Below are 107141 nucleotides of genomic sequence, written 5' to 3' on the forward strand. Positions count from 1 at the left end.
GCGGGTTTTCTGCATGGCTGCTGACAAACGCCTCTGCTGTCCAATGGTATGCAGCTTGAATTGAATCAATTGCCTCCGCCTGCGCTTGGTTTAAAATTGCTTTATCCATGTATTTGTCCTCTCTGCCCTTGGGGGCTATATATTTAATCCTCAAAGCGCTCTCCGTAACCATAAGATGGCGCTGGTCTACTGTAGTTGTTCAAGGCATCGGAAATCATATTTGTAAAAACAAGCATTTCTTTATCATCCATAGCTTCCAGCAAACGTACTTCCTTAGCCTTCAAAGTTCGGCCTGCCGCTGAAGTAATCAGTTCAATGACTGGCTTTATGCTCTCCAAGCGTTCTTTTTTCTCGAATTCCACACGTTGCCGCGCCGCCAGTTTACGGTTGTGCTCTTCCCAATCCTGTTCATCGAACCAAAAGTAATCGCCGTATTTATCACGGAATGCAGATATCCAAAATTGAAGAAGTTCTTCATTTATTTGTATTCGATCATGGCAAGGCCAGCAGAGCCGCAGGCCGTTTGTCTTGACTCCTCGTCCTTTTCTCCCGCGCGGATAAACGTGATGAGTAGTCGTGGCTTCGGCGGCTTTGCAACATTCACAGATTCCGTTTGAATCAGCAATCAGTTCCGCAATTACATCCTTCGGGAATTCACCGCGCTCCTTGGTATTAGGCCGTGACTGGTGGTGAGAGAAAATATCTTTCTTCCATTCAGGAACAGGTTTTTTATCATTTTTCCGTTGTCCAAGGCTGCTGTAAGCCTTCTTTTGCTTTGTTTTTTTCTCCGGCTTCCAAAATGTTTGATGGGACATTCCCCTCGCCACCTTTCCGACAATTTAAATTCGTTTTTCCTTTGCTCATGCTTATATTTTGAGCCTAAACCACTACGGCTCCACTACGGATTTTAGAGGTTCAAGTAGCCCTGCTTCTTCCAAAATGGAATAATACTTATATCTTTCTAACGTTGTTACACGCACTTTTTTTATCGTATGTGATGCGTAGAAGGCTACAGCCTGCTGGACCTCGATAGGCTCATCTTCGAGCTTGTTTAAGTCGAGCTTTTTCACAAACTATTCTCCCTTATGCGGCGATTATATTTCTCTTGAAAATCACCCTTTATTTTAGGCGGTAAGGTATCAATTACCTCATTCCAAATGTTTAATAATTCACTGTTAAGTGAAGCGAAATTTTGTATATCCACGTAACGTTCCACCAATGCTGTAGTGAACTCATCCATTTCTTGTTCTGTCATACACCACGCCTCCATTACGTTTTTGGTTCCAGTACAATGTTGCTCTTTTGGATACAGTGTTGCGTAATCGAATCATTCAGCGTAGGAAAAGTTTCCTGAACTGATCTTGGCTTGTGCCAACCTCACCGTATGATCCCGGTGAACGCTCTGAGCTTAATGACCTGTTTATACTCGCTCAAACGAGTTTTTAACTCCTTGACCCATACCGTTAGAAGCATGAACAAAAATTCAAAAACACACCATCCATCCACCCAAATCATCAATCGTTTGAACGTCTTTCTCATAAATAATTACCTCCATTTTTTTATTATGTGGTTACTGCTATACACACCGCCGAGGTGGAATGTACTCCATAGAGGGTAGCTATCCCTAATCGTCAGGCGGTCATAAATAAATTACGTTATTTCGTTTCTTCGTTATTTTATATTCTGATTATAATTACGCTTCTTCGTAATGTCAATACAAAATACGAAATTGCGTAATTTATCACTTTATGTTAAAATCGGCTTAATTGGAGGTGCTGTGCGAGTGTCTACTATTTATATCAAAGTCCAAGAGTTACTCGATGAACGTGGTTGGACTCAAAAATATTTAGCAGAGAAAACGAATCTACGAACTGCTGCTATAAGTGAAATATGCAATAATATGAGGCGTTCTATAAATCGTGACCACTTAGAGAAGATAGCAGATGCTTTCGGTTTAACGGATGCAAATCAATTAATAGAGTTAAGGACGGAGCAAGAGGAGAAATAACCTCTATGCTCCTTTTTATTTGCCCGTTTAAATCGGATTAAGAAGCCTTTCGAGTCGCATAACTTCTTTCTGAAGGTATTGAATCAAATCAGCTGCCTCTTCCAAGGCCATGAGTTTCCAGTCATATGATTGATCTGATACCTGGTCTATGGTGGTTCCATACTTCTTTAGACCTTTCTCATTTTGTTTATCCAGCAATTCTATGATCCGCTGTGTTACTTCCGGACGTTTAATTTCATTTTGAGAGCGCTTCATTTAATTTCCTCCTCCGTTCTCGGTAGAATAAGCGTACCACCGTAATACTCCATCTCTGCCTGATTAGGATCACTCACCGGACCCCAATGGTTATTGGTTTGCATGATACGAACAATATCAGTGGCATATGGTTCGTCTGTGTTAACTACCAGATACGTATTAAGTGGAGGCTTTCCATCCAGAAGCCGCAGCTCCTGAACCTTCCACAAAATACGAGATAGATCACTTTTCTCACGTTCATCAAGGTATTTATTGATATCCTCATTTTTTAATACGGTGAATTTTACTTGCATTCCGGCTAGTCCTGACATTTTTCCTCTCTCCTTCTGCTTGTTTTAAAAGTTTATTGATAGCTCGTTTCCGATCCGCTTTTTCTTTCTTGAACTGCTTGATCGGAATGAATTCCCCTCGTTTTTTTAATGAGTATATCTATGGGTAAAGTCGGATATTTTGCTTGGAATAATTTCAGTTTGACACGGAATGTCGATGTCTCCACACCCTTGATATCTATTACTCGCTGAGTATCGTCCAGATTAGTGACCAGAAAATCAGCAATGTAGGTGACTTTTGGTTTCTCCTGTAGTATAAATACAGGGTGGCACTTGAAGTCTTTGATTTCTCCATACTTGCGCTGACGAAGGAGTTCTTGGCAATACTCTCCCTCTGCTTTGCTATCAAAGAGTGTGCCTATCACATCTAATTCGTACCTTTTTACAATCCATTCCTCGAATAGTGTTCCATCGGCTGTAACAATCACTTTTTTGGCATTGTATTTACTCATCTATCCAGCCACCCTATAAGGAAGAACAACGTAGAAACTGGACTCGTCACTCCGAAGAGTGAGAGGCTTTAAAGAACCAGTGTACCCGAGTGTAATTACATCGTTTTCTAAGACCTTCAATGCATCCAGCACATATTTTGCATTCAACGTCAGGTTGAAATTTTCTCCGTTGAAGCTGATTGGTGTTATGCTTTCTGTTGCCTTACCCGTTTCCTTTCCCTTACCTCGAATGTTAATTTCTTTTTCTGTAACTGAGAATGTAACAGCGTTGTTTTTTTCTTCTTTCGCCAATGTAAAAATAAGCTCCAATGATTCAATCAGTTCTTTCCGATTCACTTGTATTTCGGTAACTGCTTTAATAGCCATAGCATGGGTTGTATCAGGGTAAATCCCTTCTAGAACACGAGAATAAAATATAAATCTATCTGTTCGTGCGAACGCATATATTACTTCTCCGCCAGAAGACTTGGAAAAACCGAATTCTACTTCATCGTTGTCATTTACGATCTTCTGTAACTCAATTATTCCTCTAGCTTCAATAACAGCCGTGCCGATATTTCCAATATCAAATTCTCTTTCGGCATGGGCCAGTCGGTGTCGGTTCGTTGCCACCATTTGAATTTTCCCGGTCTGAAGGATAACGTTTACCCCTGTAATTATAGGCAATGATTTTCCATCTATATCTGCCGCGAAAACTGTCTTTTTGATCAGATTTTTTAAGTCTTTTCCCTTAATCTCTACAAACTCATTTTCATTTATCTCTGGAGGAGCAGGATATTCTTCTGGAGGCATTCCAGTAATCTCAATTTCCTTATTCCGTGACTTTATGGTGACTTGATTCCCATTTTTAACTTGCAGTTCTATTTTCCCATTGATCTTTTGAAGAATATCCAATAGAACTTTAGGCAGTGCCGCCGAACCAGTCTCTTTGATGTCTATGTTTTCCTCGACAAATGATTGGATAGTTGCTCGGTCATCGGTACCAGTAACAGTAAGCCTGTCCTTCGTGGCTTCGATCAAAAAACAGCTCAATATAGGGATTATTACTTTTGTTGAAATTGCCTTGCTGGCATCTTCTAAAGCCTCAGCTAATAGAGCGCTGTCCACTACTATATTCATATGGTCCGTCCTCCTTTACCGTGTCCTTCTTGGCATTTGGGTTACATTCTGGGCATGGACCTAGTATCATCATGGAGCCAATGAAACTGTATGCAACCTTTGTGTCTCCGCATGCTCTACACATACCGTTAATCCCTCCGTCTATTTCTACCACCCACCGGTAGTATCTTTACAAATGGTTCTATTCGCTCAAAGATCCGGGCCGCTTTTTTGTCATTCTGTTTCTGTTCGCTCGGCTTGCTGTCTTTCACATTCACCAAATGCTGTTTCAGCTCACTCATGGTTAAATTCGATGTGTAGATCGTCGTTAGGCGTTCCATCCGCCGCTGAAGTATTGGTCCCAGGACTTCATCCCTTGTCCAAGTCGTTAATGACTCGGCCCCGATATCGTCCAATATCAACACAGGAACAGTTCTCAAAGCATCAAGTTTGCTTTCAACAGTCTCTGTCTTTGAGCCAATTGCATCCTTGACCTCCAGTAGAAAATCAGGAACATAGACCATCAGTACGCTTACGTCACGCTTAGCCAACTCTTGGGCAATGGCTCCAACAATACGACTTTTGCCTACACCCATTTGACCGTAAAAGTACAAACCTTTTGTTGTTTCACCTGGTACAAATTCATCACAAAAGTTTATTGCCGCCGCAATTGCAGATATCCGCTGCGGGTCAGGTTCAATGTCTTCGAAGGTGGCATTCAGGATATGAGCCGGGATATAATGGCTCTTGATCCTCTGACCTATTCCTTGTTCTCTTTCGTGAGCGACCAACAATGGGCATTTCCGAAGTCGGAAGACCAGTTCGTCAGCTTTGGTCGGGTTAGGCTCCGCAACGCTTGCATGCCCCTTCTGTTCGTTCTGGCAAGCAAGCAACCCTGGACACTCGTTGCATTTATCGCAATAGGATATATGCTGTGACAAATCTCTATATCGTTTTGGTTCGGTCAGATCCTCGGTTCGGTCAGGAAATTCACTTTTTAATCGCTGAACCTCAGGATGGTTTGCTAGACGTTCCAGCACCGCAGCCTGCCTTTTAGCAAAACCAGCGGGTATTAATGCCTTTAGTTCTTTGCCGAAGCTCTCCATGTGGCATCAACCTCCCTGTTTAGCCCTTAGTTTTGCAAGCATGCTTTGAATGTCCGACTCGGTGTATTCGCTTGGTGGCACATCTATTTGTGACTCAGGCTTACAAGGCAAAGCACTTTCGGTCCTCTCCCCCTTACCAATATCTTCTCGTAAGGCGTGTAAGGAGAAAATAATAGTCGCACAGTAACTCAGACTACGTATCCCATCGCGCTTATGCTTAGGTTTAAATTTGTCAAAGGACTGATCAATTCCGTCCAAAGCGGTTTGAAGCGGTACACCAGCGGCTAGCAATTCATCAATGCTCGTTTCGTCGGCTGATGTAATGTATAATCCTTTCCCCCTGCGCTGTAGGTACTTGTTGGCAACGGCGTTGTGATAGTCAATATCCGAAGATGATATTTCATTCTGTTCAGAGTCAGTATCTGTTTCAGAAGTGGCAGGAACGGTACCTTGCCGGGAAGACGGTATCCCCTCATCTTTGGAATTGATATCATTATCAGGCGTTAAACAACAACTACTGTCTTTAATATTGTCTTTAAACATGTCTTTAGGAGTGCCTTCATCCTTACTCCCACAAGGGTTTTCATCCTCTTTGACTTCCACTTTTCGTAAGTCGCCACTTACACTTTTCGTAACTCCTGACTTACACTTTTCGTAACTTCCCACTCCATCACCCGCCTGTTTACTTACACTTTTCGTAACTTTATATACGGAAAGATTTATTGAAATAAGTTCTTTGAATTTTTCCTCGTTCCATTCTTTAACGAGACTTACACGCCATTCATCATAATTTTTATTTAAAGAATAAATTTGCTTACCGTCCCACTCTATTACTTTGCACTGCTTCAGATAGGTAATTTCCTTCTTAGCGTCCTGTATACGTACACCACACAGCTCAAAATTAGTTAGTAGAGGAATTGTTGCACTTTTCTTCTGGCATCCGTAGGAAAGCCGCAAAATGAGTTTTAATATCTTTTGCTGCCTCTCAGTAAACTTTCGGCTTATGATCTCATCCCAAATGCTGTTGGCTATTCCTATGAACCCATCTTTTAATTGGGGACTTACCACTCACCTCACCCCGGAACTTTCTGAATACTATCTAGTCCCACTGGCGGGGCTTCCAAACTCCGCCAGCAGCACCTTTAGGCTGTATTTTAAAGAGTTTATTACCTGGTCATTACTTTCTACAGCGTTATGCCATCGTACTTTATCCGCCTCGGCATCAGCTTCTTGAATACGAAGGTCTATGACTGCTAATTCGGCCCGTTGTTCCTTATTCTTATCAGCAGCTATATACGCCTCTGCAAATGCACGTTTTCTCTTTGCGTAGATGTATTTGTACTCCCTCACCGCTTCTGCGGCTTTGCGTCCAAGCAATACCTGAACCTCGGTAAGCAATTCTATCTTTCGAGCCAGCGTTGCCGGATAATCATGGCTGCATTGATCCGCAAGACTATAAAGCTCTCCGAGCGTATATTGTTTTTGTAGAGACAACGCAGCCACTCCTTTGCCCTCTATTAATATTCTTCGCCGAAATAAGTATCAACTTCGTCTTCATCCACGATAACCTTGGCTCCAGTAGCGAAAATTTGGAACATCAATTTTTCGAAATGATAAAACGATGTCATAATCTCTTTGTTGTTGGAGAGGTTATGACCATCAATTTTAGAGTCATAGACGCGTCCTTCTTTATCTAAGTGGAGTTGATACTTATAACTGTACCTTGATTTTTCAGAACGCCACGATTCTCTGTTTTCGCTTTCTGGATCAAAATAGATGTGTCGATACCCGTCCTCATTGCCTTCCAAAATGAAAGATATTTCTTCGCCATCTCGTTCATGGCCATCATTCTCATCTTTCTTCATTGCTTCAATCAATTCAGACAACTTGTATTCAGGTTTAATACCGACAAGCATTTGTTCCATGTTTTCTTTAATTTTTTGAACACCTTGAATATGGAGAGCGGCATTCAACTGAGATTTAACTTCATTCATAACCATAAGATTGTATCCGCCTATACCCAATTTTCTCATATCAATTTGCAACTGCTCTTTTACATGATTTTCTAACTCTTTACGGAAATCTCCGTAAGTGCCGAAATACTCTTCTACCACTTTTTTGATAGTAGTCTCAAGTTGCTTTTTAATGACTTCCTCAACAAATCCGTCTTTTTGAATTGTTTGCATCGCATCATTTACCAAATTATTTAAATTCATATTATTACGCTCCTATTTTCAATTTTTAAATTACGTGATATACTTCCGTTGAATTGTTTGTTAAATGATCGTGTTGGTAGCACGATTGTTTGTCAGGGCTTCTCTGTCTTTTCTTTTGCGGTATAACCTACGGCAATAGTAATTACAGAAAAGTCCTTCTTCATTTGGAATGGGGTGTTTCTGACCTTCGAATATCTCTTTACCACAATGATTGCAGCAACCTATTCCTTTACCGGATATCTTGTATCCTGATTCCTTAGGAGCCTCTAGCCCTTCATATTCTTCATTCTTGAACCGCTCCAACTCATTTAATTGGGCAGTAAGCAGATCTATTTGGGCATGAATTTCGTCATTCGGTAATCCAAATTTAACAGCGTCAATGCTGTCCTCATATAACTCACGTAATTGCGCTCTAAGTACCCTAGATTGTTTATGATCGTCCAACTCTCTCAGCTCCATATCTCCGCTTCAAGTTCGGATATTTTATCTTTTAATCGTTTTTCTTGTTCTTTCAAAGGATTCATTTTTTTGATGCACACATGATTAGGCCATAGACTATCCGTAATTGCATATTGAGTTTTATATATGGCTTGAAGTTTTTGCTCAGTAAGTTCTTTTTCCTTTTGAAGAGCAATTTTTTTCTTATCTTGCTCGGTTAACTCTAGCAGTTCCAAATCCACTGAATGCTGGCAATTCAAGAATCGATGAACTTTCAGCACAGCAAATATAAGAGACTCAGCTTCGTTTTCTATAAAGAACTTATCCCCTTCGTCATTTACAACAGGAATCGGATAAATCATTTTTAATGAATTGCTCATACTCCCTTTTTCCTGCGGATATTACGGACGATAATGGCATGCTGTAAAGGGTTATTGAACCACAACCGAGCCAACTCTGGAAGAGTCATAACCAATCTCTCCTTTAGATATAGTCTTCTGGACGAAAATCTTGGACAAAGTAAATTGCATCGGCGTAATCTATACGCCGGATGTGGCTGTACCTTGCTACGCTGAACATGATTTTCAGCTTGCTCCAGATCATTCGCCGATATTTACCGACCGTCTCATTAAACTTTCCGTCAGTTTCCTGGTAACGGTCTTTCGTGAGTGCATTGGATCTTATTCTTACTGCATCCTGTAACTGATAGCATTCAGCATCTGTAAGCGTCACGCTATCCCGAACCTCCTGAACCATCATCTGAACTTCTTCCACTTTCTCGGTTATATCCAATTGCATTTGCTTGATACCGTCCACAAGGCCACGAATTGCCATGCCTTGAGCCTCTGTAAGTTGCATTTGCTTTTCGACAACAGACAAGAAATCAGGCTGTTGATTAGGGTTAATTAATGTCATTTCTCTACCGCCCTTCTACCATTTACGGCTGGTCGAATCTGTTCAACAAAGGCTTCCAGCATGTCCAAGCTTTCGGACAACCGCTTCTTTTCAGAACTACTTGAACTACCTATTGCACCCAGCATGAATGAAGTAATTCCGACCTTTTGTAGAAACTGCTTTACATGGATGCTGACTTGAATCGTATTGCTATCAGCCTCAAAGCGAAGTTTCTTCATCTGAGCTGCTGCCTGCTGTTCATCGAAATCGTCCGGTTGCTGGAGCTTGATAGTCTCAAGTTCTTCCTTAGCTCTTTGATAGCCACCTCGCAACTGTTCTATTTTAAGACGCTCAGCCTCCAAATCTTCTTTGAGCTTGCCTTTCCAGTATTCGTCGCGTTGCTTGAGCTGCGCTTCTGCCTCTTTTTCCTTTTGGCGAATGAATATGCTTGTCTCTTCCTCGTGACGTTCAACAGCTGCATGTACAGCCTCGTCAACCTGATCAGCCGGAACAGCATCCTTGTACTGCCTTTGTAACTCAAGCTTGTCCAGCTCTGCTTGCTCGGCTCTCTCCTCGGCTTCACGGACAGCGGCCTCCAACCGAGCTTTTGTCTCCACAAACGCTTTGTGAGTGCTAATCAATCCCTCATCAAGCTGCTGGATAATCTCCGGTGTAGCATTCTCAGCTATGAATTTCGCCTTGTCATACTGCCTACCGGAACCAAAGCCTGCTTGATCCGCTACAATATCCCGAACTTGTCCGGTAGGTTGGTCAGGAAAATTTTCCGTACCTCCAGACATGCGCTCTTTGGCCTTCAAACGTTCAACCTCTTCAAGTCGCCGCGCCCATTCTACTCGCTCGGAAAAAGTGAACTCCTTACGATGTTCATTCTCGGAAATCTCAAGCTGAAGTTGATGCTCAAAATCCTTGATTTCCATAACTCTTACCGTCACTTCTGAGCGTCCAAGGAACTGGTGCGCTCTCAACCGCCGCTCTCCAGCAATCAACTGATAATCCGGTGTTACTACAATAGGGTTAATGAGTCCATTCTGTTTAATATCTCGAGCCAGTTCTTCTATCCCGCCAAAATCCTTACGGATTCGATTACTGACTTTGATCATGTTTATATCTATTTGCAAGTTTTTTCTCCTTTCTTTAATGAGTTATCTTTAAGAGTGGAAGAATTATCGTTGATCCAAGTGAAAACATGATCTCTTGGATATCTTGCTCTTATTTGCTTGAACTTCGGAAATGTTGGAATATCTACGATTTTATTCACTGCCGAAAGCTCAACTTGTAGAATTTCTTTAAGGTTATTTTTGGTGAGCAATGTGGGGAAGCTGTATTTTTTTCTTCCTTCTTCCACTCCTAACTCATAAGCCTTCTTAACAAGTTCCTGTACATACTTATCGATCTCAGGAATATGAACATTCATTGTCGTTTCCATTTAATCATTCCTTCTCATTATTGTTTTTCTAAATGTCCAGCTCTTATCATTAAATCTTCATAACTTAAGTCCAAAGCGTATGAAAATTTTTTTATTGTATCTGGTTTAGGCGTTCCTCTCTTTCCAGTTTCAATTCTTGAAATTTGAGCAATACTAATTCCAGATAATTCTGACAACTCAATTAGGTTTAGACCTTTCTTTTTTCTGCGGTTTTTTAAATACACACCTAAAGTATTGGTCATTGAAAAGCCCCTCTCTTTCCCTACAGGCAAATAATACTACTTCTTTTCCTTTTGGTAAAATTTATTTATCGCCGTTTTCCAGTATAAAATTAGCTAATACGCTTAATTTCATCTGTTTCCTTAATAATCCTAACTAAATATTTACCTCTAGGTAAAATGGTGTTATTATGTTACCAATAAGAAAAAAGGTGGAGTTGTAGTGTCAAACGAACTTGGCATTTGGATTAAGCATGTACGTGATAGCAAGGGGCTAACATTAACGGATGTTTCAAAAATATCGGGGATAAGTATCGCCCAATTGTCAAGAATTGAGACGGGTAAACGAAATGTACCAAAACCTGATACGTTAAAGAAAATTTCTTCAGCTTTAGATATATCCTTTAATGAATTAATGATAATTGCTGGACACATCGACGTGAATGATGATGATGTATTAATCAAGATTGATGATCATGATTCGAATCTTTACCTTGACGAAAAAATTAAACAGGTAGCACGTTTACTTGTAGATGAAAACGGTAATTTTTTATCATTCCTTCATAAAGAATTGTATACAATTTTTAGTTCGATTGAGATTAATGATGAAACTAGCGCTTTTTACGAATTATATAAGAAAGGTTTAGTTGAATATGAAAACGATCCTGACACTCTTATAGAACTCACTCAAGATACTTTTAATTTAGTGTGCAACTTCGCTATTCTGAAAGATGTTATTTTAGAAAAATTAAATTTCGAACAAAAAGAATCGATTTTAAATGAGTTAACAAAGATATCTAAACGACATAATTTATCGAAATCTTCAAACTCAATTGAAGATGCTGCCAAGAAAATTTCATTAAACGATACTAAAGATTTAGAAAAATTCCTTAATCAACCTGAAATAAAGTTTAACGGAAAGTTAATAACAAATGAGTTGAAACAACGAATCTTAGGATATGCTGAAGCATTAATTGACCAAGAGAAAAAAGACCTCAAAAATGATTTCTAACGTTAAACAAAAAATCACTTCTACTTTTTAGGTTTATAGCTGAAAAGCTATTTCCTATACAAATAAAACCGAACATACATTCTAGAAAGGAGGATATATGGTTATTTTCTCAATCTATTAAGAGGAGAGTTTTAGTATGGCATCGTTTAAAAAATACAAAACAAAGACAAAAGGAACACTCTGGATGTTTAAAATTGATACCGGAGTCGATCCCAAAACAGGGAAGAGGACAAATACAACACGAAGAGGATTTGCTTCTAAATCCGAAGCTAAGTTGGCCGCTGATGAATTAGAGGTTCATTTACAAGATGGAACATTGATAAATGAGAGTAAAAACATTTTAATTAGTACATTTCTTGAAGACTGGGTAGAAATATATAAGAGAAAGACTGTAAGAAATAACACTTATAAACAACATAAAAATAATATAAAAAACCATCTAGTTCCAAACTTAGGATTCGAAAAAGTCACTAAATTAACCAATGCTCAATATCAAAATTTCATTAATGAAATGATTTCAAAACGTAGTAAAAGAACTGTTGAGATTATTCATACAACCATGTTGAGTGCTATGTATAAAGCTGTGGAATTAGAAGTAATTAAAAAAAATCCTTGTTCCAAAATTACTATACCTGATCCAAATATCAATAAACTTAAATCACCTGATACTTTGAAATACCTTACGAAAAAAGAAGTGTTTGATTTTTTAAATGCTGCCTTTGTAGACAATTGGAAATACTACATTTTTTTCAAAACTCTGATTGAAACTGGTCTAAGGAAGGGGGAAGCTCTCGCTTTGCAAAGAGATGATGTAAACATTGATGAAAAAAGGATTATAGTAAACAAAACATTAGTATATGATGAAATGAAATATGAAAATATTTTTTCTCCACCAAAAACAAACGCTTCAAACAGAAAAATCCTTATAACGGAAAATTTATCAAGAGAGCTGAAAAGCCACATAGTAAAACAAAAAGAAGACGAATTGCAACTTGATCAAGTAGACAGGAATGATTTTGGATTAGTTTTTAATCGGGGCGACGGACTACCATTTGCGAAATCAACTTTGCAACGGGCTTTTAAAAGGATATGCAAAAACGCAGGCATAGATAAGAGCATCACAATCCATGGACTAAGACATACTCACGCTGTTCTGATGCTGGAATCGGGAGCTAGTATGAAAGAGGTCCAAGAAAGATTAGGTCATGCATCTATAGAAGTCACTGCCGACATTTATGCTCATATTACTGAATTTATTGAGGTACGTAGCATAGATAATTATGCAGCTTATATGAACTATCCCCAAATCAATTAGTCGCGGTCAAAATCGCGGTCAAAGTAGAAAAGCCACTTACCCTTGAACTAAAAAGAAAAACCCTGACATGCTAGAAAAACCAGCAATGCCAAGGCTTTATGTCTTTTAATACAGCGTCAGATATTGATCACGTTCCCATTGATGCACTTGTGTTCTGTACATATCCCATTCAATTTCCTTAAGCTCATAGAAGTAAGCCAGAGCATGATCACCCAGTGCGTCAGAGATCACCTCGCTCCGAATAAGCTCAGACAGAGCTTCTTTCAGGTCTGCAGGCAGACTTGGAATACCTTCTTCAATTCGCTCTTCCTCGGACATCACGTAGATGTTGCGATCGATTGGGGCTGGCAAAGCCATCTGACGTTTGATACCATCCAAACCTGCTCTCAGCATTACAGCCAAGGCTAGATAAGGATTCGCTGCCGGGTCAGGGTTCCGAACTTCGACGCGAGTGCTCAGGCCACGAGATGCGGGGATCCGAATCATCGGACTGCGATTGCTTGCAGACCAAGCAACATAACAAGGCGCTTCATAACCTGGTACGAGACGTTTGTAGGAATTTACTGTTGGATTCGTGATCGCTGCCATTGCACGTGCATGTTTAAGAATACCTGCCATATAGTGGCGAGCTGTCTGGCTTAATCCGAGTTCATCCGTCTCATCATAAAATACGTTTTCATTGTCCTTAAACAACGATTGGTTGCAGTGCATACCGGAACCATTCACGCCGAACAAAGGTTTTGGCATAAAGGTTGCATGCAAACCATGCTGACGAGCAATGGTCTTAACAACGAGCTTGAACGTTTGAATCTGATCGGCAGCTTTAACTGCATCTGCATATTTAAAGTCAATCTCATGCTGACCAGGTGCGACCTCATGGTGGGATGCTTCAATTTCGAAGCCCATCTCTTCAAGCTTAAGAACAATTTCACGACGGCAGTTCTCACCCAGATCCATTGGAGCCAGGTCAAAATATCCGCCTTGGTCATTCAGTTCTGTGGTTGGATCGCCTTTTTCATCGGTTTTGAACAAGAAGAATTCAGGTTCTGGTCCGACATTCATCGAAGTGTATCCCATTTCTTCAGCTTCCTTAAGTACACGTTTCAAGATCCCCCGCGGGTCACCTGCAAATGGAGAGCCGTCTGGCTTGTAAATATCGCAGATCAAACGAGCTACACGATCTGAGGTTACCCATGGGAATACAACCCAAGTGTCCAAATCTGGATATAAGTACATGTCAGATTCTTCGATACGTACATAGCCTTCTATGGAAGAACCGTCAAACATCATTTTGTTATCCAAAGCTTTTTCCAGCTGGCTAACAGGAATTTCAACGTTCTTAATGGTGCCCAGCAAATCTGTAAACTGCAAACGAATAAAACGAACATTTTCTTCTTTCGCAATCCTAATGATATCTTCTCTGGTATAACTCACACTAACCTCTCCCTTTCTGTAACGACTATATGCAAATCGGCTGTATCATAAATGACTTAAATGATGAGACCGTTTTTAAGTAGAATAAACTTATGCCAAAAGGTAAGCCACAGCATTATCTTTTGTTGAAAAACCGTGATAATTCGCCTTGGATCAAAGATACCTGTCCTGGTCTTTTGCCTGCAACAAGTTGTTGCTTCAACAAACGATGAAGCTGAGTGTCGGACATTTCACGGCGTTTGACTTCCGTATCTGCAGTAATAACTGTAGCTTCCTCCGATTCCTTGGTAACCGGATTCATGACTTGTTTAATTCCTGCAATGTTTACACCCTTCTCGATCAACGCCTTAATTTCGAGCAGACGCTCTACATCATTAAATGAAAAAAGTCGTTGGTTACCTGATGTACGGGCAGGAACTATCAAATTATGCTGCTCATAATAACGAATCTGACGTGCTGACAAGTCCGTTAGCTTCATGACAATACCTATTGGAAACAAGGCCATATTTCTGCGAATTTCGTCGCCCATTTGTCATCAACCTTCCAGTGATCTATTATTCACCTTATTGTACATTTAGCTGATGCAAAGTGTCAATGATATGTTAGAAAAACTCACAATAATTTACGTTCTTTCATCGTTTGCAGAGCCATAAGTACTCCATATTTGACATGAGAGTAGGTTAAGCCCCCTTGCATGTAACCAATATAAGGCTCTCGAATCGGAGCATCTGCGGATAATTCCAAACTTCCACCTTGTATGAATGTACCTGCTGCCATAATAACCGGATGCTCATAACCCGGCATATCCCACGGCTCTGGCACCACATGGCTATCCACGGCGGCTGCGCGCTGAATGCCCTGTACAAAAGCAATTAGATGTTCTGCTCCGCTAAAAGAAATGGCCTGAATCAAATCCGTACGCTCTTCATGCCAGGCCGGTTTGGTCTCAAAACCCATTTCCTCAAAGACTGCAGCTGCGAATATACTTCCTTTAACCGCTTGCCCCACCAATGTAGGAGCAAGGAATAGTCCCTGGTATATGCCTCGTGTAGTACCTAGCATCGCTCCTACTTCTCCCCCGATACCGGGTGCTGTTAATCGGTAGGATGCCAGCTCTACATATTGATGTTTGCCGCAGATATATCCACCCGTTTCTGCAATGCCACCACCGGGATTTTTAATCAACGAACCTGCCATCAAATCAACACCGACCTGAGTAGGTTCCAGCTTCTCAGTAAATTCCCCGTAGCAATTGTCTACAAAGACAATAACGTCAGGCTTTATCTTTTTCACTCGTGCCGTCATTTCTTCAATATCTGCCACACTAAAGGAAGCTCTCCAATCATAGCCGCGTGAGCGCTGGATACCAATCACTTTGGTATTGTCATGGATTGCGGACTCCACCGCTTTCCAGTCCACTTTACCTTCTGCTGTCAGCGCTGTCTCTCCATAAGTAACACCAAAGTCCTGCAATGATCCTGTTCCGTCGCCGGGCTTACCAATCACTTTGTGTAAGGTATCATATGGTCGCCCTGTAATGTATAACAACTCATCCCCTGGTCGCAGCACACCAAATAAAGCCGTGGCGATGGTATGCGTTCCCGAGGCAAAATGCGGACGCACCAACGCTGCCTCCGCACCGAACACATCTGCATAGACTTCTTCCAGCACTTCACGCCCCCGGTCATTGTAAGCATATCCCGTTGAACCTGCAAAATGAAAATCGCTCACTTGCTTGCGCTGGAAGGCCTGAATGACCTTCCACTGATTTGCATCTACAATATGATCTATGTGCTGTATACGTTCTTGTATTTTATGTTCTACCGTTTCCTGAATTTGCTGAATTTCCGGACTAAAAACTACCATTTACCTTCTTGACCCTCTCTCTTCCGCAGCCTTAGGCTAATCATGTTATATTGTTGTTCAATTTTGAACGATAAGCATTATCATCTTATTGACCCAAAAACGTCATTAGATGTTAACTTTCTGTGAACTCACTGAGAGCATGACCATACTTTTCGTATTCGCCTCTTTGAATTTCTACCTCATAAATGACATCATTGCCATCATACTCTGTCAGCAGTACATCTCCAATTCGATAAAGCACAGATGTTAAATCCCCACGTTCCGCAGGAATACGGAATCTCAGTGTGTCACCGCTCAGATGCTCCTGAACCAGTTCGCGAATGCGTAGCAAATCCGCTTCATCAAATGCACTGATTTTCAAATAGCCTTCCCCGGAAGGAAGCATTTCCAATTGTACAGGGGTGCAAGCATCTTTTTTGTTAAACAATACAATCTGAGGCTTGTCCGCAGCCCCAAGCTGTTGCAGAATTGACTCTACAACTTTCATTTGTTCGTCACGCATGTCTGAAGAGGCGTCCACGACATGTAAAATGAGATGGGCCTCATTGGCCTCTTCCAAAGTGGCCCGGAAAGAGGCTACCAAATCATGAGGCAGATTTTGAATAAATCCTACTGTATCTGTGAGAATAACTTCTTTGCCACTCGGCAATTCCATTGTTCTGGAGGTAGGATCGAGCGTTGCAAACAGTTGGTTCTCAATATATACATCGGCAGCTGTCAGTTGCTTCAACAGTGTTGATTTCCCGGCATTCGTATAGCCAACAAGTGCCACCTGAACGATGCCAGCCTTTTGTCTGCGCTCCCTGTGTAAATACCGATGACGCGTCACTTCCTCAAGTTGGCGTTTCAGATCACTAATTCGGTCACGAATGTGACGACGGTCCGTCTCGAGCTTGCTTTCACCAGGACCACGTGTTCCGATTCCGCCACCGAGCCGTGAAAGGTTTTTACCGTGTCCAGACAGTCGAGGCAGTAAGTATGACAACTGCGCCAGTTCAACCTGGATAATACCTTCCCGTGTTTTTGCACGCTGAGCAAATATGTCCAGAATTAACTGTGTTCGGTCAATTATTTTGAGATCCAGGCTCTCTTCCAGATTTCGTACTTGAGCTCCCGAGAGCTCCTGATCAAAAATAGCTGTATTCGCTCCCAATTCTTCAGCAACTGCACGCAATTCATCTACTTTTCCTTTGCCAATAAACCATTTCGAGTCTTTGGATTCCCTATTTTGTGTGAGGACGCTCAGGACTTCAACTCCCGCTGTTTCAGCCAGCTTCACCAGTTCTTCCAGCGAATATTCCGTATTGATGCCAGATCGTTTGACTTCATCCGTAATTAAACTGACCAGTACCGCCTTATCCTGCATTTCGGTTTGTGTATCATGAGTGGAGTTCGCCATATTGTTTGCTCCTTTATTTTCATGTCAACTCTCGAACAGAAACCGACCTGATGTCAGGCCGGCCCTCGTTCGATGTCATACAATTCGATATGATTCAGATTCCTATTATCGCCTATCTTTTGTCCATTTTCAAATCCTCTGGTCGCAACGTCATCAACTCCTGCTTACCGGGTTGCCCGCTCCTGTACTGATTAAGCAGCCTGACAGCTTGGTGTCGAATCGCTTTTTCAATCACATTACGAACATAACGTGCATTACTAAATGCATGGAGACTGTCATTTCGCTCATTTAGCAAATGCTCTTTCATTTTGAGTATAGACTGAGGCATGAGAATATAATCCCTTTCCTTAGCCATCAATTCCGAAATTTGAATGAGCTGATCCACAGTGTAGTCAGGAAAATCCAACTGGATTGGAAAACGAGAAGGAAGACCAGGATTTGTCCGTAAAAAAAAGTCCATTTCTCCCGAATACCCTGCGAGGATCAAAATAAATTGATTTTTTTGGTCTTCCATGGCCTTGGCGATTGTTAGTACTTATATGTTGATTATCGGATTCTTTCTCATCATTTTCAACAAAGCCTAAATGTAAATAAACATTTATTTTATTGTCTTCATTAAGTATAACTTTTTTTACAAATAATCGCGTCACTTTTCTCTTGGTCTCCATATCTATATGGTCGTTCTCAAGCAAATATTTAAAAGATCTTAACGATTTTTGTACCAATTCAATGTGGTTTTGTTTATGAAGTACAGTTGATAAACTTTGTTCTATTATTTGTAACTCCTCTTTTATGTCATGTACCTGCATATCTACCGCTGAGACCTTATCTTCTAAGTCCTTCATTGTTTTAATAATTCCAGCCGCATACATCTCAGTGTATCGTTCACGAGATGATTCTTTTTCTTGTAAGGATTTTTCTAATTTGGTTTTCTGTTTAAGTAATTCATCAGAGTTCGAGTTTTCTGTTTGTTGTTTAACTATACGTTCAAAAAATTCTGTTGGTTCAGATATTATGTTTTTAACATACTCCCAAACAATCTTATCTACGTAATCAACTCTCCAATTACGTCCTTCACAGATTGGATTGGACTCTCCCGTCCCGACTTCCCATGATTTTTTCGTCTTATGTTGACAAACGTAATATTTTAACAGTCCATTCTTAGTTTTTGTAGTTACCCCTGACGATACTGCTGCGCCACATCGACCACAACGGCAAATTCCTTGCAATAGATAATCTTCTGTCGGTCTTCCTGGTTTGTTCTTATTCAGAAAATCAAGCCTTTTTTGAATTTTATGATATGTCTCCATTGTAATGTAAGCAGGTACAGGTATACGTCTCCATTCTTCCCTTGGTTGTGGAACTTGCTTCCTTGTTCCATCGGCATTCCTTATTACTTTAGATTTACCAAAATAAAAGTTTCCTGTGTAGGTTTCGTTTTTAAATATTCTGCTTATTGTAACCTGATACCATCTGTCTTTTTTAGGAGCTGACACATTACGTAAAGATAACTCTTCGGCAATCCTAGAACAGCTGTAATCTTTATGTAGGAGCATATCTACCATTTTCAGATAAATTTCTTTTTCTTCTGGATTCTCAACAAGTGTGTCTAGTTCGGTGTCGTAAGTATACCCATAAATTCTATTTAATCCCGGTATAAGTCCATTTTTGACTTTAGTAATTCTTCCACGTTTGGTATCTGCTAAAATTTTTGCTTTATTATATTCAGCAATACTACCTTGAATGTTAAAGTTCAACATTGATTCGGGACTCGATTTATCAAATTCGAACTCCACAAACCAGAAGTCTTTTCCCATACCCCATATACGATTAGACAGTTGGGTTTGTAAATGCAGGAAACGACTCATTCTATTGGGATGTAAAAAAATCACGTGATCTCCAATCCCATATTCAAGCAAAAATAAAGCGTAATTAATCATTGGACGATTAGGATTGTCTCCACTTTCACCATCTTCAACTAGAACCACTACTTCATCTTCGGTAATACCTTTTTGCTTGGCTAAATCCATACATCTTTCAACTTGAGATTCGATTGAGTAATTGTCTACCTGACCATCCGTAGATACACGAGCATAAATAAGAGCCTTGATCTTAGTGACCAAGGCTTCAAGCTCAGTTTTACTAAATTTTTCTGAACCAGTTAAAGTCCTGAGCATAAAGTTCCTCCTATTATCTATTTTATGATTATTTTTATGTATTAATTATATATCTTTTGGTACTAAATGAGAATACTTTTTCATGGTATTTTCCAGCCACAATGAAAATTCGTTCTTTATTTCTTCTATCGGTTTGGCATCTTCTTCGTCAACAACGTGGACTACTACTTCAAAACTATCTATATTACTTCTTTTCAATCTACTCCCCCCTCTCTATTGGTGTTGAAAGAAGGCTTTTAAATATTGTCTACAGTCTGTAAAATACTACTTTTATCATGAAATTATTTGCTGGAACCATATGTATTTATTGCGTTTTTAACAAAATCATTTAAGTAATAATGCCACTTACTTCTTTTTTTAAATCCATTAATTTCTAGCCCTATTTCTTCACATATACCTATGGGTATGCTGCTTTTATTCACTCTGCTCTTATATGTGTGACTGAGCTGATTTTGAGCAATAAATTGATACTTAACAAAATCCTTGATATGTATAAAGAAAACCTTATTGTCTGGTTCTCTAAAATTTATAATAAAACCACTTATAACATTGTCGTACTCACTAGCCTCTTTTAATTTGTCAATCTGATGCTGTTTAATTACACTCTCATCAAAACTGACCGATTTTTGTTTTGTGGACTTAAGCTCCAATGTAAAAAGATATTTCTCAGAAAACATCATACAGTCGTAATCATTTTTCGTAACCCTAATTCTGTTTCTTAGTTCCGCTGGGATAAGAGTATCCTTAATTCTGGTAAAAAATATCTTCTGAGTTGATTCGGCAGACGATTGAAAATCTCCCTCAAAGAGCTTGCCTTCATTCTTACTCATAGCAAACTCTCCATCATTTTCAATCGATCATCCAAATAATCTGTTTCTAGTTTTACTAGTTCCTCATACTTATCTTCCTTTATAAATCCATATTTATTGTACATTTCAAGTCTTTTTAATGTATGTATCTTCAATTCTTTAACAAGTTGAATATTATGACCAACTAAATTCAAATTACCATTCCTCTCCTGCAATAATTCTTTTTGCTCCATTTGCTTTCTTTAGGCATTCATAGTCATCATGAACGTTCAATCCATCGAATAAGACTAGTATTTCTTCTCCATTTATGATTGGTTCTTTACATCCCGCACAAGTTGAAAATTGATTCACCTCCTTATCTTGTGGGTCAGGGAAGTGCATACAATGATAGTTGCTATCGAATCTATCCATTTGTCTTGGAGTCATTTTCGTTAAGCAATTGATTGAGCACTGTACCTGCAACTTCCTTGTATTCTTCATCTGTCAGTTTACGTCCGATAATCTGTTCAATCTTTGATTTGCTAAAGTTGTTTTCCATCTATGCTATCCCCTATCCTATATTTTGGCTCTCTCACTTGTTACTTTTAAATTACCATTTGAGTCTATTTTGTTGATTAACATCGTTGTGTGATTTACAGGTGAGTCTCTATACCTGTAAGGTCTGAACTGTGAACCCCTTCTGTATCCATAAAGAACCAATTTATTACCCCTTCCAAACCATGTTTTTTCAACAACTTCTTTAGATCCATCAGGCTTTGGTTTTGATATCTGTTTATTATAATGAGCAAAAGCTCCATCATAGTATTTAACAGTTACTACACCATCCACTGTAAGTACGGTTACTGTATTTTTATTTTTATCTTTGTCGAGTACTGTTCCAGCTATTAAGCTCAATTTATACTTAGGTCTTGAGCCATTTCTAAATTGCATCATTTCTGTTACTACGGGTTCTTCTGGAAGACTACTATAATCAACAATCCCATATCTTTCTTTATTGATATCTTTCAATTCATGTTCTGTGTAATAAAATGAAAGTGAATCCATTTCCCATTTACTAATCGTTCCTTCTGCATATGTATTCCATTCTTTCTCATATTGCTTTGTGTTGAATAACTCCAAGACCTCTTGAGTAGAAAGCCACTCTTTAATGCCATCCATCTTCTTGTCATATTCTTTTTTGAAAGTCGACTCTCTAATAATCGGAAAGTTCTTCTGATAGTCAACGATACCTTCCCCAGAAAAGTGTTCATAATAAAATGGAGTCGAAGTTTTATCTAGCGCATACAGTTTATCTTTACCATCTTTTTTATGAATGTGTTTCATAACATACTTTCTAAAGTTGAATAATTTAACATACTTGCTCATTTCATTTGGAATGATCTTGCTCTCAATAACTGCATTTAGATTCTGAAGATTCAGTTTCGTTTTTGGTACATATAACTTGGTAATAAATTCAGTCATAATTTTATTTCGCTTTCCAAACTCTTCGAAACATCCCGCTTTAACAAGCTGCAATACTTGTGACTTTTTGATTATTGATGAATCATGCATTCTGACTAAGAAATCATTGAAGCTCTTGTATGGACGGTTTTTAATAATGTTCTGAACAACATCGTCGCCTATTCCATTGATTCCCTTCAGTCCGAAAATAATCTGATTGTTCTGGATATCGGGTTCAAATCCAAAACCTGCTTTGTTGATACTTGGCAAACCGATCAATACACCACGACTCTGCATATTACCTATTGCTGCTGCAATCTTACCGTAGTTGGTGGACTGTGCCTTGTGTTTTTCTTCTTCATCACTATCATCATCAATCGAAGCTGAGTTTACTGTTAGACAAGCAGTTCTCCAATAGATAGGATCATAGTTAATATTAAGATTGGCTTCTTGTAGAGCAATTATTGAATATGCAAGTGTATGGAGTACTGAGAAAGAATATCCAAGCTGTCTTACTATCTGAACATTCCATACATAGTCAATTATTTCTTTGCGATTTCCAAGTTCGGCACCCTTCCTATAGAAGGTATTTTTAATATCTTCAATTTCATCTGCTTTCTTCTTTGCAATTACTTTTCTCAGTTTGTTTGCGTCCTTAATTGTAAACCCTGCCACACGCTTATCCATAGAGAGCAGCATGATGGATTCCTGTGTGTCAGCAACACCATTTAACTTAAGTAGATGACTTTCCATTATTTTAATTTCATCATCGTTCAAACAGTGTTTACGGAGCTCGTCATACCACTCACTTATGTTGTTTTTAAAACGAATAAAACTGTCAATCGGAGTTTCTTTGCCATGACCACCGCCCATAAGTCTCATAAGAGAATTGGCTGAAGCTAACTCAATTAAATTTGAAGGTTTTGTTCTTTTAACTGTCTGAATTCCTATCTCTGTAGAAAACTGAAATAAGTCGGTAATACTGTCTTGACCAATTAACTCATACACTTTTGGACTCTTAATATCAATGTTTGTTGGATGTAGATATTTATTATAAGTAGATCTTAAGTTCCCTTGCCATTCCATTAGATTGTTCTCAAGCAACTTATCCAGTGAAACCCTAATTTTATCAAGACCCTCAATTGTCAAAAGATCAAATTTCATATTAGATACTGCTTCGCAATCCTCAAGACTGAACTGAGTAACATGTGTTCCATTTGGTGCAGTCATCATTGCATTAGTCTTATAGAATTCTTCATTAAATACAATTACACCACTCGCATGAATACTACGTTTATTGATAAGACCCTCAATTTTCATTGAGACTTTAAGCCAATTTTCATGTTTATTAATTTGAGTAATAAATTCAGTTACTGGCTTTCTTTCTTTCTCTTCGTCTCCATTGACGCATTCATTTAAAGTCCAACTACTTCCACGTTCAAATGGGATAAGTCCAGAAACATACATTGCTGTATCATTATCGATTCCCAAACCTCTTGCGGCAGTTTGAACGGCTGATTTAGATGCCTCGGTTCCAAAGGTACATACCTGCAATACTCGATCATCACCAAAATATTTCTTAAGTTCTCTAAAAATCTGATTTCGCTTTGCTGCTTCTGTATCTATATCGATATCCGGGAATTCTGGACGCTCTGAAGTCAGATGTCGCCAGTGGGGCATCTCAATACCATATTCAAGAGGATTAATTTGGGTAATTCCCAACAAGAAACAAATCAAGTATCCAGCAGCAGATCCACGAGCAGGCCCAACAAGGCTATTTCCGCATTCATCATCCCAAATTACATTAACAATTTCTCGTACCGTAATGTAATAACTTGCAACAGACTGATTTAGATTTTCTGAAATTCTCCAAAGCTCTCCAAGTTCAGTATCAATCCTATTTGCTACTTCATGTAACTTGGTCTTGCTATATGTATTGTAGGGCAAATGTTCATAAAACCCATCTTCAATTAGTTTAACTATAAATTTGTCTTGGGGGTTTGGAGCATGGGCCATTTTATTGATAAATTCATATTTGCTGTAGATCGATCTAAACAAACCCCGTAGTTCAAAGTCAGGTATTTCTATTTTGGGTATAACTGTTGGTTTTATGATTGTATATTCTTTGATCTTGTTGCCTATTTCCATTGTATTGTCTAAAGCTTTCTTAACGATATCGTGACTCAAGTAACTTAATCGCTCATTGATTTCTTCATGATTCTGAACAAATGTGGCCTCATAAAAAGCATCAACCTCTCTTTCCCCTTCTTTGGAGTTGAGAAATGCTTTATGGACGATGCGATCTTCTGGACGTAAGTAGTGACTGTCAGTTGTAACTATGTATTTGAGACCAAACTTTTCAGCTAGCTTTAATAATTCTTTATTACAGTAAATTTGCTCTTCACTATAGGCTGGTTGGAGCTCTAGATAGAAGTCATCTTTACCAAACACATTGATACACCATTCTGTAAATTCACAGACCTTATTGTAACTTTCTTCTGCTTTAACCTGATCATTTTTTTCAATGTGCTGTTTCATCTCAAGAAGTCCGAGACAGTGGGGTGAGCCAAGACACGCACTCGATGCAATCAAGTGACCGGGATTTTTCTCTACTACTAACTTTAAAAAATCCTTTACGGTCGGTGTACGCAACATTGGACCAGTGAAGTATGATTGACTCCAAGCCACTGAACTCATATATCTAATCTGTTCGTGACCTATTTCGTCTTTAGCCAATAGAATAAAATGAGGAAACTTAGTTAAACCGCCAGATTTATAATTGTCTCTAACCTCTTCTAGACTCTCCACAAGGTAAATTTCGTTACCGAGTATTAATTTGAAATCTTTATCTATCTTGCCTTTTTCTTTTAACTTCTCAGTTGCTTGGAGTGCCTTAACATGAGATGAAACTGATTCGTGTTCTGTAAAAGCAACTCCTCTGTGGCCCATATCGTTAACAGTTTGAATTAATTCCTCAACTCTATTGGTAGTATCTCTAAGTTTTAGATTAGAACCTCTGTCGCTGTGATTATGAAGTAGTATTGAATTGCACTGATTACACAACTGTGTGAAGCACCTCCAAATTCGTTTCTATTCAAATATTAATTTCATCATCATTTCAATTAACTATCTCGTGATTGTAGTGTTCATCACGATACTTTTTCACTCTCTTCACCTCCTTCCATAGTCGCTTCATGTTGAAATTTAGCTTTACTCTTCATGAAGCGATGGAAAAGACTATAGAGATATACTACTTTCATTCTTATTAGACGTTGTTATGTCTCTTGGAATGATATCCATCAAGTTTTGTTTGTTAATCTTACTGGGTTTATTCATAAGTCTGACAGCTTGGTGCCGAATCGCTTTTTCAATCACGTTACGAACATAGCGTGCATTACTGAAATTAGCTTTAGTTTCAACCTCGTTTTGAATAATCTCTCTTAGTTTAGCCATTGCATCACCAGTAATATTGTAGTCTTTTTCTACCGCCATCTTAACAGCAATTAACATCAGTTCATCCACTGTATAATCCTGAAAGTACAACTGAATTGGAAAGCGAGATGGTAGACCCGTATTTGTTTGAAGAAACATCTCCATTTCAATTGGATATCCAGCGAGGATAATTATAAGGTCATCGCTTCTATCCTCCATTACTTTCACAAGACAATCAATGGCTTCCTTACCAAAGTCTTTTTCTCCACCACGGGCTAGACTATACGCTTCGTCGATAAACAATATGCCCCCCATTGCTTTTTTAACTAAATCTCGTGTTTTTTGTGCGGTATGTCCAATGTATTCACCAACTAAATCTGCACGTTCGACTTCGATCAGATGACCCTTGCTGAGTATTCCCATCCTATTTAATAATCTAGATATAATACGTGCTACAGTTGTCTTTCCTGTGCCGGGGTTTCCCTTGAAAATCATGTGGTAAACTTGATTGCCGCTTTTTAGGCCTTCTTCGTTGCGAAATTTATTCACCTGTATCAAAGCATATATCTCATAAATAAGATCTTTTACCTTTTCTAGCCCGATCATTTCATTCATACCTTGGAGAATATCTGATACGGGTTCAAAGTGATTATTGGTCAATGTTGCTTTTTCGCTCTGTTCTGTGTTAAGTACTTCTTGTTGGTTTTTAAAAGTAATGTTAATTCTAGATTCGTTGACAGTAATTTGTCTAGAATTCTCCATCGCAGTAATCACCTCGCTGAGACATTATATGCCACTGAGGGATTACAACATGCAATTACTTTTTTGATTTGCTTTTTTTAATCAAAAATCAATCCAGCGATTATTTTTACTCCAAATTCAATGCTCCTTGTATATGTATTGTGGGACAAAGCCCACTTTTAAAATGAATTTAATAAATCAGACAATTTTTCCTCATGGTCTTGTTCGAATATTCCTAAATCTTTTACATCCTCTTCGTTTTCTTTCATGGTGTAGGCTTCTGAAGAAGAAGTTGACTTTTCTTGATCTGTCCAAAAATTATCTCGTGCAACGTATGAAGGACTTGTTTTACCAAAAAACAATAGCCTCAATGCCTCTCTGACCACATCGGATTTATCTTTATGTGGAGGGATATTATTCCACGCTTCAATTAGATCTTTATCTTTTATTGGTCTAAGTCTTGCTCTGGCTGCTATCTCCATGTTTTATTACCTATTTTCCCGTATCCTCTTTCTTGGGCCAATTGATCCATAAGAACTTTGTTAGGAAGATCAAGAAATTCAAAAATTAAATGTGCCGCACCACCAGCAATCAAAAAAATATCGAAATTCATATTTAAACTTTCAATTTCATTTTTAATTTGTAAAGCAAGTGATTTAAAAGCACGTTTAATGAGCAGCCTTATATCATACCCATTATATTTTCCTGAAATGACACAGGGATCTAATTCATATAGTTCTGGAGAGCTGCCTGTCATTTTGTGTATGTAAGTTTGTAATAACTTATATGCCTTTTCTACACCTACAATAACACTTTTAGACTCTTTCATTATCTTATAATTATCTAGACCTAATAGATTCAGAGTATAAAAGCCTAAATCAATAGTTAGTATTTTTTGTTTTGCTGCTTTAAGCCGAATGATTTTTCCATTTTCATTTAATAGATAGTCCATTACAATCCCAAAGCCTTGTGGAACGAGTTTACATCTTTCAACTACGGGTTGAACTAAGTAACTCTTACCTCGACCTTTTTTAATCCTATATTCTCCCTGATCAGCCAATCCCAAAAGTTTTTCTTCGAAAGCTTCTTTCTGATCAAAATAAAATTTAATAGGTAACCCTGATACTAGATCAAATTTGTTCTTTCGAGCCAAATAACCTAGTGTAGTTTTCATAATTATATCACTTGTATTAGCTTCAGCCTTATTGTCATTAAGTGAGAAGTATTTTATATCGCTATAGTTTAAAGCTAAATTCCCAACAAACATCTCATCATTATATATAAAGTGATCGGGCATAATGTTTTGATCGAACATATCCTTAGCCTCACCTATAATAGATGGCTGTCTGTAGACGATTCCACCTCCCTCTGCTTTTGTCCAACTAAATCCAAGATCAAAACTCACGGTTTTAAGCAAAATGGTACAACCTCCTTAGAAGTTCTGTGTATACAAGAGACCAATTAGGAACAATTGGTTACACCCGTGTACACTTGTAGCCTCAAACTCTAAATTGATTATACCATATCGTATTATTATTGTAAATATGATTATATTTATTTATATAAAATCAGGATTTTACGTAGATAATTGATTCATAAAACCCTTATAAACATTGACTTTTTTGAAAGAGCTATTTTGATTCATCGGACATATTACTAATTCATCTCGATCTTTTCAATATTTCCGATTTTGAAGAACTTAGGTTCATATCCAAACTCTTTTATCCATTCATGAACAACTTGAGTTAGCCGCAAATCTAAAACTTTTCTGTCTTCTGGTTTCACATCGTTAAGATAATCTATCGCTGAATCGCTCACCCGATTATAGAGGAATGTAGAGATATCATCTAAAACCTTTCTGAATTAATACGAATATCATTTAATACTTCAAATGTTTGACCAATATAGAAATCGTAGAATCCAGTTTTATCTTCATCTCCATAATAATTTTTGAAATCAAAGTGCTTTTTCCCTGCTTCAATTGCTTCAGTTCTAGTATCAAAATACTCTTCGATTCCCTCATCCCAATGCTCATTATCATTAAATGTCCATTGACCATTTTTAAAGTTCATCATACACAATCTTCTTTCCTAATCAAATTCATGTTTTACCGTAATTGTTTATATGTATTTGATAACTCAATAAACCATTCTTTATCATTCATAGCAATAGCCATATCAATCAAACACATAATAGATTCCTTGTCTAGTTCAGGCACCTCTTGAATAACAGTAGCCACTAAAACAATGTTGTTGTTATAACTATTCACATTTTCTTCAATTTGTTCGATCTCATTTATGTATGCAGCTACGTCTACTTTTCCACCAAGTTCTAATTCCAACATTCCTTTAATCTCATTCAGTGTAAGTCTCCGTTTTAATATTTCTTCTTTGTACTTAAAAGAAAGAATCCTTCCACTAAGATCCAACCTTCTTATAATAAAATCGTAATTACTTGCCATTACATCGACATCGATTTCTATTATGGGTTCACTAGTGAAATAGCCATAGTGTTTTTTGAGAGACTTTTTTAAAATTTGAAAAATATCATCTTGATTTAAAAATTTCATATGTATTATAGACCATCAAAAATGATCATCCTCCGATTGATAATATTCTGTACCGCTATTTATTTGCCATTGCCATAACTTGCTTATGTATTTTGCATATTGTTCATCTGTTATTTGTTTTGAGTCTTTTTTGTTGTTCATGATCTCCATGTACTTATTTAGTTCTATGCTTACTCACCCCTATTAGTTCTCCACTTACTTTAGTTAGCTTCAATCTCCGCTATGTCTGCCCACAATACGTGATCAACATAAATTATTAATTCTTCATTGATATCTGTTTTTGGGAAATGATATTTAGAAGAACTACTCAACTGATGAGTTATTATCTCAAAAACATCCTTATCAAACGTTTTTACTCTAATTGAATTACCATTGATTAAATTAAAAGTTAATAAGAAGCCTTTCTTCGGCATAGGCATAGATTTGCTCTTCTCATACCAATCTTCGATCTCATACCAATCTTCGTTATGTTTCCTGTCTAACACTTTACCTACACCCTTTCTTGATCAAAGTCGCCTTTTATTGTGGTTCAAAATAACTTTCAACTTTTTTAGAATTGCCGCCTAGATACATTTTAATCTCATTTAATACTCTAATAGTATCTCCAAACGCTTCCTTCATGTGTGGAGAATATTCTATAGCAGAATCCGTTGCTGCTAATATACACAGTTTTTTATCTAATTCATCAAACAAGTCGCCCAATACACTACCTTCCATGTTTCTCTCTCCAATCTTCGTAAAATGCATCTTTTACTTACATAGTGCTTCAACTGACTTTAATAGTTCTTGCTTATCAAGACCAACCACTCTGTCTCCCAACCTTATTTTCACTTCCGAAGAATCACTGTAAGATTCAAAATCAATTGTTTCTGTTGAATATGAGTTGTAGCTATCAGTTAGTAAATTGAGTGTTGTTTTCATCTTTACATCCTCCGTAAAAATACTCAGATTTGGCAAGTTCGACCCTATTGTCAGATAAATTTGGAAAAAGGTAATCCTTATTAAAAACTGTTCTGTAGAATATCCAAAAAACTTTCATTTTTATATTTACGTTAAACTCAACAATAGCTCCAGCTCTTTCCCAATATGTTGTTTTATTCTTATGGATGATTTTATATTTCTTGTTACCATAATCATAATAATGAACTTCTTTCTGAAGACTCATCTAAATACCTCTTCCCTTATAAAATATGAGTTTTACTTCAATTTTCGATAGTCTAAATAATCTAAAACAACACCTAATAAACAAACTCCAGAGAATCCAAACCAAAACCAAGGGGTTGTAGTTTGGGGATAAATCAGACCAAAAATTGCACCTACTAGACAGCAAGCAGTCATTATAGTTAATAAGTTAATAGTGAAGGTTAAAAGTTGTTTTCTGTTCAGATTAAACCACTTCCCAATTATTATAGATTGGTTTCAGTCGTTTTATCGTTCTCTGGAAAGCTTGATGCGCTGCCTGACGTGACACGCCAAGTTCGACTCCTATTTCCGATATGCTTTTCCCTTCAAAAAAGTACTTGTCAGCAACGATTCTCTCCTTCTTCGCCAACAATGTATCCATTTGTTCAACTAAATGTGTATTGAACATTTCATCCTCAACTGTCAGAAAATCTAGGTGACTGTCATTTGAAATAACTTCAGCAAGCAGTTTTTCTTCATCTGTGCCTTTTGATTTATGAAGGGTTTCATTGAAACTAATACTGGAGTACTTGCTTCGACATTTCATGCTTTTATATCTGAAATGTGCCATAAATTCTTTCCATACCACTTTTCCAAGATATGAAGTAAATTTAATATTCTTGTTCGTGTCATATGTATTATAAGCCTTCATTAGTGCTATCATTCCCATACCCACTAGATCATCAAACTCTTCTGGGACTCCACGTTTAAACCAGCGGTCAGCTAGGCTTTTAACAAAAGGAATATTATTATTTATAATCTTATCCCTTAGTTCTTTGTTATTTGTTAGCTTTGCCTCTTTAATTATCTCTTCATTGTTCAAGCTAGGATCTCTTGTATAATCTAAGGTCTTGTTAACCATGTATTTCGCCTCTACGCACACAATGTTCTATGCATGTCCCTTCTTCGGTGATTTCAAGCAAGTTCAATTGTAATCCATACGCACAAGCTCCATCAATTCCAATCTTATCACCTTTTGGATCAAACCAAATATCTTCTGAATCGTGTAGATGAATACAAGGCGTATGACCAAAAACAACCGTCTTGTCTAATCCAGTCTTATTGTTAAAGAATATATCTCTAATCCAAATGAAGTCACTCTCAGGTTGATTTCGCCAGTCTTCATAAAAAGGGTTAACTCCAGCGTGTACGAATATGTATTTATCTGTTTCATGATACAAAGGCAGCATCTCTAAGAAATCAATGTGATGCTGATAATGCTTCCTAATAAACTTTTTTGCTTTTATGTATTGTTCCCATTCAAATCCTTCTTCAAAAAAGCTAATTCCACAATAACTTTCTACAGTTTGAAATCCACCATTATTAAGCCATTGGGCATCTAACTCCTCACTATCATTGTTTATGGCAGCCACAAACATATCATCATGATTCCCCTTAAGAGCAATTACGCCCCATTCATTACTAAGTTGCATTACTTGCTCAACCATCTGTCTACTCTTCTGTCCTCGATCAACATAATCGCCAAGTAGAATGAGCTTATCCTGAGAAGGATTGTACTTTACTTTTTTCAATAATGAATTAAATTCGTCATTACATCCATGCGGATCACTAACCGCTAATGTTCTGATATGTATTTCCCCTCTTTTTAATGTATTTAGAATTTATCATATTTACGATGCCAACCACATTTAGTGCATGTTGCTGAAACTCTAGTCTTGGATGTTGTGAAATTATAGTCTGGATGGTATGTTTTAAAAATGCTCTCATCATATATCCATTCGTGCTCACATGACCAAGACTTAATTGACCAAATCAACCATTTCAAAATTTACTCTCCTTTTTATAAAACAAGTGTTTTACTGTATTATGTATTAACTAAATGTTGCTTCTGGTTCTGCTTTAGGACGAACTTCATCTTCTCCAAATTCTTCATCAATAATAATTTCTGTGTAATTCTGAGCTAGTTTCATTATCAGTAATTCAAATTCATTTAGAATTTTTAGTGATCTGAGTTCGGGTGTCTTGTCATACTGAATGTCCCAACCTTTACCCGAACGTTCTTTCCATCGCTTGAGACCAATGGAGAAGTTTACATCTTCGTCTTGTTCACACTCAAAATATATAGTGCCATATTCATAGCTATCCCAACTTTTTCCTTCGCAAAAATCAACTTCAAATTTAACATCAGTATTTTGATAATATACTCCATCATCTGTAATTACCTCAAGGTCGTCCGTACTCACATTTTCTGCCACATACTTAGTCCATCGTTCAAATAATTCAGAAACTGTGATTGTTTTTAATTTTTCCTCTGGTGTCATTAAGTCTTTAAAATTTTCAAGAATTGTTTTGTTATCAAATGAAGAATGTTTCAATACCTCCACCAGCACATCATCTAGTTTAATAATGTAGTCTGAGTAATTATAGTTTTCAATGTAAGGAACCAATATTGATTTCAATTTATCCTTTATAATTTTAGTGATATCACCATACGAACTAAATAAATCACCAAGAGCAGCATCAACACTTTTCTCAAAATTACGTTCAACAAGTTTTTCAACTGTTCCATCCTGAAGTTTTGAGGCAATTACATCTTTTGTACTTTGTTCAATTGTCACATTATTGTCTCCCTTTTAGTGAATTAGTTTTATTCAACGACATCATCTATAATCTCTTCTAACTGTTTAATCGCTTTTTTAGACAAACTCTGTTTGTGACTGTCCAACCATGTAATGAGTCTTTTATTTATTGATTTTTTCTTTTCAGATTCGAGAATAGGTTCTTTATATTTGTGGCTTGTTTTAATGGCAATTGCATATGATCCCGATACATAAACTGGTCTATATTTAACTGATTTAGACACTTCCGTATATTCCTCTTGATTAGAAACAGGAATAGCATTTTCGCCATGTTCACTAATAAAATCGTCATATACATTATCTACAATTTCTCTAAGTTTATTGTTTACGTTTGTTGAAAAGGCGCTTGTAATAAACTGAACATCTGGAGATCCATTTTTAATCATGTCCACAGTCTTATTGGAGTTAACACCACTTAACATCCTAGAAGATAGCCATTTCAATTCAAATGAATCTGCTAATTTTCTATCTCTATCAATCTTTATGTACTCAGGCTTGAAATCATATCCTTGTGTATACTCACTGTAGTTACATACAAACAATCCATTAACAAACACTTTACCTTTATATCTTTCTTCTTCGAGTATTCGTCCAAAGCTGCTTCCAATTATTTTTCCAACGTCTTGCAAATAAAGATTAGACTCAACAATATCTTGATACTCTTGATTAGTGATATTCTCAATGACGATAGTCAGATTGTTATCAGGCGCTTTGTCCCAAGGATATTTCTTATCGACGAAAAAAGTTAAAATCTCTTCGCCATAACGACGACTATTAACAAATCTTGGCTTCCAAACTTCGCTTGCTCCATAGTTATAAAACGTTACAGTTTTATTTAGTCGTGTCAATACCAATGTAGCAATTTTATACCCTTCTCCGAATTGACCAATTGTATTTGGATCATCACGTTTGGTTGATGAACCAAGCAGAAGAGTTTTCACGTTTAAAACAGATGACTTGTTGCCAATGCATAGCTTTTGAGTTTCGTTGTCGTATTCGAAGAACATTTTATTATCATCTGATGTTGTTTGTTGATCGAGTGCATTTTGAAACAATTCACGTACAGCATCGACTACCGTCCAACTAGGCACATAGTCTTTTGATAAACTTAGTTCATATTTACTCAATTCCTATCTTCCTTTCATATTTTTGTTTACCATATTTAATGGCTATTTCAACATCGAACTATTCTAGTATCCAACTTAAACCTTTCCAATCAATTGAAAATGGATTATTAGGGTCATACTCTTCTTCTCGATATTTAAATTTTTCCCTATATTCTTCTGCGCTAATCTCTCTTTCTATTTTAAAGAATAAATAATGTTCATACTCATATACTCTTTCATCGTCAATTTCTTCGTATTCAAAATACGGATATTCATCAAAATCCCAATGATAGTCAACACTACTGCTCTGACATTCTTTCCAATGTCCATCATCATCAATTTCATATCCCATAGTATAGGCAATGTCATCAATACTTGGTTTGTCAGCTTCATACTCATAAAATTCATCAGCAAACTCTTTATTCAATTTCTTCTGTATATCTTCAACATAATCTCTGAATTCACTATAAAAATACTTTTCTAGTTCTTCTATAACGTTGCCCGGTGGATAACTAAACTTAGTGATTACATTAAATTCTTTGGGTGAGCAATTGCTAATCAATGAAAGATGAACATCGCCGTCTTCATCGATGGTAACTTTTTTTAGTTTCGTCTCGCCTTTAAATAATTCATCTACCCACTTATTGAGTAACGCTTCGACTTCATTCATATAATTCTCCCCTTCCTAACTTTGGACATTTCGCAATCTTACTTTTTGTAAAACAGGTAATTTATCGAATAATATTTATTAGAGTGGTAACACAGTTGTCACATAAAACCATCTGATTCATCCCTGACTGAACACTTCCAGCATAAATGACGTTGACATTTTTAGATTTGTGACATGAATCGCATCTTTCAAGACTGCCCCTAATGAGAATCGCCACTACACTAATCGTCCCCTTTCTTGATCAAACTAGACTTTTATCTTATTGATGTTCATACTTAGCAATTAACTGACGCGCCTTTTCCAATTCTTCTTTTATTCTCTGCTGCTCTTTAGTTTTAATTTGATTTGATCGCTCATTCTCCACTTGCTCAGACTCATTCTTGAGTTCATTAAACAATTCATCGTCGTACAGCATTCGCGGATCGATATGTATACTATCTAATTCAAGATCTCCATATTTATAATATTCAACATCCACTATAATGGTATTATTTTTATATTGTATTTCATTGACTTCGTAATACTTGTTTTCGATTGTTCCATGTAAACAAATGATGTCATATATTTTATTTGTAATCTCATCATGTAAATTCAAATAAAATTCCACTTCTTCTTTTTTAAACATTTGATTGATTACTCCTTCTCCCTAAAATCTTTAATGTTGATATTCCCACCCGCTTCATTGTAGTCAGCAAGTGTTCGCTTAATGCTGTCCAACATGACATTGCAGTTCTCTTTACTTGGGTTTTGCGAGATGTTGTAGAGCATATTAGACAATCCACGCATAGTAACTTCTAAGTAACTCATTGCTTTACAAACTCCTTTCTACTTTTGATCAAGCTTTGGACCTCTACCTTATATTCTTCAGGACTTGAATGATCATAATCCGCTATGTCTTCAACATCTTTAAAAAGTTGATAGGTTAAGTCATAAAACAACTCTCTATTGGGTAAAGACTCCCGAAATGCTTTGATCCGATTTTTATATTTACAAATTTGTTCAATGCCGCAATCTTCCCACATTTTCAACAGTAATAATTCTAATTCGTTCATAATACTGTGCCTCCCTCATTTTAATAAAATTAGATTTTTATCTCGTTCTTAATTTCTATTTTAATTTGTTCAAACAATTCTATTGCTTTTTGTTGAGTTCCTTTAGAGAACATTGACAGACTGATATATTCTGTTTCTGAACACTCCAATGTTTTTCCAAATAATTTCCCCATCGAGATATCAACTTTAATTTTTGCACTTCCATTAAGTTCATCATCTTTGCCAAAATAATTTTCACTACTAAGTGAAACACTAATCAGTTCACAATCCACACTACTTTTCATTGAATCATCTCCTTATTTGTTTTGCATAGTTTACTTCAAATGGTCTGCGACTCTATCTTTAGGCAGTCTCATTAATACAGATGCACCAAAATCATTTAATGCGTCTTCTCCCTTAATTGCATCTTCAGGAATCCAAACTTCAAGTTTAACTCGATAGTACCCTTTGTTTTTTCCTTTCTTAGATGGCGCATAAGTGTTGATCGTTCCTGAAGGTGGAGCCAAGACCATTAAACTGTCATCATATTTCTCTAACACTTGATCTACATACATTCCAACCATTTCTTTATTAGCTCCAAAAATGACTTTTCTCATAATATTTATCCTCCAATATGTTGTATTTAATTTTTATATGTATAAGTTAGTGTTCTCAATACATTGTTATATGTATTATTTATCTTGATAAAAGACGGCTTTTACGAAGATTCAAACCAATAGTTTCCCCTCAAGTTTATTGTATGCATTTTTAACTTTCTCACGAACTTCTATGTATTCATTCATATTTTTGAACATATCAATAACATTATTATCTTTGACCACAAAACAATTATAGTAGTATTGAATTAATTTCTCTCCATTTTCATCTTGTTTGATTTGACATCCTAGTACGATTGCTCGCTTAATTTTAAATTCTACATCTGTAATGGAGTCGCACTTGAGATAACTATGTGGACAAAGTTCTTTGTACTTATCAATAACTTTGTTGCTTACTTTCATTCCAATTCATCTCCTATGTATTATTATTGTAAATGCCATTCGTCAACATATGTATTGTTCGAGAACTCTTTATATAATTGATTATTTTTATTTACTTGATCTCTGCCATCTTTTACACCCAATTCGTAGCACATCTTTCTATGTCCTTCTCTAACTTCATCAAATGCTCTACTCCAAAATAATTTATGTATAATCGAATTGAACAAAATTATTTCACCTTCCTTCCCGTTAGATTAACGAACTTGCCAAACTTCTCAATTTTATATGGCCTTGGAGAGCTGGATTGATATTCCAATAATTCATTATAGGTTTCTTCGTTAGGCTTAAACTCTGTGCCTTTAAAATTAGTCTTCTCTCCAATAATAAATGTTGTTGATCTAGGGTCACCATCAACCCAACATATATCCAACAGAGTTTGTGCTTCATGACTTAATTGCATGTTCTTTCATCCTCTCAGTGACATAAATAAAATGACGAAGTAATTGAACAACAGGTGGCTGCAAATAGGAACCAGTATGTTATTTGTCTTATTGTAATAGTGACTCCAAACTATCCCTATAAAAACGTATCCAAGGAAACCAACTAGATTCCAGTGTGGTATTGCAAATAGTATAGAGCTTATAATTGAAGCGACCCAAAAGTTATATTTCTTGTGTAGTTTCGCAAATAAATACTTTCTACAAATTAATTCTTCAATGACAGGACTAAAGATTATTGCGTATATGTACATAATTGGTGTTTGAAGATGTGTTAATGGCTGCTGAATAATAAACAAAGATGATAGTTTGGTTAGAGCAGAGAATCCCATAATGGCGAAACAGAATGAATTAAATATTGATTCTCTGTTTATTTTAGTATTGAGTTGTTTGTAATCTTCTCTGAACCAATACTTACAGTATTTCAGTATTAAACATAAGATTATCGTTGGTGCTATGTTTATAATGAGGGAAAACGTATATCGTCACTCCCTTTGTTGTGGATGTTTTTCATTTCAACCACCTCCTAATAAAAAAAGTACAGGCTTCGTTTAACCTGTACTCATGATATCATATGTGATTATATTTGTATATATCTATTTCATTGTTTTTATTTATTTAATTCATCGATACTAACAGGGAATCTTTCTTTAGCCAATTCGATAACTGCTTTTGCGTATTCTTGGATTTCCTTTTGAGCATCATGTTCAAGTCTCTGGTTTAGGAAATGGCAAACTCCTTGGAGAGATGTAGACCAATACCAACGCACATACATACCATACGCTGGGAGAAACAGTCTTGCTTGTTCTGCACAGATCCCTTTTTCAATGGCCCACTCATAATTACTTTCTGCATCCTCAATGGTTTTAATAAGTCGATATGTAGCTTCTTCGCCAAGCTCAAATTTAACAATATCTCCGCTGCCTTGCTTTGAGTTTTCAGGTTTAGAACGCCACTCATTAAATGCTGGTACATGAAAGTTCGGTTCTTCAGTGATGTAACGGCGACTAGACTCGTTCCATGCGTCCATTGTATGGTCAGAGCCAACGATATATTTCCACCATTGTCGAGCTACCATAAGAGGTGCATATACTTCAAACTGGAGAAATGCATGTCTAAAAGGGCTGGTATGATCTTCTCGCGCTAGAAATTTAATTAGCTTAATATCCTTTTCAGTTAATTCTTTTGACTCTTTTGCATAGGATACACGAGCAGCATTAGCCACTGTTAGATCCGAACCCATTACATCTACTAATCTTACATAACCCTTGTCTAGCACATCGATTTTATTCATATTTAAATTCTCCTTTAGATCAATTATAAAGGCAGTGGAATTACCACCGCCCAAGATTATAACTAGTTAAACCGTTTTGTTCCAAGCTTAATTTGTCGTTTGACTTCTTCTTCAATTTTAGGTTCTGGAGCTTCCCATCCTTCAGGCTTGATTACCTTACCTACTTCATTATAGTGTGGCTCACCATCAGGGAAAATCTTGGACATGTTTGCCTGATGAACTAAATCAAAAATTCTATCAGGAACAACAGAAGCCTCAACAAGTCCACCTTCAGCAAAATACTTGATATCAATAAGAGCGTCAATTTGCCCAATTAGATTATCTTCAGGGAAAGGCTTAGTGAGTTGTTTATCGTAGGTTTTCTCGGCGTTCAGGACTAATTCAGCAAAAAACTTATCGAATCTCTCTTTGTTACCAGCAGTAGCATACAACAACTCAATCACTTCCTCAAGAATAAAAGAGGCACGATTGATTGCCAATTTATCTGACAGGATAGTTGGCACATCTGGAGCAGGGCAATTAAATGCCTTTTGAAACTCGCGAACCTTGAAGAAATCGGAATTGGCTTCAGGTACTTTGTAATTTTTAATTGAAGATTTTAAAATTTCACTAATTTTAGCAATTGTTTCTGTATCTTTTTTGTTAAGGACAAGTTCACCTTTGAATAATTTTGGCATACTAATTGACTTGGTAATTTTTTCTTTGTAACGGCGTAGTAAGGAAACGTCAAACTTGTTTGTCCGTCTCTTGTTATTGATATAGTATGTTACCACTGTCAAACCGTCCAGATGTCCCTTAACAACACCTTTCACCTTCAGTGGCTTGATGTATACTGTCTCATTAATTGCGTAAAATGGTTGTTTTACTTGTTGGCTATTTTTAGTTGTCATATGTATTAATTGCTCCCTTATATATTTTTTTTAATTCTACTTATTAAAATCAAACTTGAAATCTGCGTCTGTCATTCTTTCAATATTTGTTGTTCTGACATAGCCATTCCCTTTTTTCGAAAAGAAGTCATGCTGCTTTGTATTCGTACTGATACCATTCTGTACAATTGGATTAATATCTTCTACTGGAAAGTAATTATCAAAGCCTAGATTCTGCAAGGCACGATTCGCATTATAACGTACATACTTTTTAACTTCCTCTTCAAGACCAATGACGGTATATAACTCGTCAGTATATTCCGCTTCATTTTTGTATAGTTCGGCAACGAGATCAAGCACTTCCTCCCTTACTCGATCCTTGTCACGTTTATTCATGGATTCGTACACTTCTTGAGCGATTAAGCCTGTGTATAGGCCGTGAATGGCTTCGTCACGCAAAATAAGATCAATGATTTCTCCGCTGGCTGTTAATTTACCTTGTCCAGCTAAGTACAGAGGATAAAAGAATCCACTGTAAAACAAATAGCTTTCCAAAAGAACAGAAGCAGCCATTGCCATATAAAAATCTCTTTTGGTTCTAATATTAATGTAGTATTGCTGTATTGTTTTAGCCTTTTGTTGAAGATGTTTATTTTGTTCCACCCATTCAAAAATTTCATCAATTTCTTCAGTGGTAGCCAGTGTGGTAAAGATACTGCTGTATGATTTGGCATGAATTTGCTCCATCATACCCATAAAACCAAATACTGCTTTTCGTTGAAGTCCTTCGACTCGCTCTAAAATTTGGGGCATTCCTACCCCTCCCTGAAGAGTATCAAGCAACGTCAAACCACCCAACACCCTTTTATATACATCTTGTTCAGTCGGCATTAAATCAACCCAGCTCATTTTGTCATCGGATAGTGGAATCTCATCATCTGTCCAAAATTGTTCAATATTCTGCTTCCAAAATGTCTGAGTAAACCCATCGTCTTCTCTGTTCCAATTTACAGCTTTTAATGTCATCTAGTTACTCTCCTGTTCGTTTAAATAGCACAGCTTGTACATTCTTCTACAGATAATTTTTTAGTACGTGTATAGTACAAAGATTTGAGACCTTTTTTATTAGCATACACATAGTATCTTCCCAATTCTTTGGTGGACACATCACTGTTTACATACAAGATTGTTGATACACCTTGATCGATATGTCTCTGAATTTCTGAGATCAAATCAATCATCTTGAACATATCCATATTGTATGCTGATTTATAAAAGAAGAAGTTGTCTCGTGCCAAAAACGGCATAGGATAATACGTTGTTGAATTAGCGTAAGTTCTAGTTTCAATTGGTTCAACGATTGGCATAACACTTGAAGTTGAATTTTGCACATAGCTTATAGATTGCGTTGGAGCAATTGTGAGTCTGTATGCATTAGCCAAACCAAATTCAGCAACTTGCGCTTTTAGTTTCGTCCAATCTTTTTTAGATGGAAGATTAATCCCTTCAAATAGCTTTTTGATCTTATCACTGACTGGATTGAAGTCTTCTTTTTCGTACACTGTAAAGTAATTTCCATTTGCATATTCGGAAAGTCCAAACCCTTTAAATGAGCCATACTTCTTAGAAAGTTCCATACTTGCTTCAAGAGAGTGAAAATTCATAGCAGCAAAAAACGCTCTAACGAATTCAATGGCTTCATTACTTTCATAGGCAATACGGTTTTTCGCTAAAAACCCATGCAGGTTCATTGCTCCAAGTCCAATTGAATGCAACTCATCATTGGCTAATTTCACACCGGGAGCATTACCGATGTTGGTCAATCTTGACACAGAGTCGATTGCATAAATTCCTGTGAATACAGATTCCTTGATGTTTTTAGATTCCATAACGTTCACAATGTTCAATGAAGCCAAATTGCAGCTAATGTCCTTACGGATTATGTCGTCTTGTCCATAATCGTTAATTTCTGAAGTTTCTTGTAGCTGAAAAATTTCAGTACATAGATTTGACATCTTAATATTTCCAATTCCTTTTAAAGCATGTGTACTATTAGCGTTATCTCTATTTACAATGTATGGATAGCCAGATTCAAGTTGCGATACAGCAATTTTAGTAATCATATCTCTTGCATCTAGGCGCTTCTTTTTAACTGCTTCGTTCTTCAGCAGTTCTTCATACATCTCGTCCATATTCATGTCATCAAGATGAATTCCATAAGCTTTGTATACTGAATATGGTGCAAATACATATAAAGGTTTATCTTGTTCGGCAAGTTCATAAAATTTTTGAGGCACTATGAGACCGATAGAGAGTGTCTTAAGTCGGGACTTTTCATCGGCATTAATTTTTTTACTGTCTAAGAATTCTTGAACATCCCATCCAAAGATATTATAGTATCCAGCTCCTGAGCCTTTGCGTTGCCCCATTTGATCAGCATAGGAAAAAGCATCTTCCATAAGCTTCAAAACAGGACTTATTCCTTTAGCAGCCCCCTCAACTCCTTTAATTGGTTCGCCTCGTCCACGCAACTTAGAAAGGTTTACTGCAACACCTCCACCTATCTTAGAGAGCTGCATACAAGTATTAAGTACATAGTTAATGGAGTTTAAAGAATCATCCATCTCAAGCAAAAAACAAGACACCATTTCTCCTCTTCTGCTACGTCCAGCATTCAAATATGTAGGAGTGCTGGGTTGAATTCGTTGCTCCATTAATCCTTTTAGAATGTTCACTGCCACTCCATAATGTCCTTGTGCCAAATACATTGCGACCACACAATTGTGTTGTTCGATGTCCTCAAGATAACTGTTTTTATCGTTCGTTTTCAATGCATAATCGTTATAAAACTTTTGAATAGCCATATATGAAGCAAATTTAAACTTGTAGCTATAAGCAATTTCATGCAACTTACTTACTTCTTCCTTGCTATAAAACTCGTAAAAATCTATGTAATAGTCATTTTCAATTAGATGCTTCATTCGTTCTTCGTTATTATTAAAATGTATTGTATTTTTAATGACTTCTTTTTCAAACTCTTTGATTGCTTCTAAATCTTTTTCAAGGTCAAAAAATCCGTCTTTTTTCTTCATGATTAGGTTGTTCAATTCTAAGTATTTCAAATATTTTTAATCCTTTCGTTTATAATTTCAATGTCCATTTGGTTGCCTGAGAGTTCAAATTTGTGAATCAAAGGAATACAATATTCATGCGATATAATTTCTGCTGCTCTACCAAACTTAAGTCCCCAGTTACGGTTACCACTAGATATAACGCCCTTCATATAATACTCATTATTTTTAACAAACTCTGCAACTCTTTTGGGTACTTCTCCAAATCCAGTTGTATACGTAACTAAAACGAAAGGTTCATCAACGAGTAATCCATCATTGATCTTAATATTTCTCATTCCTAATTTCTTTACAAACCGTTCTACGTTGCCCGTAAGTGAATCATATACAATCAACATTTGATCTCTCGCATTTCAACCTCCCTATGCCCTGCCGCCCACCCATGCAATTTACTTATGTTTTAGTCTATCTTTTTCTTCTGCTCTCTTTGCAGAATTGAAACGATTCAGATTACCGACTAAATATCCTGTAACCCTACGAATCCGTGAGATATTTTCTTCATCACTCTCTCCACAAATAGGACATTCTTTATTTATCACTCCATCAAAATTACAAGATAAACATTTGTCTATAGGATGATTGACGCTGAAATAACCCATGTTTTTACTTAGTGCATATTGAACAATTCTCTTAAATGCTTGCAGGTTGTTCCTCGCGTTTCCATCAAGTTCAACATAAGAAATGTGTCCTGCATTAGTTAATTTGTGGAAAGGAGCTTCGCGTTCAATTTTTTCGTATGCTTTAATCTCATAATAGACTGGCACATGAAAAGAGTTTGTTAGATAGTCTCTATCCGTTACACCCTCAATTTTTCCATATTGATCTTGAAGTAATTTTGCAAACTTACCTGCTAGGCTTTCTGCTGGAGTAGCGAAGCATGTGATATTCATATCATATTCATCAGATTTCTTATCACAATAATTCTTGATGTAAGAAATGATGCTATATCCTGCTTTCCATGCATTTGGACTCTCACCGTGATGGACTCCAAATAGCGCCTTAAGACATTCAGCTAATCCTACAAATCCAATACTAATTGAACCCACACGAAGCAAGTCACCAATTTTATCATTGGGCTTTAGCTTCTCACCGCCAATCCAAGAACCATTTTGCATCATAAAGTCACTTGCCTTCGCAGGTTGCTCACATTGAATATTGTAACGATGAACTAAACCTTCGAGAGCTACATCAAGAACTTCATCTAGCTTGTCCATAAATCCATCAATATCTCTTTCTTTACGACCATTAACTATTCCATACTCAATTCCAAGTTTCGTAAGGTTAACAGAGTTAAAAGATAGATTCCCTCGACCAGACTGAGAAGGTTCACCAAAACGGTTTGATATTACACGGGTTCTGCAACCCATTGTTGCGATTGCTGTATCTGGTTTATCTGGGTCGTAATATTGAAGATTGAAATCAGCATCTACGTTAACGAAATTCGGGAAAAGACGTTTACTTGAACATTCAAGTGCTTTCATGAATAAGTCATAATTAGGATCAGATTCATATTGGTTAATTCCTTTTTTACACTGAAAAATTAATTGAGGAAATATGGCTGTTTCTGAGTGTCCTAATCCATTGATTGATGCTGTTAATAATGAATCTGAGATCAACCTTCCCTCAGTCGATGTGCAAAGACCAAAGGTTACACTGGTAAACGGCACTTGTCCTCCAGCACGAGACGCCATTGTATTAAGATTATGAATCAAACTCTCAGATGCTTGATATGTTTCAATTTTAGTTTCTTCGGTTGCATATGTATAAGATTTCGGAAACACCTTGCTAAGTTCTACATTGTCTATATATAGGTGGTCATCTTCAACTTCTGAATAAAACTCATTAAAGTACTTTTGTCCTTTTTTAAAGTGCTTTTTGAATGACTTAGTTACATATGGTGCTAAATCCCAGTCAAACTTTGAAGCTCCACAGCCTCCATACTGACTGTTTTGTTGGCATTGAAAAATAATAGCTGCTTGTGCCATTGCAGTCATAATTGAATTTGGTGATCTTACAGAACCTTTATCACTAACTTCAAATCCATTTGCGAGTAGCTTGTCAAAGGGGATGAACAAACAGTTGTGTGTCCCAATTGCATAGTGGTCTAAATCATGTACATAAACATATCCTTCATCTATTGCCTTTGCCAGTCTTTCAGGCAACACAACATTCCGGGCATATAGTTTGCTAAATTCTGAACCAAATCTGTTCATTTTTCCACTATATGATTCACCGTTGAGATTTGCGTTCTCTTTCGTTATGTCTTCATTTTTGCCTGAAATAATTCCTTCTCCAATGTTATGCAATTCGGTATCATTATATTGTTGCGTATTTATCATCTCCATTACAGTAAAATCTGTTTATAGTCTTGCTCAACTACATTGTTAAAATTATTAGAAATTTCAATAAATGTATGATATCTATTTATTACCTTATAAATACTCTTTATATCCTTTTCAAGTTCCTCAACGCTAGAATTGAAAGACATTAAAAAAACACCTTTAAATTCATCTATCAATCTACCGCTTTTTATTGACTCAATTGTGTTTTTAATTGTATCGCACTCTTGTTCCAGTTTTAGTATTTCTTCTTTGTTGACTTCGTATAGTTTTTTGCATGAATTATATTTCAAAAAGTACTCAATAACATCTTTATTATACAAATCAAAAGAAGTTTCATCTAAAATTTGAATAAGAAACTTCTGTATTTTCAAAATAGTCGCAGAAAGCATCAAACTCTTTTCATCATTAATAGAGTCCAACTTACACGACATATAATTTTCAACCTGAATTTCATATAGTTTCTTTAAGTCTTCTACGCTATGCTCTTTAAATTCAGTATCAATTTTAATACGATATTCATCTTTACTATGTTCTCTATAAGCATATCTCAAGTTAAACATTGGTTCATTCGTTTTCATAAATACTTTACTATCTCTTATTTCAATACTAATATTACCCAACTTCCTACCTCCTCATTATGTCTACGTAAAAGAACTGTTTTATCTAAATTGCTATGTATTACTTTTCGATATGAAGCTTGAATAAATCGCCTTCTTCATTGAATTCCTTGATTTCAAATACATAATCAAAATCATCTGCATCGCCCATATAAGAATGGTTGAAGTTATAAGCACTTACAATACTGCACTTTGGCATTTCATATTGTACTAATACATCTTTTTGATTTTCTTGTTTTCTATAAAAGCCTTCAGCTATAAGTTTGCAATTAACAACTCTACGGTTAAAAACTATGGTTTCGCTATTTTGAGTTTTACTAAATAAAGAACTTATCATAATCTGACAATGTGTTTTCCGATTTATTTAGAAACTTGAGCATGTCGCCATTCAAGAGTGCGTCTTTTACTCTGATCGTTCTATTTGCTACACTTATGCTCCCTTTTTTTAAGGTACTGATAGTTGAAACAAATTTTCCTGTTTCATCAAACACATGCAGCTCAATGATATCTCTAATACCATAATTCATGTTTCCTTGCCTCCTCATTTTTCTGTCTATGATTTAAATAATTATACAATTCATTTACAATCCGACAGTTTCTAAATTCTTCTACTCTTTCTCCTAGTAATGCTCTAACCACTAGCCACCAGTCATCTAAATACTCCCTATCCTTATCTCTCTTGAGATACAATGAATCAGCGGCAATAGTCAAAGCTTCGACTTCACGAGGTAACATATCCTCAACAATAAACCTCTTCAGCTCATAGTTCATATTAAGTTGTCCTCTTTTATGTATTTTTGTTTGATGCTACTTTATCAAATTCTCTCCATGCATCTTTCCATACATGTTCTTTCAATGCATCGTACTTATCAAAATTTTTATCGCCTAAGTGTTTTTTAAGTTTTTTCTTTATGTAGTTGTCTTCGTGTAGCTTTCTTTCGCTTTCTGTGCCAACGTCATCCAAAAAACAGTTAATCAGATGTTCGGCTAATTCAAAACTTACGGTCATTTGCTTTCTTCCACTTCTGTATGTTGATATGTCCCAATCTTTCATTAATAAAGTCTATTTTGTCTCTTTGAGCCTTCTCCAGTCTAATTCTGGCTTCTGTTTGTAAATCCAGATTTCTATTCAATCTTTCCAATGACTCTTTTAACAGTGCAACATTTACAAGCAACTTATTTGTCTCTTGGCTCATAATTGAGTCCTCGCTTTCAATGCGAAATTATCATCTTAGTATGAATAATAAAGAGCAGTTTTCTGTTGCACACCAGTAGTAAATATAATCTATGCGATAATCACCTTATTTTTTATTTATAATATCATTATATTTGTTTATATAACCTAAGTCAACTGTTTATTTTCAATCTCTTGGTGATAGGTTAAATTTAGCTTCACCAAAGATTAAGTCTTTAGCTGTACCACCAAAACCATCAATTACATGACCCGTAGACTTGTCATTATGTTCAATTACAACGACATTATATCTTTGGTCGTAATGCATTCCACCCAATTTAAACTCTACTGGCACATTTAGATCACTAGTTAGAGTATTCAGTGTAGAAACAAGCTCAGAAATGTGTTGTTCTCTAACTGTTTTGTATATGCCGACTGGAATTGTTAGTGTGTAAGTCTTTCCATCAATTGCAAATGTAAATTCGTTGTTACTGCTTGTGATGGGAATCGATGTATTGATTTCAATCGTTCCCCACACTTGTTGACCATAGTTTATAGTAAACATCTCCCATTCTTGTTCTGTTTTTAAAGGTAATTTTAAAGACTTTTCATTAATTGTAGATTTTCAATGTTGATAATTACTGCTATATACTTATTCCCACTCTTTTTCAACATTGAATTCTTCTGTCGCAGCATCATAAAACTTTTTGCTTATTTCTGCTCTTTCCGAAGACCATTCATTATATTGCATATAATATTTGCTTCCTTCCTCGTAAAAAGAAATAGTGACTCCATAGTATGTTGGAATTTCAAATTTGATCATTTTATTCACTCCTCTTATCAAATGTAATTTTATTTATATTCATATGTATTATATTCATTTAACAAATAGTTTCGTCCCGTATCAGAAATTTGAATTGCTGGATAACTCTCAACTGAAATTCCATAGGGATGTGAATCTCCAAACATATAATAAACCAAATCCTTATCCTCTGTAATTTTAAATCCCTTTGATATTTTCAAAATTGTATTATATTTATTCAAATCAATCTTCTTGGACAGCTTAATTTGAGAAAACCATCGCAAAAAATTAATTTCATAAGGATCTTGTACGATTGTGAGATGTTGCTCTTCTGGAATGTAACCACATCTAGCTAATTCGGTATCGATTCGAATTTTTTCAATTTGCTTTTTGGCCTCTGCAACTAAATCCTCAAGTTGTGTGATAGTTAATTTTTCAATAATCATATGTACCTCCATCTTCCCTAATAAAATTTGACTTTTACTCTCTTACAATTTCACATTCCACGTAAAACCTTTATTATCAATAAAGCGAATGTTTACAGATATTAATGTATGACATCGCCCGTAATCATCGTGAGGATTAAAGGTTAAATCTTCAAATTCTCCATCATATTTTTCTAATTCATGGTGTCCACTGTAATTATTAATTAAGTCAATCAAATCACGTACAATTGCCTCTTCAAAATATGGTTTTGTATATGTATTGATAGTCGTAATATAGTCTCCGTCATTTGAATCTGCAACAACGGTTACAATAAACTTGTTGTACTCCTCCATTTTTGGAACTACCAGTTCATACTCTGTCATTCATATTCCTCCAATTTTATAATTATTTTAAAATGCAGCTTTTATATCCTACGCAATACAAAGAACCCTTAATTTATTTTTCCTCTCAGTACCTGTTGTGTTGATTCCATAAGAACCTCAATTTCTTTGTCTAGAGTTTTCTTATTCCTGCCCCAATCTTCCCACTTTTGCTTCGCTTCTTGCTGTTGGTGCTGTTCATACATTTGTAGAAATTCTTTATACGCTGCCAATCTGCCAACCTTTTTGCCGTGTGAATGTCCCAATTCATAACAATCGTCAAAGTTACCTCCAGACCATTCACTTGGATCGAAATTCTCTTCTATCTCTGCATTAAGCGAATCCACAACTTCTTGTAAGCAAATTATTGTATTTTTTAATTCCTCAAAAATCACTTATTCATCACCTTCTTTTTTATCTCGATGACAATAATCACATATCGTATTATCTTCTTCAATGGAGTACATTTCCTCTCCGTTAAGTCTGTCTCCACAAACTTTACATTCATATCTGATGTAATGGAGTGGATTATAACCTGACCACGTTCGACCCAGATGTTTTGCTACCTGTTCGACAGCAGATGGATCAATATCGATCTTTTCAATTTCCCCTTCTTCAATTGTTCCATAAACTTCACTGTGTTTACCAAGAATTTCACCAAAGTAAACCTCTTTTCCTATTGCATAATCCACCTCTTTTCTCGTGGCAACAAACAACCCCTCGACTTCACCTTGACGACCACAATCCCAATTGAACTTATAAAGATATTTATTCTCCATTGTTACTCCTTTGATTTGTATTTTAAATTAATTGCTTAAACAAACTTCAATATTAATACCTGTTTCTTTGGCAGCTTGCAATACATCATACCCTACATTTTCTTTTACTAAAGTCCATCCATAGAGTGTTACTCCATAGTATAAATCACACAACTCGACATCCTCATCAAACATATCTCCATGCAATCTAATCATTCTATCTCTGAAACCCTCTTGGCTTACACAGTTATAGTTGTTGTCGTAAACATCAAATACTTCTTTGTCTTTTTCTTTGTATTTGTAGCTATTGAATATACTGCCCCAAATCTCAGACGATGGTTCTGATTTTATCCATTCGTACACTTCGCTGTCTGAATCCGCAACAAGATAAGTGAGAATACCCTTTTGACTATCTTTCTGTGAAAAATGCTCAAACATAATTTTATACAGATTCATTTCTCTGCTCCTTTGTCTATGTAAAATACGCCTTTTACTTAATCAATAATTCTAGTGTTTTTGTTATTTTTGTCATGGTATTATCAATATCATCTATTTTGCAGTCATCCCCAAACTGTATTGATAATTTAATGTCCAAATCTAACCTTTTACCTTTGGTATGCATATCCTTAATATCAAAACTCAATTTTTCATACATATTTTCGGGATACGACAGAATTTCATCGTATATCCTTCTGCTCCAATATTTTTTAATAAAGCCATCATCGCTATGTTCATTGTTCAAAATACTTCCTTCTTTCCTAGTAAAATCTCACTTTGATTGAGTTGCTCTTCGAGTTCCTATAAGTCGATAGCCCCATCCATCATTCTTAAGGCTAGATTCGGTCATTCCGTATTTTGTGAAGTGAATAAACTTTTCATTTGATTGACTTATCCCAACATAGAGTTCGCAAGGGAAATCAAACCCAAAAAACATCACATCTCCTCGTCTGATCTCATGCTTTTCAATTGCTTCCCATTCATTCCACACGGACTCGATGTTTAGATTTGTTCCATATTCATCCCTAAGAATTTCAGACATAAGTTCATTGTTCTTCTTAATCACCTGACAAACAGAGTAATCGTATGTACTTGTCATGGTCCATTCTCCTTTTCTCCGTAAAATATATCTTTTACTTGCTTGATCTTCTTCTTAACTTTCTACCAAGAATAAACGTCGATATAAACGCAGATAAATAAAAAATGCTATATCCAACAAAGCCAGCAAAGAGAATTTTAACAATATTAATAGTGATGATATATGAATCAACTGTTGTGGCTCTTACGGCATTAATTAGTCCTACTATTCCTCCGACAAACATAATATAGAATCCTACATATACTACCGACACAATCCCCAATAAAATGAATACGATAGAAAGAATTCTTTTCAAATTGACATCCTCCATTATATGTGTATTGACTAACCTCACCCAAATCGAGATTTTTTCACTTGCTAGTCATGTGCAATCCCCACTATCGTTGTATTTTCCATCTCAGCATAAGCCAACACTCCTAGTTGATCGCATTGCCCAGTTTATCAATATTCAAAATCTAAACTCTGAAAACTCTTTTAATAAATAACTTCTTCCTTCTTCCGAGATTTGTACTGTTGGACATTCTTCAAATGCTGGGAAAAGCCAGCCGTGAGCATAACTACTAAATGCATAAACATCTAAGTCAGCATCAATTAAATTCTCATCTGTAATTCTAAATATGTATTTATATTTATCTAAATCAATTTTATGTTGTAACTTGTGTTGAGAAAACCACCTTAAGAATCCTATTTCATATAGATCCTCTACTCTTACGAAATTATCAACATCTGCTGACTGTAGAGCAGTGTGCTTATACCATCCACATTGCTCAAGAGCTTGATTCTTTTTACGCGTTTCTATTTCTTGTTTTATGTCTTCAGTAAGTTTCTCTAATTGCTTTATACTGAGTTGTCGGACTAGATCGGTACTCATCAAACATTTTCACTCTCCTTTTTAGTAAAAGCATTATTTTATGGAGTATTAATTTTGACTGCGATTACTTTCTTCCAACCATAACCTGCAATAATTTCCTTTGCTGCCTGTTCTAATTCATCATCTGTGAGAAGAGTATAGTTTGGTTCATCGCAAATGTTGTCGCATACTTCACCAATAAGTCCTTCTTCGTCCTCAGAGAGAATATACATTCTTTCATCGTTACTCCAAACTTCTTCTACTGATGCAGCCCCCCAACCTCCAACCCACCACATATGTCGTCCATCATCAGAGACAATTTCAGAATCAACCATTGCCATGATTTCAAGTTCAGGATTCTCCTCAATTAACTTGAGAAGATGTTTAAAATCTTCTTGCTGTCGTTCAATCTTTTTCATTTATTGGCCTCCAATATCTATATTAAATCCAATTATCTAAATTCATCGTGCGCTAACATGTATTACCTTATAAGGTCTTTTCCCTATAAACAACGAAAGAAAGTATTCTACACAATCTTTTATGGAATTACCTTTGTATATGTAAGAACAGCCCGTTGATAAATCCTCAATCTCAACTTCTGCTTTTACTGGTTCACTGACAATCATATTCTCCACTCCTTATTCTTATAAAACCACTATTTTATTCTGAATAAAAACCAACAAGATTAAAGTGTTCATGGTTACAGTCAATCCATTTATCTTCAACTTCATCACAGTAAATCTCAAAGTCATTCAGAGCTTCCAAATATCCTTCAATTTTACCTCTGATACTGTCATGATATTGGTCTCCTTTTACTAAAACCTTCTTTGACTTAAGATCAAACAGCGCCTTCTCATCTTCAAACTCGTCATTTACATAAATAATTAGTTCCATTTATATATGCTCCCTTTCTTGTCAAACTTGTATTTGATCGTAATTTTGCTCACAATTCTTCACCCTTTAAATTGTTCTACAGCCTTTATGATATTGTTTGCCTCTATATTTAAACCGAGCAATAAACGTTTTGATGAGCAATAATCCTTCGTTAACTCTTTCCACAATTATGACTCCAAACTTAGTCTTCCAACTAATCTTTCCCACAATATTAGGAATGGAAGCCACCTCTTTGATGAGGCGACCTACTCCAATGTTACTTTGTTCACATCTTATTTTCGCATGATCAGACACTTTGATTCTCATAAAATCACCGTTTTACAGACTTACGAGCCTTGCGAACTTTTGCAAACTTCGTGAGTGTTGACCCTTCTTTTTGTCCATTTGCGGCTGGTTTAACAAATTGAAACTTCAATCCTTCTTTAGTCGCGATTCGTTTTGCCTCTTTTACTGCTCCAAGATAGTCAGTTGGTAGATTGTTGATTACCACGTTTTTGTTTTGTGTGTTTACTGCGATTCCGTAAAATTTCATATGTATATTTTCTCCGTTCTTATATGTATTTTTATTTTGTCAGATTTACTTCTTTATAATCTTCAATGAACAGTTGGCAAGTTTTAATGACTTTCTTCTTTGGCCTATATTGAGTCCAAATATTCACATTCAATGAACCTAATGCTTCGATCTCGGTGAACACGGGCACTTTCTCATAATACTCTTCGCCTGTTTTGAACTTCATTAATTGTAGCTTTCCACAATCAATCTTAACTGTATTATTCGCTTTGCCCATTAGTTTCTTGTCTGAAATAAATAGGTCTTTAATTAGAAATGTTCCCGGCTTAAAGTTGTTTCCTGAGTAGCGATAGAACTCTATTAAATGGTTGATGAATCTTTCATCTACATCGTTCGCACTAAACTCTAAATCATAATACATTGTGCTGTCTGGTACGAAATCTCTTAATTTAGAATTTAGTTCCTGACGCAGTAATTCAAGATGGGTCACTAACACTCCTACACCACCAGCACCGTCATGTCCTGCTGCATATGTAGTATTCTCACATCTACTCAGTAACTCTAACATTGAAAAGTCATCCAGTCCTCTAAAGCTACCTGAATATGTATCTTTGTTATTTCCAAAACCAAGCACGATTGCTGGCCTACTATATTTTTTTGAAATTTCTTGTGCCACTAATCCGTTTATCCCTCTGCCTAGAGTGGGATCAAAAACAATTATTACTTTATCGCTTTCGCACAACCCAGTTTTCATAGCTCCTAGCGCTTCAGATTGAACTATCTTCCTGTTTTCGTTCAACTTAATTAATTCTTTTACATATTTTTTTGTGTCTGAAGAAATAGTATCGCTCATTAAAAAGTCTATAGCTAATTTCATATTATCAGCTCTTGTTGCAGCAGTAACGGCAGGACTTGCACCATAAAGAAAATCTGTTGAAGTTAGAGTCTTCAAGTCAGAATTCATAGACTCGAACAGAAGCTTCAATCCTTCATGACGCAATCCTTTAAGTGACAACTTAGCATAATACCTATTTTCCATTTCCATCATGGACATCATATCTGCCATTAAAGCGAATCCCGGTAAATCACTTAGTTCTAAGGTAAATGATGTGTCCATATAGTCATCTAACACTTGACATACCTTGAACACTAGAAGTCCACCTGAAGCATTTTTATTAGGATACTTGCATTCTGGTTGTTGCGGATTAACCAAGATGCAATACGGATTGTATACGTCGACTGTATGGTGGTCGATAACTAGACAATCAATACCCTTATCTACCAGCATCTTCAGTGGTTCTACATCATTACTACTACTGTCCACTGCTATGTATAAATCTGTATCATCTTCAACTTTATCAACTATATACTCCGAACCGTGACCGACTGATCTCTCTACATGTTTAATGAAAACATTGTTAGTGAAATTAATTAGCCATTTATATAGAATAACTGCCGAAGTAATGCCATCATAATCCACGTCAGCATAAATGATAATCTTTTCATTGTTTTTGATTGCCTTAATAATCCTCGACACCAGTGCATCAATGTTCTTTAACAAATACGGACTGTGAACAACATTAGAGAGTGGATTTAGAAATTGATCTATATCTTCAATTCCATTAATCTTAGCGAGTTTACTGTATGTATTGTCATAAGACTCAAACGGAATTTTGGGTTGCTTTTGCTTCCAGACTATGATTTAATCACTCCTTGATACTTCTTTATTGAATACTTATTTTGAATTTTTCAGGTAGTGTAATTTTAAGGTTATTGTTAATTGCTTTCATAAAACTATAAGTGAGATACCTATTTTCTCTTCCTGTCTGTTTATTTACGATTTTGATATTCACCATATCAATCACTCCAGTTCAGGTTAGTTTAGTCCTAAGTATTCCAACATTTCTTCCTTCTGCACATCGCTAAAATTCTTCCATGCAGCTTGTAACTCCAGCATAATACAACCAAATTCACGCCAATTGCCCTCATTATTTTTTGTAACAATCCCATATCCATTTAGCATTACATCTAACGCTTCTATTCTAAACACCTCCTTAATTTGATATAGTCATCACATGTGGAATTCCTCGTTGTTTATCCTTTATAAAGATTTCTTTCGTATCCAAGTTAACAATTCGATAGTCCCTGTGCATATCCACGTACCACCACAATACATAGGAAACGTGTTCCAATGAACTCCATACAGTCGCTTTGTCAGTGGTTTCAACATTTTTATAAGGATCAACAACCGATTTTACATGTAAAAGATATCTTCCTGTATCAGCTTCTTGAATTACGAATCTATTCACTCCCGCGAACTTCTCAATATCGCGCTTGGCATATGCGAACCAAGCTTTTAACCCACCAAACTCTTTTACGCCATTCATTGTGCCACAGTTCATAGCTAAGATATGATCATATGTGTGATCAATGGGTATCGCTTCGTGCTTTTCAATGTCAAAATCGGCTGAGAAATCACATTCAGCAAAATATTCTACTCCGTCTTCATCAATAGCAAGAATCTCATCGTTGCTACAGTAAATATATGGTTGTATACACTCTTCATACGATCCACCCTCGTACTCAAGAGTATGTTTGCCGCAGGAAGGACATCTTTTAGCTGCTTCATGTTCTTTCAAAATCTTTGCCTGATATTCGCACCAAATGCGCGATAGCCGTTCTGTGATTCTCACCTTACGGGCATAGGCGGCTGGATCGTCATATATACTCATTTCATTTATCCTCCTGTCGCGTGTAGCTGACGATTGCTGCGTCTAGCGTTTATAAAATAGTAGTTTTACCCATTTTTCATATTGTGACGTAGTATGTTTATTTCCATTTGAGCCAATCTAAGTTGTTCTTTAAGCAAGAAAGCATATTCGACTGACCCTTTGCTGGCTTCTTTTATCTTTTTATCAATCTTTTTCATCTGCTTATCAATTACTGAGATACTTTCTATTGTCATACTCATTTCATTGTTCATAGTTACCCATCACTCCTTTTTATAAAATCTTGTTTTTACTCCCACTCTCCTCAAAAGATACCCATTTTATAATACTTAATTATTCTCCATTCCCCATTAGAGATATATTTGTTTACTGTATTTACATTAATCTCATAGGTATCTAAAGTATCAACGTGTACAATAGAATACTTATCTCCTAATTTAGTAGCATAATATTCAAATCCATTCTGATTTTTAAAATAAAATGAATCTTTTAGTTCAATTTCGCTCTTGGTATTATTTTTGTTTGTTAACTCATCAAGCTCTTTTAGCAGAGAATGCATCGCTTTATCCTTCAAAGAAATCAATTCATTAATATATTCATCAGTAAATTCGTTTCTTCTCATATCAATTTGTTGTTTTAAATAGCTAATCCGTTTTTCTTTCTGTACTCGTTCAGTATGGTTCTTGGTGTCCACCTTGGAAACAATCCAATTCGTTGCACTACACTCTGCGCGCTCCTTACAACTCACCACTTTGGCTGTTTCATATCCTCTTTGGGTATCACAAACTACCAGATCACCCTTTTTTAATTCAATATCAGTGTAGAATGCGTATGGCGTTGGACTCCCATTATGTTTTACAATTGCAATTTTAGTCATATGTATTATTCTCCTTTTTATTGATAAAAGTATATTTTTATTCGAAAAATTGTTTTAGATCCTCAATACCATCTCGAAGTTTTCCAAGGTCACTATTAATATCGTCTTCAATTTGCTCACTTTCGGGAATGTCCTCAAAAACTTCATCCCAACTGATAATTTGTAGGTTGTGCAATGCTTTTTCCATTTCTAGAACTACTTCTTTAGCTTGTCTAATGTTCATATGTATTCTCCCTTTTAATATATTTGCCTTATTTATTTTAACTAATTTGTTCAATCTTATATTCATTGATGATGTGCTCTAGGCTACGCTTTTGATCTTCGGTCAACATCAGTGCATAATTTACCAATGTCTTTTCTTTTGGTAAAGGCTTATCGATTTCTTCGTATGTGACGCTTGAAATCTCATCAACCCAATACAATCTGTCACCAACATCTTGTTTGGCACTTACAATATCTGCATGAATATTAACACTATAAAATTTGTCTGCTACTTTACAAATAAGTGACGCTTCATCCTCGTAATACCCTTGTCCACAATCTAAGTAGTCTCTACCGATATCTTTAAAGTGCTCTACGATATCATTTTCTTTGGTTAAATATACTTCGTCTTCAATTACACCATATTCATCAATCAGATACTGTTCCATATGTATTGCTCCTTTTACAAACTATTTAGGGCTTCTCTGCCTCTCTCATCCAGCATTTTTGAATCAAAAATCAAATGTTTTCGTTCAAGGTCACTATTGTCAGAATCCCAACTTCTTCTCTCATTAAAGTATTCAAATGAATCTTCTGACAAATTTAACAACTCTGTATCTCTATATCTACTTTTCAAAACATAGTACCGATCTTTATCTGGATGTTCAATTAGAATTACACTTGGAGTCCATGTAATTGATTTGCTTGGTAAAGAATGTCTGATTATGTTGAGTTTTTCACTGTCTTCAATAAATAAAATATTCAACGTTCTTACCACCTTTCTTGGTAAAATTCAAATTTTACAAACTATTATTCTAGATAATCTGCATAATCATTGTTGATCCATAAGAGTATTTTTTCTAATCTCTCTGTTAAAAAATACTTATTCTTTTTGTCATACCACTCAGTCAGTCTGAATTCATGCTTACTGCTATTGCAACTTCTACAGGCAGGTACACAATTACTTAAATCATCAGCGCCATTGCAATCTACATGTTCTTTATGTAATTGCTGTTTAAAGAGATCCTTGTGTTCTTTCTCAGACATCCCACAGTAAGCGCACATGTGATCAAAATAGCTTTTACAGGCAATCCATTCTTTAGTAGTGATGTCGTGTTTTTTATTTGAGTAAACTTGAGAATATCTTTTTAACTTTTCAGGATTTCTCTTTCTCCAATCTTTATGGTAACCTCCCAAGCGCTGTTCTCTGGAATGCTCTCTTTCTCTTTGTCTCCATGATTCACTATTCTTGGTTTGGCTGGTATTGTAAATGTGCTTTTGTTGTAAGTAATGCTCGTGATTGTCCAATTGCCAATTCAATGAACGCTTGATACTACATTCTTTGCATTCGGGGTAATAATAAATATATTCTCCACGTTTTTTTGAATTTCTATTTTGTGAATAGAACATTTCAAGGTTTTTAAGTTCATTACATATCTTACATTTCTTTATTTGCTATTCACCCTTTCTAAGTTTTGATAAATTCCAACTTTGATAAAGAAATTGAGAGGTTGTTAACTATGGATGGTCTATGATCAACCTCTACTATGTATCAATTTTTAATGATTATTTTTGTTTATAAAACTCTTTTTTGCAGCATAGCATGAAAGTTGTTGATTCTCTCCCATCATCGTTAATTATGAATAGCTCCGCTTCCCCCAAGCTGCTTGCATTAGCTTCCCACCTGCCTAACTCATAAATCTTCCCCTCCGTCACCTTTAATCCTTGGTGCATCTTCGATTTAATCAAAACATGAGTTGCCGTGTCTAAATTCTCTGTGAGAATTAGATCAGCAAGTAGAATAGACATGTGACCATCTCCCTTGTTTCATATTACGATTATATTTGTTTATATATCATTTGTCAACATTTAATGTGATTATATTAGTTTATATGTAGTGTGTGTGATAAAACCTACATTTTACTTAGATGGGTACTTTGAATTTACACTTTGTATAAAAGGTTTTGAACGCTTCTTCCCCTCTGTCACAAGGGCTGTCCTTATCCATAAATAAATCCATGTTGTCATATAAAGCATAAACGTTTCTAGTTTTCCCAAACTTGGCTGCTTGTTTTTTTACTGCTTCAATAGATTTATCTTTATCCAAGGCTATAACTATCTCTACATCATGGTCTAATTCTTTTATCATCTTAACCTGCCATTCACTTAGATCATCGCCACTAATAGCAACACAGTTTCGATGACCGTATTGACTAATTAACCAGCAAGTTTTTTCACCTTCAAATATCAATATCTCTTTTCTTTCTAATATGTAATACAAGGCTCGATGCCAATTGTAAAGCTCAATCATCTTGTTGAAGTTGATAAGATACAAGAACTTATATATGTTTTTCTCTTCATAATCACTAAATATGGTTCTTCCTTTTATAGATACAATATCCCCAAAGCGATTGTGTATGGGGAAAATGATTCGCTGACTTCTTAAATCAAACCCTATTTGAAATTCTCGCTGTATCTCGTATAACACCCCCTCATCTAAATATAATTGATGAGGGTACATGATATACTGATCCAAAATTTGTTCTTCATAAGTGTCGTTTTCTAGATTATGCAGTTCTCTTTTTTTCTTGCGCTTTCGCTTAACATCTTTAAGCCAATTGAGTTGGATTAGATTAGGTGGTGGTATGTATCTGTTATCTAGAAGGTCTTTGTAGCCTAATTGTTCACATATCCACCTTTTTGCTTTAGGTAATCCTTTCTGTCTCTCCTCTTCAGTGAACTGGTCAAAAACTATATAAGATACTAACCCATATATATCAATGTCTGACTCTCCAAGTGTCCTGATTCTACTTGAAAGACTTTCATTTAAATACACTTGAACCGACCTTATATTTGGTGATTCAAATTTAAGAGGGAGTTGTGCTTCATATCGATTGTTCTTTTTATCGACATGTTCGCAACCCATTGCTTCTAAAAGATCTCCAACTCTTGATTCTTCGATTATTCTTTCCTTAATTAATTTCAGATCATTGCTCATGCTGCTCCTCCGAAGGAGTTTAACGTCCATTATTGGGTACGACTACTAATGCAACCTCTTTCCAAATATTGAAGTCATAATTTACTTCAAACACAATTTGTTCATCCTCAGATCCTTCACGATTTTTAGGTAAGAAGAGAATGAGATATTTTTTCTCTGGGTCTAGTTTATACGGTTTCTTGTGCCATCCACCAAAACCGCTATCCTTTTCCCAGTTGTAGGGATGCAACTCATTCTTACCTGAGGGATATTCGTCTGCAAAAATCAATCTGCCAGCCATTACAACGGCTGCTACTTCTACAATCTCTGGTGATTTACCAATACAATCTAAATCTATGTATCTAAACTCTTTACCAATCTTAAGTTGGACTGTTGCTATTGTGGCGCAATTATTTGACTCTTCTTTGATACAGTCATACAGTTCTTGAGCTGAGTTAGAAAAAGCAAGCCATCGTTCAACATTCTGTGATAAGTCAGGTTTGAATGTATCAAAATAAATATGCTTATAACCTAATGGTCTATAAAGTTCAATCCTATTAATGACATCTTCAATCCGGTACTTTTTGAGCTGAACGAACTTTATAAAGTCTGGACGGTGCGTCTGAAGCCATTCAGCAGCCTCCTTGAGCGTTTGTTTGATTTCTTGACTGAAACCACCCCTGTTAACCGTGTCTCGTGCAATAGGTTTCTTTAAAATTCGCGCTGCTACGGTTACTAGGAGCCTAGTCCTCCATCGTTTCACGCCTTCCTCATTGGCAAAGACTATTCCTTTCTCTTTACTTTCTAGAAGTCCCAATACACCCTTCTCAGTTAATATGCTCGATTTCCCCACACCTGAAGGAAGAACGAGGTACATCAAGTTCCCAAGCTTCTGCCCATTAATCTTCTTATTTAGCCGAGGAGATTCAAATAAGGGAATTCCTGCATCCTCTCCTGCCTCCAACTGTTCAATGGTTTCATCAAGATTATCTATAAGATTGTATTCAATTACTTCGCCGCTATTTACATGAGAAAACGATTCTTTATGTTTAAACTGAAAGAAACTTTGCATCTGTTTAAGTGACATATTAGCCAATTTCGAAACTAAACTAGGATTGCTAGTATCCAATAATCCCTGCTTTTGTAGGTTTCGAAGTGACTCATATTTTTGCACTTCACTAAAATGGTATTCATCGTTCCCTTTGTCTCCATCACACTCAGATACAACCTCATCAATTGTTGAGAAGCCACCATAATCGTTATAATAATCAAAGTATGATTTCTTACCATTTTCAGAAGGTTTAGACGTAATAAATGAGTATGTGGTAACATCATCAAATAGTCGAATGCCACTTTCATACATCTCTTTTCCTATATAAAAGTAGTACCACCATATTCCTTCTGTGAAGGTTTCTTTGCTAATTTTATGGGTTTTATACTTACCGTATAGAGTGGGTGTATTCCATAAATAGCCGATAAATATAGACTCATGAACCTTCGATGGATCTACGAATTCTTTAATATATTCTATTGTTACCACTCCTTACGATTTACAAAAAATCAGAAATGTCTAAATCATCTCGTTTATTACTATATGTATTTTTGTTTGGAAGAGACTGGTCTCTCTTCGACTCTTGTTTTTCAACTCGCTTTTCTGCTTCCATTTGCTTCTTTTTATTCAGTCTAATTTTCCAAGCATCATTTAAATGACCCACCATAGTAGAAATTGTATAATTTACCTGATTAACATCATTCCAATCTCCAATCTTTGTAGACATTGCATATAAGTTGTTTTTCTCAGATAACCTGTATGCTTCAAGCATCAAAGCATAATCAGGCCCTGTTCTCCACTTTGGAATTTTCTTGCCTTTTTTATACTCAAAGCCAGCACGAAGATGCTTCAATCTTGTTATATTTGCGACTGATAGTGTAACTAGATCGTGAAACTTTATTATGTATTGATATAGCTCATCCCATTGCTCGTTTTCAATTCTAGTTGCCTCTTGCTCTTTCTTAAACCTATCAAAGCAGTATTCTTTGTGGTAATATCTCCTGTTTTCTAAAATCATATCTTCTCTAAGTCCATATTGACTACAAATCGGACATTTAACTGGTCTTGCCAGTTTAATCACCCCCTTCAGAATTTAAAACATTCAAATTCAGGCAACCTCAACAAATTGTTTTTGGTGAACCCTCTATGTTTAACCACACACTTAATAACTTCTTTAATGTAGACTGTACTTTCTGTTTCCTTTACTTTAAGCTGCTGGAATACCTTGTAGCCCGCTTTTCTCTCGTTTGAACCTACTGCTAAAGTTAAGACCCCTACTATTCGTTCGCCATCAGATAACAGCCAACCAAATTCATCTTTTTTATAGCCAGCAATGTAATATTCTCCAACATCATAGGCAATTACTTTAAGCCACTTGTCTGATCTTTTGTCGATCTCATATTTAGAATTGATATCTTTCTGAACAATTCCTTCAAGCTTTTGTTGCTTAGTTAGATTAAAGTACTCAATTCCATGACCTAAGATAAACTTTGTCTTTGTGTAATAGTCGTTATCTTTATAAGCTGATTCCAGTATCTCTTTGCGCTCTATTAGCGGTAAGTGCGTAACACTTTTTCCTTTATATTTAATGATGTCGAACGCACAAAAAGTTACTTTGTGTTTGCTTTTTCTTGATTTAAACCTTTCCATAACTGATTCGAAATTTGGTTTTCCTTCTGAATCAGTAACAATTAGTTCCCCATCTAGAGTTGTTCCACTTTCAATTGGAATGTTATCAATAAGTTCGGGAAACTTACCAGTTACTTCATTGTCATGTCGTGTATGCAGTCTTGCTCCATCTTGCGTATCTACAAGAAGCCTTATCCCGTCAAGTTTCAACTCTGTTAAATGCAAATTACTGTTGAATGGTTCATTGTTATCTGCCTTTTGTAGAAGCATTGGAGACACAAACATATTCATCACCCATTTAACAGTATATCAAATAGGTATATACTGTTTTAGCGGTAAATTATGTATATCGTTTATAAAATTGAACTTTTATCAAAGCATTTATGTCTAGCAAGTAAATCTCTTCTTCATATACAATCTACATTCTTACGGCAATTTAGTATGTATTTTTTCAATATATAATTCTTCGCTTTGTTGCATTAGTGAATTAATTTCATCATTAAGTCGCAATATTTCTTTTTTATTATCATCTTCTACTGCGACATGTAGTTCCTCGTACTTCCAACCTAATTGATGGTAAACTTCCGATAGATTTTCATATAGACTCAAATTATCACCTCCTTCTCATAGTAGAATCAACCTTTTACTATTCTTGTTCTTTTCCTTCTGTTGGTTCTTCATTTGTTTCCTTTTGTTCATTCTGATTTCTTTGATTAGATTTCGCTTTAATCCATTCAAAAAACTGTCGTGACTGCCCCATAGTGCAACACTCTAAAAACTGTCCTGGAGTTATTGCCAACGTTTCATTTAAATACTCTTCTAGCTCATCGATAGAGGCATAAAAATAAAATTCACTGTATTGATTACTGGTAAGCAGCTTAATCTTATACTCTTGTTCGCTCATTGATGTAGTCTCCTTGTTGTCATATAAAATTGCATTAGTTCATTTAGTCTGTATCAAAGTAAACTTTTACTGATTTTATCTAGTCGGTTCATTCCTTTATTTCGAACTCCGTATATCCATTTCCAACCAAAAATTTTGTCATGTTGGCTTTACTACGCGTTGTTACTATCGTAGTAGAAGGTTTGTCTGACCCAAGCCAAGCCACTATTTTGTTTGAAGAATTGTAAAAGTAGGCTTCGTACATGGTCCTGTACAATGGCTTCCGTCCGGGTACGGAATTTGAAATTCCAGCGAAATATCTGCCTTTTTTCACTAAAATTAATATTCCGAGATTACTTTCACTTCCAAGATAAGAAAGCTTGTTCTCCATATTGGTTCCCCCATGTACCATTCTTCATAAAAGAAAGATTTTACTTTGATTCATCATACAACAGAATACCTTCAGTGAGCTTCCCCACTGTTGTACTCAGTACACCAGCCATTTGTATTAAACGATCAATACTCACTTTAATCTCTGCATTCTCGTATCTATGAACTGTCTTCTTTGTAACTCCCAATTCATCCGCTAGAGATTGTAAAGTGTGGTTCTTACTCTTTCTAGCCTTTTCAATATTCCTTCCAACTATCGTATAGAATCGCTCAGAATCAAAGTCGTGTGTCACCTGTATCCTTCTTTCTATATTCTAATGAAAGGAAAATTTCATCCGATTTGCTGCCTACACAGTAACACCTTTAATTGATATTACCTTTTCACCAAGTTTCATTTCATCTTTCCTTTGAGTCTTTATACGCCTCAACAAGATCTTCAATATACACCTTGCGATGATTATTCTTTATTGATAGAACCGAAAGGTCAAAGTGAGGCATTCTTGCTAAGTACTCCTCTGGTAAGTTCTCGCAGACTTCATCTAGCACTTCATCAAGAATCTTATCAAAGTCATACTTATCATCGTGGCGGTTGTCATGGAACCATGTTCTATAGTAGTCCTCGTAAAGCTGTCTATCTTTTATATCAAACGGCACACTTCCCATTAGATCATATGTAGAGTAACCTTCAGAATACTTTCCGTTTCGAGTATCCTCGTCGGATTTCCATTTAATTTTGTCATGATATCTCTCTTTAAGCTCATCCAATCTTGAATCATCATTCCAGTACAAGCACAAAACATAACCACTTGAGGGTGTCTGAGGTTCATCGACTACTTTGGCCCAATAGAATCCATTATGCTTTATTTCTGTTTCAGCTATCTGAATCAGTGAGCCTCTATCGTTTGAGAAGAATAGATACTTTCCATGCGTTGCTTCATTGATATTCTTGTCTTTATAACTGCCAGAATAAATGTGCTGCCATCTACCATGTTGCTTATATTTCAGCACCCTCGTCGCTTCCTTCCCCTAAAAAGTACGCTTCATTGAATCTGTGTATTGCTCAAATGTTTTTCGCGTATTTTTTTATACGGAATCCACTCTCCACTCTTTAGCTGGAACTCCGTTACTTGATATCTGTAACACAAGCGAGAAGCAAAAGGACTATCTAATGTCTCATAGCTAATTGTTTGCTTTCTGTTCTTCCAACCATGTCCTGTGACAATGCCCTCGTAGTTGTCATCAGTGCGAATTCTCATTCCATTCAATATTTTCATATGGATATGCTCCTCTCCCTATAAAATATTTGTTTTACCTACTGCTTTCATCCTCATAGACACACTTAGACATCCAAGCATCGAATTCTTCTTTCAAATGTCTGTACTCTTCAACCAATTTGTCAGAAACTTCTTTGTTAGGATTCTGATTGACAATGGTGTATTCAATAATTCTTCTTTCCGATTCACGTAGTCTAGATTCCATATCTTTTAGTTGACTGTATAAATTACCAAGCCCATGTTTAATCAAGTTGCCACTCTCCTCACTTTTGCTTTTAATCAAATCTCAATCATATCTGTATACATCAATCTCTGTTTATTTGGTAGCTCAAAATCATGGTGAAAATGCCCAAAATACCATTGTTTATAATCTACTTTTTTCTCTATATTATAAAAATAAGGATGCATTTCATCCAAATCCATGTGAATGCCACAACGTTGCGTAATGTACTCTAATGCTGGGGTTGAACACGTGTGAGTCAGTATGTAATCAACTTTCCAATCATGCTTTTTTAAATTCTTTAATCCTTCTTCATATTCCTCTTCTGATGGCATTTCACGTCTCCACCACGATTTACCTTCCTTGCGGTATTCTTTGTCATGTGACGCAGCTCCTCCAAACGTAAAGAACTTCTTACCTTCAATATTGAACACCTGTCCACGCATTAAATGAATAATACTGTCGTTGATCTTATGTACTTTCCCACCATTCCATTGGCTCACTGGATACCCCTCAAGCAAATCAAAGTTCTCATGATTGCCATCAATAAAGAGTGTTGTAAATGGTTTCGTCTTGTCTAACCACTTCAGCCAATACTGATCCTCTTTATCGCCATTCCACAGTAAACCAAAGTCTCCAACAATAATAACATAGTCTTTCTTGGTCATTTCTTTTTGCTGTGGAAAATTTCTAGTATTAAGACGCTTATTTACACTTATTGTTCCATGAATGTCTCCAGTCAAATAGATCACTTATTGCGTTCATCCTTTCTTGTAAAAGTCATATTTTATTCATTTAAACTTCTTCAATAAGTTGTTGTCCATCCCACACTAACACAGGCTTTGAAAGGGCTGCGGTTACTCTCTCTACTACAGAATGTAAATCTTTAATCGAGTCCTGATTTAATGGGTTTTTGTCCTTAATGAAACTATCAGGAATATTGTTGTCATAGTAGACCTCGCAAACTTCAAAAACTTCTTCATTTATCTCATCGTTGCCAACTCGATATTTAACAACTCTATAATTCCAATAAGAATCCATATGTAAACTCCCTTCAACATAAAACTCACATTTTAATCTGTTTCGAAACTAACTAATTCGGTCGGTACCAATTTAATTAATCCTGTCGTTGTTCCACATAATGAATACCCATCTTCATAATTGTAGATAACCTCTACTCTAAGATATCTTTCAAAATCCTCATATTTTTTAGATAAAAACCCCGTCTTACCAATGTACTTGTTATCATCTAAATATTTGCCAATTTTTAAATATTGTTCTCTATATTCCATGAATGAATCTAACAGTTCAGATGCCTTATCTGTACCAATTTCTTTTTCTAATTTAAAATATAGGTCATTTTCAAGATCACGATAATCCATGTGAATTTTAAACATGTCCTTGTTCATTGTAAGTTCTCTCTCCTCTTAAAAGTGTTATTTCATTTGCAAATATCAATCCTCATCATAAACAATATCATAATCTAAGGCATCAACATCTCTACCATTCTTTCGTAAAAAGTCTTCTGTTTCTCTAATTCGCACTATAATAGCATCGTCTTCATGTAATTCTTTTCCCAATTGTTCTTTTATTCTCCAAAGCATGTACAGCTCACTCTCTGCTGAGTCCAGTTGGCCTTCTAGATATCCCTTTTCAAAATCAGATTTTTTAGCCATACATGCCACATCCCCTTATAAAATTATCTCTTTACTACTTTGTAATCGATTCAAAATAAGCTATGGCACTTTCTGTGTTACATCTATCTTCATCTTCTAGTTCGCACTCAAGATAATGTTCTAAAGCACGTATTGCTTGGTGAACATATTCTCTTATCTCTTCATTGTCTTTTACCATCTTGCTGTCACCTACCTCTGCATCATATTATACAACATTTTCCTATGTACGGCTCTATATTCATTCATTATCTATATAAATAATATTATTATATTTGTTTATTTAAGTCAAGCTGAATTATTCCAGCCTGACCAATTTACTCAAGTCAACATCCATATAGGCAGCTATCCTTACTTCTACATCATTCCTGATTTTAGACCAAAGAAATCGCATAGTGTGAGTATATCCACGACACAGATACTCAGTCACCAAATCTTTGTCTGACCTAACCCCATCAAACACCTTTACTCCCCTCTGCCTCATTTTTTGACGAACAACTTTCAAATCCATTAACACTCTACTTTGCAAGCCTTCTAGATATAAAACAAACAATTCCTTCATTTTTAAGTCAGACTTCTTGATTTTGTTTATGTTAAGCTCCAGCACATCCAACACATAAGGTAGCTGTATAAAATCAATTACAAGCTGAGTGTCTTCATTAGATGTTATATAATTGCTCATGCTGTACACACACTCCTAGAACGTTTGTTCTTATAGTGTACAACTAACTAAATAACTATTCAATAGTAGCGTATCTAAACATATTTCTATCCGCCTCAATAAGAACTCTTTGTCCAACATATTCGCCATCTATGTATAATTCAAATTCATTTCCCTTGTATTCAATTAAAAGTTCATTTGAGGGAATATTGCCGTAATTTCGCGTGTATGCTTCGCCCGTTGACAATTCAAATCGAAGTACAATCAAACTTCCCATTGAGTTTGTTTTAAGGTAAATTCGAAATACATTGTCCGTTTTGGGTGGAAATTGATACTGTGTGTTGGCCTTCTGTTTTGCCATTATCTATTCTCCTATCTTGGTAAAACGATGCTTTTACAGATCTTTAGCTTCTAAATAATCTTCTACTTCAATCATCAATTCCATTAACTCTTCATACTCTGCACCACTCATAGTACTTTTGCCACGATTCAATACAGTACATAATTCAAGATCCAGAGCACTTGCTACTTTATAAATCTGCTGAAGCAATTCTAAATCACTCTTCAATGCTCATTAGCTCCTTTAATGCCTTTTCATATTTCTTTGTTCGCTCATAATCCTTCTTTGTTGGCTGCTCAATCCTACTCAAATCCATGTTATCTTCAATATCAGCAATCTTAACTTTTCGTGCCAATTCATTTTGTTTACAACGTCGAATGAATTCCATATATGGTTCGTCTTCTTTTCTTGTTAGGGCAATAACTGCATCAATAATTGAGCTTGAGAAGTCTTCAGACAACTTCTCTTTAGTCATAGTTGTGTCTTCTAAAATATCATGCAGTACAGCCACGATTTGCTCCTTATTGGATTTCAATTTCATCATTACACGCAATGGATGTAAAATATATGGATTCCCACCCTTATCAAATTGCCCATTATGCATAGTTGCAGCAATTGAGATTGCTTTATTCAAATTGTTTACCATCTGAAAACAGTCCTCTCTATACAAAACTGTACCAATTAACAACCAACCTTTTTTGTAATATTGAGCGTCATATTCTTCTCCAAGGACTAATTCATCATAATTATTATGCCACTTCGAATAGACAACCTTCATCTACAGCAATCTCCTTATCATCTTCTATTCTTGTAAAAGCCCAATTTTATCAGTTTAGTATTATTGAATTACTACATAATAAACAGAAGTTACGCCTTTACGTTTTCTTTTTGGAATACTAAAGATTCTTAGTTTGCTTCCCACAACTTCAACTCCGTCTTCTATTTCGTTTAAGTTTATTCCAGAACATATTTTGTTTAAATTTGTTTCTTCCATTAAATAGCCTTCTTTAATTCCATTCTTCACAAACGTACAATCAGAAGCGCTTAGAAATTGAATGTCGCGATGTCCTTCGCTTTCCAATTTTTTGATCATAGTATCAACGTAATCCTGAACTTTCGTAATCATTGTTATCATTCCTCCGTCATAAATTCGTTTATCCATTGAATCCATACAATATGTCTAATTCAAAATCATTTTGTGGTCTTAGTGTATAGAGTGTCTTTCCCACTTTTCTTGCATATCTACAACAGTTACCAGTACCACCCTTCGTTCCATCCCAAGCAGCGACAACAATCCGTGATTTATCTACCATGTATTCATTTCTCTTTTGCATTTTCGCTACATGATACTCGCCAATCGGCACTCCCTCTACTCTATATAGTGGCATCTCGTCTACATAAACAACTTCATCTGCTGTATCAAGCATCTTCGTGTACCAGTGCTGAGTTACACGATCAGTCCATTTACTTGCTTGATTTTTGAATGGTATCGCTACAATGTTTTTGATTTCAGAATAATCTGTGTTCTTTAGCCCCTGAACTGTCCAGAATGCTATTTGGTCAAAGCCGATAGCACCGCCAGTAATAAAACGTTCAATTCCCTCGTTCTTAATTAAGTCAATTAACACTGTTTCAATTTTGCTTTTTATGTATTTTGATTGTTTATCCATAAGGCTGTAGCAATTTCCTAATTTATTCGGGCGGTGTCCTGTGAATGATACTGTTTTACTTTCTAGGTTCTCCTGTATTCTGCGTTCTTCACGCCTTCTGTTTATTTCTTCTCTTCCCTCAGGGGAGTTTAACCATGCAAAGTCAACCATTAGCATCACCTCTTTCTTAAAAATCTAAAATCTCTGTAACGTTACAATTAAAATAAATGACCCCATCATTAAATAGAAATATGTTTTATGAGAGAATTTTGACTCGTTAGTGAAACTTATGAGGCGACAAGGTAGATATAATATTGCCAGCGCCGCCAACATACCAAAACAGTATTAAGATAAGAAATTAGAATTTTTTGTCACCCTTTATATTAAAATGTTCATTTTATCTAGATCGCACTAATAAAATTTGTTTCTTCGTCATCCATTTCATCGTCGCTAATTAGTTTGCGATGGTTGTCGTAGCATGAGTTAATCTCATATTTCTCCTTTACTTCTTTAAAATCGTATTTTCTACATAGTTCCTCTACGACAAGACTATGACGGCTGTTTCTACCAAGGCTTTTAACAATATTATTATAAATTGTACAAAATTCCTTTTTACTTAATTCATTCTCGTGTACAAGCATTGTGTAGTAGTAATCATTATATTCATTATCTGAAATTATGTAATAGAACATTCTTATCTACTCCTTTTTTTTAAAAATATGTATTTTAAAAAAATATTTAAGAACCAGACAAATTACCCTTGCATAGAATGCACCTAGAACAAAAAGGAGGCGCTTTATGTACACATATTACCCTTATCCACCAAACCAGCCACCATCACAACAGTTCCATTCATACGGTCATAGACAAATAAACAGACAATCTAAAGAACTGTATATCACTCAAGATACTAAAACAACAGATTTAGGCGATGGATTTTATTCATTAAAATGGGGTAGATTTTTTATTAGCCCAAACACTTATTTTACAGCAACTATTAACACAGGAAGCTATAAAGTATTGTCGGCAGGCTTTGGCATCACAGGGATAGGGTCAGCTTATGCGGTTGAAAGCTTGCCAACATCTCGAAATGAATGGCACATAGTAGTACACAACAATACAAATACTCAACGAGAAGTTACTTTCACCGCTACAGTAAAAAGTTAACCATAACGACCAACTCTTATTTTAGGGTTGGTCTTCTCTTTGTAAAACACGCATTTTATTAGACTTTAAATAACCACATCTGTCATACCACATTTTCTATAAATCACTCTAAGTTTCTCTCTGACTTCTATGTATGCAGCGTTTACTTCTTGGATCTCTCCTTCTACGTTCACGACTTCGTTAATTGCATTTTGCATAAGTAGCGCTTCTCTCCATGCTTTGCGTTTTTTAAAGTACTCATAATTGTAAGTGTATGAATGACCATAACGATCAGTTGGACTAATTATCCTTTTAAGTTCAGCGTATAACTCTTCCAGTTTAATAGCGCATCTTTGTAATTCATTATCTAAACGTTCATGCGCTAATTGCAACTCAATAAATTCCTGAGTTTTATTATTTTTGATAATTTCAATTGACACACTTATAGTCATTAAATTTTCTCTCCTTTATTTACCAAAACAATCGTTAGTGCTCTCACGGATTCTTTTAATTAAATCTGCTCCCTTTTCTTCGTCCCATTGATTTAAATAAATACACTTCCAACCCAAGAAGTATTTCTTTTTCTGAAATATTTTTAGTTTTTGAATAAGTTTGTAGTATGTCATCCCATGTTCTCTACTCGTATTAACTCTGACTTTATCAATTTTTATCATGTATCGTTTACCATCTTTGTTCCAGTATTTTTTATACATTCACTATGTTCCTTTCTTAGAGACGAAACTATCTAGGTACTCCTGATATATCGGCTCAAATGCCTCTTCTTCTTGCTTCCACAATGTTTCTGAGACATCTATTCCATATCCAGCATTACACCCCTGACCGAAAAAGTAACGACATAACTGCCTGAAATCATCTCTTTTTATGTACGGCATGTCTCACGGCTCCCATTTGTAAAGTTCATAATCATCATCGACTAGCCTATAAAAGTTAGGGCTATAGTCTCCTGAAAGATTTGCGTTTAAGAAGTTAACAACAATTTCACCATAATACTCACTTATTTTTTCGCACACCAATGAATCACTAAAACTTTCTCTGTCGAAATTATCCTTGCAAATAATCTTCAATTTTCATTTTCCTCACATTCTGTAAAGTGTCACTTCGTAGTCTCTAAAAACTTCATCAATAATCTCATATACAATGTCCCAGTCTCCATTAGCCAATCCGCAGCCAATATTATAAGGTAATGCTACCGAATACCCGAACCTCTCCGCTCTGGTTTTTAAGATTTCCAAACTTAACTTCAATGCATCGTAATCAGTGTATACCTTGTTTTTGTCTCTCCCATAGTTTGTTTGACCAAACAGATTAGCTATAAACCTATTATCACTCGCTTTAATTGTCCAACAGCTACCGAGCAACTTATCGCCGTACTCATGACAAAGATCACGGTAAGCAGCATATGTATTGGGATATTTATCTTTTATCGCTTTAGCTACTCCTGATCCCCACACACCTTTGGTGTTCGTCTGGTGTCCAATAATATCTTCAGTTGCATCAAGCAGATTACCTTCGACAATTTTAATCATTGATTACCTCCTATATCTTTATTTCATATCTATACTAACCTCATTTAATACATCGAAAGCATCTTCAAATGACCCATGAAAAACCAAATCTTCTCCCATAGCTCCGCTTATATAAGCAAGCATCTGAGCAAGAAATTCAGGTTCTTTAGACAGAATAACTTCCATCCTTTTTGTGTGTAAACAATCAGACAATTTAGTCACCTCCATACTTTGCAGGTAAAACAGACCTTTTATCTACATCCACCAGTATCGTCTCCACCAAAATAATCGGGGTAAGCAACTGTTATATCTACTTCTTCGGCAATTCGATAAACTGTAAAGTTTCCAAATTTAGCATTCTTCACTTGTTGAACTCGCGTTACAACAGATTCCGCATCAACTATTTCACAGACCTTAGTTACGCCAATATCACCAACAATAATAAATTTCATTTTTCATTACTCCCCAATCTATATATTCTTAATAAAAGAACTCATTATCTGATTATTTATAGTTCTTTGTCCAAGATACTTCTTTGTGATTGCTGTTTTGAGATTGAAATTCCCATCCATTGCTAGTCATATATGCTGCATGTTGAAGGTATTCCTCATAACTACTATATTCGTAGTTTACAATTTCAAATCTAATTTTCGGCATATTAGTATTTTCCTCCTCTATTATTTCAACATCTGATTGCTTATCTTCATTTTGTCTATGTTCTTCCGTAGCCATTGAATCAGGGATCAAATAGCCTCTACAATGCGGGCATATACCATAATCCTCTGACCATATTTCACCACATCCCTCATAATGAGAAAGGTGAAATAAATGTCTTTTAGGGACTCCTATGCATCGGTACATTATGTATTTCCCTCCTAAAATAAATGGTGTTACAACAACTTCACTAAAGTTATTATATCACCATTTATTAACTATGTATATGATTATTTTTGTTTATATAATTCAATTTAACTAATTCTTATATGTTTCTTGTCTGTGACCAATGCAACTCCATCAATCTTCTCACCCTGTTTAAGAGCTTGCAGTAAACCTTTAGTATCCACTTTGTTTGGTTGTGGGATTTTATATGTATCAGGCACTAACCCTTCATTTAGTACTTTCACTGAAGGAGGATTATTCTGAAGTCGAACTTTAAACAAGCCTGCATTTACACTATCGATTTTATTTACCAATAACACTGCTTGAGTATACGACTTCAATCCATCGTATTTGTTTTGAAGATATTTACGCTTCTTGGCTAGACGTTTCTCTTCATCTTCGAAAGCTTTAATATCTCCCTCAATATTTTTCATAAACTTTGCAATATTCTCAACTTTATGCTCAAACTCATCTTCAATTGATTCTAGAGTCTCGACATAAAGCTGGAAATCATCTTCTGTAAAGTCGTCATTATCCCAAGCTGCGTCAATATAATCGTTTAGTGCTTTATACTGATTTCCCAATTCATAAAGTTTGCTCATTCACAGCATCCCTTTTTATGTATTTTTATTTGTGTAAAATCTATGTTTTACTTAGTCCATTAAATTTCATTATTGCTGTATTTCAACATTCCATCTTTCAGGTCATGCATGACACCATTAATAATTTCCCTCATATCATCTACATCAATGGGTTTAGTGAATTTAAATAGTTCCTGTCTACATGATTCAATTAGTTTTTCTAGATGAGCAACCTTATCTTCGACTTTAAGGCCATGAGAGAAAAAACGTTTATCTTTAGTAATTGTCCATTCACTGTCATCTTCATCAAAGTAAATTAGAATTTCAGTATTGGCATGATCTTCATTATGAAGGATAAACTTTACGATATCACTAACCTCTTCTTTGTTAGTGGTACATGCTTGATAGCTCATTCGGCTTTCTCCTCTAAGTAAAATTTACATTTGATCAAGATTCCCATGGCGCATTAAAGATTTTGCCTGTTTTAGTGTCTTGAAAGTTTCTAAGTTTTTCTCCATCAATAAGACGTAAACCATAATCTTTAAGTAAATCCGAATTAAATTCGTTATCATCCATTGGTGAAAAAATCAATACTTTATTGTCTATTGTATAAACACTACATTCGTAGTTCCAAGCATAATAGAGCGCTTCGATTAAGTCTTCTTTTGGAATAACCACATATCCTCCAGCATCCCAATCCCACATAACAAATTTATATTTACCCATTTAATCATCCCTTCTCTTTAAAAGTCCTCTTTTATTCTATATCTTCTAATGATTTTTTTATTTCTAAAAGTTTATTTGGTTTAATAAATACGTGGTCAAATATTAACTCAATAATATATAGCATAATTTTCGCATCTTTTTCTTTTACTTCTACAATTTCTCCTGTGGTCTCATTCTTAAGAGGGTGCGCTCCTATATTTCCAGGTAATCTAATCAATTCTAGACCTTCATAGAGGTAGCTTGGCATATCGATTGACAGCAAGCACTCTTTGATTTCCAAATAAAGATTTTTCTTTTGAATTCCAAAGTGATTTCTAAGTATATTTTGCAAACACCTTCTAGACAACGCAGCACTAGCATTAGGAGATTCTTCTAGGATTGCAGCCGCCTCTACAAAATCTTTTCTAAATTGCTCAGGAACTAATAGTGATGTTATTTGATTTTTTTGAGGGACAAGAAATTCATACTTTCCTTCAAAAATTGCTTGTCTTATAGACTCTGCTTTATGGCTTTCAAGGGTATCTGGAGGAAATTTTAGAATTGATAACTCATGACATAAAGGACAAAGAATCCCTAAAATTGAATATGGATTTTCATTTATTGATATGAGCTTCTTGTGAAATTCTGTTACAGCACTAAAACCTTTATTACAGTATGGACAAAGCATTAATTCATCCTCCTCTAAATTTAAAATTGTTTTTTTCTTGTTACATATAAAATTGCGATTTTATGTTTAATCCTCTTGCCAACTATATTTCTTATCCACTGCTTTATGATCACATACTCTGCAAGTTATATGAGTTAATCCATCATAATCTCCAATGCACTCGATCATATCTTGATCTTCATTTCCACATTTTGTACAAGTAATTTTAAATCCTTTGAATTTAGCCATCTTTGCACTTCCTATGAACTAAAATGTCTATCCACATCAAGACTTTCCAATTGCTCAATTTCCTTGTCATTAAATCCGACCTTATTTAGCCTCAGTAACACTTTAGCCATTTCCCTTTGGGTAATCGTCATTCCACGCTCAACAAATTTGGGTGTTCTTAAAATTGTACCTACAATATCTCTTGCTCGATTCTCATTATATGAAAGTTTATTTCCTTTGAGATACGCCCAATCATTCAACATTGCAACATCGATAACCCCATTGCGATAGTAGAATTGATTGTGTTTGAAATCGAATTCCCCAACAACTTCTTCTGGTTCACCTATCCATTGAGTGATTATTTGAAATTTGCCAACTGAAATTGCGTTTTTAGTAATTACTAATGGTAACCCTTTGTAGGTTCCACCGCTAATATCTGAACCATGATATCCAGCTTGATCCATAAAGTACGTTTTGAGTTTTTCTGCTAACTCATTGGATGTTAAGAAGAAGTCATAATCTTTAGGTTCATGCTCATGATACAAACTATAAATACATCCACCAGATATGTATGATTTATTTCTAAACTCTAAGATAAATTCTTTCGGAAGTAAGAGTTCAAAAATATTGTATTGACGCTCTAGCTCTCTTTTTACGGACTCCGACTTATTATTATGTATAGTATCATCATCAATAATTTCTGTGTGTTTAAAATGCTTCAACACTTTTCTGAATAGGTTCATTCACTACCTCTTTTCTATGTAAAATTCTTATTTTACAAAATTATTTGATTAGATCTCCACATTAAATCCATGTATCCGTCTTGATTATCAATTCCCCAATCTTCAAAAAACGACTCTACTGTTTCTTCCTTGGATATAACTATAAATAAATCCCCGAGCTTACTTATGTATGTTTTTTGAGCTTCGTTTAAATAGTCACTTTTACCTTCCCACTGAACATAAATTTCATCCTTTGAGTCATCATCATACACAATATCGATAACAACAATATCGCCATTAGTTAGACGATCAAAGGTGTTTTGTTTATAGCTATTACCTTCTACAACAGACACGTGATAGTCTGTATTTGCATTTTTGTTAACAACAATTGAAAAAGTGTCACAGGAATCCATAAATCTAATGTCGCCGTAATGTCGAATAATGCTTTTTCTAACATTGGTGACGCTAAAATTTCCTATATATTTAGCATCAACTGATAAAGATTCGCAATTTTCAAAACCAAACACGATCTCTTTTAATTTTTTCAATTAATCTTCACTTCCTATGTATTTTTATTTACTATAGCTCTCATTCTTTCAGCAGCAGCCTGTCTTTGTTCAGGTGTCCAGTTACGACCATTACTCTTAGTACGGAATGAAACCTGTCCATAATCACCCTTGAAGTAGTGACCACCATCTGCATCAACTCGAAGCAGTTCTAAACCAGCCTTTTTGATTTTTGTGATTGTTTTGGGGGAGCAACTGTACACTTCCCACTCATTTGTTTCATCGTTACAGACACATACTGTTTCGCGCTCAATTGCTGTATAACTCAATCAGAATCAGCTCCCTTCTAAATTATATTGTTCTGCAAGTACATACATTTTGTCGTCCACAGGATCATAACCACTTAGAATTTTGACTCCTTCAGCTTCCTCAACTCGTATGTATAAAGTCTTCCCGTCTAAATCGCCCCATTCAAAAATGGGAATATCTTTAAACCAATTCATAAATTATACCTTCTTTGTGTTGAAGCTAACACTATTTTTATTTTTAAAGTATTCTTCTCCTGAAACCTCTCTTTTTGTTGCCTTCCCGCATCTCAAACATCTGCTCACCGATCCAGACTCAAAAATATCCTCGCCACATTTAGTGCATTTTTCTTTCAATTTATTTCTCCTATTCTTAATAAAAGTTTCATTTTATTAGCCTTCCATTTTTATAGTTTTAATTGCATCAATTGAATGAAACTTTGGCTCATTATTTGTGATCTTTAGCCATTTTCTAAATGTTTTTGTCATCATATCACTAAGAAGATCTTCATTCTCAGATGAAACCTTGTATAACCAATAGTCGCTTAACTCACCCGCTCTCTCATAGGAGTCCTCTTGTGCTTGATCGATAATTTTTGAACCGCAGATATTCACAAATGAATCCGATCTTTGTCCTACATCAAAACTACCAACTAGAAGATCATGTTTTCTATTTAGATCAGTAAAATATCTTTTACCTTCCTCAATCGCCTCTTCAATCGTAGCAAAACCATCATTTGGACAATCCCAATTTTCTCCACTACCAGTGTTGTAAATCCATGTTCCAATTAGATTTTTCATTAAAAAACCTCCTTCGCTTAAAATGCTGATTTTACTCGATTAAATAACTAATCTTTTTAGTATGTAATCCAGAATAACTATAAATATCACATTTAAGCGTATTGTCGTTATAGTGCAAATTTTCAATTGTAGCGTTTTGTGGAATTGTTACCCCGAACATATTCCCAATAGAAGACGTTCGTGTAACCGATTTGTTTTCTATAAACTCGTTTTGATAATCAACCCAACTTGATACATCAATCACTCTGGATTGAAAATCATGAATTTGATCATCGACCATTGATACGTTTGTTTCTATTACCGTTTTCAGATATCTCATTCCTTTCTTGGTCAAAGATCGATTTTACTTACTCATCGCTTTTTAATTGGTCTAATATTGTTCTATAATCAGAGACTTTTTCTTTGTAAATTTCAATTCGACTTTGAACTAACTCCAACTTATGCCCCAAATTTTTCTTTTCTCTCTCTAAATCAGGAATGAAATTTTCGTAGTAGTCTAACTGTTGCTCAACAAAATGTTTTGCGCTTTGAATGCTCAGATAAATCTCTCCTTTCCTGATAAATTATCAATTTTACAGTTCTTTAATTTTATCAATAACTTTATAGTATACACTTGGCATATCTTCGTTTTTAATTAAATCTTCTAAAGAATAATTTCCCCACTCGCTTGCATAATTAAGCATATCTTCTTCTAAATATTTCTTTACTTCAATTAGTAGTGATTTCAATTAAGTATCTCTCCTAAAATCTTTATTTTACTGGGTAGTCTTCTTTATAAATTTTTTCATACAATCGTCTTACGTCCACTTGAAAGTATATTTTTTCTGGCTCAAAAGGATCTCCAACTTCAAAAGTCCAATCCCCGATCAAATCTTTCTTAATTTCAACTTCTTCAATTAAACTCTCTTTGTAGTTGGCTTTAAGCACAAACTGCTCGTAGATATCCAGCCCTTCACTGTCATCATATTGCCAATGCAGCAGCGTCACCAGAAGTTCCGAGTTGGAAATTCCTGTATTATGAATTAACTGAATAATCTTTTGATCTGTAAACTTTTCAAAGCGTTTATCATTATTAAAATAATAATCAAAAATATGAATTACTTTTCCTTTATCATCTGTTACTACTTTTGCATATCCATCAATAGGCATAGCCATAAATAGCACATCCTCTCCATCAAATTTATAAATTTACTCTTCATAAAATCCTTTATTGATTTTCTGTATATTTATTTGCTCTATTGGTGGTAACATTGATATAACATCCAACAACATCTCATACTTATGTATAAGTTTAATCCGCTCAATACAATCATTTTCTGAATACACAAATCTATTTGACCCGTATAACTTTTCATAAATACTGTGCTTGGCATCAGCTAAATGAAGCAAAAACTCATTCACATAAACACCTCACATTTACATAGTTCTGTTATACATATATTTCATCTATTCTTTCCGATCAAATACAGGTTTTACTAAATTTCTAATACCAACATCAGGTCAATATCCACGTCTATCTTTGGATCATAATTACATAAAGTATCAAATTCTATATGATTATCTTTTAGATGCTCCAAAGCTTTATCGTGCGATGCCCACATATCGTCATTATTTTTGTCGATAAAAAGGATGTCCTTAGGCATAGTTAAGCCATATGCTATCCACTTATACATTATCCTCTACCTCACCTAGCCGTTCGATAAATTCCTGTACCTTTAATCCATACTCAGTTCTCGATTCTTTGGCTGCTTCAATAACCTGTTTTATGTTTGACCCTTTAGCTTTTACCTGTTTAACCATCTCGTCAACCGAAGTTTCGTTTATGTATTTAATCGTCTTAGTTCTGCTCATCAATATACTTCCATTTTATCTTCAACAATTTGTTTTAAATCGTAAATCTTATCGCGTAACTCCTGAAGCTCTCCATAATCAATATCATCAATTTCTAGGTAACTATATAATTCGGATAATCGTTCAAAGTTAAGCGGTAGCATTGGTGTACCTCCTTTAATCATTTCGCTCGATTTTGATAATTTGATCTATCACATTTACGGCCTTACCTAGTTCATAATTGATAACTTGATAATCAAATCGCTTCTTTCTAAATTTAGTACCATCTTGATGAATACGTTTAAGTCGCTTATCTACATCGTCTCCACGTTTAATCATTCTTTTGTATCTCGTCTGCTTGTCCACTTTTAAGTAGATAGTTACGAATTCAATATCTAGAACACGTTTTTTTAGATCCTTTATTCCATCAGGATCAATAACGTACACATCAGTTTCTAGCAATTGTTCTTTAGTGCTGAAATAGTGATTATTATCAAAATAACTATGAGCGACAATTCGATTTTCCATGTCAAGTTGTTCAAAGTTCTCCACAGTGGTAAAAATATGCCCCCATTCGCTCTCATGTCTTGGTTGACGTGTTGTATAGGACTGGAGGATATTATATCCTCGTCCTTCCAATGCTTTAGCAACCTCTGTTTTACCTGAACCTGAATATCCCATTAGCAAAAATACTTTTTTCATTTGTTGTTATCTCCCCACTTAATCACTCTTACTTTAATATGTTTCTTTCTACCAAAATCTCTTGCTTCGTGCTCAGTCCTGACATACACATCAATTTTGTGACCTTTAATTGCTCCACCTTTATCCTGCACTACCCTTCTACCTACACCATCTATATAAACCACTGTCCCTTTAGGCAATACCTTCCAGTCAGCAGCTATTGTTACGCCAGCCTTTGTCATCTTCCCTGAAGCAGTTCTGCCATAGTCTTTGCTATGTACACTTCTACCCTGATTATTAGTGTAAGCTGTTAACTCAAAGCGATCCCATTTATATGTATATTTCTTGTTTTTAACTTGTTCAATCTTATCCAACTTGGCGACCTTTGTTTCTTGCTTGATAATAGTCGTGTTTTTCATTTCTCGTGCTTGGCTAACACTCTGTAGTTCAGTATTAAATACCGATAGTGTTAGAAGCAGAGAGAGGATTAGCTCACCCAACGTATCACGCTCCCGTTTTATTATGAAGCCCCACTTGTTATAGTGAGGCTATTGTAGGCTCTGGTTGTTCAGTCTTAAAATGCTTCTTATCTAATAGCATTTTCGTTTTAACTGTATGTAGTTTTTCAAATGAAATCAAATTCTCTCTATATTCTCTCATGTTCTTTGCAGTAATATTTTTGCTCAACACTTTATCTAATGCAAGAATTTCAAAATCCAATTGTGGTGCAAAGTCATCGATAAACAGCAAATGATTATGAGAATCCTTATTAAGATTCAAAGCATCATTTTTATAAATACTATACAGTTGTGAAAATGAGTCTGAGGTTGATTTGTAATCCTTAACTGCTCCTTTTGTTCTAAATTCACCAAGAAGAAATAATAATCTCCGCAAATCTGTCTGAAATCTATTTTCTGTTCTTTTATTCATATATCCTCCTATTGATCGGTCATTACCCTTAAATTTTCTATATGCGGTGTTTATACATAATGATGAACACCACATATAGATGTTGTATTATGATAAAATCTGTCTTTTACTGTGTGATGCTATTCTGCCTGTGATTCTTTAAATTCTCGCACAGCGTCATTCAATTCATCCAATACACCAACCATCATCTCAACATGGTTCTTAGTAAAGTCGGTGACCTTTTTACCTTTTCCAAGTCCATTTTCGATGATCTCTGTAACCAAATCGCCTTTACTGCTTTCGTGCAGAAATCTACCAGCAGCAATAATATTTGTCTTCAGTTCTTCAAAATCCAGATCTTGAGATTTAAGTGTCTCTTTCTGCTCATCATAGGTAACAGCCTTAATACCTTCAACTTCTTCTTGTTTTTCAATTGCTTTGATAATTGCTTCTTCCAATGCTTCAGCAGTAAATTCTTTTAGTCCAGTCTGAATGTAGTCAAAACGGCTACGAGCAAAGAATTTATCCGTTTCAGCAAGAAAAGCGGAAGATTTGATTACTTGGTTTTTTTCATCAATGCCATTGGAGCGAACGTAGACCACAATATCACTATTATCAATAACAGGAGCAAGTGCTCTTTTGTCGCCTTTAGGCCAGATCTTACCTTCTTTGTCTTCGGTTTGATGGGCAATGAAGACAACCGTAAATCCTGCACCGATTAGCTTATCAATTTCTTCCCAATAGGCTGTTTCGTACTCTTTCCAAAGACCAAACCCATCTCGTCCAGATGCAATAGTATCTGAGTCATATTTATCACAAATATATTTAGCACAGTAGCGCGCCGATGCTTCAACCTCATCAAAAATAATTGTCTGGTATACTTCTCGCGCTTTAGTTACTGTTGATTTGTGAGTTAGTTGTTTATTAACTTTTTTGAAGTCACTCCAAGTGTTAATTGGGGCAAATGGTACACCAGCAATTGCATTAAGCCCTTTTTCGAATCCAAGATAATAAGGTTTCTTAAAACGCGTTGCTTGCTTGGTTTTTCCCAAGTTGTTGTTACCATATATCGTAATAATTTTACCTTCTAGACCTCTTGCTACTACAGAAACTTGTGGATTAAAAATATCTAATGTTGACATATGTATAAAATCTCTCCCTAATTTTAATGTAAATTAGGCGACTAGCAGCAAACTAGCCGCCAGTAAAATCTTATTTTATTTAAATCTACGTATTCTTCTTATGTATTAAAACGGCAGATCGTCATCTGAAATATCAATTGGCTTACTTTCAGAGAAAGGGTCTTCGTTTGTTGGTTTAGCAAAAGGGCCACCGAATCCATTGTCATTTGATTTATTCCCTTGAGCCTGTTTCTCCTTAGCCTTCTTTTTCTCTTTTTTCTCTTCAATTTCTGCCTCTCGCGCTTTAACTGCTTTAGCTACCAACTTAGTATCAAATACATTTTTATCATCCTCTTCATAAGGAGCAGATCCACCCTTTACCAGATACTCACGAACTGTCTTGTAATCAATCTTTTCCTGTGGTGCTCCAAATCCAACTTCAATTTCTCGCCGTGTAGCAATCTTTTGATTTACAATTTCACCATGTAATGATACCGTATTACCTTTTTCATATGTATTTGTTACATAAGATACCGCATTAGGATCAGCTACTACAGTTTCAAACGGAATAACTGCACCACCGTAAATTGGAATGTATCCCTTAATAATGGCTCTTCCAGTTTCTTCGTCGTTTTTCATTTCCTCTTTTACTGAGACTACCATCATTTCAAACGAAAATTTAGCTTGTGGTTCAAAAACATCTGTTTCTTTGATGCGATTTACAAAGTTTGAGTTAATCTGCGGATAAGACTTCCAACTTCCATCTTGTCCAGCATACTCATTCAATCTAACTGTTCCTGTTGAGACACGAACCTTATCTCCTGTTTTGTATTCATCCTTCATAGTTTTAATGCCTTTGTAAATCCCATTGATACTTTTATCTTTTTTATATTTAAAGGAAAACAGATGAATGGTATGGACAGAATTTTCAACAACTTGGATATCAATTTCTCCTGAAATTACTTCTCTTTTATCTGGAAGTGTACCTTCTTCAATTCGTACTTCTTTAATAGTTCCTTCGATATGTACTGTGTTTTCTGCTTCTTGTAGTGTTTTTTCGTTTGCCATTAATAAATCTCTCCTATTTTATGTATTATTGTTTTTATTTGATATATCTACAAATATGCAACAATAATCTAAATAGGTGGACTTCGCATAGACGCAATATCTATGTTCTCACATCCTCTCAAAATCCCCATTCATTAGTGTTTGTTTCCTCCTCAAATGGTGATCCAATTGCATTAATCGAATCAAGCTTATCTATATCGTATCTATTCGAAGCTATGGATCTTACATTTCCTCCAGTTATCTCTAGTCCTTTTACTGCCGATCCACTTATAATGGTATGTCCATCTATAATTTTTAGTGGAACATAATTGAGTATGTTGCCATGAACTCTAAGAGTGCTACCTTTTGAAATATTGTTCTTAAAATAATCATATACTTCTTTGTTATATATATAAAAGTTGAATGGGACAACATCGCAATCGTTAGAGTTTCTATTTATTACTCTTGTGTCGACTGTATACTCCCCATTTTCATTTAATGGGATAGCATCGACATAAACAATTTCTTGACTAAAGAAAGCTTCTGGATGTTTATTTTTGAAATTATAGTTTTCTAAAACATATATTTCTCTAATCACATATTGCTCTTGTGAGTTTCCTTTATACTCGTTCAATTGCAATGAACCCTTTACAAGCACATTCGAGCCATCTTTAAGATGCTGTTCAAAGTATTCTATAGCGTCCCATGCAATAAGTGAGAAGTCATCATTGATATTTCCACAACCAAGATTTACTTTAACTTGATTTGCATAACGATAATTACTGTATTTGCTGTTATATAAATCATCCCATTCAACTGTTAAAGATTCATCTGCATTTGTTCCACGTTTAAACAATTTTACATTACTCGTTTTCGATCCAAACAACTCAACATATACAATTGAACTTTCAGACACTTTGATTCCAAATTGCACTCTTTTCCATTTGCCACTTTCTGTTTGACCTTCTGTATATGCTCTTTTATCGGCTAATCCAACAACAGTTCCTCGAAGAACAAAATTTCCGTATGTAGGAGATAAATTCATCTTTCTCTTCCACCCTATTTATTCAAAGTTGCTACAATATAATATCTAATCAACTTCAGCACATCCTCTCTTATTTTATTCACATTTATATAATCACACATTACTGTGTGTTATTTTTGGTGGGTCTTAAGGGACTCGAACCCCCGACCAATCGGTTATGAGCCGACCGCTCTAACCAACTGAGCTAAAGACCCTTATGTATTGCCTTTTGGTAACTGTCTATCTTGATAAAAGTATTCTTTTACTAGATGCTGCTTGCTACTCTTTTAATATACTATGCACATAGATTATTGTCAACAATATTTTTATATTCATTTATAAATAAAAATTCTTGCCGAACAACTCTGCTCGGCTTTTACCTTACACGTATAGTGCTAATTCCATAAATCTAACATATGGGCCTCGCTCATTATGTATGGCGTATATACGAGAAGGATCGCTAGATTTGAGCTTAGAAAGTTTATTGATACCGATGCGTTCTTGACAAAGCCTCTCTAATGCTGCGAGATTATTGATTTTATAGCTGTCAATAAATTCTTCAATATTTTTATACTTGTTTTTTTCTAATTTTTCTTTTCTTTTTTTTATAAGATACCTATTTATCTCTTGAATTCCTCCATCTGAACAGTTGTATCGAAAATCTTCTATGTCAGCATCTGAAGTGATCAGAAAATAGATAGTATCCAGTAAATTAACAGCTTTGTTCTTAATTTTATAGTCAATGATTAACTTTTCAACCATAAGATTATCTCCTTTTTCTTAGATGTGGGTTTGTGCTTATAATTAAATTATACTTTATTACTAGAATTAGACAACTAGAGTTCAGTACTACCGAATTTTTATTGACATTATCTAAATTTTGGATTTACATGTATATTATGAGTCGAATAATGTCGACAAGCATTTAAGAGGAACATTTGTTCTCTTTTTTTCATTGTAATACCTTTTGGCAATAATAACAACTATTTTATTTGTTTTTCATATAAATAAAATATTGTTATATTTATTTATTAAAGAAATTTGACGTTACTTCCTGCTAAGTATTTTTTTAATCACCTCTTTAACCTTGCTCTTTCTAGGTGTCGAAACAGTTATTACGTGCTTTTCGCACATAATGATGTTGTTATTTTTTTCATCATATTCATGGTCTTTGTTTAAATTGCCTAGTGTACCTCTATCAGTAATTGCAAATCCACTTTGTTCTGAAAGAAGTTCGTGTATCTGATCGGTAGCTATGCAATGTACATATTCCCCATCACTTGTTATGTATACAGTCCTATTTGTATAATTGATTTTCTCGTTTTTTGAACAAATTATCGTATCTATGTCAAGCCACTCGGCAACTTCACTAATTTTTTTCCCATTTCTTTTTAGTACAGGAATAGATCTTAACATTAAATAAATCACTCCTAAATGATTATCCCACCCTCAAAAATAGAGGGTAGGATAATATGTAATTATTTACGTTTAGGCGCAGGAGGACAATTGAAAAGCGCCCAAGAAGCTGGTTGTACATTAACTACTGAAAGTAGTGTAAATACAGAACCAACGAAACTAATAATCGCTAGTTTTTTATTCAATCCTATTCACCTCCTTTACAAAATTGAAGTTCACAAGTGATAAGGATTGTGTGAATAAACCCAATATAAACGAACCATTGTCGAGAAAAAAAGATATAGATACAAATAGCAGTGATGCATACTTAAAGTATATGTGTTTTTCAGGTCTTACTACGGTATTTTCTACTATATTTGATGGTGCATAAATTAAAACAATTAGAAAAGCAACTACCCGAAAAATGTAAAGCATCACTTCTGGTAATAGAGGAACAAGACTTAATACTACAATTAACAAAATTGAAAATAAAAAGCAAATGTCTGCATTTTTTATGTGATATCCACCAGATAACATTCTTAACAATACAAAACCCAATACTACACTAATTATAGTCCACAAGTTACCAATGATTATTCCTATTATAAGAATCAATATTAAAGGTATAATGTTGCTGATTAAAAATCTCATTACATGTAATGTATTTTCTTCATCCGGAAAATTATCTTTATATTGCGATTTTATTATTCTATCAGTCACTTTGTATGCAACATGGTCAGTGATTGTATCAGTGTTCAATTCTACTTCTCTCCATTCTTATGCCCATATATAGCAAATTAATAAAACAAAGCAGCCATATAATCGATCCAAAAAGAAATTTATTTAGGTCATAGGTAATACCAACTAATACCATTACGCATATGGGAATTATTGTGATGAGTAAATTAATTTTTGTCAGTGAGAATTTCATTGAAAAGTTATAACTAATAAAACTAAACCACAAACCTTTTTTTACTAGCCTCTTTGCCAGCAAAAAGATGATTGTATCACTGCCGATTTGATATGCATATCGAAGAAAATCATTGTTTTTTATATCTGCTAGTGACAAATGTGTAACAGGATACATAAACCAAACAAACAAGCTTTGTATAACCAAAATTACAACTAAACTCAATACTGCTGTAAAAATAGAGTATAGCGGTGAAATTTTAAAAATGAAAATTAAACATAATATCATTGCAATCATATTAAAAAAAGGAGAAAGATTGCTTGTAACAGGCTCTAAACTATAAAAATATGTAGCAATAGAAATCATTATGTTTGTGATTAGGATTTCATATAAATTTTCTTTAATATTTATCCTAAATATTGAGAAAGCAAAATAAAATACTACAAAGCCTTCTAATGCTGATAACAATATGTATAACAATGCTTGCATAATTTAAATCTCCTTTGTATAAGCGAATATAATATCTTGTAAATACATAATATCATCATAAATGAAATTAGTCAATAAACAAATATAAAAAGATAGAATAAGAAATTCTTATTCTATCTCAGGATATACATCAAACAAAGTTTCTAAATTTAAAAATTCTCTTGTATATGGTGTGCTTGCTATGTGCCCATCCTTAGCAATTCCCACATTAAAATGTCGGCATATTGCCTCGATTTCTTCTCTTTTTAGTTTATTCGTTTCTTCATATAGATCCCTTGCCATTTTTAACATGCCTGAATTTCTTATGTTTATTGCACTTAGATAATCATAACCTTCCATTATACCAATATTTTTAATTCTTTGTCTTATTGCAAATGTCCCTGTCTTCCCATCATCAGCTGAAGCTTTACCAGCTCCTTTTATTACATAGGGAGAAGGGACTAACTTTTTCACTCTTCCACCCGTACCCATTATACTTTTATATTCGGTTTCTTGACTAGCTTCTTGCATAAGCCTTAACAAAGGATCTGAAATTTTCAAAAACCTTGTTTGTTCAGTATTATCTTTATCAATATTTCTAAGCAAAACTTTATGGCTGTCTGCGTCGATATCAACTAACTTTAAATTAAGTAATTCGCTATTATTTCTACCCATTATCCCTTCGAACAAAGCTTGTATGATGACAGCATCTTGGCGACTCTCAAGACTGAATACAATTTTTTTCACTTCTTCTTCGCTGAATATTAACTTGTTTGTTTTATCCACAAAGGACTTGTAAAAATCAGTTTCTCCTACTATATCAAGCGGATTAAGGTTAATGGTTCTCAAGTCTTGTTGAATTGCCCAACCTATGTAAGCATTAATGACCGAACCATTAGTAAGTGAGGCCTGCACAGTTTTAGGAGATAAATAATTGAGTAATTCTTCGATTTCATCCAAATTAAAATCATAAAGGTCTTTGTTCAAATTCTTTTCTAAGCGACTTGCTCTTTTTAGTACCCTAGAATGAACCATATAAGTGTTTTCTGTCATATCTTTTAAAAACCGCTTTTTCTGCTCTCCATTGAAAAAGTCGTTGTCATATATTTTATTCATATTAAATCACCTCGTTATATTTTTTATTAAAATACTCAATTATATTATTTTTGGCTCTTTTCGATGCATAATACGCTTTTTTATCATTCAATAATGAAATCAACGCATTATCCGAGAAATCAATTTCATCTATAACTTCATTAATTTCTGAGATATCACGTTTAGAATCAAAGAATTTTTTTGCTATCACCGTATATCCTAAAAACATCAGAGGGTGATTTTTGTACTGATCTCTATATTTTTGCGGATCTCCTAAAAACTCATCGTAGTAATAGCTTAACAAATACCCAAAAAACTCAATTAAATATTTTGCAGTTTCCTTATACTCCTTAAAATTTGCTGGAGAAAAAGTATGTTCAATAGCATATGAAAGAATTGAGAAAGTTGTTAATTGATCAGCAATTTGACTTATTCGAGGAGCGGAGGCAATTTTATTTCCCTTCAACTCGGATTTCGGATTCGTTTGTAAGTCTTTAACAACCTGATCTGAATATTTTTCTGCCTTCAATTCTTCTATGCGCTCTTTTTTTACAATATTCACAGTGTTTATTTGTCCAAAATATCTTTTTGCAGTGTCCGTATCATACACTCTTACTGATAAAATCATTGTGAATTTTAAATTTGGATTTATTAAATGTGCTTTCACAAATCCCTGTAATCGGTGAAACCCATCTAGTATAGATACAATTGCTCCTTCGCTTATTGTTAGATTTCGGTTTGAGGAATCAAAGTACACTGGGTTAGTTTCAAAAGAGTAAACATTTAATGTCATCATGTCTGGTAAATAGGATTGGTTCAAAACGTGTTTGGCTATGTCAGCTACACTTTTTTTATTTACATCTGGGACTGGCACAACACCATCGCGGCCTTCTTTATACTTTGCGCTTCTTTGAGTTTCAAAATTATATTCAATTATATTAGAGTGATACATTCTTACCAATAAAGTACTTTCTATCTTTGTGACATAGGTCTGTTCATCTAATTGTATTACATCATTTAAAACAATTGGCAGGTTCAAACTCTCTCTCTTGAATACATCTTTTATAATATATTCAGACTCTTCAATTTCTTTTCGACTAAAAAAAATATCTGGGTCAATTTCTTTGTCCCCAGTAGTTTCATATATGGCATTCATCAATACTGCCAAAAAAGGAATATCAACTGTATCAAGACTTAAACTGCCTCTTGATACTTCATTAAAAACTCCAAAAGGCATCCCCTTATTAGTAATATTCTCGACAATTTGGTTTACAATTTTGGCTTTACTTTTAATTTTTTTAATTTTCTCAATCAATATTTCTTCGGCTTCAGTGCGATCTTTCTTCATTAACTCACCTACTTCTCTTTTGTATTATTATAACACAAAAATAATAAAATAATACCGGATCAATAAGTGTCATTTTTATATAAATCAAAAATTTCTACATGGTTGTTCCCAAACCAAATCAATTTTTTGGTTATTTTTCTTAACTCATCTATGTTGCGAATATTTTCAATTTTTTGTATTAATCCCGATCTAACTTTTTTATAACATGAATCACAAAAAACATTTCCTTCTTCAGATGGAGTAAACTGGTTAAAGCAATCCTCCATATTGCATATTAAATCTTTTGTTGCATGCCCTTCTGGTCGAAATTTAGATTTTCTCATAGCTTGATCCCAATTGAGACCTTTACTTCTCAAAGATTTTTCAGATGGTTTTAACTTTAATTTTATATAATCTGTTTTGGATGGAATATAGCCAATTTCTTTAATTGTATTTTTCAAAGCCATCAAAATATCGTTTTCATTTAAATATTGTCCTGATATTCTGACTCCTGCTTCTACAGCTATCTTATCTATACCAAAATGCTCAGATATATAGTCCCACTTGGGTTCATAATCTTTTTCTTCATAACTCCTCCTATTTACGCTTCCATTTTTTAGATTTATTAATTTGAAATTGCTAATAGCCTTTTTCTTGTTCTTAACCAATATATATTCATCTTTGCTATATATATTTGCCAGTTTCAAAAAATCTTTGAATCCTATTTTAGTTTTACGATTAAATGTATCCCAAGTAACTGTTGTCTTTTTATCTCTGAATTGATCGAATAACTCAACAGTAAGGAAGCCCCCTGCTTTTTCTGCGGCAACTTTTGCTTCTTGAATGAAATGATCTATATTCATTTTTAACTCTCCTTTGTTGCTATCTCTCAACAAAATACCTATTAGTCATATACCAAGCCTTACCCTTCACTGTATCAACCATCCCCTTCTTACTATCCAAAAACACAATATCACCACATTCTTTGCAACCCCATTTGTTCCTTCTATATGTTGATTCCTCTATATAAGAAGCTCCACATTTACATTCTACCTGAATCAATGTCTTATGCTGACTGTATGCTTCTGCTAACTCTTCTTTAGCCTTACTTGCTACTGCTGGTTGCTGTATTGCTGCTACATATTCCCTTTGCTCAGAAAATTCATTATGTACCTTAAAATCTGCTACAAGCTCAGGATTCAATCCAAAGTATTCTTTACCCACTGTTGTTACATACTTACTGCCTACACGATACGATTCTATCCAGTCCTTTATTTGTTTGGTGGATAGATTTACAGTTCCTTTAATACCGCTATTTAGCGTGTAGGTCATAATATTAGTTTCCATAATACACCCCCATTTAAATATACTATAAGCGATAATTATTATCAAAGAGTAAAAAATAAGCGTAGCATAATTTATGCCCGCTTTCTTATACTTATTTAAATTATTCTTCTATTACATTATTAACCAACCCTTTGTCAAACTCTTTAACGACCTTTGTAAGTCTGACCAGATTCAAACTTTTCTCTTCTTTAAAATATTTTATATGTAACTTGACTGCTGCTACAGCTCCATTTAAAGCTTCTATACCATAATCTTTATAGATATTTAACAAGTAATATTTTGTTGCATCTGTGGTCATCTTTCTCTTAAATGCTTCGCCTTTCATCATTGAACAAAAATCAGAAATGTATGCCAAAGCTGTCCCTCTATGCATACCTGATAGCAGTGAAATATGACTGAGCGCAGAACTAAGCTCCATCTCATTATGATAAACCTTTCTAGAGTATTTATAAGCGGTTTCAATCATATGCCTTGTTAGAATTTGGGCCATTTCTCCATTCACTCCTCATGATGATCCTCTATCCACTTATCTAGATCAAGATTTGTTTTTACTACTTTATTTCTGTCTGAATCCCATATACGAAAACCATTAGCCATAAAATTATTTAACTCATGCGCTTTTTCTGCTTCAATATTAACAAATCTCCATGTTTTCAATTTGTGCTCTCTATCGTAAGCTGTTAATTTCATTAAACGATATCTTTTCATGGTAGCTGTCCTCTAAGGATGTATTTTTTTACTGTTATTTCACCGAAAACTCTGCTAGAATAAAATGACAAATACACCCTACGCCCAAATCATAGGGAGTGTATTTGTCTTATTATGTTAGTGACACGAAAAACGTATCACCTGTGTTATATTATAGGATTTATCCGTTTTCGTGTCAACCCTTATTTGTAATTACTGGAGGATATGTTTATGTCATGGGTTGACATTAATCTTAAAGCAATTCTTGAAAAACTAGACTTAAGTGAAAGAGAGGTTGCAAGAAGAACGGGTATAAGACAAGCCACTATAAATAACATGTGTAACAATGATATAAAACAAATTTCACTAAAAAATCTTGCAATAATTTGCGATGAACTTGGTATTGAAATATCTGAGTTACTTGTTTTAAATAACAGCAGTAGAGAGGACTAATCTCCTTTGCTGCTGTTATTTTAGTCAACTAAACTAGACATTCCCAATGAAATACACAATGCATTGTCAATTCTGTCGCTAAATTCGGCTGGAAGCTGTGAAATTTTAAAGTCCAGTTGATCTTTTGAAACCGTGAATAATTGTTCAAACAAAATAGTGCTATCATCATAAATATCTTTCACTTCTTTTTTTGAGAAATTTACATGAGTAGGCATTTTCTTTTTAGTTCTACTAGTTACTGGTGCTACTATAACAACTGGAGAAAACTTATTTCCTACATTATTTTGGACTACTACTACTGGTCTTTCACCACTTTGCACACTACCTTTATTCTTCCCTAAATTAACATTCCAAATATCAAGTCTCTTTATCTCTCTTGTCATTTTTTCCGTTGCTACCGCCATTATGTAATCACTCCCTTAATTCTATGAAGATAATTTTATTTTTGTTTTATTCTATTTATTTGTCAATCTAATATGTACTACTTGCTCTTATCTATCTCTCATTCTTTCTCTTTATAATGGTAATTATACATACAAATATAATAATTATCAATACGGAACATTTGTTCTGTCAAGGCTTTTTCGAATCAACTGAATTTTTTGTAGGCCAAATGCATAAGCCTATTGACAAATGGATATACATATTTATAAAAGGAAAATGGAGGAATACATATGCATAGACAAGACGCTTGGACACATTCCGAAGATGTTCTACTAGCTGATACAGTATTAATCTATATAAGTAGCAACAAAACACAATTAGCTGCATTTCAGGAGGTTGGTGAAAGATTAAACCGTACCCCTGCTGCTTGTGGCTTCCGCTGGAACAGTACACTAAGGCATAACTATTACAATGAAATAAAAGCAGCCAAAGATGAAAGAAGGAATAACAAGAGTAGTTCGAAAATCAGAAGAACCAACATTGAAACAACTGAGGAAACCGAAATCAATTATATGAATGAAATAGATAAGGCTATTAGCGCGCTAAATAACTTACGAATCGAATTTCTTAATATGCAAGAAACAATACGAACACAAAAAAATAAAATTAATGAGCTGACGATAGAAATTCAAGAAGATAGGAAGGAATACGATAGACCTATTGCCAGCGATGATTTAGATACTTTATTAAAAATTATTCACAGAGCTGAACAATTGGGTTTTCCTAAAAACATTAAACAATACAAAGAAGAACCTGCCATATAACTTGGCAGGTTTCTTTATAAAAATTATATTTTACTACAATAAAAAGTAACCGGTCTCCTGGGAAGAGACAGCCGGTTACTTTGACGAAAAAATAACAAGGAGAGAGTAAAATACCTCGCCTATGTTAAGTGTATAGCTCATTCTGTAATTAGTCAATGCTTTGCCGAGTTGTATCTTACCGCTTTAATAACTCCATTAGCATTTCACTCGCCTTCAATCCCTCACCAATACCTATAAGCTGTATCGCTTCTTTTAGCACCTCTTTAGCCTTTTCGTCCACTATTGCTGCCTCCCCTTACTTGTATGTATTTTATCCATTACACTCATGGAGGATGTGCTTAACGTGTTCCAACACATCCTCTAGTTTCTTGCCACACTTATCACAATACACCTCTTAACTCACCTCTTAATTGCTTCACACTGTCATCCTTAAAAAATCTAAATTAATCTTCTATATACTTTTGTCTTTTTATATATTCTACATGCTTCTTATGTTGCTTCTTTTTCTCTTCATCCCAAGGTTCATACTCTAAAATATTTTCAGACATATACAACCTTACTACTAATTTTCCATTTACCATTCTTTCTACTGCATATTTGTCTTTAACATCACAATATCCCTTTATCCATCCAATACTAGCACCTCTTAACCATATGCGTTGGTTATAGCTCCATTTATTTTGTTTAGATTTTAAATTATCTATTAGTCTATTTGATACCAACCCATTTTTCTCCCTTCCGCTTAAGATATAAAGATCAAGAGAGTATTACCAATTGCGTATCATTATGTTTAAGCTGTTCTTTGAACATGTCTAAGGTTTCTTTGTTTCTACTAATTCGGGTTACGTCGGTCACAATAACAGCGTCAACTTCTGATAGATTATTGATAGCCAATTTTAAATCCACATCATTTGCAACCAAAACAATGTGAACAAGATTGATATCTTCTGACATTGCATACTGATTTATTTTACTTTTCTGTTCGTCTATGCCCCATTCGATAGACGATCTTACGATTGCCATAGCCTTCATGATTTTATACTCCTCTACTATTCGCAAATTGGACTAATCAAACTTGCATTTCATAAGACTATTCCCGCTCCAACATCATCTCTCTGTATTCATCATACATCATGTCTTCGTAGTGTTCAGCCATATCTGATAAATATTCATCATTAGAGTATTCGAACCTAGCTTTATCTAATAGTTCTTCAATGTTGTCTATATGATGTTCCAAGAAGGTAACAGCCTCCTCGTAGAACCCTTTAAGATTTCTAGTAGTTGTATTTACCTCTTCTTCAGATAACTCCAATTCATAGTGCATAAGTTTGTTTCTCGTTTTATTAAAATCATCAATAGCTCCTTTAAGGACATCTGGAATGGCTATGTCACAGAGTAACTCTAGTCTTTTAACACTATCCATTAACGAAACAGTCTTTAGATCATGTCCTACCTCAAAAACGTTTTGTTTGCCTTGCTTGATCATCTGACTTTTAGCAGCCATGTATTTTCCTATATCACTAAAAATCAGATATTCTTTTTCATTTTTAAGAATCATCTTAAATAATATTTCAATGGCATGATTCAATGATAGGATTGCATCTTTTAGGTTATGTTCAGTTCCCTCGTGTAATCCTACGTCGAGTTTTTCAATACAAGTATATGCTTGCTTTAAAGAATCAATCCCATTCTCCAGTAAACCGTATTTCATTTTGGGCACCTCCCGTTATTATAAAACATGCCTTTCACATGAACTTCCAATTTACTAATTCATCTTTATTTAATTTGTATTTATCCTTAATCGAGTTCAATTCGTTGAGTTTCACATATGTTTTTGGTTTAGGGCATTTCTCCATAGGAACACCATTAATATTATCAACGCTATAGCCCAAGGTACAACTATATGGATTAACTGTTCCAAATTCTATTCGTAGAGCTTTGCAATTCTGACATGTCTTTTTAATAAATGTGTTCCTCCTTACCATCCAATCAATCGCCTGAATACCTATTCACTGTAATCGGATAATGATAAATCTCAATATCCTCATCAATGAACCCTCTCCGCTGAGCTGCTAACAATGTCTCATACATGTTCTGTCTTCCTACAGGATTGTCAGTATGTATGTGGATCTTATCAGCCCTCAGCCCATGTTCACAGAAATACTTGGCTAATTCATATCCATTGGGTAACTCTACACCATCTACATCCTCACCCAGATCGTGGTCTAATGTAAGAATAGCCACCTCTCTAGTCTCAAGTATATGTATGGCTTCATAATATGTACGAGCGACCACGAAGCCATCTGGACAGTCTCTGAGGTCATCTACGTAGAGGTTAATCTTATCTGTCATGGTCGCACATCCTTCCCTGTAAAACACATCTTTCACTTTAAATCAAATGCATCCAATACAAATCTTACTTCGTCTGCTGAAATTGAAATTATTTTTCTCACACCTTCAGCCCTTTCTTCTTCGTTTGCCATGATTACAACTATTCCTGTAAGTTGTTTGCCCTCAATTTCTATATTGGGTCTTTTGTCATCACTTAATACAGCAGGTACTGAATGAGCGCTTAGACTTGTTCCTTTGATTGACATTCCGATTGGATGGTTTCCTATAATTTCAGCTAGGCTATTAATGTGATTATCCATCCATCTAACATCAAATCCCAAATCAGGGTCTAGAACCATTATTCTTGTTTTCTCATAAACAGGTTTTTTCTTCTTGAACCAAGTCATTTTCTTACCACCGTCCACTTTTGAATAGCCGTCTCATAGAATTTCATCCGAACCTCTAAATCTATTAAAAATATCTGCTAAACTAATAACGGATACGATTGGCTGTGTTTTTTCTTTATCGCCGGGCAAATAAACTATCTCACTTTCGATTTTTTCTTGAATTTGATCAATAAGAACTTTAACTCCAGCAACGTATATCTTATGTAAATTCCCGTCGATGTCGTAGTTATAATCTTTTCCACGGCTTGGAACCCTAAATTCATTCAACAGAGATTGAACATCTTCAGAATCAAGTCCAATCTGTGCCAACCCATTAGCTATCCTAACTATCTTAGATTCAAACGGATGTGCAACCATTTCTCCATTTACAATATGATATCCGTAAGGTGCTTCAGACATATGAGTACCTCTCTCATAATTTATTTTCAAGGTAAAACAGTCAATTCATTGTATAACCATTGGACAATTTTTTCGCTCTTTCTAGACTAATGTTGGCGCTAATTTCTCCAGATAAAACACTATCCATCGTTTTGTTTAACTCAAACTCCACTAGTCCTGTAACTGATAGCAATTTCAATGGACTATCGAGATTGATTGGAATCTGTCCTTCTGAAATTGTATCTAAGCTAAAAACGACTTTAAGATGCTCCATAATCAGAATATCCTCACACCAATTGTATAACTCTCTTTTCTTTACCATCTTTAAATACATCAGTTTTAATCTAAATTGAATTACTATACTCGATCTAAATTTGTAGTACATTAACTCACCTAAAAATGGTCGTTGCTCTTCAAGCATGCGTAAAATTGGAACAGTGTCTATTCCATTAAGTAAATTGCTTTCACTATCACTTATAGTTCTTAGTCCAAGTCGATCGCTTTCGTTGATTTTATCAATGATATTTAAGTATTCTTCAGGCAAAAATATAGAGAAAAAATTCAAAACTGGAGACATGCCTATCCTGATACCGAGATATTCACTCCAAACTATTTTAAGAGCTTCGATTCTATTGGTCTGAATAACCTGATTTAATGTTTGAAAATGTTCAATATTTTTTTGGTTCAATATACTTAAGTGCCCGATGTTTGATTTTAACACCTCTAACTCTTTATGCATTTGATGTGTTAGATCTAATCTTTCTCTTTCAAAAGTGACTTTATTTTCTTCTAATTTTTTATCGAATCTATGCTTCAGTGAATTGCCAACCACAGTAGTTATAATTGCACTAACTACGGTACTCGTTAAAAGAAAACTCCAATCAAACAAGGTTACCACCTCTGTTTTCATTAAAATAGTTGTCTCAGAAAATAAATTCAGCTTTTACTTCCTTTTTGTAATAATTGACGAATAGGTTAGCAAAATCCTTTATGTGTTCTTCAGAGCCATAAAACTCGGTAAAGTACTGGTACATTTTTTCTACTAGTCGTTTTTGCTCATCCTGATCATATTCCCAAACACTCATATGTCCAAGCGCCTCATGAATCTCATTCAAAATTATCTCCTTTTCCTCATCAGAAGCTTTATAAATGAATTCGAGCCAAATACTCAACGTGTTACAAACCGTTTTATTCAATGAACGCTCTCTCTCAGATAAAAATTCACCTAAGTCGTCCATGATGAGTTTGATCAAAAAGGAAATTGATTCATTGCCGAGCTCCATATAAAAACCTCATTTCTTTATAAAATAAACCTTTTACTCTACAATACTATGTAGTGTGAAACTGTACAATGTTTCCTTTGTGATAAGTAAATAATAACACACATCATAATTATTTTCAATGTATGATTATATTTATATATATTATTGGGGCAAGTTTTGCCCTTATGAATACTTTGCGATACATCTTAATGTAATACTTAAGAACGCCAATCCTACAATGCATCTGAGTATTGTTTGTGAGTCTGTAATAATTCCGTTCATACTTAGCAACAATAAGCCAAACGCTGTCACCCCAACTATCAAATTTGCTTTGTTATTATTCATCATCTTCACTTCTCCTAACAACAAAGTTTTAACCAATTATATCATATTCCAATTACAAAATAAAAAGCGACCTGTTAAGTCGCCTATATGCTATTTATGTATTTTATATTGTCTCTCTTCTTCATAGCTAGCGGCAGCCTCAATCAACTCAATCCACTCACCATCATGATCCATGACACACAGTTTATGATTAATGATTGTTCCATGTTTATACATAAGCGTACTCCTCTCCAGTGAGTGAACTAATAATATTCACCTCTGAATTATGGCTATTATAATGGTAGTATCTATCAATCAAAATAAAACTCATAACTTCTTTGGATCTTCCAACGGTCTCAATTTCTTCTTCAACTTTACCGTCTACTACTATCATATAAGAGTCCACTATATACACTCCTTTTTATTGTGATTATATTCATATTGCAGATATCTACAATTCACAGATTAGCTCTCTGTCTTCTTTAAATTCTTCTGCCTCGTTCCAACTGCTAAATTTAGCGGCTAGTTCAATGTCATGTGTATATATTTGTCCTCTATATTGCTGCCAATCACCTCTTAAATATTGCTTGGTTTCTGCGTTTATAATTGTGTACATTTTTTAATCTCCTTTTTATTTTTGCTTGTTACCCTCTCAATCAAAGACTTATTATATAAGATATACTTTTAATGTTAGGCAACAAAAAACTTTTCGAAGTCAAAAATAAATGACTCCATTTTCTTCTTATTGAATTGATAAAGTTTGAGTCCATTTAATGCTGGTCTATCTATAACAATTGTGTTTTTACCGATACGAAGATAGCCATTAGTGTCAAGTTCTTTGTCATAATATTCGTAATAGTCCGATCCTAAACTGTTAGCTTCCTTGGGAGATAAATTAGTCCAAGCTTCATTCGCAATCATTTTAATGTAGTTATACAACTCTACGAAATCCCTAAGTTCAAAATTATATGTAACATTATATTTATTATTTATTTGATTTTGATTCATTTCAAGTATCACTGCTGATTTTCGATGTTTAACAATTAACTCTGTCCCGTTAGAACATGTAAAAACCCTAGTCTTCATATTCTTCGCTCCTTCTTACTTGATTACATTCCAGTATTTGCATATCATACAAATAGATTAGTATAATTAAATTAATCTTAAATTGAGAAAGGAAAATAAGAATGGTAGTAAAAATCAAAAATTTGGGTTATGGATTAAGCGCATTATCCTTCGTTTATGCTATTTATGCTTACTTCATCAAACATCTGCTAAGGGTTACTCCAGATACACGAGAATTTATGGGTTCTCAGATTAGCAATTCGCTTAATAAAGATTTAGTTCAAGCATTAAATGACTACACTGTGTCTATTCCATTTGCTTTTATTTTCTTAGCGATTGGTATAGCTATTATTTTTGCTAATAAATACTTTGATTAAGTTGCGACTTTTGGTCGCTTCTTTTTTGTTATCAAATACTTCTTTTATCCCAAAGCTTCGACCATATTATTGATATAAGCATTGAGATAATCTTTTTGCATTTCTAACATCATAATTTTTACGTCATTGGGATTCTCACTTTGTAAAATAGCAACAATATTCTTAACTTGTGCAATCAACTTTTCTTCAAGTGTTACAGTTTTCATTTTACATCTCCCTTCTTCATTATTGTTAATTCATCAAATTATTTATTTTTATTTTCAACTTATCTTCAAGTTCATCGGTTAATCTAGAAATAGAACGAAGTGAATCCATAAAATCATTATCTAATTTATCCTCAATCATTTCTTCTGCTCTCTTCTTTACCATATCCTCAAATTGTTCACCTATATATTCGAATACTTTAACTAAAGGTAATTCAGCACCATTAATAATTAATTTTGCTTCCATAGATGAAGGATCGTACCCTTTTTGATATAATGGACTGTTTTTCCCTACCGCGCTTAATGCCTCAATGATAAAATACCCTGTCCATGAATCAATTCCGTGTTCCCATAAATCAAATTTACTCATCTGATTGCTCCTATTCCTAATAATAAACAATTCCCTCTCTATCACTTTCTATGATCTTTTCACCTACAAGTTCATAAAACGTACTACGAATTGCATCCTCATAGTAATACTCCAAGTGGATTGTAGATTCAGCGATCTTACTTAATACATTTTCAAAAAAATATTGAATAGTTAGATCATAGTTCTTAAGGCTGCATTGAAATGACCACAATCCTGATTCATTATTGAAATTGCGTTCAAATCCATCTGTTGCTCTTTCGTTTTCGTCTTCCCAATCATCGGGCATGTAAGAAAGCATTCCTCTCGGAATAAATGTTGCTCTTGGATATTCTCCATATTCTCTTAAAAAGTCAATGTTTGATTCTGACCATTCATATTGTATTTCCTTAGAATTTAAAAACTCCATTTCCTCTCTGTACTCTGGTTTAACGATGACTTTACATCTTAATCCTGTATACTGTCCCATTTTTACCTCCATTAATTAGTTGTATAATCAATTAAAAGAATCCTTTTATAAACTCACTCACTTATTGTTTCTGAATCGTTGTATTTCTTCCATCTCTTTACGAAGCAATTCTTTTGAAACTTCATTTAATTCTTCATCTGATATATTTTTTTCATCAAGAAGTACGTCTCGCTGTAATTTCCAGTACTTCATTCTAATGTCTCTAAGTTCGGCGTTTTCAATACGATTTATTTCTTCCTGATTTAGAACTTCATTAAATTGTTCTTCATAACTCAAATACTTCTTACTCATAAATTACATCTCCTCGTAAAATAATCTTTTTATCTACTTACACCAATCTTTTCCGTACTCTTTTTCTAAGTGAGCACCAAACTTAATGTACATGTCCTCTAACTCTTGAAATGTATTCTCATCTCTTGATTCCGGTTTGCTTTTTAATTCATGATATCTTTCGCTCAACAGATTATAGATCATCACTTTTTCTCTGAAAATTAGTTCCATGCTTCAATCTCTCCTTGTAAAATATTCATTTCATGGTCACCTAATCAAGCCAAGACTTCCTGGTTACAAAAGATTCAACGCTGAGAACATTCTCAAGATAGATCCTTCCTGTTACCCCTTGTAAACACTCCCCAGAGCCAGACCATTCTTTATCGGTTTCTCTATCTAATTCAAAAATTCGCTCCCAGCTTTTTTCTTTGGTAATTTCTAATTCTCCATTATAAAAAGCTTCATCTTCGGTCTCATTATCAGAACAAAATGAATTATTGAGAACCGTATGCCATCGATAAAAATCCGAAACGAGAACAGCCTCCTTGTCCAACATAAGCTTTAAACGTACACATTTGGTTCCACCTCTAAAGTGACCTGTTTTTCGCATATCCGGCTTTTTAACCCAAAGCCACACGGGATATTCACCAAGATAATTATGTATTCTCATTTTCATTTGGGACATCATCCATTTATACTCTTCAGAATACGATGCATATTTCACTTTACCCTCAAGGTATCCTGCCTTTTTGGCGACTTCCCAAGCTTCCGCTGTCTGCATTGACCAAAAGATCATACTACACCTTCTATCTTTGAATGAAAGAATCATTTTATTCTAAAACCCATAATTTGCATTACTTCTTTTGCAGTATAATCTGTACCTGCAACATAATTAGATATAACACTTTCAAGTATTTCCTTTGGGTTGATACGTGACTGTTTTCCCTCAAGCACATTAAGTAATATTCGTTCAGATTCTTGAGCGATCTTTTGATTGAGTTCACTAACGAATCGAGTGTTAGTAGGATAGTTAGGAACACCCTTATAAAATCCATTATCTAAATCATGTTTTTTCCACACTTCTAACAATTGAGCTGCCTTGTTATATTCGAACATCTTTTTTGCCCCTGTCTTTATAAAAATATAGTTTTACACGGTTTGTTTTATATCGATATTCATGACAACCATAGCACCCTCAGCTTCACATAAAACGGCAAACTTAGCCATTACTATTTTATCATCGAACGAATATATATTCGCCTCTAATTTACCTAACACCTTCTCAAACACAGTTACCTTATACATGTAATCACCTCATATGTATTGTTCTTATCAATATAATCATTATATACTATGTGATTATATTTGTATATATGATTTTGAGTATTTTTATTTATTTATTTGTGTAACAATAAAGACCGCCTAAGCGATCTTGGTCAAATTAATCTTTTATCTGGCTTTTTATTTCAGATTCTTGCTTTTTCATAAACTCAATATAACACTTAAAACATCTACCTCTCAGCCGCGCCTTATTCTTACAGAATTTCATCTTACATTGATTTGGGTTATTTCTCATCTGTTCCGTCGATTTATATGGCATAAATCCAACTGGTATATGAAACAAGGGAAGAATTTTTAACATATCCATATAGCATTTAAGACAATATTCAGCCTCTTCGTAATCAGATACAATGTTTCCTGAACAATATTCATTCTTGCACTTATGTATATCCATGCTGTTCACCTCTAAGTTGTTTATCTATGTAGAATGCACATAATTTGTCACCTGCAACACAAATCATTCCTCGCGACAAATCACTTTATCTTATTAGCTCATAGGTTTCCCTAACTGTAAAGAGCAATTATTCATGTAACGAATCAACATTTTACTGGGTGTTCTATGTATCAATTACTTGGGCAGCACTCTTATTATATTCTTTTTTAATCTTCTCTACTATGCGGATTTGTCCTTTTGGTGTAATCTTCATAGTTTTGACCAATTTGACCCCATATGGTGTATCTATACTCTTTTCTTCAACAACAAACAATTTCTGATTCATTGCGTACTGAGTCGGCTCGTTCCTATTAGTTAATACAAGATTCCAGTCACGCAGTTTCTGATATAATTTCTTTTCACCAATATTAATTCCTTCATCCTGTATGAGTTTACTCATTTCTCGCACCAGAATTTTATCCTTTGATTTAAGAACGGTTTCAGCAAATGTAACTAGTGGTTTATTCTCTTCAATCTGCAACTGCAACTTCTTCTGCTCTTTCTTAGCTGTAAAATAGGCAATCGCGCGGTCTTCCTCTGACAAGGATAAATATTGCTGCGCTGAATTATGTATGAATGCTTCAGCTAAAACATTCTTAGCTTTTAGTTGATACTGAATTAACTTGCTTGCTACTTCTGGTTGATTCTTTTGCATGTTTGGGGTAATTGTGATTTTGGCAAGCCATAATGGTAGAAAATCAATATCTAGTACTAATATTTCTTGTATACCACCATTTGTAGGGAGGGCTAAATTTAGCCCCCCTTTACTGAGTACAATATCATTATTGATTTTTCTGCGTTCATTTTTTGTTTGATCTGGTGATAGTCCAACTCCTTCACAAACCCATCGGACACCCACATAAATCTTGCCATCATTTGCTTTGATGCCCAACAACTCAGATCCATTAAACTCTACTAGCTTTTGCTCTACTACCTGAATATTATTTTCCAATTATATATAACTCCTCTTAGGTTTAAGTCAGGCAATCTCACCCTGCTAACTCCCTCCCTGTAATACTTATTTTATTTACAAATCTTTGCGTTTAGACTTAACATGCTCTCTCATCATCTTACGCATCCTATTCATTCCGACACTTTTTGTTATTTCTGTGCTAGTTGCATATTGATTGAACTCATCGTACTTGTCAGGCTCTAGATATGTTAATGTAGGCCTAATTGCCTTCACTATAGTTTTACTCAATTTACTCCTCCGTTCTATGTATCACTGATAAAAGTCCGTTTTTATCGTTTTAAAAGATCGCTTGTATTCATTCGATTATATTAGTAGATTTTTATAAATAAATACTCACTTTGCTTATTGTGCCAACTTTTCTTCTTTCGTTGGTAAATACCACAAGAATCCTGTTAGATTGAGTTTATTTATTCGTTTTTGCGGTAGCTCTCCCTTTTTGTAAGCTTGTCTTTGTCTTGAAACCCATTGCCCCAGTTTCAAATCATTGACTACATATTTTTGAGGAATATTGACATGTCCTTTCATTTTTTTGAAGGTTGTCAATTCACTGTAAAAATTTTCCCAAGAATTATCTATAATTTCCCATTGAAATCCTAACTCTCTAAGCGCTCTTATACGTTCTTTAGACATACTCCCTCTTTTATATTTTTTTCTCTGATCCTGCACCCACTGACCCAAATTAAAATCGTTGATTCGATATCGTAATGGAACATCTACGTGTTCATGCTTCATTTTAAAATTTAGTAATTCATTGAAACCTTTTTCCCATCGCAAATCTAAAACTTCCCATAAAAAACCGATCAATTCTAATCTATCAATCCTTTCTTGGGTTAGTTTCCCCCTCTTATACTTTTTTCTCTGATCGTGTACCCAATTTCCTAGCTTGTTACCCTTAAATTCAAATCTGTTAGGTACATCAACATGTCCTTGCTCTTCCTTAAATTCCAGAAGAAGTTCGTAATTTAGACTCCATAAATTTTCTAGCTCATTCCAAATAAAATCAACCTCATTCAATTTGTTTATTCTTTCTATATTCAATCGACCTTCTCGATATGCCGCTCTCTGATGTTTAATCCAGTTTATCATTTTTCGATCTTCATTATCCCAACCTATTCTTATATACTGTTCAAACATCGTATCCCAATTATCAATCAATCTACCTTCTAGCTCGTTAAACAAATTCATTGCATTATGTATTTCATCATAAACAATAAAATTATCCAGTCTTAATTCACTCTCGCCCCTGCTTTTACGTTGTCTATTCTCTTTTTCTGCTGCATCTTTAAGATCATTACCAAACGTATCACCACCTAAATTATTAAAGTTATTAACAAGATCGAACACGAAAGGCTCTTTGCTTCCCACCTGTAATGCCCGTCCAATTTGCTGGTAGTAGATAGTTGGCGATACAGTGGGTCTGAGACAAATTACACCATCGACGTCCTCGACATGCAACCCCTCATTTAACATATCAATAGTGAACAGCAATCTAATATTACAATTATTTTGATTCAAAACAAACTTTTCAATTATTTTATTATTTTCACTTTCAGTTTTACCTGTATATACACTATATGTATCAATGCCTTTACCTAACTTGGCTTTTTTAAACCAACCTTTAACAATGCTTTGCATCTCCAAAAGATGTTTTTTGTTTCTACAAAACACAATGAACTTCCCTGTGCTGTCACCCAGATATTTTTTCAAGATGACGGGAATGCCTTTGCTTTTGTCCAGATCCTTTTTTAATTGTTCTGCTTCCTTATGAAAACCTTCTTTCTCTTCATCGGTATTACTAGATTTATCAATCTTATCTTTTAGATTCATAATCTCTTCATCAAATGTGTATAATGCTGAAACATACTTTGGCATGGGCAAAATGCCTTTGACTATTGCCTCAGTCAAACTAAGATTTGTTGCAACATTACCATCGAACAATTCATCGGACATGTCCCGCGCACCATCTAGGTAGCGAATTGGCGTAGCAGTAGTACCCAATAATTTAGCATCAGGAAAAGCTGCAATAAGTTTGTTTACACCTTCTCCCCATTTTTCAGCGCCGCAACGATGGAATTCATCCAGCACAATCATACTAATATTCAATTTATGTATCGCTTCTTTGGACATAAACGACAATTCAGTGTAAGTTAACAACTTTGTATTGGGTAGTACATCAACTTTGCTAATCAATTGATCCAGAATATGATTTGATGGAGCCAATACAACTTTATTTACATCTGGATATGTAAACAGGCACTTCAATATAAGAAATGTCTTACCTGTCCCTGTGGCCTGAACAGTTGCTACGCGATTCTGTGTCTTCCATGCTTCAATGATCTTATCGTATGTCTCCTGATTGTGCGGGTACAATTCGATATCATCATGTGTTGTCATATGTATATACCTCCCGTTGATTATATTTATTTTCTAATTCTTTTGATTTCTCTTAGAAGGGTTCGCGTTTTGTTTTCAGTCACTATTTGTTCACATCTCGAACATTTTATACGTCCCGAAACATCTTGCTCCCACTTGTCATCATTCTTGCATGGACATGGGTTGTCCTTTAATGCTTTATTCCATATTTCATCTAACTCCTCGATATACGTCACACCATATACATTCCTTTCAGGGTAAAATAACTGTTTTATCAATGATTCCCCATCCAATATCCATCATAATCGTAATGATTCTTCCCTAGTACCCTACCATTAATCGTATGGTATGTCTTATTGAGTTTGTCTACTTCCTCCTTGGTTAGTAGTCTAACCTTGTCTTTTGGAAAATGAACATCCATAAATCCGAATCCCTCACAGAATGTACCGATATAATAATCCTCGTCTTCTGCAACTACATGAATTCGCTCATCTTCTTCCCTACCGATGTTCCCCATTAGGTGAATAGCTTTACTCCCACCTGTCACAATCATTATTCTATTTCTGATCTCATAGGCTGGGATATTTCTTATGCCATTAGGGATTTTTCGCTTATATATATTGTCATTCATTAGATAACCTCCAATATTATTTGATGTATTGATGTTTGTGGTTACTTTAAAATCCTGCTTTCAATTAGAAATTAGCAAGTGCTTCCCAAGCCTCTTCATGAATACCTTTGACTGAAACCCATATTCCATTTTCAAACTTTTCGATTCCAGTCATAAAAAAATAATTATCTCCTTGGATTTCTTTGGCTTCTTCCAGAGTTTCAGCTTTTCCCCAAACTTCATTATTGATATCCCAGTTCACTACACGATACATTTTCATTCTCCTTTTCCTCGTGAAATACTGTTTTTATTTGGTCAAGAATTTAACATTATTCTGACCGTATTGATTTTCAATTTACTATTTAGATTGCTTATCTGTTCATATTCTTTGAACTTTCCTTCTTTGATTACAATATTATTTTCATCGATCACTTGATAATTAATGTAAGGCTTTCCGAACTCCTTATTCCAAGATAGAAGTTTAATCATGTATCCTTTCCTTTCTAAATAAAATTATGTAGATATATGAGGAAGACCAACAACAACTTACTATCCAGCCTTCCTCCCCTTATAATCAATGCCAAATGTTATTGCGATGACTGTATTTAGCAACTCTCTGTGCCTTCCGCAAGCTCTTATATGCCTTTCCTTGCGTTCCTTCGACATTAAAACTACCGTCCGCATATTCCCAAATCATTCTTCCCTTAAAAGTTGTACAATTGATGATCATTATGATCGTCTCCTTTTCATATTAGCTATTTGTTTGTAAGACAGAATACCTTTTTGCTATTTCCCACAATGTTTCTTTTTGAAATTTCGGTAAATTTAAATCGTTGTTATTATTGTAGAAACTCATTACCAAACCATCTTTCGGTAAATATCCCTTTGTAGACCAAATTAAAAAATCACTATAAGCTTGTTTTATTTCTAAATCCGACATTGACAAAACAATATCTCTTTCAACTCTTTGATCCATAAACTACCTCTCTTTGTAAAATCGTTGTTTTATCATATGAATAATACTCTGTTACTGGTTATAGTACACTGTTTCTCATTCGTTAAGTAAATTATACCACATCCATTATTTATATTCAATAATATAATTATTTTTGTTTATAAGCCTTTACTCAAAAATAAAACTGAGTCCAGAATATAGACCCAGTTCAATTACAAAATTCAATTTTTTAGTTCAATCATACCACCCTTATCGCGTGTGTAGGTGTGACCCACTGTCTTCGCTTCAGTGATTCCAGTTTCTTCATTGTTGCTTGCTTTTACTCCATTAAGAACTATCTTTCTGATTGCTTTAATACTTACTTCTAAGGCTAATTTGTCTTTCTTCAGCTTACTAATTATCTTGTCTTTCTTGGCTACTTCTGTTGTTTTAGCTTCTAATTCCAAATCTTTGATTTCTAATTTATGTTTCATATCTCTTGTTTCTAGTTTCAATTGATTAATCTTTGACTCTAATTCCTTCGTATTATTTAAGCTTTCTAAAAATCTACTCATTTCTGCATTGAGATTGTTTCCTAATATATCTGGATGATTGTTTTCTTGTATTTCTGCTTGAAGGAGTTCTTCTGATTTCTTATCAAAGTAAACTAAGTTGTTTATATTAATATAATTTTCTAGTGACCCGTGCCGTTTTGAAATATACTGGAACTTCTGATAAACAGCTTGTGGATTTTTGTTAAATGTTTTTGCAGCTATCCTGATTGCTCCCCATTTACTGTTTCCCTTACTAATCTCATTGTTCACTATTTCGTTAAGTGTTACAATATCATTATCCGTCCACACGCCTCTCTTGTGATCTTCAGTAGATGTCTCTTCAATTCTAAGTAAATAATCTCTAATTTTTATTGCAATTTTGCTATCTCTTAACAACATACCAACTCTTAAAATCGCTTTACGTGGCACTAGTTTAACTATGAATTGCCCCGCAGACAAGGCTTC

The 107141-nt window shown here is 35.0% G+C and carries 180 protein-coding genes, 1 tRNA gene and 2 pseudogenes (1 of these 183 running past the window's edge); 7 read left to right on the top strand and 176 right to left on the bottom strand.

The window, feature by feature from the left end; translation table 11 throughout:
- Positions 1-143: 143 nt before the first annotated feature.
- The 4 genes from ACU1JV_RS00005 to ACU1JV_RS00020 all read right to left on the bottom strand — a co-directional run bounded on the left by ACU1JV_RS00005 (position 144) and on the right by ACU1JV_RS00020 (position 1539).
- Entirely contained in the window at positions 144-815 is a 672-nt protein-coding gene (locus ACU1JV_RS00005) for an HNH endonuclease (RefSeq protein ID WP_413986311.1), read from the bottom strand.
- Positions 816-887: 72 nt separating this feature from the next.
- Positions 888-1070, bottom strand: a complete 183-nt coding sequence (locus ACU1JV_RS00010; protein WP_413986312.1) for a hypothetical protein — start codon at positions 1068-1070, stop codon at positions 888-890.
- The gene (locus tag ACU1JV_RS00015; RefSeq protein ID WP_413986313.1) at positions 1067-1255 is read right to left on the bottom strand and encodes a hypothetical protein; all 189 of its coding nucleotides are present in this window, start codon (positions 1253-1255) and stop codon (positions 1067-1069) included. Before ACU1JV_RS00015 ends, ACU1JV_RS00010 begins: the two co-directional genes overlap by 4 nt.
- Positions 1256-1377: 122 nt before the next feature.
- Positions 1378-1539 carry a hypothetical protein gene (locus ACU1JV_RS00020; RefSeq protein ID WP_170973171.1) on the bottom strand — a complete coding sequence of 54 codons (162 nt, stop codon included), beginning with the start codon at positions 1537-1539 and terminating at the stop codon, positions 1378-1380.
- Positions 1540-1783: 244 nt separating this feature from the next.
- On the opposite strand from ACU1JV_RS00020, the gene ACU1JV_RS00025 reads away from it, so the two are divergent.
- Positions 1784-2008 carry a helix-turn-helix domain-containing protein gene (locus tag ACU1JV_RS00025; protein ID WP_137078698.1) on the top strand — a complete coding sequence of 75 codons (225 nt, stop codon included), beginning with the start codon at positions 1784-1786 and terminating at the stop codon, positions 2006-2008.
- A 27-nt stretch (positions 2009-2035) separates the two neighbouring features.
- Here the strand turns inward: ACU1JV_RS00025 and ACU1JV_RS00030 are convergent, their stop codons facing one another.
- The 14 genes from ACU1JV_RS00030 to ACU1JV_RS00095 form a co-directional block, all read right to left on the bottom strand.
- Entirely contained in the window at positions 2036-2263 is a 228-nt protein-coding gene (locus ACU1JV_RS00030) for a hypothetical protein (protein ID WP_137078699.1), read from the bottom strand.
- On the bottom strand, positions 2260-2574 hold the full coding sequence (locus ACU1JV_RS00035) for a hypothetical protein (protein ID WP_014599950.1): 315 nt from the start codon (positions 2572-2574) through the stop codon (positions 2260-2262). Before ACU1JV_RS00035 ends, ACU1JV_RS00030 begins: the two co-directional genes overlap by 4 nt.
- A 32-nt stretch (positions 2575-2606) precedes the next feature.
- The gene (locus tag ACU1JV_RS00040; RefSeq protein WP_413986314.1) at positions 2607-3044 is read right to left on the bottom strand and encodes a DUF1064 domain-containing protein; all 438 of its coding nucleotides are present in this window, start codon (positions 3042-3044) and stop codon (positions 2607-2609) included.
- Positions 3045-4163: a DNA polymerase III subunit beta gene (gene dnaN / locus ACU1JV_RS00045; protein ID WP_413986315.1), complete on the bottom strand. Its 1119-nt coding sequence runs from the start codon at positions 4161-4163 to the stop codon at positions 3045-3047.
- A gap of 128 nt (positions 4164-4291) precedes the next feature.
- On the bottom strand, positions 4292-5248 hold the full coding sequence (gene dnaI / locus ACU1JV_RS00050) for a primosomal protein DnaI (protein WP_413986316.1): 957 nt from the start codon (positions 5246-5248) through the stop codon (positions 4292-4294).
- Positions 5249-5254: 6 nt separating this feature from the next.
- Entirely contained in the window at positions 5255-6316 is a 1062-nt protein-coding gene (locus ACU1JV_RS00055; RefSeq protein WP_413986317.1) for a replication protein, read from the bottom strand.
- 27 nt (positions 6317-6343) lie between these two features.
- Positions 6344-6751, bottom strand: a complete 408-nt coding sequence (locus ACU1JV_RS00060; protein ID WP_226887763.1) for a hypothetical protein — start codon at positions 6749-6751, stop codon at positions 6344-6346.
- 14 nt (positions 6752-6765) lie between these two features.
- Complete coding sequence (locus ACU1JV_RS00065) at positions 6766-7464, bottom strand: hypothetical protein (protein ID WP_413986318.1); 699 nt, start codon at positions 7462-7464, stop codon at positions 6766-6768.
- 60 nt (positions 7465-7524) lie between these two features.
- Positions 7525-7908, bottom strand: a complete 384-nt coding sequence (locus ACU1JV_RS00070) for a hypothetical protein (RefSeq protein ID WP_413986319.1) — start codon at positions 7906-7908, stop codon at positions 7525-7527.
- Positions 7909-7913: 5 nt separating this feature from the next.
- On the bottom strand, positions 7914-8282 hold the full coding sequence (locus ACU1JV_RS00075) for a hypothetical protein (RefSeq protein WP_413986320.1): 369 nt from the start codon (positions 8280-8282) through the stop codon (positions 7914-7916).
- A gap of 103 nt (positions 8283-8385) precedes the next feature.
- Positions 8386-8817: an ORF6C domain-containing protein gene (locus ACU1JV_RS00080; protein WP_413986321.1), complete on the bottom strand. Its 432-nt coding sequence runs from the start codon at positions 8815-8817 to the stop codon at positions 8386-8388.
- The gene (locus ACU1JV_RS00085) at positions 8814-9935 is read right to left on the bottom strand and encodes a ParB N-terminal domain-containing protein (RefSeq protein WP_413986322.1); all 1122 of its coding nucleotides are present in this window, start codon (positions 9933-9935) and stop codon (positions 8814-8816) included. The genes ACU1JV_RS00080 and ACU1JV_RS00085 overlap by 4 nt, the downstream gene beginning before the upstream one ends.
- Entirely contained in the window at positions 9926-10243 is a 318-nt protein-coding gene (locus tag ACU1JV_RS00090) for a hypothetical protein (RefSeq protein WP_103048824.1), read from the bottom strand. The genes ACU1JV_RS00085 and ACU1JV_RS00090 overlap by 10 nt, the downstream gene beginning before the upstream one ends.
- A gap of 17 nt (positions 10244-10260) precedes the next feature.
- Positions 10261-10485, bottom strand: a complete 225-nt coding sequence (locus ACU1JV_RS00095) for a helix-turn-helix domain-containing protein (RefSeq protein WP_103048823.1) — start codon at positions 10483-10485, stop codon at positions 10261-10263.
- A 199-nt stretch (positions 10486-10684) separates the two neighbouring features.
- Here ACU1JV_RS00095 and ACU1JV_RS00100 point away from each other — a divergent pair, with 199 nt between their 5' ends.
- Positions 10685-11473, top strand: a complete 789-nt coding sequence (locus tag ACU1JV_RS00100) for a helix-turn-helix domain-containing protein (protein WP_103048822.1) — start codon at positions 10685-10687, stop codon at positions 11471-11473.
- A gap of 136 nt (positions 11474-11609) precedes the next feature.
- A complete protein-coding gene (locus tag ACU1JV_RS00105) occupies positions 11610-12788 on the top strand; it encodes a site-specific integrase (RefSeq protein WP_340958721.1) in 1179 nt (392 codons plus the stop codon).
- Between the two features lie 105 nt (positions 12789-12893).
- Here the strand turns inward: ACU1JV_RS00105 and glnA are convergent, their stop codons facing one another.
- From glnA to ACU1JV_RS00555, 90 genes and pseudogenes are all read right to left on the bottom strand, one after another.
- Complete coding sequence (gene glnA, locus ACU1JV_RS00110; RefSeq protein ID WP_013371539.1) at positions 12894-14222, bottom strand: type I glutamate--ammonia ligase; 1329 nt, start codon at positions 14220-14222, stop codon at positions 12894-12896.
- A gap of 115 nt (positions 14223-14337) precedes the next feature.
- Positions 14338-14751 (bottom strand): MerR family transcriptional regulator, encoded by a 414-nt coding sequence (locus tag ACU1JV_RS00115; RefSeq protein WP_007430683.1) that lies wholly within the window; start codon positions 14749-14751, stop codon positions 14338-14340.
- Between the two features lie 83 nt (positions 14752-14834).
- Positions 14835-16088: a methionine gamma-lyase family protein gene (locus tag ACU1JV_RS00120; protein ID WP_013371540.1), complete on the bottom strand. Its 1254-nt coding sequence runs from the start codon at positions 16086-16088 to the stop codon at positions 14835-14837.
- Between the two features lie 112 nt (positions 16089-16200).
- The gene (hflX, locus tag ACU1JV_RS00125; protein ID WP_058829670.1) at positions 16201-17487 is read right to left on the bottom strand and encodes a GTPase HflX; all 1287 of its coding nucleotides are present in this window, start codon (positions 17485-17487) and stop codon (positions 16201-16203) included.
- 112 nt (positions 17488-17599) lie between these two features.
- A pseudogene (locus ACU1JV_RS00130) lies at positions 17600-18016 on the bottom strand (AAA family ATPase); the annotation flags it as partial.
- A gap of 502 nt (positions 18017-18518) precedes the next feature.
- Positions 18519-19664 (bottom strand): annotated as a pseudogene (locus tag ACU1JV_RS00135) (recombinase family protein); the annotation flags it as partial.
- A 45-nt stretch (positions 19665-19709) separates the two neighbouring features.
- The gene (locus ACU1JV_RS00140; RefSeq protein ID WP_446724427.1) at positions 19710-19862 is read right to left on the bottom strand and encodes a hypothetical protein; all 153 of its coding nucleotides are present in this window, start codon (positions 19860-19862) and stop codon (positions 19710-19712) included.
- Positions 19863-19945: 83 nt separating this feature from the next.
- Complete coding sequence (locus ACU1JV_RS00145) at positions 19946-20494, bottom strand: hypothetical protein (RefSeq protein WP_413986323.1); 549 nt, start codon at positions 20492-20494, stop codon at positions 19946-19948.
- Entirely contained in the window at positions 20491-20706 is a 216-nt protein-coding gene (locus tag ACU1JV_RS00150; RefSeq protein ID WP_413986324.1) for a hypothetical protein, read from the bottom strand. Before ACU1JV_RS00150 ends, ACU1JV_RS00145 begins: the two co-directional genes overlap by 4 nt.
- A gap of 170 nt (positions 20707-20876) precedes the next feature.
- Entirely contained in the window at positions 20877-21011 is a 135-nt protein-coding gene (locus ACU1JV_RS00155; protein WP_413986325.1) for a hypothetical protein, read from the bottom strand.
- Between the two features lie 17 nt (positions 21012-21028).
- Complete coding sequence (locus ACU1JV_RS00160) at positions 21029-24976, bottom strand: PHP domain-containing protein (protein WP_413986326.1); 3948 nt, start codon at positions 24974-24976, stop codon at positions 21029-21031.
- A gap of 174 nt (positions 24977-25150) precedes the next feature.
- Positions 25151-26107 (bottom strand): AAA family ATPase, encoded by a 957-nt coding sequence (locus ACU1JV_RS00165; protein WP_413986327.1) that lies wholly within the window; start codon positions 26105-26107, stop codon positions 25151-25153.
- Positions 26108-26265: 158 nt separating this feature from the next.
- Positions 26266-26568 (bottom strand): hypothetical protein, encoded by a 303-nt coding sequence (locus ACU1JV_RS00170; RefSeq protein WP_413986328.1) that lies wholly within the window; start codon positions 26566-26568, stop codon positions 26266-26268.
- Positions 26559-27503, bottom strand: a complete 945-nt coding sequence (locus ACU1JV_RS00175) for a ParM/StbA family protein (RefSeq protein WP_413986329.1) — start codon at positions 27501-27503, stop codon at positions 26559-26561. The genes ACU1JV_RS00170 and ACU1JV_RS00175 overlap by 10 nt, the downstream gene beginning before the upstream one ends.
- Before the next feature lie 430 nt (positions 27504-27933).
- The gene (locus ACU1JV_RS00180; RefSeq protein WP_446724428.1) at positions 27934-28161 is read right to left on the bottom strand and encodes a hypothetical protein; all 228 of its coding nucleotides are present in this window, start codon (positions 28159-28161) and stop codon (positions 27934-27936) included.
- A 32-nt stretch (positions 28162-28193) separates the two neighbouring features.
- Positions 28194-28655: an IDEAL domain-containing protein gene (locus tag ACU1JV_RS00185; RefSeq protein ID WP_413986331.1), complete on the bottom strand. Its 462-nt coding sequence runs from the start codon at positions 28653-28655 to the stop codon at positions 28194-28196.
- A 200-nt stretch (positions 28656-28855) separates the two neighbouring features.
- A complete protein-coding gene (locus ACU1JV_RS00190) occupies positions 28856-29140 on the bottom strand; it encodes a hypothetical protein (RefSeq protein ID WP_029517903.1) in 285 nt (94 codons plus the stop codon).
- A gap of 34 nt (positions 29141-29174) precedes the next feature.
- Positions 29175-29372 (bottom strand): hypothetical protein, encoded by a 198-nt coding sequence (locus ACU1JV_RS00195; RefSeq protein WP_029517904.1) that lies wholly within the window; start codon positions 29370-29372, stop codon positions 29175-29177.
- A 175-nt stretch (positions 29373-29547) separates the two neighbouring features.
- Positions 29548-29820: a hypothetical protein gene (locus tag ACU1JV_RS00200; RefSeq protein WP_413986332.1), complete on the bottom strand. Its 273-nt coding sequence runs from the start codon at positions 29818-29820 to the stop codon at positions 29548-29550.
- 222 nt (positions 29821-30042) lie between these two features.
- Entirely contained in the window at positions 30043-30699 is a 657-nt protein-coding gene (locus ACU1JV_RS00205; RefSeq protein ID WP_413986333.1) for a sigma-70 family RNA polymerase sigma factor, read from the bottom strand.
- Positions 30692-31459, bottom strand: coding sequence for a metallophosphoesterase family protein (locus ACU1JV_RS00210; RefSeq protein WP_413987575.1), 768 nt, complete (start codon positions 31457-31459; stop codon positions 30692-30694). The genes ACU1JV_RS00205 and ACU1JV_RS00210 overlap by 8 nt, the downstream gene beginning before the upstream one ends.
- Positions 31460-31669: 210 nt before the next feature.
- Positions 31670-32416, bottom strand: a complete 747-nt coding sequence (locus ACU1JV_RS00215; protein ID WP_413986334.1) for a hypothetical protein — start codon at positions 32414-32416, stop codon at positions 31670-31672.
- A 29-nt stretch (positions 32417-32445) separates the two neighbouring features.
- Positions 32446-33564: a hypothetical protein gene (locus ACU1JV_RS00220; RefSeq protein ID WP_413986335.1), complete on the bottom strand. Its 1119-nt coding sequence runs from the start codon at positions 33562-33564 to the stop codon at positions 32446-32448.
- Between the two features lie 58 nt (positions 33565-33622).
- The gene (locus ACU1JV_RS00225; RefSeq protein WP_190297262.1) at positions 33623-34213 is read right to left on the bottom strand and encodes a hypothetical protein; all 591 of its coding nucleotides are present in this window, start codon (positions 34211-34213) and stop codon (positions 33623-33625) included.
- Between the two features lie 259 nt (positions 34214-34472).
- A complete protein-coding gene (locus ACU1JV_RS00230) occupies positions 34473-34838 on the bottom strand; it encodes a hypothetical protein (protein WP_413986336.1) in 366 nt (121 codons plus the stop codon).
- A gap of 8 nt (positions 34839-34846) precedes the next feature.
- Positions 34847-35020, bottom strand: a complete 174-nt coding sequence (locus tag ACU1JV_RS00235; protein ID WP_413986337.1) for a hypothetical protein — start codon at positions 35018-35020, stop codon at positions 34847-34849.
- Entirely contained in the window at positions 35017-35265 is a 249-nt protein-coding gene (locus ACU1JV_RS00240; RefSeq protein WP_413986338.1) for a hypothetical protein, read from the bottom strand. The genes ACU1JV_RS00235 and ACU1JV_RS00240 overlap by 4 nt, the downstream gene beginning before the upstream one ends.
- Positions 35266-35294: 29 nt before the next feature.
- Complete coding sequence (locus ACU1JV_RS00245; RefSeq protein ID WP_413986339.1) at positions 35295-35549, bottom strand: hypothetical protein; 255 nt, start codon at positions 35547-35549, stop codon at positions 35295-35297.
- 30 nt (positions 35550-35579) lie between these two features.
- Positions 35580-35861 carry a hypothetical protein gene (locus tag ACU1JV_RS00250; RefSeq protein ID WP_413986340.1) on the bottom strand — a complete coding sequence of 94 codons (282 nt, stop codon included), beginning with the start codon at positions 35859-35861 and terminating at the stop codon, positions 35580-35582.
- A 111-nt stretch (positions 35862-35972) separates the two neighbouring features.
- Complete coding sequence (locus ACU1JV_RS00255) at positions 35973-36263, bottom strand: hypothetical protein (RefSeq protein ID WP_446724429.1); 291 nt, start codon at positions 36261-36263, stop codon at positions 35973-35975.
- A 208-nt stretch (positions 36264-36471) separates the two neighbouring features.
- On the bottom strand, positions 36472-36702 hold the full coding sequence (locus tag ACU1JV_RS00260) for a hypothetical protein (protein ID WP_029517918.1): 231 nt from the start codon (positions 36700-36702) through the stop codon (positions 36472-36474).
- Between the two features lie 6 nt (positions 36703-36708).
- Entirely contained in the window at positions 36709-37071 is a 363-nt protein-coding gene (locus ACU1JV_RS00265) for a CPBP family intramembrane glutamic endopeptidase (RefSeq protein ID WP_413986342.1), read from the bottom strand.
- 278 nt (positions 37072-37349) lie between these two features.
- Entirely contained in the window at positions 37350-38033 is a 684-nt protein-coding gene (gene thyX / locus ACU1JV_RS00270; protein WP_326400907.1) for an FAD-dependent thymidylate synthase, read from the bottom strand.
- Between the two features lie 62 nt (positions 38034-38095).
- On the bottom strand, positions 38096-38923 hold the full coding sequence (locus tag ACU1JV_RS00275) for a hypothetical protein (RefSeq protein WP_446724430.1): 828 nt from the start codon (positions 38921-38923) through the stop codon (positions 38096-38098).
- A 36-nt stretch (positions 38924-38959) separates the two neighbouring features.
- Positions 38960-39928, bottom strand: coding sequence for a class 1b ribonucleoside-diphosphate reductase subunit beta (nrdF, locus tag ACU1JV_RS00280; protein WP_446724431.1), 969 nt, complete (start codon positions 39926-39928; stop codon positions 38960-38962).
- Between the two features lie 20 nt (positions 39929-39948).
- Positions 39949-42024 (bottom strand): class 1b ribonucleoside-diphosphate reductase subunit alpha, encoded by a 2076-nt coding sequence (gene nrdE / locus ACU1JV_RS00285; RefSeq protein WP_029517922.1) that lies wholly within the window; start codon positions 42022-42024, stop codon positions 39949-39951.
- Positions 42021-42371, bottom strand: a complete 351-nt coding sequence (nrdI, locus tag ACU1JV_RS00290; RefSeq protein WP_446724432.1) for a class Ib ribonucleoside-diphosphate reductase assembly flavoprotein NrdI — start codon at positions 42369-42371, stop codon at positions 42021-42023. Before nrdI ends, nrdE begins: the two co-directional genes overlap by 4 nt.
- A gap of 51 nt (positions 42372-42422) precedes the next feature.
- The gene (locus ACU1JV_RS00295; RefSeq protein ID WP_446724433.1) at positions 42423-44378 is read right to left on the bottom strand and encodes an anaerobic ribonucleoside triphosphate reductase; all 1956 of its coding nucleotides are present in this window, start codon (positions 44376-44378) and stop codon (positions 42423-42425) included.
- Positions 44378-44995 (bottom strand): hypothetical protein, encoded by a 618-nt coding sequence (locus tag ACU1JV_RS00300; protein ID WP_446724434.1) that lies wholly within the window; start codon positions 44993-44995, stop codon positions 44378-44380. Before ACU1JV_RS00300 ends, ACU1JV_RS00295 begins: the two co-directional genes overlap by 1 nt.
- Before the next feature lie 58 nt (positions 44996-45053).
- A complete protein-coding gene (locus tag ACU1JV_RS00305) occupies positions 45054-45329 on the bottom strand; it encodes a hypothetical protein (protein ID WP_446724435.1) in 276 nt (91 codons plus the stop codon).
- Positions 45310-45519 carry a hypothetical protein gene (locus ACU1JV_RS00310; protein WP_446724436.1) on the bottom strand — a complete coding sequence of 70 codons (210 nt, stop codon included), beginning with the start codon at positions 45517-45519 and terminating at the stop codon, positions 45310-45312. The genes ACU1JV_RS00305 and ACU1JV_RS00310 overlap by 20 nt, the downstream gene beginning before the upstream one ends.
- A complete protein-coding gene (locus tag ACU1JV_RS00315; protein WP_413986351.1) occupies positions 45503-45763 on the bottom strand; it encodes a hypothetical protein in 261 nt (86 codons plus the stop codon). Before ACU1JV_RS00315 ends, ACU1JV_RS00310 begins: the two co-directional genes overlap by 17 nt.
- Before the next feature lie 16 nt (positions 45764-45779).
- Complete coding sequence (locus ACU1JV_RS00320) at positions 45780-46001, bottom strand: hypothetical protein (protein ID WP_029517927.1); 222 nt, start codon at positions 45999-46001, stop codon at positions 45780-45782.
- Entirely contained in the window at positions 45985-46188 is a 204-nt protein-coding gene (locus ACU1JV_RS00325) for a hypothetical protein (RefSeq protein ID WP_223821892.1), read from the bottom strand. The genes ACU1JV_RS00320 and ACU1JV_RS00325 overlap by 17 nt, the downstream gene beginning before the upstream one ends.
- Positions 46189-46353: 165 nt before the next feature.
- The gene (locus ACU1JV_RS00330) at positions 46354-46731 is read right to left on the bottom strand and encodes a hypothetical protein (RefSeq protein ID WP_413986352.1); all 378 of its coding nucleotides are present in this window, start codon (positions 46729-46731) and stop codon (positions 46354-46356) included.
- Between the two features lie 87 nt (positions 46732-46818).
- Positions 46819-46989, bottom strand: coding sequence for a hypothetical protein (locus ACU1JV_RS00335; RefSeq protein ID WP_413986353.1), 171 nt, complete (start codon positions 46987-46989; stop codon positions 46819-46821).
- 29 nt (positions 46990-47018) lie between these two features.
- Positions 47019-47414 (bottom strand): hypothetical protein, encoded by a 396-nt coding sequence (locus tag ACU1JV_RS00340; protein ID WP_446724437.1) that lies wholly within the window; start codon positions 47412-47414, stop codon positions 47019-47021.
- A 42-nt stretch (positions 47415-47456) separates the two neighbouring features.
- A complete protein-coding gene (locus ACU1JV_RS00345) occupies positions 47457-47777 on the bottom strand; it encodes a hypothetical protein (RefSeq protein WP_446724438.1) in 321 nt (106 codons plus the stop codon).
- A 68-nt stretch (positions 47778-47845) separates the two neighbouring features.
- Complete coding sequence (locus tag ACU1JV_RS00350; protein WP_413986356.1) at positions 47846-48169, bottom strand: hypothetical protein; 324 nt, start codon at positions 48167-48169, stop codon at positions 47846-47848.
- A complete protein-coding gene (locus ACU1JV_RS00355) occupies positions 48170-48553 on the bottom strand; it encodes a hypothetical protein (RefSeq protein ID WP_413986357.1) in 384 nt (127 codons plus the stop codon). It lies immediately after the preceding gene.
- A gap of 27 nt (positions 48554-48580) precedes the next feature.
- On the bottom strand, positions 48581-48988 hold the full coding sequence (locus ACU1JV_RS00360) for a hypothetical protein (protein WP_413986358.1): 408 nt from the start codon (positions 48986-48988) through the stop codon (positions 48581-48583).
- A 34-nt stretch (positions 48989-49022) separates the two neighbouring features.
- On the bottom strand, positions 49023-49274 hold the full coding sequence (locus ACU1JV_RS00365) for a hypothetical protein (protein WP_413986359.1): 252 nt from the start codon (positions 49272-49274) through the stop codon (positions 49023-49025).
- A gap of 27 nt (positions 49275-49301) precedes the next feature.
- A complete protein-coding gene (locus ACU1JV_RS00370) occupies positions 49302-49628 on the bottom strand; it encodes an NlpC/P60 family protein (protein WP_413986360.1) in 327 nt (108 codons plus the stop codon).
- A 34-nt stretch (positions 49629-49662) separates the two neighbouring features.
- A complete protein-coding gene (locus ACU1JV_RS00375; protein ID WP_413986361.1) occupies positions 49663-49923 on the bottom strand; it encodes a hypothetical protein in 261 nt (86 codons plus the stop codon).
- Positions 49924-50076: 153 nt separating this feature from the next.
- Positions 50077-50502 carry a hypothetical protein gene (locus tag ACU1JV_RS00380; protein WP_413986362.1) on the bottom strand — a complete coding sequence of 142 codons (426 nt, stop codon included), beginning with the start codon at positions 50500-50502 and terminating at the stop codon, positions 50077-50079.
- A 35-nt stretch (positions 50503-50537) separates the two neighbouring features.
- Positions 50538-50897: a hypothetical protein gene (locus tag ACU1JV_RS00385; protein WP_446724440.1), complete on the bottom strand. Its 360-nt coding sequence runs from the start codon at positions 50895-50897 to the stop codon at positions 50538-50540.
- A gap of 241 nt (positions 50898-51138) precedes the next feature.
- Complete coding sequence (locus ACU1JV_RS00390; RefSeq protein ID WP_446724441.1) at positions 51139-51372, bottom strand: hypothetical protein; 234 nt, start codon at positions 51370-51372, stop codon at positions 51139-51141.
- 310 nt (positions 51373-51682) lie between these two features.
- Positions 51683-51904 carry a hypothetical protein gene (locus ACU1JV_RS00395; protein ID WP_446724442.1) on the bottom strand — a complete coding sequence of 74 codons (222 nt, stop codon included), beginning with the start codon at positions 51902-51904 and terminating at the stop codon, positions 51683-51685.
- 31 nt (positions 51905-51935) lie between these two features.
- Entirely contained in the window at positions 51936-53444 is a 1509-nt protein-coding gene (locus ACU1JV_RS00400; protein ID WP_446724444.1) for a DHH family phosphoesterase, read from the bottom strand.
- Positions 53445-53937: 493 nt separating this feature from the next.
- Positions 53938-54615, bottom strand: a complete 678-nt coding sequence (locus ACU1JV_RS00405; protein ID WP_446724445.1) for a hypothetical protein — start codon at positions 54613-54615, stop codon at positions 53938-53940.
- Positions 54616-54680: 65 nt separating this feature from the next.
- A complete protein-coding gene (locus ACU1JV_RS00410; protein ID WP_029517939.1) occupies positions 54681-54866 on the bottom strand; it encodes a hypothetical protein in 186 nt (61 codons plus the stop codon).
- A 50-nt stretch (positions 54867-54916) separates the two neighbouring features.
- Positions 54917-55489 carry a hypothetical protein gene (locus ACU1JV_RS00415; RefSeq protein ID WP_446724446.1) on the bottom strand — a complete coding sequence of 191 codons (573 nt, stop codon included), beginning with the start codon at positions 55487-55489 and terminating at the stop codon, positions 54917-54919.
- A gap of 37 nt (positions 55490-55526) precedes the next feature.
- Positions 55527-55712 carry a hypothetical protein gene (locus ACU1JV_RS00420; protein ID WP_029517942.1) on the bottom strand — a complete coding sequence of 62 codons (186 nt, stop codon included), beginning with the start codon at positions 55710-55712 and terminating at the stop codon, positions 55527-55529.
- Positions 55713-55749: 37 nt separating this feature from the next.
- Positions 55750-56139 carry a hypothetical protein gene (locus ACU1JV_RS00425; RefSeq protein WP_029517943.1) on the bottom strand — a complete coding sequence of 130 codons (390 nt, stop codon included), beginning with the start codon at positions 56137-56139 and terminating at the stop codon, positions 55750-55752.
- 14 nt (positions 56140-56153) lie between these two features.
- Complete coding sequence (locus ACU1JV_RS00430) at positions 56154-56456, bottom strand: hypothetical protein (RefSeq protein WP_029517944.1); 303 nt, start codon at positions 56454-56456, stop codon at positions 56154-56156.
- A 44-nt stretch (positions 56457-56500) separates the two neighbouring features.
- Positions 56501-57100 (bottom strand): HNH endonuclease, encoded by a 600-nt coding sequence (locus ACU1JV_RS00435; RefSeq protein WP_446724448.1) that lies wholly within the window; start codon positions 57098-57100, stop codon positions 56501-56503.
- Positions 57101-57256: 156 nt separating this feature from the next.
- Entirely contained in the window at positions 57257-57499 is a 243-nt protein-coding gene (locus tag ACU1JV_RS00440) for a hypothetical protein (RefSeq protein WP_029517946.1), read from the bottom strand.
- A gap of 115 nt (positions 57500-57614) precedes the next feature.
- Positions 57615-58688: a DNA primase gene (locus tag ACU1JV_RS00445; RefSeq protein WP_446724449.1), complete on the bottom strand. Its 1074-nt coding sequence runs from the start codon at positions 58686-58688 to the stop codon at positions 57615-57617.
- A gap of 19 nt (positions 58689-58707) precedes the next feature.
- Positions 58708-60207: a replication protein gene (locus ACU1JV_RS00450; RefSeq protein WP_446724450.1), complete on the bottom strand. Its 1500-nt coding sequence runs from the start codon at positions 60205-60207 to the stop codon at positions 58708-58710.
- A 10-nt stretch (positions 60208-60217) separates the two neighbouring features.
- A complete protein-coding gene (locus ACU1JV_RS00455; protein ID WP_446724451.1) occupies positions 60218-60799 on the bottom strand; it encodes a hypothetical protein in 582 nt (193 codons plus the stop codon).
- 5 nt (positions 60800-60804) lie between these two features.
- Positions 60805-61632 carry an ATP-dependent DNA ligase gene (locus ACU1JV_RS00460; RefSeq protein ID WP_446724452.1) on the bottom strand — a complete coding sequence of 276 codons (828 nt, stop codon included), beginning with the start codon at positions 61630-61632 and terminating at the stop codon, positions 60805-60807.
- 141 nt (positions 61633-61773) lie between these two features.
- Entirely contained in the window at positions 61774-61956 is a 183-nt protein-coding gene (locus ACU1JV_RS00465; RefSeq protein WP_446724453.1) for a hypothetical protein, read from the bottom strand.
- Between the two features lie 37 nt (positions 61957-61993).
- On the bottom strand, positions 61994-62251 hold the full coding sequence (locus ACU1JV_RS00470) for a hypothetical protein (protein WP_446724454.1): 258 nt from the start codon (positions 62249-62251) through the stop codon (positions 61994-61996).
- Positions 62252-62339: 88 nt separating this feature from the next.
- Entirely contained in the window at positions 62340-62621 is a 282-nt protein-coding gene (locus ACU1JV_RS00475) for a hypothetical protein (RefSeq protein ID WP_446724455.1), read from the bottom strand.
- A 40-nt stretch (positions 62622-62661) separates the two neighbouring features.
- The gene (locus tag ACU1JV_RS00480; protein WP_029517955.1) at positions 62662-62913 is read right to left on the bottom strand and encodes a helix-turn-helix domain-containing protein; all 252 of its coding nucleotides are present in this window, start codon (positions 62911-62913) and stop codon (positions 62662-62664) included.
- A gap of 103 nt (positions 62914-63016) precedes the next feature.
- The gene (locus tag ACU1JV_RS00485; RefSeq protein WP_413986388.1) at positions 63017-63628 is read right to left on the bottom strand and encodes a hypothetical protein; all 612 of its coding nucleotides are present in this window, start codon (positions 63626-63628) and stop codon (positions 63017-63019) included.
- Positions 63629-63660: 32 nt separating this feature from the next.
- Positions 63661-63894: a hypothetical protein gene (locus tag ACU1JV_RS00490; protein ID WP_190297315.1), complete on the bottom strand. Its 234-nt coding sequence runs from the start codon at positions 63892-63894 to the stop codon at positions 63661-63663.
- A gap of 34 nt (positions 63895-63928) precedes the next feature.
- Positions 63929-64144 carry a hypothetical protein gene (locus tag ACU1JV_RS00495; RefSeq protein WP_413986389.1) on the bottom strand — a complete coding sequence of 72 codons (216 nt, stop codon included), beginning with the start codon at positions 64142-64144 and terminating at the stop codon, positions 63929-63931.
- A 29-nt stretch (positions 64145-64173) separates the two neighbouring features.
- Entirely contained in the window at positions 64174-64866 is a 693-nt protein-coding gene (locus ACU1JV_RS00500; protein ID WP_413986390.1) for a metallophosphatase, read from the bottom strand.
- Positions 64867-64909: 43 nt separating this feature from the next.
- Positions 64910-65155, bottom strand: coding sequence for a hypothetical protein (locus tag ACU1JV_RS00505; protein WP_413986391.1), 246 nt, complete (start codon positions 65153-65155; stop codon positions 64910-64912).
- Positions 65156-65187: 32 nt separating this feature from the next.
- Positions 65188-65523 (bottom strand): hypothetical protein, encoded by a 336-nt coding sequence (locus tag ACU1JV_RS00510; protein ID WP_413986392.1) that lies wholly within the window; start codon positions 65521-65523, stop codon positions 65188-65190.
- Between the two features lie 45 nt (positions 65524-65568).
- Positions 65569-65790, bottom strand: coding sequence for a hypothetical protein (locus ACU1JV_RS00515; RefSeq protein WP_190297322.1), 222 nt, complete (start codon positions 65788-65790; stop codon positions 65569-65571).
- A 34-nt stretch (positions 65791-65824) separates the two neighbouring features.
- On the bottom strand, positions 65825-65968 hold the full coding sequence (locus tag ACU1JV_RS00520; protein WP_190297323.1) for a hypothetical protein: 144 nt from the start codon (positions 65966-65968) through the stop codon (positions 65825-65827).
- 117 nt (positions 65969-66085) lie between these two features.
- The gene (locus ACU1JV_RS00525; RefSeq protein WP_413986393.1) at positions 66086-66469 is read right to left on the bottom strand and encodes a hypothetical protein; all 384 of its coding nucleotides are present in this window, start codon (positions 66467-66469) and stop codon (positions 66086-66088) included.
- A gap of 55 nt (positions 66470-66524) precedes the next feature.
- On the bottom strand, positions 66525-66809 hold the full coding sequence (locus ACU1JV_RS00530) for a hypothetical protein (RefSeq protein ID WP_190297325.1): 285 nt from the start codon (positions 66807-66809) through the stop codon (positions 66525-66527).
- A gap of 33 nt (positions 66810-66842) precedes the next feature.
- Positions 66843-67016, bottom strand: coding sequence for a hypothetical protein (locus ACU1JV_RS00535; RefSeq protein ID WP_190297326.1), 174 nt, complete (start codon positions 67014-67016; stop codon positions 66843-66845).
- Complete coding sequence (locus tag ACU1JV_RS00540; RefSeq protein ID WP_413986394.1) at positions 67006-67566, bottom strand: HD domain-containing protein; 561 nt, start codon at positions 67564-67566, stop codon at positions 67006-67008. Before ACU1JV_RS00540 ends, ACU1JV_RS00535 begins: the two co-directional genes overlap by 11 nt.
- Before the next feature lie 60 nt (positions 67567-67626).
- A complete protein-coding gene (locus ACU1JV_RS00545) occupies positions 67627-67914 on the bottom strand; it encodes a hypothetical protein (protein ID WP_167438084.1) in 288 nt (95 codons plus the stop codon).
- 28 nt (positions 67915-67942) lie between these two features.
- Positions 67943-68608: an SLOG family protein gene (locus ACU1JV_RS00550; protein ID WP_413986395.1), complete on the bottom strand. Its 666-nt coding sequence runs from the start codon at positions 68606-68608 to the stop codon at positions 67943-67945.
- Positions 68609-68838: 230 nt separating this feature from the next.
- Positions 68839-69129: a hypothetical protein gene (locus tag ACU1JV_RS00555; protein ID WP_413986396.1), complete on the bottom strand. Its 291-nt coding sequence runs from the start codon at positions 69127-69129 to the stop codon at positions 68839-68841.
- A 106-nt stretch (positions 69130-69235) separates the two neighbouring features.
- Here ACU1JV_RS00555 and ACU1JV_RS00560 point away from each other — a divergent pair, with 106 nt between their 5' ends.
- Entirely contained in the window at positions 69236-69604 is a 369-nt protein-coding gene (locus ACU1JV_RS00560; RefSeq protein ID WP_413986397.1) for a hypothetical protein, read from the top strand.
- Between the two features lie 65 nt (positions 69605-69669).
- Here ACU1JV_RS00560 and ACU1JV_RS00565 read toward each other — a convergent pair whose 3' ends face one another.
- The 41 genes from ACU1JV_RS00565 to ACU1JV_RS00765 all read right to left on the bottom strand — a co-directional run bounded on the left by ACU1JV_RS00565 (position 69670) and on the right by ACU1JV_RS00765 (position 90365).
- Positions 69670-70035 carry a hypothetical protein gene (locus ACU1JV_RS00565; protein ID WP_413986398.1) on the bottom strand — a complete coding sequence of 122 codons (366 nt, stop codon included), beginning with the start codon at positions 70033-70035 and terminating at the stop codon, positions 69670-69672.
- 15 nt (positions 70036-70050) lie between these two features.
- Positions 70051-70296, bottom strand: coding sequence for a hypothetical protein (locus ACU1JV_RS00570; RefSeq protein ID WP_413986399.1), 246 nt, complete (start codon positions 70294-70296; stop codon positions 70051-70053).
- A 384-nt stretch (positions 70297-70680) separates the two neighbouring features.
- A complete protein-coding gene (locus ACU1JV_RS00575) occupies positions 70681-71130 on the bottom strand; it encodes a macro domain-containing protein (protein WP_190297336.1) in 450 nt (149 codons plus the stop codon).
- An 18-nt stretch (positions 71131-71148) separates the two neighbouring features.
- The gene (locus tag ACU1JV_RS00580) at positions 71149-71322 is read right to left on the bottom strand and encodes a hypothetical protein (RefSeq protein ID WP_223821896.1); all 174 of its coding nucleotides are present in this window, start codon (positions 71320-71322) and stop codon (positions 71149-71151) included.
- A 38-nt stretch (positions 71323-71360) separates the two neighbouring features.
- On the bottom strand, positions 71361-71561 hold the full coding sequence (locus tag ACU1JV_RS00585) for a hypothetical protein (RefSeq protein WP_190297338.1): 201 nt from the start codon (positions 71559-71561) through the stop codon (positions 71361-71363).
- A gap of 52 nt (positions 71562-71613) precedes the next feature.
- Positions 71614-71970: a hypothetical protein gene (locus ACU1JV_RS00590; RefSeq protein WP_190297339.1), complete on the bottom strand. Its 357-nt coding sequence runs from the start codon at positions 71968-71970 to the stop codon at positions 71614-71616.
- Positions 71971-72077: 107 nt separating this feature from the next.
- On the bottom strand, positions 72078-72590 hold the full coding sequence (locus ACU1JV_RS00595) for a siphovirus Gp157 family protein (protein WP_190297340.1): 513 nt from the start codon (positions 72588-72590) through the stop codon (positions 72078-72080).
- A gap of 59 nt (positions 72591-72649) precedes the next feature.
- The gene (locus tag ACU1JV_RS00600; protein WP_413986401.1) at positions 72650-72982 is read right to left on the bottom strand and encodes a hypothetical protein; all 333 of its coding nucleotides are present in this window, start codon (positions 72980-72982) and stop codon (positions 72650-72652) included.
- A 34-nt stretch (positions 72983-73016) separates the two neighbouring features.
- Positions 73017-73295 carry a hypothetical protein gene (locus ACU1JV_RS00605; RefSeq protein ID WP_413986402.1) on the bottom strand — a complete coding sequence of 93 codons (279 nt, stop codon included), beginning with the start codon at positions 73293-73295 and terminating at the stop codon, positions 73017-73019.
- A gap of 31 nt (positions 73296-73326) precedes the next feature.
- Complete coding sequence (locus tag ACU1JV_RS00610) at positions 73327-73962, bottom strand: DUF4145 domain-containing protein (RefSeq protein ID WP_413986403.1); 636 nt, start codon at positions 73960-73962, stop codon at positions 73327-73329.
- A gap of 66 nt (positions 73963-74028) precedes the next feature.
- Positions 74029-74190 (bottom strand): hypothetical protein, encoded by a 162-nt coding sequence (locus ACU1JV_RS00615; protein ID WP_161627011.1) that lies wholly within the window; start codon positions 74188-74190, stop codon positions 74029-74031.
- Positions 74191-74201: 11 nt separating this feature from the next.
- On the bottom strand, positions 74202-74912 hold the full coding sequence (locus tag ACU1JV_RS00620; protein WP_413986404.1) for a hypothetical protein: 711 nt from the start codon (positions 74910-74912) through the stop codon (positions 74202-74204).
- 32 nt (positions 74913-74944) lie between these two features.
- The gene (locus ACU1JV_RS00625) at positions 74945-75439 is read right to left on the bottom strand and encodes a hypothetical protein (RefSeq protein WP_446724456.1); all 495 of its coding nucleotides are present in this window, start codon (positions 75437-75439) and stop codon (positions 74945-74947) included.
- A 14-nt stretch (positions 75440-75453) separates the two neighbouring features.
- Entirely contained in the window at positions 75454-75726 is a 273-nt protein-coding gene (locus tag ACU1JV_RS00630) for a hypothetical protein (protein ID WP_446724457.1), read from the bottom strand.
- A gap of 6 nt (positions 75727-75732) precedes the next feature.
- Positions 75733-75900, bottom strand: a complete 168-nt coding sequence (locus ACU1JV_RS00635) for a hypothetical protein (RefSeq protein WP_446724458.1) — start codon at positions 75898-75900, stop codon at positions 75733-75735.
- Between the two features lie 3 nt (positions 75901-75903).
- Positions 75904-76059 carry a hypothetical protein gene (locus ACU1JV_RS00640; RefSeq protein WP_446724459.1) on the bottom strand — a complete coding sequence of 52 codons (156 nt, stop codon included), beginning with the start codon at positions 76057-76059 and terminating at the stop codon, positions 75904-75906.
- 36 nt (positions 76060-76095) lie between these two features.
- Positions 76096-76503 (bottom strand): hypothetical protein, encoded by a 408-nt coding sequence (locus tag ACU1JV_RS00645; RefSeq protein ID WP_446724460.1) that lies wholly within the window; start codon positions 76501-76503, stop codon positions 76096-76098.
- 572 nt (positions 76504-77075) lie between these two features.
- Positions 77076-77231 carry a hypothetical protein gene (locus tag ACU1JV_RS00650; protein ID WP_413986409.1) on the bottom strand — a complete coding sequence of 52 codons (156 nt, stop codon included), beginning with the start codon at positions 77229-77231 and terminating at the stop codon, positions 77076-77078.
- Positions 77232-77253: 22 nt separating this feature from the next.
- Positions 77254-77658, bottom strand: a complete 405-nt coding sequence (locus ACU1JV_RS00655) for a hypothetical protein (RefSeq protein ID WP_413986410.1) — start codon at positions 77656-77658, stop codon at positions 77254-77256.
- Positions 77659-77691: 33 nt separating this feature from the next.
- A complete protein-coding gene (locus ACU1JV_RS00660; protein WP_413986411.1) occupies positions 77692-77904 on the bottom strand; it encodes a hypothetical protein in 213 nt (70 codons plus the stop codon).
- A 74-nt stretch (positions 77905-77978) separates the two neighbouring features.
- Positions 77979-78176, bottom strand: coding sequence for a hypothetical protein (locus tag ACU1JV_RS00665; RefSeq protein ID WP_413986412.1), 198 nt, complete (start codon positions 78174-78176; stop codon positions 77979-77981).
- The gene (locus tag ACU1JV_RS00670) at positions 78169-78354 is read right to left on the bottom strand and encodes a hypothetical protein (protein WP_413986413.1); all 186 of its coding nucleotides are present in this window, start codon (positions 78352-78354) and stop codon (positions 78169-78171) included. The genes ACU1JV_RS00665 and ACU1JV_RS00670 overlap by 8 nt, the downstream gene beginning before the upstream one ends.
- Positions 78354-78497: a hypothetical protein gene (locus tag ACU1JV_RS00675; RefSeq protein WP_193373359.1), complete on the bottom strand. Its 144-nt coding sequence runs from the start codon at positions 78495-78497 to the stop codon at positions 78354-78356. Before ACU1JV_RS00675 ends, ACU1JV_RS00670 begins: the two co-directional genes overlap by 1 nt.
- Before the next feature lie 13 nt (positions 78498-78510).
- Positions 78511-79035, bottom strand: coding sequence for an AAA family ATPase (locus ACU1JV_RS00680; RefSeq protein WP_413986414.1), 525 nt, complete (start codon positions 79033-79035; stop codon positions 78511-78513).
- Positions 79032-79514, bottom strand: coding sequence for a 3D domain-containing protein (locus ACU1JV_RS00685; protein ID WP_029517991.1), 483 nt, complete (start codon positions 79512-79514; stop codon positions 79032-79034). The genes ACU1JV_RS00680 and ACU1JV_RS00685 overlap by 4 nt, the downstream gene beginning before the upstream one ends.
- A gap of 37 nt (positions 79515-79551) precedes the next feature.
- On the bottom strand, positions 79552-79944 hold the full coding sequence (locus ACU1JV_RS00690) for a hypothetical protein (RefSeq protein ID WP_029517992.1): 393 nt from the start codon (positions 79942-79944) through the stop codon (positions 79552-79554).
- A 119-nt stretch (positions 79945-80063) separates the two neighbouring features.
- The gene (locus tag ACU1JV_RS00695) at positions 80064-81065 is read right to left on the bottom strand and encodes an ATP-binding protein (protein WP_446724461.1); all 1002 of its coding nucleotides are present in this window, start codon (positions 81063-81065) and stop codon (positions 80064-80066) included.
- A gap of 105 nt (positions 81066-81170) precedes the next feature.
- Complete coding sequence (locus ACU1JV_RS00700; protein ID WP_446724462.1) at positions 81171-82112, bottom strand: hypothetical protein; 942 nt, start codon at positions 82110-82112, stop codon at positions 81171-81173.
- A 118-nt stretch (positions 82113-82230) separates the two neighbouring features.
- Positions 82231-83136, bottom strand: a complete 906-nt coding sequence (locus tag ACU1JV_RS00705; RefSeq protein ID WP_446724463.1) for a hypothetical protein — start codon at positions 83134-83136, stop codon at positions 82231-82233.
- A gap of 117 nt (positions 83137-83253) precedes the next feature.
- A tRNA-Ile gene (locus ACU1JV_RS00710) sits at positions 83254-83330 on the bottom strand.
- 166 nt (positions 83331-83496) lie between these two features.
- Complete coding sequence (locus tag ACU1JV_RS00715) at positions 83497-83877, bottom strand: hypothetical protein (RefSeq protein WP_446724464.1); 381 nt, start codon at positions 83875-83877, stop codon at positions 83497-83499.
- Between the two features lie 285 nt (positions 83878-84162).
- Positions 84163-84531, bottom strand: a complete 369-nt coding sequence (locus tag ACU1JV_RS00720) for a hypothetical protein (RefSeq protein WP_413986417.1) — start codon at positions 84529-84531, stop codon at positions 84163-84165.
- Between the two features lie 62 nt (positions 84532-84593).
- On the bottom strand, positions 84594-84716 hold the full coding sequence (locus ACU1JV_RS00725) for a hypothetical protein (RefSeq protein ID WP_322152716.1): 123 nt from the start codon (positions 84714-84716) through the stop codon (positions 84594-84596).
- Complete coding sequence (locus ACU1JV_RS00730) at positions 84709-85269, bottom strand: accessory gene regulator B family protein (RefSeq protein WP_446724465.1); 561 nt, start codon at positions 85267-85269, stop codon at positions 84709-84711. Before ACU1JV_RS00730 ends, ACU1JV_RS00725 begins: the two co-directional genes overlap by 8 nt.
- The gene (locus tag ACU1JV_RS00735; RefSeq protein WP_446724466.1) at positions 85259-85909 is read right to left on the bottom strand and encodes a hypothetical protein; all 651 of its coding nucleotides are present in this window, start codon (positions 85907-85909) and stop codon (positions 85259-85261) included. The genes ACU1JV_RS00730 and ACU1JV_RS00735 overlap by 11 nt, the downstream gene beginning before the upstream one ends.
- A 108-nt stretch (positions 85910-86017) precedes the next feature.
- On the bottom strand, positions 86018-87004 hold the full coding sequence (locus ACU1JV_RS00740) for a phage lytic cycle repressor MrpR family protein (protein WP_413986420.1): 987 nt from the start codon (positions 87002-87004) through the stop codon (positions 86018-86020).
- A gap of 1 nt (position 87005) precedes the next feature.
- Positions 87006-88331, bottom strand: a complete 1326-nt coding sequence (locus tag ACU1JV_RS00745) for a hypothetical protein (protein WP_413986421.1) — start codon at positions 88329-88331, stop codon at positions 87006-87008.
- A gap of 59 nt (positions 88332-88390) precedes the next feature.
- Positions 88391-89173, bottom strand: coding sequence for a hypothetical protein (locus ACU1JV_RS00750; protein WP_446724467.1), 783 nt, complete (start codon positions 89171-89173; stop codon positions 88391-88393).
- 19 nt (positions 89174-89192) lie between these two features.
- Positions 89193-89657 (bottom strand): hypothetical protein, encoded by a 465-nt coding sequence (locus tag ACU1JV_RS00755; protein WP_446724469.1) that lies wholly within the window; start codon positions 89655-89657, stop codon positions 89193-89195.
- Positions 89658-89757: 100 nt separating this feature from the next.
- Complete coding sequence (locus tag ACU1JV_RS00760; RefSeq protein WP_413986424.1) at positions 89758-90147, bottom strand: hypothetical protein; 390 nt, start codon at positions 90145-90147, stop codon at positions 89758-89760.
- A gap of 8 nt (positions 90148-90155) precedes the next feature.
- The gene (locus ACU1JV_RS00765) at positions 90156-90365 is read right to left on the bottom strand and encodes a hypothetical protein (RefSeq protein ID WP_413986425.1); all 210 of its coding nucleotides are present in this window, start codon (positions 90363-90365) and stop codon (positions 90156-90158) included.
- 210 nt (positions 90366-90575) lie between these two features.
- On the opposite strand from ACU1JV_RS00765, the gene ACU1JV_RS00770 reads away from it, so the two are divergent.
- Positions 90576-90797, top strand: coding sequence for a helix-turn-helix domain-containing protein (locus tag ACU1JV_RS00770; RefSeq protein ID WP_413986426.1), 222 nt, complete (start codon positions 90576-90578; stop codon positions 90795-90797).
- Positions 90798-90817: 20 nt separating this feature from the next.
- On the opposite strand, the gene ACU1JV_RS00775 is transcribed toward ACU1JV_RS00770, so the two are convergent.
- Positions 90818-91201 (bottom strand): type II toxin-antitoxin system PemK/MazF family toxin, encoded by a 384-nt coding sequence (locus ACU1JV_RS00775; RefSeq protein WP_446724470.1) that lies wholly within the window; start codon positions 91199-91201, stop codon positions 90818-90820.
- 270 nt (positions 91202-91471) lie between these two features.
- Here ACU1JV_RS00775 and ACU1JV_RS00780 point away from each other — a divergent pair, with 270 nt between their 5' ends.
- Complete coding sequence (locus tag ACU1JV_RS00780; protein WP_413986428.1) at positions 91472-92005, top strand: RsfA family transcriptional regulator; 534 nt, start codon at positions 91472-91474, stop codon at positions 92003-92005.
- Positions 92006-92448: 443 nt separating this feature from the next.
- On the opposite strand, the gene ACU1JV_RS00785 is transcribed toward ACU1JV_RS00780, so the two are convergent.
- From ACU1JV_RS00785 to ACU1JV_RS00840, 12 genes are all read right to left on the bottom strand, one after another.
- Positions 92449-92727: a hypothetical protein gene (locus ACU1JV_RS00785; protein WP_063213278.1), complete on the bottom strand. Its 279-nt coding sequence runs from the start codon at positions 92725-92727 to the stop codon at positions 92449-92451.
- Positions 92728-92761: 34 nt separating this feature from the next.
- Positions 92762-93037 carry a recombinase family protein gene (locus ACU1JV_RS00790; RefSeq protein WP_413986429.1) on the bottom strand — a complete coding sequence of 92 codons (276 nt, stop codon included), beginning with the start codon at positions 93035-93037 and terminating at the stop codon, positions 92762-92764.
- Positions 93038-93095: 58 nt separating this feature from the next.
- Positions 93096-93716 (bottom strand): hypothetical protein, encoded by a 621-nt coding sequence (locus tag ACU1JV_RS00795; protein WP_326400684.1) that lies wholly within the window; start codon positions 93714-93716, stop codon positions 93096-93098.
- A 278-nt stretch (positions 93717-93994) separates the two neighbouring features.
- Positions 93995-94357 carry a cyclic-phosphate processing receiver domain-containing protein gene (locus ACU1JV_RS00800; protein ID WP_413986430.1) on the bottom strand — a complete coding sequence of 121 codons (363 nt, stop codon included), beginning with the start codon at positions 94355-94357 and terminating at the stop codon, positions 93995-93997.
- Positions 94358-94389: 32 nt separating this feature from the next.
- Positions 94390-94743: a hypothetical protein gene (locus tag ACU1JV_RS00805; protein ID WP_413986431.1), complete on the bottom strand. Its 354-nt coding sequence runs from the start codon at positions 94741-94743 to the stop codon at positions 94390-94392.
- A gap of 33 nt (positions 94744-94776) precedes the next feature.
- A complete protein-coding gene (locus ACU1JV_RS00810) occupies positions 94777-95142 on the bottom strand; it encodes a hypothetical protein (RefSeq protein ID WP_446724471.1) in 366 nt (121 codons plus the stop codon).
- A 40-nt stretch (positions 95143-95182) separates the two neighbouring features.
- Complete coding sequence (locus tag ACU1JV_RS00815; protein WP_413986433.1) at positions 95183-96010, bottom strand: hypothetical protein; 828 nt, start codon at positions 96008-96010, stop codon at positions 95183-95185.
- A gap of 34 nt (positions 96011-96044) precedes the next feature.
- Complete coding sequence (locus ACU1JV_RS00820) at positions 96045-96404, bottom strand: hypothetical protein (protein ID WP_413986434.1); 360 nt, start codon at positions 96402-96404, stop codon at positions 96045-96047.
- A 414-nt stretch (positions 96405-96818) separates the two neighbouring features.
- Positions 96819-96944 (bottom strand): hypothetical protein, encoded by a 126-nt coding sequence (locus ACU1JV_RS00825; RefSeq protein WP_263364631.1) that lies wholly within the window; start codon positions 96942-96944, stop codon positions 96819-96821.
- Positions 96937-97113: a hypothetical protein gene (locus ACU1JV_RS00830; RefSeq protein ID WP_161627014.1), complete on the bottom strand. Its 177-nt coding sequence runs from the start codon at positions 97111-97113 to the stop codon at positions 96937-96939. Before ACU1JV_RS00830 ends, ACU1JV_RS00825 begins: the two co-directional genes overlap by 8 nt.
- Before the next feature lie 45 nt (positions 97114-97158).
- A complete protein-coding gene (locus tag ACU1JV_RS00835) occupies positions 97159-97323 on the bottom strand; it encodes a hypothetical protein (RefSeq protein ID WP_161627015.1) in 165 nt (54 codons plus the stop codon).
- Positions 97324-97397: 74 nt separating this feature from the next.
- Positions 97398-97793, bottom strand: coding sequence for a hypothetical protein (locus ACU1JV_RS00840; protein WP_029518016.1), 396 nt, complete (start codon positions 97791-97793; stop codon positions 97398-97400).
- Between the two features lie 101 nt (positions 97794-97894).
- Here ACU1JV_RS00840 and ACU1JV_RS00845 point away from each other — a divergent pair, with 101 nt between their 5' ends.
- Entirely contained in the window at positions 97895-98149 is a 255-nt protein-coding gene (locus ACU1JV_RS00845; protein ID WP_019687686.1) for a hypothetical protein, read from the top strand.
- A gap of 44 nt (positions 98150-98193) precedes the next feature.
- Here ACU1JV_RS00845 and ACU1JV_RS00850 read toward each other — a convergent pair whose 3' ends face one another.
- From ACU1JV_RS00850 to ACU1JV_RS00915, 14 genes are all read right to left on the bottom strand, one after another.
- Positions 98194-98355, bottom strand: a complete 162-nt coding sequence (locus tag ACU1JV_RS00850) for a hypothetical protein (RefSeq protein WP_413986435.1) — start codon at positions 98353-98355, stop codon at positions 98194-98196.
- A gap of 25 nt (positions 98356-98380) precedes the next feature.
- Complete coding sequence (locus tag ACU1JV_RS00855) at positions 98381-98722, bottom strand: hypothetical protein (protein WP_413986436.1); 342 nt, start codon at positions 98720-98722, stop codon at positions 98381-98383.
- 16 nt (positions 98723-98738) lie between these two features.
- Positions 98739-99188, bottom strand: a complete 450-nt coding sequence (locus ACU1JV_RS00860) for a hypothetical protein (protein WP_413986437.1) — start codon at positions 99186-99188, stop codon at positions 98739-98741.
- A gap of 57 nt (positions 99189-99245) precedes the next feature.
- Complete coding sequence (locus tag ACU1JV_RS00865) at positions 99246-99479, bottom strand: hypothetical protein (RefSeq protein WP_413986438.1); 234 nt, start codon at positions 99477-99479, stop codon at positions 99246-99248.
- A 33-nt stretch (positions 99480-99512) separates the two neighbouring features.
- Positions 99513-99689, bottom strand: coding sequence for a hypothetical protein (locus ACU1JV_RS00870; protein WP_413986439.1), 177 nt, complete (start codon positions 99687-99689; stop codon positions 99513-99515).
- A gap of 40 nt (positions 99690-99729) precedes the next feature.
- Positions 99730-100254 (bottom strand): DUF3841 domain-containing protein, encoded by a 525-nt coding sequence (locus ACU1JV_RS00875; RefSeq protein WP_413986440.1) that lies wholly within the window; start codon positions 100252-100254, stop codon positions 99730-99732.
- A 29-nt stretch (positions 100255-100283) separates the two neighbouring features.
- On the bottom strand, positions 100284-100574 hold the full coding sequence (locus ACU1JV_RS00880) for a hypothetical protein (RefSeq protein WP_190297380.1): 291 nt from the start codon (positions 100572-100574) through the stop codon (positions 100284-100286).
- A 33-nt stretch (positions 100575-100607) separates the two neighbouring features.
- Entirely contained in the window at positions 100608-100763 is a 156-nt protein-coding gene (locus ACU1JV_RS00885) for a hypothetical protein (RefSeq protein ID WP_413986441.1), read from the bottom strand.
- A gap of 593 nt (positions 100764-101356) precedes the next feature.
- On the bottom strand, positions 101357-102184 hold the full coding sequence (locus ACU1JV_RS00890; protein ID WP_413986442.1) for a phage antirepressor N-terminal domain-containing protein: 828 nt from the start codon (positions 102182-102184) through the stop codon (positions 101357-101359).
- A 363-nt stretch (positions 102185-102547) separates the two neighbouring features.
- Entirely contained in the window at positions 102548-104599 is a 2052-nt protein-coding gene (locus ACU1JV_RS00895) for a Helicase associated domain protein (RefSeq protein WP_413986443.1), read from the bottom strand.
- A gap of 253 nt (positions 104600-104852) precedes the next feature.
- Positions 104853-105209 carry a hypothetical protein gene (locus ACU1JV_RS00900; protein ID WP_413986444.1) on the bottom strand — a complete coding sequence of 119 codons (357 nt, stop codon included), beginning with the start codon at positions 105207-105209 and terminating at the stop codon, positions 104853-104855.
- Between the two features lie 64 nt (positions 105210-105273).
- Positions 105274-105462, bottom strand: coding sequence for a hypothetical protein (locus ACU1JV_RS00905; protein ID WP_413986445.1), 189 nt, complete (start codon positions 105460-105462; stop codon positions 105274-105276).
- A gap of 477 nt (positions 105463-105939) precedes the next feature.
- Positions 105940-106164: a hypothetical protein gene (locus ACU1JV_RS00910; RefSeq protein ID WP_413986446.1), complete on the bottom strand. Its 225-nt coding sequence runs from the start codon at positions 106162-106164 to the stop codon at positions 105940-105942.
- A gap of 200 nt (positions 106165-106364) precedes the next feature.
- Positions 106365-107141 carry the 3' portion of a hypothetical protein gene (locus tag ACU1JV_RS00915; protein ID WP_029518032.1) on the bottom strand. 270 nt of this gene lie beyond the right edge of the window, so 777 of the gene's 1047 nt are visible here — the last part of the coding sequence; its start codon lies beyond the right edge, outside the window — the gene reads right to left on this strand; it ends in the stop codon at positions 106365-106367.

This window comes from Paenibacillus sp. T2-29, assembly GCF_052921365.1.

Coding starts and splice junctions, on each gene's coding strand:
- ACU1JV_RS00775 (WP_446724470.1), bottom strand. CDS start 91,201: ATGGCGGTAGCAACGGAAAAAATGACAAGAGAGATAAAGAGACTTGAT.
- ACU1JV_RS00565 (WP_413986398.1), bottom strand. CDS start 70,035: ATGACTATAAGTGTGTCAATTGAAATTATCAAAAATAATAAAACTCAG.
- ACU1JV_RS00330 (WP_413986352.1), bottom strand. CDS start 46,731: ATGTTTACTATAAACTATGGTCAACAAGTGTGGGGAACGATTGAAATC.
- ACU1JV_RS00755 (WP_446724469.1), bottom strand. CDS start 89,657: ATGGAAACTAATATTATGACCTACACGCTAAATAGCGGTATTAAAGGA.
- ACU1JV_RS00695 (WP_446724461.1), bottom strand. CDS start 81,065: ATGTCAACATTAGATATTTTTAATCCACAAGTTTCTGTAGTAGCAAGA.
- ACU1JV_RS00335 (WP_413986353.1), bottom strand. CDS start 46,989: ATGATCAAATTTGAAATTCCAACATACTATGGAGTCACTATTTCTTTT.
- ACU1JV_RS00245 (WP_413986339.1), bottom strand. CDS start 35,549: ATGAAAAGTAGTGTGGATTGTGAACTGATTAGTGTTTCACTTAGTAGT.
- ACU1JV_RS00345 (WP_446724438.1), bottom strand. CDS start 47,777: ATGACAGAGTATGAACTGGTAGTTCCAAAAATGGAGGAGTACAACAAG.
- ACU1JV_RS00420 (WP_029517942.1), bottom strand. CDS start 55,712: ATGAACATTAGACAAGCTAAAGAAGTAGTTCTAGAAATGGAAAAAGCA.
- ACU1JV_RS00075 (WP_413986320.1), bottom strand. CDS start 8,282: ATGAGCAATTCATTAAAAATGATTTATCCGATTCCTGTTGTAAATGAC.
- ACU1JV_RS00035 (WP_014599950.1), bottom strand. CDS start 2,574: ATGTCAGGACTAGCCGGAATGCAAGTAAAATTCACCGTATTAAAAAAT.
- ACU1JV_RS00030 (WP_137078699.1), bottom strand. CDS start 2,263: ATGAAGCGCTCTCAAAATGAAATTAAACGTCCGGAAGTAACACAGCGG.
- ACU1JV_RS00155 (WP_413986325.1), bottom strand. CDS start 21,011: ATGGAAAACAACTTTAGCAAATCAAAGATTGAACAGATTATCGGACGT.
- ACU1JV_RS00410 (WP_029517939.1), bottom strand. CDS start 54,866: ATGAACAATGAAATGAGTATGACAATAGAAAGTATCTCAGTAATTGAT.
- ACU1JV_RS00780 (WP_413986428.1), top strand. CDS start 91,472: ATGCATAGACAAGACGCTTGGACACATTCCGAAGATGTTCTACTAGCT.
- ACU1JV_RS00315 (WP_413986351.1), bottom strand. CDS start 45,763: ATGAACTATGAGCTGAAGAGGTTTATTGTTGAGGATATGTTACCTCGT.
- ACU1JV_RS00910 (WP_413986446.1), bottom strand. CDS start 106,164: ATGGATCAAAGAGTTGAAAGAGATATTGTTTTGTCAATGTCGGATTTA.
- ACU1JV_RS00605 (WP_413986402.1), bottom strand. CDS start 73,295: ATGGGTAAATATAAATTTGTTATGTGGGATTGGGATGCTGGAGGATAT.
- dnaI (WP_413986316.1), bottom strand. CDS start 5,248: ATGGAGAGCTTCGGCAAAGAACTAAAGGCATTAATACCCGCTGGTTTT.
- ACU1JV_RS00115 (WP_007430683.1), bottom strand. CDS start 14,751: ATGGGCGACGAAATTCGCAGAAATATGGCCTTGTTTCCAATAGGTATT.
- ACU1JV_RS00790 (WP_413986429.1), bottom strand. CDS start 93,037: ATGAAGGCTATGGCAATCGTAAGATCGTCTATCGAATGGGGCATAGAC.
- ACU1JV_RS00305 (WP_446724435.1), bottom strand. CDS start 45,329: ATGATAAGTTCTTTATTTAGTAAAACTCAAAATAGCGAAACCATAGTT.
- ACU1JV_RS00550 (WP_413986395.1), bottom strand. CDS start 68,608: ATGGTTGACTTTGCATGGTTAAACTCCCCTGAGGGAAGAGAAGAAATA.
- ACU1JV_RS00770 (WP_413986426.1), top strand. CDS start 90,576: ATGTCATGGGTTGACATTAATCTTAAAGCAATTCTTGAAAAACTAGAC.
- ACU1JV_RS00105 (WP_340958721.1), top strand. CDS start 11,610: ATGGCATCGTTTAAAAAATACAAAACAAAGACAAAAGGAACACTCTGG.
- ACU1JV_RS00095 (WP_103048823.1), bottom strand. CDS start 10,485: ATGACCAATACTTTAGGTGTGTATTTAAAAAACCGCAGAAAAAAGAAA.
- ACU1JV_RS00260 (WP_029517918.1), bottom strand. CDS start 36,702: ATGCAATTAAGTCATGAAGCACAAACTCTGTTGGATATATGTTGGGTT.
- ACU1JV_RS00865 (WP_413986438.1), bottom strand. CDS start 99,479: ATGAGTAAGAAGTATTTGAGTTATGAAGAACAATTTAATGAAGTTCTA.
- ACU1JV_RS00445 (WP_446724449.1), bottom strand. CDS start 58,688: ATGAGCAATGATCTGAAATTAATTAAGGAAAGAATAATCGAAGAATCA.
- ACU1JV_RS00885 (WP_413986441.1), bottom strand. CDS start 100,763: ATGTATAAGGTAACTGTGTTTGAGAAGGTGTTAGGTAAATTAGAGGCG.
- ACU1JV_RS00385 (WP_446724440.1), bottom strand. CDS start 50,897: ATGAAAAAGATTGAACGACAGCAAGAAGATTTTAAACATCTTCTCAAG.
- ACU1JV_RS00700 (WP_446724462.1), bottom strand. CDS start 82,112: ATGGCAAACGAAAAAACACTACAAGAAGCAGAAAACACAGTACATATC.
- nrdF (WP_446724431.1), bottom strand. CDS start 39,928: ATGACATTAAAAGCTGTAAATTGGAACAGAGAAGACGATGGGTTTACT.
- ACU1JV_RS00635 (WP_446724458.1), bottom strand. CDS start 75,900: ATGAATTGGTTTAAAGATATTCCCATTTTTGAATGGGGCGATTTAGAC.
- ACU1JV_RS00705 (WP_446724463.1), bottom strand. CDS start 83,136: ATGAATTTATCTCCTACATACGGAAATTTTGTTCTTCGAGGAACTGTT.
- ACU1JV_RS00525 (WP_413986393.1), bottom strand. CDS start 66,469: ATGAGCAATTATATAACATCTAATGAAGACACTCAGCTTGTAATTGAT.
- ACU1JV_RS00005 (WP_413986311.1), bottom strand. CDS start 815: ATGTCCCATCAAACATTTTGGAAGCCGGAGAAAAAAACAAAGCAAAAG.
- ACU1JV_RS00595 (WP_190297340.1), bottom strand. CDS start 72,590: ATGAGCAAACTTTATGAATTGGGAAATCAGTATAAAGCACTAAACGAT.
- ACU1JV_RS00760 (WP_413986424.1), bottom strand. CDS start 90,147: ATGGCCCAAATTCTAACAAGGCATATGATTGAAACCGCTTATAAATAC.
- ACU1JV_RS00195 (WP_029517904.1), bottom strand. CDS start 29,372: ATGGAAGGTAGTGTATTGGGCGACTTGTTTGATGAATTAGATAAAAAA.
- ACU1JV_RS00390 (WP_446724441.1), bottom strand. CDS start 51,372: ATGGAACTAATTATTTATGTAAATGACGAGTTTGAAGATGAGAAGGCG.
- ACU1JV_RS00855 (WP_413986436.1), bottom strand. CDS start 98,722: ATGAGTAAATTTGATTTATGGGAACACGGAATTGATTCATGGACAGGG.
- ACU1JV_RS00795 (WP_326400684.1), bottom strand. CDS start 93,716: ATGAAATACGGTTTACTGGAGAATGGGATTGATTCTTTAAAGCAAGCA.
- ACU1JV_RS00900 (WP_413986444.1), bottom strand. CDS start 105,209: ATGAATGACAATATATATAAGCGAAAAATCCCTAATGGCATAAGAAAT.
- ACU1JV_RS00540 (WP_413986394.1), bottom strand. CDS start 67,566: ATGAAGGTTGTCTATTCGAAGTGGCATAATAATTATGATGAATTAGTC.
- ACU1JV_RS00720 (WP_413986417.1), bottom strand. CDS start 84,531: ATGTTAAGATCTATTCCTGTACTAAAAAGAAATGGGAAAAAAATTAGT.
- ACU1JV_RS00405 (WP_446724445.1), bottom strand. CDS start 54,615: ATGAGTATATATGACGATCCAGCCGCCTATGCCCGTAAGGTGAGAATC.
- ACU1JV_RS00490 (WP_190297315.1), bottom strand. CDS start 63,894: ATGAAAATATTGAATGGAATGAGAATTCGCACTGATGACAACTACGAG.
- ACU1JV_RS00620 (WP_413986404.1), bottom strand. CDS start 74,912: ATGAACCTATTCAGAAAAGTGTTGAAGCATTTTAAACACACAGAAATT.
- ACU1JV_RS00020 (WP_170973171.1), bottom strand. CDS start 1,539: ATGAGAAAGACGTTCAAACGATTGATGATTTGGGTGGATGGATGGTGT.
- thyX (WP_326400907.1), bottom strand. CDS start 38,033: ATGAATAAAATCGATGTGCTAGACAAGGGTTATGTAAGATTAGTAGAT.
- ACU1JV_RS00205 (WP_413986333.1), bottom strand. CDS start 30,699: ATGGTTAACAAGACCTTAGATTATACAAGAGATCCTAGCTTGAACAAT.
- ACU1JV_RS00510 (WP_413986392.1), bottom strand. CDS start 65,523: ATGAACAAGGACATGTTTAAAATTCACATGGATTATCGTGATCTTGAA.
- ACU1JV_RS00615 (WP_161627011.1), bottom strand. CDS start 74,190: ATGGCTAAATTCAAAGGATTTAAAATTACTTGTACAAAATGTGGAAAT.
- ACU1JV_RS00840 (WP_029518016.1), bottom strand. CDS start 97,793: ATGAAGACTAGGGTTTTTACATGTTCTAACGGGACAGAGTTAATTGTT.
- ACU1JV_RS00665 (WP_413986412.1), bottom strand. CDS start 78,176: ATGTATAAGTGGATAGCATATGGCTTAACTATGCCTAAGGACATCCTT.
- ACU1JV_RS00530 (WP_190297325.1), bottom strand. CDS start 66,809: ATGGCAAAACAGAAGGCCAACACACAGTATCAATTTCCACCCAAAACG.
- ACU1JV_RS00295 (WP_446724433.1), bottom strand. CDS start 44,378: ATGGAGATGATAAATACGCAACAATATAATGATACCGAATTGCATAAC.
- ACU1JV_RS00355 (WP_413986357.1), bottom strand. CDS start 48,553: ATGGAGAATAAATATCTTTATAAGTTCAATTGGGATTGTGGTCGTCAA.
- ACU1JV_RS00800 (WP_413986430.1), bottom strand. CDS start 94,357: ATGACAGATAAGATTAACCTCTACGTAGATGACCTCAGAGACTGTCCA.
- ACU1JV_RS00520 (WP_190297323.1), bottom strand. CDS start 65,968: ATGGTAAAAGACAATGAAGAGATAAGAGAATATGTTCACCAAGCAATA.
- ACU1JV_RS00905 (WP_413986445.1), bottom strand. CDS start 105,462: ATGTATCGTGTAGTGAACTGGGATATCAATAATGAAGTTTGGGGAAAA.
- nrdI (WP_446724432.1), bottom strand. CDS start 42,371: ATGTTGATTGTATATGATTCACTTACGGGCAACGTAGAACGGTTTGTA.
- ACU1JV_RS00870 (WP_413986439.1), bottom strand. CDS start 99,689: ATGGAACTAATTTTCAGAGAAAAAGTGATGATCTATAATCTGTTGAGC.
- ACU1JV_RS00310 (WP_446724436.1), bottom strand. CDS start 45,519: ATGAATTATGGTATTAGAGATATCATTGAGCTGCATGTGTTTGATGAA.
- ACU1JV_RS00225 (WP_190297262.1), bottom strand. CDS start 34,213: ATGAATGAAGTCGAAGCGTTACTCAATAAGTGGGTAGATGAATTATTT.
- ACU1JV_RS00690 (WP_029517992.1), bottom strand. CDS start 79,944: ATGAATAAAAGAACAGAAAATAGATTTCAGACAGATTTGCGGAGATTA.
- ACU1JV_RS00875 (WP_413986440.1), bottom strand. CDS start 100,254: ATGATCTTTTGGTCAATGCAGACAGCGGAAGCTTGGGAAGTCGCCAAA.
- ACU1JV_RS00395 (WP_446724442.1), bottom strand. CDS start 51,904: ATGAAATTTTACGGAATCGCAGTAAACACACAAAACAAAAACGTGGTA.
- ACU1JV_RS00515 (WP_190297322.1), bottom strand. CDS start 65,790: ATGGCTAAAAAATCTGATTTTGAAAAGGGATATCTAGAAGGCCAACTG.
- ACU1JV_RS00835 (WP_161627015.1), bottom strand. CDS start 97,323: ATGTACACAATTATAAACGCAGAAACCAAGCAATATTTAAGAGGTGAT.
- ACU1JV_RS00275 (WP_446724430.1), bottom strand. CDS start 38,923: ATGACAACTAAAAATAGCCAACAAGTAAAACAACCATTTTACGCAATT.
- ACU1JV_RS00590 (WP_190297339.1), bottom strand. CDS start 71,970: ATGTACCGATGCATAGGAGTCCCTAAAAGACATTTATTTCACCTTTCT.
- ACU1JV_RS00415 (WP_446724446.1), bottom strand. CDS start 55,489: ATGACTAAAATTGCAATTGTAAAACATAATGGGAGTCCAACGCCATAC.
- ACU1JV_RS00745 (WP_413986421.1), bottom strand. CDS start 88,331: ATGAAGAAAGATCGCACTGAAGCCGAAGAAATATTGATTGAGAAAATT.
- ACU1JV_RS00575 (WP_190297336.1), bottom strand. CDS start 71,130: ATGATTAAAATTGTCGAAGGTAATCTGCTTGATGCAACTGAAGATATT.
- ACU1JV_RS00425 (WP_029517943.1), bottom strand. CDS start 56,139: ATGGAACAGTATCTGATTGATGAATATGGTGTAATTGAAGACGAAGTA.
- ACU1JV_RS00820 (WP_413986434.1), bottom strand. CDS start 96,404: ATGGAGCTCGGCAATGAATCAATTTCCTTTTTGATCAAACTCATCATG.
- ACU1JV_RS00610 (WP_413986403.1), bottom strand. CDS start 73,962: ATGCTTTGTCCATACTGTAATAAAGGTTTTAGTGCTGTAACAGAATTT.
- ACU1JV_RS00715 (WP_446724464.1), bottom strand. CDS start 83,877: ATGGTTGAAAAGTTAATCATTGACTATAAAATTAAGAACAAAGCTGTT.
- ACU1JV_RS00470 (WP_446724454.1), bottom strand. CDS start 62,251: ATGAGCGAACAAGAGTATAAGATTAAGCTGCTTACCAGTAATCAATAC.
- ACU1JV_RS00370 (WP_413986360.1), bottom strand. CDS start 49,628: ATGACAAGTACATACGATTACTCTGTTTGTCAGGTGATTAAGAAGAAC.
- hflX (WP_058829670.1), bottom strand. CDS start 17,487: ATGGCGAACTCCACTCATGATACACAAACCGAAATGCAGGATAAGGCG.
- ACU1JV_RS00895 (WP_413986443.1), bottom strand. CDS start 104,599: ATGACAACACATGATGATATCGAATTGTACCCGCACAATCAGGAGACA.
- ACU1JV_RS00475 (WP_446724455.1), bottom strand. CDS start 62,621: ATGGAGAACAAGCTTTCTTATCTTGGAAGTGAAAGTAATCTCGGAATA.
- ACU1JV_RS00750 (WP_446724467.1), bottom strand. CDS start 89,173: ATGAATATAGATCATTTCATTCAAGAAGCAAAAGTTGCCGCAGAAAAA.
- ACU1JV_RS00645 (WP_446724460.1), bottom strand. CDS start 76,503: ATGAAAAATCTAATTGGAACATGGATTTACAACACTGGTAGTGGAGAA.
- ACU1JV_RS00150 (WP_413986324.1), bottom strand. CDS start 20,706: ATGGAGCAAAAAGAATTATTGCAGGAGAGGAATGGTAATTTGAATTTA.
- ACU1JV_RS00340 (WP_446724437.1), bottom strand. CDS start 47,414: ATGATTATTGAAAAATTAACTATCACACAACTTGAGGATTTAGTTGCA.
- ACU1JV_RS00230 (WP_413986336.1), bottom strand. CDS start 34,838: ATGTTTAAAAAAGAAGAAGTGGAATTTTATTTGAATTTACATGATGAG.
- ACU1JV_RS00065 (WP_413986318.1), bottom strand. CDS start 7,464: ATGAATTTAAATAATTTGGTAAATGATGCGATGCAAACAATTCAAAAA.
- ACU1JV_RS00145 (WP_413986323.1), bottom strand. CDS start 20,494: ATGAGTAAGAATGAAGGCAAGCTCTTTGAGGGAGATTTTCAATCGTCT.
- ACU1JV_RS00015 (WP_413986313.1), bottom strand. CDS start 1,255: ATGACAGAACAAGAAATGGATGAGTTCACTACAGCATTGGTGGAACGT.
- ACU1JV_RS00545 (WP_167438084.1), bottom strand. CDS start 67,914: ATGATTACGAAAGTTCAGGATTACGTTGATACTATGATCAAAAAATTG.
- ACU1JV_RS00555 (WP_413986396.1), bottom strand. CDS start 69,129: ATGTTCTATTACATAATTTCAGATAATGAATATAATGATTACTACTAC.
- ACU1JV_RS00810 (WP_446724471.1), bottom strand. CDS start 95,142: ATGTCTGAAGCACCTTACGGATATCATATTGTAAATGGAGAAATGGTT.
- ACU1JV_RS00460 (WP_446724452.1), bottom strand. CDS start 61,632: ATGTTTGTGTCTCCAATGCTTCTACAAAAGGCAGATAACAATGAACCA.
- ACU1JV_RS00120 (WP_013371540.1), bottom strand. CDS start 16,088: ATGGTAGTTTTTAGTCCGGAAATTCAGCAAATTCAGGAAACGGTAGAA.
- ACU1JV_RS00825 (WP_263364631.1), bottom strand. CDS start 96,944: ATGTATAAACATGGAACAATCATTAATCATAAACTGTGTGTCATGGAT.
- ACU1JV_RS00320 (WP_029517927.1), bottom strand. CDS start 46,001: ATGACCGTAAGTTTTGAATTAGCCGAACATCTGATTAACTGTTTTTTG.
- ACU1JV_RS00265 (WP_413986342.1), bottom strand. CDS start 37,071: ATGGGATTCTCTGCTCTAACCAAACTATCATCTTTGTTTATTATTCAG.
- ACU1JV_RS00040 (WP_413986314.1), bottom strand. CDS start 3,044: ATGAGTAAATACAATGCCAAAAAAGTGATTGTTACAGCCGATGGAACA.
- ACU1JV_RS00740 (WP_413986420.1), bottom strand. CDS start 87,004: ATGAATAAAATATATGACAACGACTTTTTCAATGGAGAGCAGAAAAAG.
- ACU1JV_RS00435 (WP_446724448.1), bottom strand. CDS start 57,100: ATGTTCTATTCACAAAATAGAAATTCAAAAAAACGTGGAGAATATATT.
- dnaN (WP_413986315.1), bottom strand. CDS start 4,163: ATGAATATAGTAGTGGACAGCGCTCTATTAGCTGAGGCTTTAGAAGAT.
- ACU1JV_RS00090 (WP_103048824.1), bottom strand. CDS start 10,243: ATGGAAACGACAATGAATGTTCATATTCCTGAGATCGATAAGTATGTA.
- ACU1JV_RS00655 (WP_413986410.1), bottom strand. CDS start 77,658: ATGGCTATGCCTATTGATGGATATGCAAAAGTAGTAACAGATGATAAA.
- ACU1JV_RS00235 (WP_413986337.1), bottom strand. CDS start 35,020: ATGAGTTACTTAGAAGTTACTATGCGTGGATTGTCTAATATGCTCTAC.
- ACU1JV_RS00185 (WP_413986331.1), bottom strand. CDS start 28,655: ATGAAATTTTTAAATCAAGATGATATTTTTCAAATTTTAAAAAAGTCT.
- ACU1JV_RS00735 (WP_446724466.1), bottom strand. CDS start 85,909: ATGCAAGCATTGTTATACATATTGTTATCAGCATTAGAAGGCTTTGTA.
- ACU1JV_RS00325 (WP_223821892.1), bottom strand. CDS start 46,188: ATGAGCCAAGAGACAAATAAGTTGCTTGTAAATGTTGCACTGTTAAAA.
- ACU1JV_RS00250 (WP_413986340.1), bottom strand. CDS start 35,861: ATGAGAAAAGTCATTTTTGGAGCTAATAAAGAAATGGTTGGAATGTAT.
- ACU1JV_RS00440 (WP_029517946.1), bottom strand. CDS start 57,499: ATGTCTATTCTACTTGCTGATCTAATTCTCACAGAGAATTTAGACACG.
- ACU1JV_RS00675 (WP_193373359.1), bottom strand. CDS start 78,497: ATGCTACCGCTTAACTTTGAACGATTATCCGAATTATATAGTTACCTA.
- ACU1JV_RS00240 (WP_413986338.1), bottom strand. CDS start 35,265: ATGAACGAATTAGAATTATTACTGTTGAAAATGTGGGAAGATTGCGGC.
- ACU1JV_RS00170 (WP_413986328.1), bottom strand. CDS start 26,568: ATGGAGATAGCAGCCAGAGCAAGACTTAGACCAATAAAAGATAAAGAT.
- ACU1JV_RS00850 (WP_413986435.1), bottom strand. CDS start 98,355: ATGAAAACTGTAACACTTGAAGAAAAGTTGATTGCACAAGTTAAGAAT.
- ACU1JV_RS00560 (WP_413986397.1), top strand. CDS start 69,236: ATGTACACATATTACCCTTATCCACCAAACCAGCCACCATCACAACAG.
- ACU1JV_RS00360 (WP_413986358.1), bottom strand. CDS start 48,988: ATGAATCTGTATAAAATTATGTTTGAGCATTTTTCACAGAAAGATAGT.
- ACU1JV_RS00765 (WP_413986425.1), bottom strand. CDS start 90,365: ATGAAAAGATATCGTTTAATGAAATTAACAGCTTACGATAGAGAGCAC.
- ACU1JV_RS00880 (WP_190297380.1), bottom strand. CDS start 100,574: ATGTTCGAATATAACAAGGCAGCTCAATTGTTAGAAGTGTGGAAAAAA.
- ACU1JV_RS00570 (WP_413986399.1), bottom strand. CDS start 70,296: ATGTATAAAAAATACTGGAACAAAGATGGTAAACGATACATGATAAAA.
- ACU1JV_RS00860 (WP_413986437.1), bottom strand. CDS start 99,188: ATGGGACAGTATACAGGATTAAGATGTAAAGTCATCGTTAAACCAGAG.
- ACU1JV_RS00165 (WP_413986327.1), bottom strand. CDS start 26,107: ATGGAGAATTCTAGACAAATTACTGTCAACGAATCTAGAATTAACATT.
- ACU1JV_RS00585 (WP_190297338.1), bottom strand. CDS start 71,561: ATGAAATTTATTATTGTTGGTGATATTGGCGTAACTAAGGTCTGTGAA.
- ACU1JV_RS00255 (WP_446724429.1), bottom strand. CDS start 36,263: ATGAAAGTAAGCAACAAAGTTATTGATAAGTACAAAGAACTTTGTCCA.
- ACU1JV_RS00670 (WP_413986413.1), bottom strand. CDS start 78,354: ATGAGCAGAACTAAGACGATTAAATACATAAACGAAACTTCGGTTGAC.
- ACU1JV_RS00200 (WP_413986332.1), bottom strand. CDS start 29,820: ATGAGTCTTCAGAAAGAAGTTCATTATTATGATTATGGTAACAAGAAA.
- ACU1JV_RS00505 (WP_413986391.1), bottom strand. CDS start 65,155: ATGGATTCTTATTGGAATTATAGAGTTGTTAAATATCGAGTTGGCAAC.
- ACU1JV_RS00805 (WP_413986431.1), bottom strand. CDS start 94,743: ATGACTTGGTTCAAGAAGAAAAAACCTGTTTATGAGAAAACAAGAATA.
- ACU1JV_RS00600 (WP_413986401.1), bottom strand. CDS start 72,982: ATGAGCTATCAAGCATGTACCACTAACAAAGAAGAGGTTAGTGATATC.
- ACU1JV_RS00080 (WP_413986321.1), bottom strand. CDS start 8,817: ATGACATTAATTAACCCTAATCAACAGCCTGATTTCTTGTCTGTTGTC.
- ACU1JV_RS00180 (WP_446724428.1), bottom strand. CDS start 28,161: ATGATGAACTTTAAAAATGGTCAATGGACATTTAATGATAATGAGCAT.
- ACU1JV_RS00680 (WP_413986414.1), bottom strand. CDS start 79,035: ATGAAAAAAGTATTTTTGCTAATGGGATATTCAGGTTCAGGTAAAACA.
- ACU1JV_RS00845 (WP_019687686.1), top strand. CDS start 97,895: ATGGTAGTAAAAATCAAAAATTTGGGTTATGGATTAAGCGCATTATCC.